The 115,343-nt window shown below is 56.3% G+C and carries 104 protein-coding genes and 1 tRNA gene (1 of these 105 only partly in view); 64 read left to right on the top strand and 41 right to left on the bottom strand.

Going from position 1 to position 115,343, the window contains the following annotated elements; translation table 11 throughout:
- Positions 1-156 precede the first annotated feature (156 nt).
- From AC6I8C_RS15915 to tolC, 3 genes are all read right to left on the bottom strand, one after another.
- Positions 157-1,317: a glutathionylspermidine synthase family protein gene (locus tag AC6I8C_RS15915; RefSeq protein WP_497823023.1), complete on the bottom strand. Its 1,161-nt coding sequence runs from the start codon at positions 1,315-1,317 to the stop codon at positions 157-159.
- Positions 1,318-1,324: 7 nt separating this feature from the next.
- Entirely contained in the window at positions 1,325-1,996 is a 672-nt protein-coding gene (locus tag AC6I8C_RS15910; protein ID WP_033733914.1) for a DUF1190 family protein, read from the bottom strand.
- A gap of 142 nt (positions 1,997-2,138) precedes the next feature.
- Positions 2,139-3,605 (bottom strand): outer membrane channel protein TolC, encoded by a 1,467-nt coding sequence (gene tolC, locus AC6I8C_RS15905; RefSeq protein WP_497823022.1) that lies wholly within the window; start codon positions 3,603-3,605, stop codon positions 2,139-2,141.
- A 213-nt stretch (positions 3,606-3,818) separates the two neighbouring features.
- Here tolC and nudF point away from each other — a divergent pair, with 213 nt between their 5' ends.
- The 6 genes from nudF (at position 3,819) to AC6I8C_RS15875 (ending at position 9,268) form a co-directional block, all read left to right on the top strand.
- Complete coding sequence (nudF, locus tag AC6I8C_RS15900) at positions 3,819-4,454, top strand: ADP-ribose diphosphatase (protein ID WP_497823358.1); 636 nt, start codon at positions 3,819-3,821, stop codon at positions 4,452-4,454.
- A complete protein-coding gene (locus AC6I8C_RS15895; RefSeq protein WP_008925735.1) occupies positions 4,451-4,876 on the top strand; it encodes a DUF1249 family protein in 426 nt (141 codons plus the stop codon). The genes nudF and AC6I8C_RS15895 overlap by 4 nt, the downstream gene beginning before the upstream one ends.
- 42 nt (positions 4,877-4,918) lie before the next feature.
- The gene (gene cpdA, locus AC6I8C_RS15890; protein ID WP_013359054.1) at positions 4,919-5,746 is read left to right on the top strand and encodes a 3',5'-cyclic-AMP phosphodiesterase; all 828 of its coding nucleotides are present in this window, start codon (positions 4,919-4,921) and stop codon (positions 5,744-5,746) included.
- Between the two features lie 3 nt (positions 5,747-5,749).
- Complete coding sequence (gene yqiA / locus AC6I8C_RS15885; RefSeq protein WP_033733910.1) at positions 5,750-6,331, top strand: esterase YqiA; 582 nt, start codon at positions 5,750-5,752, stop codon at positions 6,329-6,331.
- Positions 6,332-6,380: 49 nt separating this feature from the next.
- Complete coding sequence (gene parE / locus AC6I8C_RS15880) at positions 6,381-8,276, top strand: DNA topoisomerase IV subunit B (protein WP_033733909.1); 1,896 nt, start codon at positions 6,381-6,383, stop codon at positions 8,274-8,276.
- A 92-nt stretch (positions 8,277-8,368) separates the two neighbouring features.
- On the top strand, positions 8,369-9,268 hold the full coding sequence (locus AC6I8C_RS15875; protein WP_497823021.1) for a LysR substrate-binding domain-containing protein: 900 nt from the start codon (positions 8,369-8,371) through the stop codon (positions 9,266-9,268).
- Between the two features lie 296 nt (positions 9,269-9,564).
- Here AC6I8C_RS15875 and AC6I8C_RS15870 read toward each other — a convergent pair whose 3' ends face one another.
- Together AC6I8C_RS15870 and AC6I8C_RS15865 are read right to left on the bottom strand one after the other, a co-directional pair.
- The gene (locus AC6I8C_RS15870) at positions 9,565-9,873 is read right to left on the bottom strand and encodes a putative quinol monooxygenase (protein WP_013359050.1); all 309 of its coding nucleotides are present in this window, start codon (positions 9,871-9,873) and stop codon (positions 9,565-9,567) included.
- A 48-nt stretch (positions 9,874-9,921) separates the two neighbouring features.
- Positions 9,922-10,503: an NAD(P)H-dependent oxidoreductase gene (locus AC6I8C_RS15865; RefSeq protein ID WP_013359049.1), complete on the bottom strand. Its 582-nt coding sequence runs from the start codon at positions 10,501-10,503 to the stop codon at positions 9,922-9,924.
- Positions 10,504-10,671: 168 nt separating this feature from the next.
- Between AC6I8C_RS15865 and AC6I8C_RS15860 the strand changes: the two genes are divergently transcribed.
- The 4 genes from AC6I8C_RS15860 to ftsP all read left to right on the top strand — a co-directional run bounded on the left by AC6I8C_RS15860 (position 10,672) and on the right by ftsP (position 16,258).
- Positions 10,672-11,436 (top strand): transporter substrate-binding domain-containing protein, encoded by a 765-nt coding sequence (locus tag AC6I8C_RS15860; RefSeq protein ID WP_497823020.1) that lies wholly within the window; start codon positions 10,672-10,674, stop codon positions 11,434-11,436.
- A gap of 192 nt (positions 11,437-11,628) precedes the next feature.
- Positions 11,629-13,902 (top strand): DNA topoisomerase IV subunit A, encoded by a 2,274-nt coding sequence (gene parC / locus AC6I8C_RS15855; RefSeq protein ID WP_497823019.1) that lies wholly within the window; start codon positions 11,629-11,631, stop codon positions 13,900-13,902.
- Positions 13,903-13,947: 45 nt separating this feature from the next.
- Positions 13,948-14,685: a 1-acylglycerol-3-phosphate O-acyltransferase gene (locus AC6I8C_RS15850; protein WP_033733902.1), complete on the top strand. Its 738-nt coding sequence runs from the start codon at positions 13,948-13,950 to the stop codon at positions 14,683-14,685.
- 142 nt (positions 14,686-14,827) lie between these two features.
- Positions 14,828-16,258 (top strand): cell division protein FtsP, encoded by a 1,431-nt coding sequence (gene ftsP, locus AC6I8C_RS15845; RefSeq protein ID WP_033733900.1) that lies wholly within the window; start codon positions 14,828-14,830, stop codon positions 16,256-16,258.
- A 91-nt stretch (positions 16,259-16,349) separates the two neighbouring features.
- On the opposite strand, the gene dkgA is transcribed toward ftsP, so the two are convergent.
- On the bottom strand, positions 16,350-17,174 hold the full coding sequence (dkgA, locus tag AC6I8C_RS15840) for a 2,5-didehydrogluconate reductase DkgA (protein ID WP_497823018.1): 825 nt from the start codon (positions 17,172-17,174) through the stop codon (positions 16,350-16,352).
- A 203-nt stretch (positions 17,175-17,377) separates the two neighbouring features.
- Here dkgA and AC6I8C_RS15835 point away from each other — a divergent pair, with 203 nt between their 5' ends.
- Positions 17,378-18,286, top strand: a complete 909-nt coding sequence (locus AC6I8C_RS15835) for an AraC family transcriptional regulator (RefSeq protein ID WP_013359043.1) — start codon at positions 17,378-17,380, stop codon at positions 18,284-18,286.
- A 30-nt stretch (positions 18,287-18,316) separates the two neighbouring features.
- Here the strand turns inward: AC6I8C_RS15835 and AC6I8C_RS15830 are convergent, their stop codons facing one another.
- The 5 genes from AC6I8C_RS15830 to AC6I8C_RS15810 all read right to left on the bottom strand — a co-directional run bounded on the left by AC6I8C_RS15830 (position 18,317) and on the right by AC6I8C_RS15810 (position 23,307).
- The gene (locus AC6I8C_RS15830; RefSeq protein WP_497823017.1) at positions 18,317-18,979 is read right to left on the bottom strand and encodes a DedA family protein; all 663 of its coding nucleotides are present in this window, start codon (positions 18,977-18,979) and stop codon (positions 18,317-18,319) included.
- Positions 18,980-19,154: 175 nt separating this feature from the next.
- Positions 19,155-20,345, bottom strand: coding sequence for a cystathionine beta-lyase (gene metC, locus AC6I8C_RS15825; RefSeq protein ID WP_497823016.1), 1,191 nt, complete (start codon positions 20,343-20,345; stop codon positions 19,155-19,157).
- Between the two features lie 133 nt (positions 20,346-20,478).
- Entirely contained in the window at positions 20,479-21,765 is a 1,287-nt protein-coding gene (locus AC6I8C_RS15820; protein WP_161735008.1) for a TRAP transporter large permease, read from the bottom strand.
- Positions 21,766-21,779: 14 nt separating this feature from the next.
- Positions 21,780-22,286: a TRAP transporter small permease gene (locus AC6I8C_RS15815; RefSeq protein ID WP_497823015.1), complete on the bottom strand. Its 507-nt coding sequence runs from the start codon at positions 22,284-22,286 to the stop codon at positions 21,780-21,782.
- A 49-nt stretch (positions 22,287-22,335) separates the two neighbouring features.
- A complete protein-coding gene (locus AC6I8C_RS15810; protein WP_497823014.1) occupies positions 22,336-23,307 on the bottom strand; it encodes a TRAP transporter substrate-binding protein in 972 nt (323 codons plus the stop codon).
- Between the two features lie 349 nt (positions 23,308-23,656).
- On the opposite strand from AC6I8C_RS15810, the gene exbB reads away from it, so the two are divergent.
- The 3 genes from exbB to AC6I8C_RS15795 all read left to right on the top strand — a co-directional run bounded on the left by exbB (position 23,657) and on the right by AC6I8C_RS15795 (position 26,365).
- Positions 23,657-24,379 carry a tol-pal system-associated acyl-CoA thioesterase gene (gene exbB / locus AC6I8C_RS15805; RefSeq protein WP_013359037.1) on the top strand — a complete coding sequence of 241 codons (723 nt, stop codon included), beginning with the start codon at positions 23,657-23,659 and terminating at the stop codon, positions 24,377-24,379.
- Between the two features lie 6 nt (positions 24,380-24,385).
- Complete coding sequence (exbD, locus tag AC6I8C_RS15800) at positions 24,386-24,808, top strand: TonB system transport protein ExbD (protein WP_245115979.1); 423 nt, start codon at positions 24,386-24,388, stop codon at positions 24,806-24,808.
- Positions 24,809-25,042: 234 nt separating this feature from the next.
- Entirely contained in the window at positions 25,043-26,365 is a 1,323-nt protein-coding gene (locus AC6I8C_RS15795) for an MFS transporter (RefSeq protein ID WP_497823013.1), read from the top strand.
- On the opposite strand, the gene AC6I8C_RS15790 is transcribed toward AC6I8C_RS15795, so the two are convergent.
- Genes AC6I8C_RS15790 through AC6I8C_RS15770 form a run of 5 tightly spaced genes read right to left on the bottom strand, consistent with a single transcriptional unit; the run spans position 26,362 to position 31,619 of the window.
- On the bottom strand, positions 26,362-27,339 hold the full coding sequence (locus tag AC6I8C_RS15790; RefSeq protein ID WP_497823012.1) for a Csu type fimbrial protein: 978 nt from the start codon (positions 27,337-27,339) through the stop codon (positions 26,362-26,364). The genes AC6I8C_RS15795 and AC6I8C_RS15790 overlap by 4 nt on opposite strands.
- Complete coding sequence (locus AC6I8C_RS15785; RefSeq protein ID WP_497823011.1) at positions 27,336-29,783, bottom strand: fimbria/pilus outer membrane usher protein; 2,448 nt, start codon at positions 29,781-29,783, stop codon at positions 27,336-27,338. Before AC6I8C_RS15785 ends, AC6I8C_RS15790 begins: the two co-directional genes overlap by 4 nt.
- A 7-nt stretch (positions 29,784-29,790) precedes the next feature.
- Positions 29,791-30,486, bottom strand: a complete 696-nt coding sequence (locus AC6I8C_RS15780; RefSeq protein ID WP_497823010.1) for a fimbrial biogenesis chaperone — start codon at positions 30,484-30,486, stop codon at positions 29,791-29,793.
- A 25-nt stretch (positions 30,487-30,511) separates the two neighbouring features.
- Positions 30,512-31,027, bottom strand: a complete 516-nt coding sequence (locus AC6I8C_RS15775) for a Csu type fimbrial protein (RefSeq protein ID WP_497823009.1) — start codon at positions 31,025-31,027, stop codon at positions 30,512-30,514.
- A gap of 22 nt (positions 31,028-31,049) precedes the next feature.
- Positions 31,050-31,619: a spore coat protein U domain-containing protein gene (locus AC6I8C_RS15770; protein WP_150014732.1), complete on the bottom strand. Its 570-nt coding sequence runs from the start codon at positions 31,617-31,619 to the stop codon at positions 31,050-31,052.
- Positions 31,620-32,164: 545 nt separating this feature from the next.
- On the opposite strand from AC6I8C_RS15770, the gene AC6I8C_RS15765 reads away from it, so the two are divergent.
- The 3 genes from AC6I8C_RS15765 to AC6I8C_RS15755 all read left to right on the top strand — a co-directional run bounded on the left by AC6I8C_RS15765 (position 32,165) and on the right by AC6I8C_RS15755 (position 38,069).
- On the top strand, positions 32,165-34,246 hold the full coding sequence (locus AC6I8C_RS15765) for a putative bifunctional diguanylate cyclase/phosphodiesterase (RefSeq protein WP_497823008.1): 2,082 nt from the start codon (positions 32,165-32,167) through the stop codon (positions 34,244-34,246).
- Positions 34,247-34,390: 144 nt separating this feature from the next.
- On the top strand, positions 34,391-36,538 hold the full coding sequence (locus AC6I8C_RS15760; protein ID WP_497823007.1) for a putative bifunctional diguanylate cyclase/phosphodiesterase: 2,148 nt from the start codon (positions 34,391-34,393) through the stop codon (positions 36,536-36,538).
- A 127-nt stretch (positions 36,539-36,665) separates the two neighbouring features.
- Positions 36,666-38,069 (top strand): aminotransferase-like domain-containing protein, encoded by a 1,404-nt coding sequence (locus AC6I8C_RS15755; RefSeq protein ID WP_497823006.1) that lies wholly within the window; start codon positions 36,666-36,668, stop codon positions 38,067-38,069.
- Here the strand turns inward: AC6I8C_RS15755 and AC6I8C_RS15750 are convergent.
- Positions 38,066-38,548: a YlaC family protein gene (locus AC6I8C_RS15750; RefSeq protein WP_013359026.1), complete on the bottom strand. Its 483-nt coding sequence runs from the start codon at positions 38,546-38,548 to the stop codon at positions 38,066-38,068. The genes AC6I8C_RS15755 and AC6I8C_RS15750 overlap by 4 nt on opposite strands.
- A 331-nt stretch (positions 38,549-38,879) precedes the next feature.
- Between AC6I8C_RS15750 and AC6I8C_RS15745 the strand changes: the two genes are divergently transcribed.
- Positions 38,880-39,491, top strand: a complete 612-nt coding sequence (locus AC6I8C_RS15745; protein WP_033733877.1) for a cupin domain-containing protein — start codon at positions 38,880-38,882, stop codon at positions 39,489-39,491.
- Between the two features lie 272 nt (positions 39,492-39,763).
- Entirely contained in the window at positions 39,764-42,628 is a 2,865-nt protein-coding gene (locus AC6I8C_RS15740; protein ID WP_497823005.1) for an EAL domain-containing protein, read from the top strand.
- Here the strand turns inward: AC6I8C_RS15740 and AC6I8C_RS15735 are convergent.
- Positions 42,625-43,689, bottom strand: a complete 1,065-nt coding sequence (locus AC6I8C_RS15735; RefSeq protein ID WP_497823004.1) for a LacI family DNA-binding transcriptional regulator — start codon at positions 43,687-43,689, stop codon at positions 42,625-42,627. The genes AC6I8C_RS15740 and AC6I8C_RS15735 overlap by 4 nt on opposite strands.
- Positions 43,686-43,889 carry a hypothetical protein gene (locus tag AC6I8C_RS15730; protein WP_497823003.1) on the bottom strand — a complete coding sequence of 68 codons (204 nt, stop codon included), beginning with the start codon at positions 43,887-43,889 and terminating at the stop codon, positions 43,686-43,688. Before AC6I8C_RS15730 ends, AC6I8C_RS15735 begins: the two co-directional genes overlap by 4 nt.
- A gap of 23 nt (positions 43,890-43,912) precedes the next feature.
- Here AC6I8C_RS15730 and AC6I8C_RS15725 point away from each other — a divergent pair, with 23 nt between their 5' ends.
- Together AC6I8C_RS15725 and AC6I8C_RS15720 are read left to right on the top strand one after the other, a co-directional pair.
- The gene (locus AC6I8C_RS15725) at positions 43,913-45,223 is read left to right on the top strand and encodes an MFS transporter (RefSeq protein WP_013359022.1); all 1,311 of its coding nucleotides are present in this window, start codon (positions 43,913-43,915) and stop codon (positions 45,221-45,223) included.
- A gap of 10 nt (positions 45,224-45,233) precedes the next feature.
- Entirely contained in the window at positions 45,234-47,597 is a 2,364-nt protein-coding gene (locus AC6I8C_RS15720) for a glycoside hydrolase family 31 protein (RefSeq protein ID WP_497823002.1), read from the top strand.
- Positions 47,598-47,652: 55 nt separating this feature from the next.
- On the opposite strand, the gene ftnA is transcribed toward AC6I8C_RS15720, so the two are convergent.
- Positions 47,653-48,159: a non-heme ferritin gene (ftnA, locus tag AC6I8C_RS15715; protein WP_033733871.1), complete on the bottom strand. Its 507-nt coding sequence runs from the start codon at positions 48,157-48,159 to the stop codon at positions 47,653-47,655.
- Between the two features lie 491 nt (positions 48,160-48,650).
- Here ftnA and AC6I8C_RS15710 point away from each other — a divergent pair, with 491 nt between their 5' ends.
- The 13 genes from AC6I8C_RS15710 to mrdA all read left to right on the top strand — a co-directional run bounded on the left by AC6I8C_RS15710 (position 48,651) and on the right by mrdA (position 62,524).
- Positions 48,651-49,319 (top strand): nucleoside recognition domain-containing protein, encoded by a 669-nt coding sequence (locus AC6I8C_RS15710; protein WP_013359020.1) that lies wholly within the window; start codon positions 48,651-48,653, stop codon positions 49,317-49,319.
- Positions 49,309-49,782: a YjiG family protein gene (locus tag AC6I8C_RS15705; RefSeq protein ID WP_033733868.1), complete on the top strand. Its 474-nt coding sequence runs from the start codon at positions 49,309-49,311 to the stop codon at positions 49,780-49,782. Before AC6I8C_RS15710 ends, AC6I8C_RS15705 begins: the two co-directional genes overlap by 11 nt.
- Before the next feature lie 4 nt (positions 49,783-49,786).
- The gene (locus AC6I8C_RS15700) at positions 49,787-50,890 is read left to right on the top strand and encodes a M20 peptidase aminoacylase family protein (RefSeq protein ID WP_497823001.1); all 1,104 of its coding nucleotides are present in this window, start codon (positions 49,787-49,789) and stop codon (positions 50,888-50,890) included.
- Positions 50,891-51,183: 293 nt separating this feature from the next.
- Complete coding sequence (gene prfC / locus AC6I8C_RS15695) at positions 51,184-52,770, top strand: peptide chain release factor 3 (protein WP_497823357.1); 1,587 nt, start codon at positions 51,184-51,186, stop codon at positions 52,768-52,770.
- Positions 52,771-53,027: 257 nt separating this feature from the next.
- Positions 53,028-53,642, top strand: a complete 615-nt coding sequence (osmY, locus tag AC6I8C_RS15690) for a molecular chaperone OsmY (protein WP_135907699.1) — start codon at positions 53,028-53,030, stop codon at positions 53,640-53,642.
- A gap of 96 nt (positions 53,643-53,738) precedes the next feature.
- Entirely contained in the window at positions 53,739-53,900 is a 162-nt protein-coding gene (locus tag AC6I8C_RS15685) for a DUF1328 domain-containing protein (protein WP_003848537.1), read from the top strand.
- A 221-nt stretch (positions 53,901-54,121) separates the two neighbouring features.
- Positions 54,122-55,174 carry a patatin-like phospholipase family protein gene (locus AC6I8C_RS15680; protein WP_033733866.1) on the top strand — a complete coding sequence of 351 codons (1,053 nt, stop codon included), beginning with the start codon at positions 54,122-54,124 and terminating at the stop codon, positions 55,172-55,174.
- Positions 55,171-55,968, top strand: coding sequence for a TatD family hydrolase (locus tag AC6I8C_RS15675; RefSeq protein ID WP_497823000.1), 798 nt, complete (start codon positions 55,171-55,173; stop codon positions 55,966-55,968). The genes AC6I8C_RS15680 and AC6I8C_RS15675 overlap by 4 nt, the downstream gene beginning before the upstream one ends.
- Positions 55,969-56,201: 233 nt before the next feature.
- A complete protein-coding gene (deoC, locus tag AC6I8C_RS15670) occupies positions 56,202-56,981 on the top strand; it encodes a deoxyribose-phosphate aldolase (RefSeq protein ID WP_497822999.1) in 780 nt (259 codons plus the stop codon).
- Between the two features lie 62 nt (positions 56,982-57,043).
- Positions 57,044-58,372 (top strand): thymidine phosphorylase, encoded by a 1,329-nt coding sequence (gene deoA / locus AC6I8C_RS15665; RefSeq protein ID WP_497822998.1) that lies wholly within the window; start codon positions 57,044-57,046, stop codon positions 58,370-58,372.
- Positions 58,373-58,467: 95 nt separating this feature from the next.
- Positions 58,468-59,691: a phosphopentomutase gene (gene deoB / locus AC6I8C_RS15660; RefSeq protein WP_497822997.1), complete on the top strand. Its 1,224-nt coding sequence runs from the start codon at positions 58,468-58,470 to the stop codon at positions 59,689-59,691.
- A 26-nt stretch (positions 59,692-59,717) separates the two neighbouring features.
- On the top strand, positions 59,718-60,431 hold the full coding sequence (gene deoD / locus AC6I8C_RS15655; protein ID WP_497822996.1) for a purine-nucleoside phosphorylase: 714 nt from the start codon (positions 59,718-59,720) through the stop codon (positions 60,429-60,431).
- A gap of 221 nt (positions 60,432-60,652) precedes the next feature.
- Positions 60,653-62,524: a penicillin-binding protein 2 gene (gene mrdA / locus AC6I8C_RS15650; RefSeq protein WP_497822995.1), complete on the top strand. Its 1,872-nt coding sequence runs from the start codon at positions 60,653-60,655 to the stop codon at positions 62,522-62,524.
- A 27-nt stretch (positions 62,525-62,551) separates the two neighbouring features.
- Here mrdA and AC6I8C_RS15645 read toward each other — a convergent pair whose 3' ends face one another.
- Positions 62,552-63,871 (bottom strand): methyl-accepting chemotaxis protein, encoded by a 1,320-nt coding sequence (locus tag AC6I8C_RS15645; RefSeq protein WP_497822994.1) that lies wholly within the window; start codon positions 63,869-63,871, stop codon positions 62,552-62,554.
- A 222-nt stretch (positions 63,872-64,093) separates the two neighbouring features.
- On the opposite strand from AC6I8C_RS15645, the gene AC6I8C_RS15640 reads away from it, so the two are divergent.
- The 5 genes from AC6I8C_RS15640 to AC6I8C_RS15620 all read left to right on the top strand — a co-directional run bounded on the left by AC6I8C_RS15640 (position 64,094) and on the right by AC6I8C_RS15620 (position 68,016).
- A tRNA-Phe gene (locus AC6I8C_RS15640) sits at positions 64,094-64,169 on the top strand.
- Between the two features lie 470 nt (positions 64,170-64,639).
- Positions 64,640-65,605 (top strand): diguanylate cyclase domain-containing protein, encoded by a 966-nt coding sequence (locus AC6I8C_RS15635; RefSeq protein WP_497822993.1) that lies wholly within the window; start codon positions 64,640-64,642, stop codon positions 65,603-65,605.
- 742 nt (positions 65,606-66,347) lie between these two features.
- Positions 66,348-66,512, top strand: coding sequence for a con-10 family general stress protein (locus tag AC6I8C_RS15630; protein WP_004571242.1), 165 nt, complete (start codon positions 66,348-66,350; stop codon positions 66,510-66,512).
- Between the two features lie 504 nt (positions 66,513-67,016).
- Positions 67,017-67,499 (top strand): YciE/YciF ferroxidase family protein, encoded by a 483-nt coding sequence (locus AC6I8C_RS15625; protein ID WP_150038570.1) that lies wholly within the window; start codon positions 67,017-67,019, stop codon positions 67,497-67,499.
- A 10-nt stretch (positions 67,500-67,509) separates the two neighbouring features.
- Positions 67,510-68,016, top strand: coding sequence for a ferritin-like domain-containing protein (locus AC6I8C_RS15620; RefSeq protein WP_013359006.1), 507 nt, complete (start codon positions 67,510-67,512; stop codon positions 68,014-68,016).
- Positions 68,017-68,090: 74 nt separating this feature from the next.
- Here AC6I8C_RS15620 and treF read toward each other — a convergent pair whose 3' ends face one another.
- Together treF and AC6I8C_RS15610 are read right to left on the bottom strand one after the other, a co-directional pair.
- Positions 68,091-69,749 carry an alpha,alpha-trehalase TreF gene (treF, locus tag AC6I8C_RS15615; protein WP_071888691.1) on the bottom strand — a complete coding sequence of 553 codons (1,659 nt, stop codon included), beginning with the start codon at positions 69,747-69,749 and terminating at the stop codon, positions 68,091-68,093.
- Positions 69,750-70,100: 351 nt separating this feature from the next.
- Entirely contained in the window at positions 70,101-70,958 is an 858-nt protein-coding gene (locus tag AC6I8C_RS15610) for an SDR family oxidoreductase (protein WP_497822992.1), read from the bottom strand.
- Between the two features lie 98 nt (positions 70,959-71,056).
- On the opposite strand from AC6I8C_RS15610, the gene AC6I8C_RS15605 reads away from it, so the two are divergent.
- The 8 genes from AC6I8C_RS15605 (at position 71,057) to AC6I8C_RS15570 (ending at position 78,159) form a co-directional block, all read left to right on the top strand.
- Complete coding sequence (locus AC6I8C_RS15605; RefSeq protein ID WP_033784031.1) at positions 71,057-71,437, top strand: winged helix-turn-helix transcriptional regulator; 381 nt, start codon at positions 71,057-71,059, stop codon at positions 71,435-71,437.
- A 779-nt stretch (positions 71,438-72,216) separates the two neighbouring features.
- Positions 72,217-73,629, top strand: coding sequence for a cytochrome ubiquinol oxidase subunit I (locus AC6I8C_RS15600; protein WP_497822991.1), 1,413 nt, complete (start codon positions 72,217-72,219; stop codon positions 73,627-73,629).
- Between the two features lies 1 nt (position 73,630).
- Entirely contained in the window at positions 73,631-74,635 is a 1,005-nt protein-coding gene (gene cydB, locus AC6I8C_RS15595) for a cytochrome d ubiquinol oxidase subunit II (RefSeq protein ID WP_013359001.1), read from the top strand.
- A 1-nt stretch (position 74,636) separates the two neighbouring features.
- Positions 74,637-74,810: a DUF2474 domain-containing protein gene (locus AC6I8C_RS15590; protein ID WP_497822990.1), complete on the top strand. Its 174-nt coding sequence runs from the start codon at positions 74,637-74,639 to the stop codon at positions 74,808-74,810.
- 291 nt (positions 74,811-75,101) lie between these two features.
- A complete protein-coding gene (locus AC6I8C_RS15585; RefSeq protein ID WP_497822989.1) occupies positions 75,102-75,971 on the top strand; it encodes a helix-turn-helix domain-containing protein in 870 nt (289 codons plus the stop codon).
- Between the two features lie 230 nt (positions 75,972-76,201).
- A complete protein-coding gene (locus AC6I8C_RS15580) occupies positions 76,202-76,384 on the top strand; it encodes a hypothetical protein (protein ID WP_223811653.1) in 183 nt (60 codons plus the stop codon).
- A gap of 336 nt (positions 76,385-76,720) precedes the next feature.
- Positions 76,721-77,548 carry a siderophore-interacting protein gene (locus tag AC6I8C_RS15575; protein WP_497823356.1) on the top strand — a complete coding sequence of 276 codons (828 nt, stop codon included), beginning with the start codon at positions 76,721-76,723 and terminating at the stop codon, positions 77,546-77,548.
- A gap of 71 nt (positions 77,549-77,619) precedes the next feature.
- Entirely contained in the window at positions 77,620-78,159 is a 540-nt protein-coding gene (locus AC6I8C_RS15570) for a PadR family transcriptional regulator (RefSeq protein WP_150015688.1), read from the top strand.
- Here the strand turns inward: AC6I8C_RS15570 and AC6I8C_RS15565 are convergent, their stop codons facing one another.
- On the bottom strand, positions 78,160-78,456 hold the full coding sequence (locus AC6I8C_RS15565) for an Rdx family protein (RefSeq protein ID WP_033733740.1): 297 nt from the start codon (positions 78,454-78,456) through the stop codon (positions 78,160-78,162). It abuts the gene before it with no gap.
- 238 nt (positions 78,457-78,694) lie between these two features.
- Between AC6I8C_RS15565 and AC6I8C_RS15560 the strand changes: the two genes are divergently transcribed.
- The 6 genes from AC6I8C_RS15560 to AC6I8C_RS15535 all read left to right on the top strand — a co-directional run bounded on the left by AC6I8C_RS15560 (position 78,695) and on the right by AC6I8C_RS15535 (position 85,323).
- The gene (locus AC6I8C_RS15560) at positions 78,695-81,067 is read left to right on the top strand and encodes a TonB-dependent receptor domain-containing protein (protein ID WP_497822988.1); all 2,373 of its coding nucleotides are present in this window, start codon (positions 78,695-78,697) and stop codon (positions 81,065-81,067) included.
- A gap of 48 nt (positions 81,068-81,115) precedes the next feature.
- A complete protein-coding gene (locus AC6I8C_RS15555; RefSeq protein WP_497822987.1) occupies positions 81,116-82,147 on the top strand; it encodes a hemin-degrading factor in 1,032 nt (343 codons plus the stop codon).
- Complete coding sequence (locus tag AC6I8C_RS15550; protein ID WP_497822986.1) at positions 82,144-82,965, top strand: heme/hemin ABC transporter substrate-binding protein; 822 nt, start codon at positions 82,144-82,146, stop codon at positions 82,963-82,965. Before AC6I8C_RS15555 ends, AC6I8C_RS15550 begins: the two co-directional genes overlap by 4 nt.
- Positions 82,958-83,956 carry a FecCD family ABC transporter permease gene (locus AC6I8C_RS15545; RefSeq protein ID WP_497822985.1) on the top strand — a complete coding sequence of 333 codons (999 nt, stop codon included), beginning with the start codon at positions 82,958-82,960 and terminating at the stop codon, positions 83,954-83,956. Before AC6I8C_RS15550 ends, AC6I8C_RS15545 begins: the two co-directional genes overlap by 8 nt.
- Positions 83,956-84,732, top strand: coding sequence for a heme ABC transporter ATP-binding protein (locus tag AC6I8C_RS15540; protein ID WP_497823355.1), 777 nt, complete (start codon positions 83,956-83,958; stop codon positions 84,730-84,732). The genes AC6I8C_RS15545 and AC6I8C_RS15540 overlap by 1 nt, the downstream gene beginning before the upstream one ends.
- 93 nt (positions 84,733-84,825) lie before the next feature.
- Positions 84,826-85,323 carry a CinA family protein gene (locus tag AC6I8C_RS15535; protein WP_013358990.1) on the top strand — a complete coding sequence of 166 codons (498 nt, stop codon included), beginning with the start codon at positions 84,826-84,828 and terminating at the stop codon, positions 85,321-85,323.
- 30 nt (positions 85,324-85,353) lie between these two features.
- Here the strand turns inward: AC6I8C_RS15535 and acuI are convergent, their stop codons facing one another.
- Entirely contained in the window at positions 85,354-86,337 is a 984-nt protein-coding gene (acuI, locus tag AC6I8C_RS15530) for an acrylyl-CoA reductase (NADPH) (protein ID WP_497822984.1), read from the bottom strand.
- Between the two features lie 563 nt (positions 86,338-86,900).
- Here acuI and AC6I8C_RS15525 point away from each other — a divergent pair.
- Positions 86,901-89,054, top strand: a complete 2,154-nt coding sequence (locus AC6I8C_RS15525; RefSeq protein WP_497822983.1) for an ornithine decarboxylase — start codon at positions 86,901-86,903, stop codon at positions 89,052-89,054.
- 1,022 nt (positions 89,055-90,076) lie between these two features.
- Here AC6I8C_RS15525 and mltC read toward each other — a convergent pair.
- Genes mltC through mutY form a run of 3 tightly spaced genes read right to left on the bottom strand, consistent with a single transcriptional unit; the run spans position 90,077 to position 92,568 of the window.
- The gene (mltC, locus tag AC6I8C_RS15520; RefSeq protein WP_013358985.1) at positions 90,077-91,156 is read right to left on the bottom strand and encodes a membrane-bound lytic murein transglycosylase MltC; all 1,080 of its coding nucleotides are present in this window, start codon (positions 91,154-91,156) and stop codon (positions 90,077-90,079) included.
- Positions 91,157-91,210: 54 nt separating this feature from the next.
- On the bottom strand, positions 91,211-91,483 hold the full coding sequence (locus tag AC6I8C_RS15515) for an oxidative damage protection protein (RefSeq protein WP_003853409.1): 273 nt from the start codon (positions 91,481-91,483) through the stop codon (positions 91,211-91,213).
- Positions 91,483-92,568 carry an A/G-specific adenine glycosylase gene (mutY, locus tag AC6I8C_RS15510; RefSeq protein ID WP_497822982.1) on the bottom strand — a complete coding sequence of 362 codons (1,086 nt, stop codon included), beginning with the start codon at positions 92,566-92,568 and terminating at the stop codon, positions 91,483-91,485. The genes AC6I8C_RS15515 and mutY overlap by 1 nt, the downstream gene beginning before the upstream one ends.
- A 154-nt stretch (positions 92,569-92,722) precedes the next feature.
- Between mutY and trmB the strand changes: the two genes are divergently transcribed.
- The 3 genes from trmB to AC6I8C_RS15495 all read left to right on the top strand — a co-directional run bounded on the left by trmB (position 92,723) and on the right by AC6I8C_RS15495 (position 94,550).
- A complete protein-coding gene (gene trmB, locus AC6I8C_RS15505; RefSeq protein ID WP_010248887.1) occupies positions 92,723-93,442 on the top strand; it encodes a tRNA (guanosine(46)-N7)-methyltransferase TrmB in 720 nt (239 codons plus the stop codon).
- Positions 93,442-93,768 (top strand): YggL family protein, encoded by a 327-nt coding sequence (locus AC6I8C_RS15500; protein WP_497822981.1) that lies wholly within the window; start codon positions 93,442-93,444, stop codon positions 93,766-93,768. Before trmB ends, AC6I8C_RS15500 begins: the two co-directional genes overlap by 1 nt.
- 65 nt (positions 93,769-93,833) lie before the next feature.
- Positions 93,834-94,550, top strand: coding sequence for a YggN family protein (locus AC6I8C_RS15495; protein ID WP_442799222.1), 717 nt, complete (start codon positions 93,834-93,836; stop codon positions 94,548-94,550).
- A gap of 50 nt (positions 94,551-94,600) precedes the next feature.
- Here the strand turns inward: AC6I8C_RS15495 and hemW are convergent, their stop codons facing one another.
- Genes hemW through AC6I8C_RS15475 form a run of 4 tightly spaced genes read right to left on the bottom strand, consistent with a single transcriptional unit; the run spans position 94,601 to position 97,622 of the window.
- Positions 94,601-95,740: a radical SAM family heme chaperone HemW gene (hemW, locus tag AC6I8C_RS15490; protein WP_497822980.1), complete on the bottom strand. Its 1,140-nt coding sequence runs from the start codon at positions 95,738-95,740 to the stop codon at positions 94,601-94,603.
- Positions 95,733-96,326, bottom strand: a complete 594-nt coding sequence (locus AC6I8C_RS15485) for an XTP/dITP diphosphatase (protein WP_497822979.1) — start codon at positions 96,324-96,326, stop codon at positions 95,733-95,735. Before AC6I8C_RS15485 ends, hemW begins: the two co-directional genes overlap by 8 nt.
- 21 nt (positions 96,327-96,347) lie before the next feature.
- Positions 96,348-96,902: a YggT family protein gene (locus tag AC6I8C_RS15480; protein WP_013358979.1), complete on the bottom strand. Its 555-nt coding sequence runs from the start codon at positions 96,900-96,902 to the stop codon at positions 96,348-96,350.
- Positions 96,903-96,914: 12 nt separating this feature from the next.
- Positions 96,915-97,622: a YggS family pyridoxal phosphate-dependent enzyme gene (locus AC6I8C_RS15475; RefSeq protein ID WP_135907720.1), complete on the bottom strand. Its 708-nt coding sequence runs from the start codon at positions 97,620-97,622 to the stop codon at positions 96,915-96,917.
- Between the two features lie 14 nt (positions 97,623-97,636).
- Between AC6I8C_RS15475 and AC6I8C_RS15470 the strand changes: the two genes are divergently transcribed.
- Positions 97,637-98,632: a type IV pilus twitching motility protein PilT gene (locus AC6I8C_RS15470; protein WP_497822978.1), complete on the top strand. Its 996-nt coding sequence runs from the start codon at positions 97,637-97,639 to the stop codon at positions 98,630-98,632.
- A 5-nt stretch (positions 98,633-98,637) separates the two neighbouring features.
- Here AC6I8C_RS15470 and ruvX read toward each other — a convergent pair whose 3' ends face one another.
- The 6 genes from ruvX to AC6I8C_RS15440 form a co-directional block, all read right to left on the bottom strand.
- A complete protein-coding gene (gene ruvX, locus AC6I8C_RS15465; RefSeq protein WP_497822977.1) occupies positions 98,638-99,057 on the bottom strand; it encodes a Holliday junction resolvase RuvX in 420 nt (139 codons plus the stop codon).
- Entirely contained in the window at positions 99,057-99,620 is a 564-nt protein-coding gene (locus AC6I8C_RS15460) for a YqgE/AlgH family protein (protein ID WP_013358975.1), read from the bottom strand. The genes ruvX and AC6I8C_RS15460 overlap by 1 nt, the downstream gene beginning before the upstream one ends.
- A gap of 87 nt (positions 99,621-99,707) precedes the next feature.
- Positions 99,708-100,652, bottom strand: coding sequence for a glutathione synthase (gshB, locus tag AC6I8C_RS15455; RefSeq protein WP_147790033.1), 945 nt, complete (start codon positions 100,650-100,652; stop codon positions 99,708-99,710).
- A 106-nt stretch (positions 100,653-100,758) separates the two neighbouring features.
- Positions 100,759-101,490 carry a 16S rRNA (uracil(1498)-N(3))-methyltransferase gene (rsmE, locus tag AC6I8C_RS15450; protein WP_497822976.1) on the bottom strand — a complete coding sequence of 244 codons (732 nt, stop codon included), beginning with the start codon at positions 101,488-101,490 and terminating at the stop codon, positions 100,759-100,761.
- Between the two features lie 71 nt (positions 101,491-101,561).
- A complete protein-coding gene (gene endA / locus AC6I8C_RS15445) occupies positions 101,562-102,266 on the bottom strand; it encodes a deoxyribonuclease I (protein WP_497822975.1) in 705 nt (234 codons plus the stop codon).
- A gap of 76 nt (positions 102,267-102,342) precedes the next feature.
- Positions 102,343-102,855 carry a SprT family zinc-dependent metalloprotease gene (locus AC6I8C_RS15440; protein ID WP_497823354.1) on the bottom strand — a complete coding sequence of 171 codons (513 nt, stop codon included), beginning with the start codon at positions 102,853-102,855 and terminating at the stop codon, positions 102,343-102,345.
- Between the two features lie 210 nt (positions 102,856-103,065).
- Between AC6I8C_RS15440 and AC6I8C_RS15435 the strand changes: the two genes are divergently transcribed.
- The gene (locus tag AC6I8C_RS15435) at positions 103,066-104,211 is read left to right on the top strand and encodes a glycosyltransferase (protein WP_497822974.1); all 1,146 of its coding nucleotides are present in this window, start codon (positions 103,066-103,068) and stop codon (positions 104,209-104,211) included.
- Positions 104,201-105,469, top strand: coding sequence for an O-antigen ligase family protein (locus tag AC6I8C_RS15430; protein ID WP_497822973.1), 1,269 nt, complete (start codon positions 104,201-104,203; stop codon positions 105,467-105,469). The genes AC6I8C_RS15435 and AC6I8C_RS15430 overlap by 11 nt, the downstream gene beginning before the upstream one ends.
- Before the next feature lie 80 nt (positions 105,470-105,549).
- On the opposite strand, the gene AC6I8C_RS15425 is transcribed toward AC6I8C_RS15430, so the two are convergent.
- Positions 105,550-106,947 carry a sugar porter family MFS transporter gene (locus AC6I8C_RS15425; protein ID WP_013358968.1) on the bottom strand — a complete coding sequence of 466 codons (1,398 nt, stop codon included), beginning with the start codon at positions 106,945-106,947 and terminating at the stop codon, positions 105,550-105,552.
- A 1,105-nt stretch (positions 106,948-108,052) separates the two neighbouring features.
- A complete protein-coding gene (metK, locus tag AC6I8C_RS15420) occupies positions 108,053-109,204 on the bottom strand; it encodes a methionine adenosyltransferase (RefSeq protein WP_010248851.1) in 1,152 nt (383 codons plus the stop codon).
- Between the two features lie 843 nt (positions 109,205-110,047).
- Here metK and speA point away from each other — a divergent pair.
- From speA to AC6I8C_RS15405, 3 genes are all read left to right on the top strand, one after another.
- The gene (gene speA, locus AC6I8C_RS15415) at positions 110,048-112,024 is read left to right on the top strand and encodes a biosynthetic arginine decarboxylase (protein ID WP_497822972.1); all 1,977 of its coding nucleotides are present in this window, start codon (positions 110,048-110,050) and stop codon (positions 112,022-112,024) included.
- A gap of 170 nt (positions 112,025-112,194) precedes the next feature.
- Positions 112,195-113,115, top strand: a complete 921-nt coding sequence (gene speB, locus AC6I8C_RS15410; RefSeq protein ID WP_013358965.1) for an agmatinase — start codon at positions 112,195-112,197, stop codon at positions 113,113-113,115.
- 192 nt (positions 113,116-113,307) lie between these two features.
- On the top strand, positions 113,308-113,718 hold the full coding sequence (locus tag AC6I8C_RS15405; RefSeq protein ID WP_497822971.1) for a YidB family protein: 411 nt from the start codon (positions 113,308-113,310) through the stop codon (positions 113,716-113,718).
- A gap of 64 nt (positions 113,719-113,782) precedes the next feature.
- On the opposite strand, the gene loiP is transcribed toward AC6I8C_RS15405, so the two are convergent.
- Complete coding sequence (gene loiP / locus AC6I8C_RS15400) at positions 113,783-114,538, bottom strand: metalloprotease LoiP (RefSeq protein WP_497822970.1); 756 nt, start codon at positions 114,536-114,538, stop codon at positions 113,783-113,785.
- A 271-nt stretch (positions 114,539-114,809) separates the two neighbouring features.
- On the opposite strand from loiP, the gene tkt reads away from it, so the two are divergent.
- On the top strand, positions 114,810-115,343 hold the start of the coding sequence (gene tkt, locus AC6I8C_RS15395; protein WP_497822969.1) for a transketolase. The gene runs 1,461 nt beyond the window's last position; the window shows 534 of its 1,995 coding nt (coding positions 1-534); it begins with the start codon at positions 114,810-114,812; its stop codon lies beyond the right edge, outside the window.

The raw sequence follows: 115,343 nt of genomic DNA, 5'->3' as shown, positions 1-115,343 counted from the left end.
GCAGGGAACACGGTCAGAAGAGGAAAGCGTCCCGCGCCAGGGACGGCGCGGGCCGAGGGTGTCATGGATGACGGCTTTTGCGTCTTTCCGATCTGACCGTGTTCTTTGCGCAGGCTCGGTCTAACCGCTAAACCAAACGGAGATTATCGCGGTGCATTAACCGATAAAGGCGTGCGGATAGAAACGGGAAAGATCCTGAGTGATCAGGTCGCGATCTTCACGCAGGCCGATCCCGGCTGGTTGATCGTCGATCAGCCAGCTACCAATCAGCGTATAACTGTCGCCAAATTTTGGTAGCGGATGGAACTGCTGGACGATCATTCCCTCTTCGCCGTACGGCCCATCAACGCGGGCAATCTCCTGACCATTCTCTACGATGCGGATGTTAGCGCCTTCACGTGAAAACAGCGGCTTCACCACATATTTTTCCAGGTGCGGCACGTCATCTTCCGCGAACCAGGCGGGCAGCAGGTTAGGGTGATTCGGGAACATCTCCCACAGCAGCGGCAGCAGAGCTTTGTTCGAAATGATGCTTTTCCATGCCGGTTCCAGCCAGCGCACGCCAGCATCGCCCAGCTTGGTGGAGAACATTTCACGCAGCATGAATTCCCACGGATAGAGCTTGAACAGGTTACTAATCACCTGATCGTGAGCGTCGGTGAATTCACCTTTTTCGCCCAGGCCAATCTCATCAATATAGAGAAACTCACTCGGCAGACCCGCTTCGGTGGCGCAATCCTGAAGATACTGCACGGTGCCACGATCTTCGTCGGTGTCGCGACAGCAGGCGAAGTGCAGCCAGTTAAAGCCGTGCTGCTGATGTAACGCGGCAAAGCGTTCAATCAGCTTTTCCTGCAGGCTATTAAACTGATCGCTGCCGGCGGGGAGCTGACCGGCATTAAGCTGGTCTTCCAGCCAGAGCCACTGGAAAAACGCTGCTTCATACAGCGAGGTCGGCGTATCAGCATTGTTCTCCAGCAGCTTCACATCACCCTTGCCATCCCAGGCGAGATCCAGACGAGAGTACAACGATGGCTGACGCTGATGCCATGAATCGCGCACGAAATCCCAGGTGTGCTTAGGGATGCGGAATTTAGTCAGCAGCGCTTCGCTGTTGACCACTTTTTCCACCACCTGCAGGCACATCTGATGCAACTCAGCGGTGACCTCTTCCAGATGCTCAATTTGCGCCAGCGTGAACTGGTAATAAGCCTCTTCACACCAGTAGGGCTCGCCATGCATGGTGTGAAAACGAAAACCGAATTCGGTGGCTTTTTCGCGCCAGCCCGGGCGCTCTGAAATGGCAATGCGTTCCATCGGGGCGTTAGCCTCCCATTGAGCGGCTGGAGGTGCCGGTGGCGCTGCTGCGCTGCATGCTGTTCTGCTTCGCGACGGTTTCACCGAAGCCACCACGTGTAATGGTCGACGTGGTGGCCGGTTTTGGTGCCAGCGCCGTTTTCGGCACGGTCATGGTTTTGCCGGAGGTGGCAGCGCCGTAGTTACGGCCCGATGCATCAACAAACTGACCATTGGCCGGGCTGCGGGCATTTTTCGGCGAGAACAGCGGTTGCTGCGCAAACCCCGAACCACCGCCCATCATGCGGCCCATCATGTAACCCGCCATCAGTGGCATCCAGAAGCTGCCGCCGCTCTGCTGTGATTCTGCATTAGTGGTGCCCACGCCTGCCTGAGCCGGTGTCTGCTGACACTGGTTTTCGCCAAATTCAGCGACACAATCTTCACGGGTGGCATATTTTGGCGCGGTGCGTTCCGCCTCTTTTTTGGCCTCATTGAATGCGGTGGTACATTGCGCACTCTGGCCCGGATTGGCTTTCGAACAGTCATCGGCGTTCTGGTACATCGAAACCGTTTCATCGTTCTGTTCACAGCCAGCCAGCATAAATACCGCCGAAACGGCGATAGCAACGGGCGTTAAATGGCGTGCCTGCCAGCTCTTACGAAAAGCGGCATAGCGAATAGATTTTGTGCGTTTCATTATGATTATCCTGTGCCCAAAGGTAGCGCATAGAATAGGGGATGGGGGGGTAAAATTGAAGCTGGAGGCCTGATACAACAGGGATCTTTACTTAGTTATACGTTCAACAGAGAGGCGGGCCGCAAAGCAGCCCGCCCGCTCATTAATTACCGAAAAGATTACCGCTGCTGTGGCGAGCTGCAGGACGCGCTGCCTCAGAAGAGCCGGTTGCCGCCGGACCGCTATCCACACGTGCGGTCTGCTGGGCATTTTCCGGCGCCACGGTTTCCGGTGACGTCGGGATCTCTTTACCCAGCTGACTGTTCAGTTTCTGCAGGCTCTGCTCATTGAGCGTACCCAGCGCATAGCTGATATTCAGCTGGTTGATCAGGTAGCTATAGCGCGCATCAGAGAGTTGCTGCTTCGCGTTATAAAGCACAGTCGTCGCATCGAGCACATCGACGATAGTACGCGTACCCACCTGATAACCTGCTTCTGACGCATCGAGAGAGCTTTGCGCAGAAACGACGGCCTGTTTGTAGGCGTTGATGCTGCTGATAGACGCATTCACGTTGTTAAACGATGAACGTACCGTCTGAACCGCTGAGCGATGTGCGCTTTCCAGCTGTTCGCTGGCGCTGACGAAGCTGTACTGCGCCTGCTTTACCTGAGAGGTAACGCTGCCGCCGCTGTAAAGTGGCAGTGAGAAGCTCAGGCCGACCTGATTTGAACCAGTAATCGAGTCAGTAGAACCCTGGCTCTGGTTAGCACGGCTGCCGCCATACTTGCTGTTTGACAGGCCGGTAGAGGCAGTCAGACCAATTGTAGGCATATGACCCGCTTCCATCTGGCGGATCTGCTCACGGGCTAAATCCTGGTTCAGACGTGCGGAGAGCAGTGACAGGTTGCGGGCTTCCGCCTGCTTAAGCAGCGCACTGACCGCTTCAGGTTTATCGGTTCTGAAGCGATCGATGCTCAGCGAAGCCAGCGACATGTAATCCATGCCGGTGATCTGACGCAGCGTTTCTACGTTATTATCAAGGTTGTTACGCGCGGTGACTTCATTGGCCAGCACGCTGTCATATTGTGCGCGGGCGTTCTGTACGTCAGTGATGGCAACCAGGCCAACGTTAAAGCGCTGCGTGGTCTGATCCAGCTCGCGATAGATCGACTGTTTCTGCGCTTCGGTGTAAGAAAGCGTATCAATCGCTTTCAGTACGTTGAAGTAGGCGGTCGCGGTGTTCAGAATCAGATCCTGCTGTGCGACCTGATAGGTGACATCCTGAATACCGGCAGCTTTTTCCTGCAGGGTCAGCGCGCGCCATTTCGACATGTCGAAAATAGTCTGGGTCAATTGCAGCGAGCCGCTGGTCGTGTTGGAATGAAGACCGCTGCTGTCGCGATAGCCGTTGTTATAGGTGTAGTCTGCACCCAGGCCGAGCTGGGGTAATAATGGGCTACGCGCTTCGTTGATTTTCTCAAAAGCAGAATCGCGATCGGCAGCGGCGCTGCGCAGATCCGGGTTGCTCAGACGCGCTTGCTGGTAAACCTGAAGCAGGTCTTCGGCCTGGCTGGCGAAGCTGAAACCGCCCAGGCTCAGCCCAATTAAAAATGGGAGCAGTTTTTTCATTTGCATTCCTTTTGTTGCAGCAAATTGCAGTGGGTGCGCTGCCGGGTAAGCCAAAAAATTATCGCCGATTCTAGCAGAGGGCAACTGTGAGATAAGTTGGCTGAACGTGCCTTCTCCCTCTAATTTACGTAAATAATTCAGAAAGAACTACTTACATGGAGCACAGTTACAGGCTTTTTTCGCTCCACCCCAATCTGCACAAGGAACCTGATGATGCCGGAAGAAAAAAAATCCCCTGTGACTTTTACAAAAAACGATGTAGAAATTATTGCACGCGAAACCGTCTATGATGGTTTTTTTTCCGTTGAACGTTACCGCTTCCGCCACCGCCAGTTTAATGGCGAAATGAGTGGGGAAGTGCAGCGTGAAGTTTTTGAGCGCGGACATGCCGCCGTGCTGCTACCTTATGATCCCTTACGCGATGAAGTGGTGCTGATTGAACAGATCCGCATCCCGGCTTATGACAGCAGTGTTTCACCCTGGCTGCTGGAGATGGTCGCCGGCATTATTGAACCCGGCGAATCGGTTGAGCAGGTTGCGCGCCGTGAAGCCGTTGAAGAAGCAGGATTAGAGGTCGGCCGGGTTATGCCTGTGCTTAGCTATCTGGCCAGCCCTGGTGGCACCAGCGAACGCCTGTCGGTGCTGATTGGGGAAGTGGATGCCAGCCAGGCAGAGGGATGCCATGGTCTGGAGGAAGAGAATGAGGATATTCTTGTGCATGTGGTGAGCCGCGAACAGGCTTATCGCTGGGTGGAAGAGGGGATAATCGACAATGCGGCGTCTGTCATCGCCCTGCAATGGCTGGCGTTGCACCATGAAAAACTACGCGAAGAGTGGATACAAAAATGAAACAGCGCTATACCCCTGACTTTCCCGAAATGATGCGGCTCTGCGAAACCAACTTCGCCCAGTTACGCCGCCTGCTGCCGCGCAACGATGAGGCAGGCGAATCGGTGATTTATCAGGTGAGTGGCGCCCGTTATCAGCTGACGATTCAGGAGTCGACGCGCTACACCACGCTGGTGGAGATCCGCCAGGTCGCGCCTGCCGTAAGTTACTGGAGCCTGCCCTCAATGTCGGTCCGGCTCTATCACGATGCGATGGTCGCCGAAGTGTGTTCAACTCAACAGATCTATCGCTTCAAAGCGCGCTATGATTATCCTAATAAAAAATTGCATCAGCGCGATGAAAAGCATCAGATAAACCAGTTTCTTGCAGACTGGCTGCGCTACTGCCTGGCGCATGGCGCAATGGCAGTTCCGGTCTGCTGATGCGTATAATGCAGTAAATGGCGTGGAGACGAAGGAAACGCTTTGGATAGCCTGCTAACTCTTCCTGCAGCGAACGGTTCCGAAATCAGGATTTTGCAAATCACGGATACTCACCTGTTCGCGGGAAAACATGAATCGCTGCTTGGCGTGAACACCTGGTCGAGTTATGACGCGGTGCTGGATGCGATTATTGCGCAACAGCGCGACTATGACCTGATCATCGCCACCGGCGATCTCGCCCAGGATCACTCTGTCGAAGCCTATCAGCATTTTGCTGAGGGTATCTCACGTTTACCGCGCCCCTGTGTCTGGCTGCCCGGTAATCACGACTTTCAGCCCGCGATGGTCGACACGCTGGCGGCAGCGCACATCAATGCCCACAAGCAGGTGCTGGTGGGTGAGCAGTGGCAGATTGTGTTGCTCGACAGCCAGGTTTACGGTGTCCCTCATGGGATGCTGAGCGACTATCAGCTGGAGTGGCTCGACAACGCGCTGTCCCGCTTTCCGCAACGTCATACGCTGGTCTTGCTGCATCATCATCCGCTGGCCTCGGGCTGTACCTGGCTCGATCAGCACAGCCTGCGTAATTCCCATCAGCTCGATGCGGTGTTACAGCGCTACCCGTTAGCCCGGACGCTGGTCTGTGGTCATATTCATCAGGAGCTGGATCTGGAGTGGCACGGCCGCCGCGTGCTGGCCACACCCTCAACCTGCGTCCAGTTCAAACCGCACTGCACCAGCTTTACGATTGACACGGTGGCACCGGGCTGGCGCTGGTTTACCCTGCATCCGGATGGCGGCCTTGAGACCGAGGTCAACCGGCTCGACACCGACGCCTTTCGTCCCGATTTAGACTCAGAAGGATACTGACGCGTGGCGGCATTGCTTTATCTGCACGGTTTTAACAGCTCGCCGCAGTCGGCGAAGGCAACGCAGTTCCGGCAATGGTTAGAGGCGCAGCATCCCGGGATCGAGATGATCGTGCCTCAGTTGCCGACTTTTCCGGCCGATGCCGCGGCCATGCTGGAAGATCTGGTGCTGAGCCGCAGTGGCGAAACGCTGGGGCTGGTGGGCTCTTCGCTGGGCGGTTATTACGCCACCTGGCTGTCGCAATGCTTTATGCTGCCTGCCGTGGTCGTTAATCCTGCGGTGCGACCTTTTGAGCTGCTGGCGGATTTCCTGGGCGAAAATCAGAATCCCTACACCGGCCAGCAATATGTGTTAGAGTCACGCCACATTTACGATCTCAAAGTAATGCAGATTGAACCGCTGGAAGCGCCCGATTTACTCTGGCTGCTGCAACAGACCGGCGATGAAGTTCTCGATTACCGCCAGGCGCTCGACTATTACAGCGCGTGCCGTCATACGGTAGAAGAGGGCGGTAATCATGCATTTACTGGATTCGAGCGCCATTTCCCGCAGATTCTGGACTTTCTCGGTCTGAATCATCCCTGAGTAATGCGGAAATCGCACCCCATTTCACCCTTCTAATCAGACATTTACGATGAGTCAATCTAACTATAACGCGGATGCCATTGAGGTCCTGACTGGCCTTGAGCCTGTTCGCCGTCGTCCGGGCATGTACACCGATACGACGCGTCCCAACCATTTGGGTCAGGAAGTGATTGATAACAGCGTCGATGAGGCGCTGGGCGGCCATGCGAAGCGGGTTGAAGTGATTCTGCACGCTGATCAGTCGCTGGAAGTAATTGATGATGGTCGCGGCATGCCGGTGGATATTCATCCGGAAGAGGGCGTGCCCGCCGTCGAGCTGATCCTGTGTCGTCTGCATGCGGGCGGCAAGTTCTCCAACAAAAACTATCAGTTCTCGGGCGGCCTGCATGGCGTCGGCATTTCTGTGGTTAACGCCCTGTCAAAACGTGTCGAAGTCACGGTGCGCCGTAATGGCGAAATCTATGACATGGCGTTTGAAAATGGCGACAAAGTGCAGGATCTCACCGTCACCGGCACGGTGGCAAAACGCAACACCGGCACGCGCGTCCATTTCTGGCCTGATGAAAGCTTCTTCGACAGCCCGCGTTTCTCGGTATCGCGTCTTTCCCATCTGCTGAAAGCCAAAGCGGTGCTCTGCCCTGGCGTTGAGATTGTCTTTAAAGACAAGCTGAACAATACCGAGCAGCGCTGGTGCTACGAAGATGGCCTGACCGACTACCTGTGTGAAGCGGTGAATGGCCTGCCGACGCTGCCGGAAAAACCCTTTGTCGGCAGCTTTGCCGGTGATGTGGAAGCGGTGGACTGGGCGCTGTTGTGGCTGCCGGAAGGCGGCGAGCTGTTAACGGAAAGCTACGTTAACCTGATCCCGACCATGCAGGGCGGGACGCACGTCAACGGCCTGCGTCAGGGACTGCTGGATGCGATGCGCGAGTTCTGCGAATACCGCAACATTCTGCCGCGTGGCGTGAAGCTATCAGCAGAAGATATCTGGGATCGCTGCGCCTATGTGCTGTCGGTGAAGATGCAGGATCCGCAGTTCGCCGGACAAACCAAAGAGCGTCTCTCTTCCCGTCAGTGTGCTGCCTTTGTCTCTGGCGTCGTAAAAGATGCCTTCAGCCTGTGGCTGAACCAAAATATTCAGACGGCGGAAATGCTGGCTGAGCTGGCGATCTCCAGCGCCCAGCGGCGTATGCGGGCAGCCAAAAAAGTGGTGCGTAAAAAGCTTACCAGCGGACCGGCTCTGCCGGGCAAACTGGCAGACTGCACCGCGCAGGATCTGAATAAAACAGAACTGTTCCTGGTCGAAGGGGACTCGGCAGGTGGCTCGGCCAAACAGGCGCGCGATCGTGAATATCAGGCGATCATGCCGCTGAAAGGCAAGATCCTGAACACCTGGGAAGTCTCTTCCGATGAGGTGCTGGCGTCGCAGGAAGTGCATGATATTTCCGTGGCGATCGGCATCGATCCTGACAGCGAAGATCTGTCGCAGCTGCGCTACGGCAAGATCTGCATTCTGGCGGATGCGGACTCCGATGGTCTGCATATCGCCACGCTGCTCTGTGCGCTGTTCGTGAAACATTTCCGCTCACTGGTCAGAAATGGTCACGTTTACGTTGCCATGCCGCCGCTCTATCGTATCGATCTCGGTAAAGAGGTCTACTACGCGCTGGATGAAGATGAGAAAGAGGGCGTTCTGGAGCAGCTGAAACGCAAGAAGGGTAAACCGAACGTTCAGCGCTTTAAAGGGCTGGGCGAGATGAACCCCCTGCAGCTGCGCGAAACGACGCTGGATCCGAATACCCGCCGCCTGGTACAGCTGACGATCAGCGAAGAGGATGTGGATCAGACGCTGCGCATGATGGATATGCTGCTCGCGAAAAAACGTTCCGAAGACCGGCGTAACTGGTTGCAGGAAAAAGGCGATATGGCCGATATTGAAGTGTAAAAAACAGGACGCGAAAGCGTCCTGTTCTCTTTGTGCTTAGTCAGCACATTCTCAGAGAACCCGGCAGATTCAGAGCAGAGACAGTAACCCTTGTGAAAATTACCCTGGAAGAGCTACGCGCCTGGGTGGCGGTGGTGGACAGCGGTTCCATTACGGCGGCGGCAACCCAGCTGGCGCAGACCAGTTCGGGCATTAGCCGGGCGCTGTCGCGGCTGGAGAGCAAGCTGCAGACCACGCTGTTACATCGGACTACCCGACGGCTGGCACTGACCGAAGAGGGACAGGTTTTTCTGGAGCATGCGCGCCAGATTCTGGCCTCGGTTGAGCAGGCGGAAGAGCAGATTGCCCTGCGGCGCGAGATGCCGTCAGGACGACTGCGGGTGAACGCTGCGACGCCCTTTATGCTGCATGTGATTGTGCCGCTGGTAGAGGACTTCCGCGCCCGTTATCCGCTGATCCAGCTTGAACTGAATACCGACGACATCATGATCGATCTGCTGGAGCAGCAGACCGACATTGCCATTCGTATCGGGGAACTGCGTGACTCTACGCTGCGCGCCCGGCTGCTTGGCAGTAGTGCAATCCGGCTGATGGCCAGTCCGGCCTATCTGGCGAAAGCGGGCACGCCACAGAGCGTTGCCGATCTTGCGCAGCATCAGACCATCGGCTTCAGTTATCCTGACACCCTCAACGTCTGGCCGATCTGGCAGCCTGATGGTGATTTTATGCGCGTCAAGCCAACACTCGCAGCCTCCAGCGGTGAAACCATCCGGCAGCTGGCGCTGGCGGGACAGGGGATTGCCCGCCTCTCAGACTTTGTCAGCCGGGAAGATTGCGCCGCTGGCCGGCTGGTGCCTGTCCTCTCCGCAGAAACCCGCGATTTGCGGTTGCCGGTGCATGCGGTTTATTACCGTAATACCACGCTCTCGTCGCGTATCGGCTGCTTTCTCGATTTTCTCCGCACCGAGATTGATCGGCGGCAGATGCTTTAAACTGGTCTGTCAGAAAGAAAAAATCGCTGTTGCAGAACAGAGGTTTGAGGAGGGTGACAAAGTCTGGCCGGCTTTGCTTTCTGATTGTGCCCGCTCAGGGAATATGGACAGATCGGAAAGACGCTCAAGCCAGTCCCTGGTCGCTCTACCCGCGCCATCCCTGGCGCGGGACGCTTTCCTCTTCTGCCCATATTCCCTTCGGGTTGAGCTAATGCGTTGCTGCCAGAGCCACTCAGCTTTGAGTTTGCCAGCAGCCTCCGGCACGAATACAGGAGCATTAGCAATCAGCTTATTAGTCAGGCACTCGGTTCCAGCACCAGAATCTTCACATCCACCACATCATCTTTAATGATGGCGCGATGCGCATCCATGTGCGGCATCTGCTGATGCTGCTCCAGATGGCGCAGCGTTTCCCACTGCTCCAGCATGAAAATAGAGTCTGGCGAGTTCTGCTTCCATGGCACCTGCGCCTGATGATCCAGCAGCGCGTCATACTGATGGCAGCCATCTTCTTCTAAGACCTGCGGGATCAGCTTTTTCACTGCATCCAGCACAGCCTGACGGCGACCGGGTTTAACACAAATTTCAGCAACGACTGTTAACATTCGCGAATTCCTCTTTCGTGGGAAAATAGGGGATAGCCCCTTACCATCTTACGCAAAAACGCGGCTAAGATGGGTCCGATAAGCGGCAATATCGCGCGGCACGTCCGGCGCTTTAATCACGTCATTGCAGATAAAGGTCGGCAGCGCGTCCATTCCCAGGAACTGGTTGGCCTTGTGGAAGTGCAGATAGAGACCATCGACGCCAACGCCTTCAAAGAACTGCTCCGGGTCGGTAAAGGCCTGCAGCGGCGCATTCCAGGTCAGTGACAGCATATATTTTTTGCCCTGCAACAGACCGCCGGAACCGTACTTCTTCGCCGCATCAGAACGGGTACGGCCATCGCTGGCGTAAAGCGAGCCGTGGCCTTCAGTAAAGACTTCATCGATGTAACGCTTCACGGTCCAGGGTTCGCCCATCCACCAGCCCGGCATCTGATAAATCACCACATCGCTGTCGACATATTTCTGCACTTCATCGGCGATCACGTAATCGCTGTCAGCCACGGTGACTGACACCTCATGTCCCATGTCACGCAGCTGGCTGGCCGCAACATCGGTCAGGGTGTGGTTCAGTTCGCCTTTAGAGTGGGCAAAAGTTTTGCCACCATCGATAATTAAAATCCTGCTCATGAATAGGTTGCCTCATTTCCTGAATATGGTGCTCAGCTTACGCGCGCCGCAGCCGCAGAAAAATGCGAGGTTGATCACAACACTTTTGCTGTAGCAGCAACAATACGCCGGTTTATGGCACCATCAGTGGGCAAACTCACCATAAAAAAATCATAGAAAATAATCAGAATGAAAAAATTAATCCTCGCTTTGCTGCTGGTCAGCGGTGCTGTCCAGGCACAATCTCATCTCGACACCGTTCTCAGTTCTAAAACGCTCAAAGTCTGCACCACCGGCGATTACAAGCCCTACAGCTATCTGCGATCCGATGGTCAGTATGAAGGGCTGGATATCAGCATGGCGAACGCGCTGGCTACCTCGCTCGGTGCGAAGGTGGAGTGGGTACAGACCAGCTGGAAAAACCTGATGCCAGACTTTCTGGCAAAGCAGTGTGACATTGCCGTTGGCGGCGTCTCCGTCACGCTGAAGCGCCAGCAGACCGCCTGGTTCGCGCAGCCGCTGGACGTGGATGGCAAAATCCCGCTGGTGCGCTGCAGCGATAAAGATCGCTTCCAGACCATCGAACAGCTCAACCGGCCAGACGTGCGGCTGATTGAACCGGCTGGCGGTACTAACGAAGCCTTTGTCCACAGCCATTTGCCAGAAGCCTCGCTGACGCTGTTCCACGATAACGTCACCATCTTCCAGCAGCTGGTCGACAACAAGGCAGATGTGATGATCACCGATGCCTCAGAAGCGCGTTTTCAGCAGCAGCATTACCCGACGCTCTGTGCGATCAATCCCGACAAACCGCTGCAGTATGGCGAGAAGGCTTACATGATCCCGCGTGACGACATCAGCTGGAAGCTCTATGTCGATCAGTGGGTGCATCTCAGCACCGCCACCGGTGAATATCGTGATATTGCCCGTCAGTGGATAGGGGCAAAGCCCTGATTCACTTCCGCAGAGAGGTCAGACACTTGCCGGTCTGAATCCGGCGCACCTCCAGCACATGAAATTGCGCGGCGGGACGCCTCTTGTCCCGCGCTTCCCCTGTGACTAACACCAGGGAATAAGGTACTATCCTCGCCAAACCACCGCCGGGTGTCCCGCCGTTGTGGGCCACGATGTGAGGATGAGAAATTAATGAGTGAACTGACTCAGGATGGTGCAGAGCGTCTTGCCCTGCACACATTCACCGAGAATGCGTACTTAAACTATTCGATGTACGTCATCATGGACCGCGCACTGCCTTACATTGGCGACGGATTAAAGCCGGTTCAGCGACGTATCGTTTACGCCATGTCCGAGCTGGGCCTGAGCGCCAACGCAAAATTCAAAAAATCGGCACGTACCGTGGGTGACGTGCTGGGTAAGTACCATCCGCACGGCGACAGCGCCTGCTATGAAGCGATGGTGCTGATGGCCCAGCCGTTCTCCTACCGTTATCCGCTGGTCGACGGCCAGGGTAACTGGGGCGCGCCGGATGATCCCAAGTCGTTCGCGGCGATGCGTTACACCGAATCCCGTCTGTCAAAATATGCCGAGCTGCTGCTGGGCGAGCTGGGTCAGGGCACGGTCGACTATCAGCCGAACTTTGACGGCACGCTGCAGGAGCCGAAGATGTTACCGGCGCGCCTGCCCAATATTCTGCTGAATGGCACCACCGGTATCGCCGTGGGCATGGCGACCGATATTCCGCCACACAACCTGCGCGAAGTGGCTCAGGCGGCGATCGCACTGATCGACGCGCCGAAAACCACGCTGGACCAGCTGCTGGATATTGTCCAGGGACCTGATTATCCGACCGAGGCGGAGATCATTACGCCGCGTGACGAAATCCGCAAAATTTATCAGACCGGGCGCGGCTCCATCCGCCAGCGTGCGGTATGGAAGAAAGAAGAGGGCGAGGTGGTTATCACCGCGCTGCCGCATCAGGTATCAGGCGCGCGCGTGCTGGAGCAGATTGCTAACCAGATGCGCAACAAAAAGCTGCCGATGGTGGAGGATCTGCGTGATGAGTCAGATCATGAGAACCCGACCCGTCTGGTGATCGTGCCGCGCTCTAACCGCGTTGATCTCGATCAGGTGATGAACCATCTGTTCGCCACCACCGATCTGGAAAAGAGTTACCGCGTTAACCTCAATATGATCGGCCTGGATAACCGCCCGGCAGTGAAAAACCTGCACGAGATCCTGACCGAATGGCTGGTGTTCCGCCGCGACACGGTCAAACGTCGTCTGAACTACCGGCTGGATCGCGTGCTGCGCCGCCTGCATATTCTGGAAGGTTTGCTGGTTGCTTTCCTGAACATCGATGAAGTGATCGAGATCATCCGTACTGAGGATGAGCCGAAGCCGGTCCTGATGTCGCGTTTCGGCATCAGTGAAACGCAGGCCGAATCGATCCTCGAACTGAAGTTGCGCCACCTGGCAAAACTGGAAGAGATGAAGATCCGTGGCGAGCAGGCGGATCTTGAAAAAGAGCGCGATCAGCTGCAGGCGACGCTGGCCTCTGAACGCAAGATGAACACCCTGCTGAAAAAAGAGTTACAGGCTGACAGCGCCAGCTACGGCGACGATCGTCGTTCGCCGCTGTGTGAGCGTGAAGAAGCCAAAGCCCTGAGCGAAACCGAGCTGGTGCCGTCTGAACCGGTCACCATTGTGCTGTCGCAGATGGGCTGGGTGCGCAGCGCCAAAGGCCACGATATCGATCCAGCCGGACTGAGCTATAAAGCGGGCGACAGCTATCTGGCTGCCGCACGCGGCAAGAGCAATCAGCCGGTGGCCTTTATCGACTCCACCGGCCGCAGCTATACGCTGGATCCGACATCGCTGCCTTCCGCGCGCGGGCAGGGCGAGCCGCTGACCGGCAAGCTGACGCCACCGCCGGGTGCGGTGGTTGAACAGGTGCTGATGGAGCCGGATGACCAGCGTCTGCTGATGGCGTCTGATGCGGGCTACGGCTTTATCTGTACCTTCAGCGACCTGGTGTCGCGCAATCGTGCTGGTAAAGCGCTGCTGACGCTGCCGGACAATGCCCGCGTGATGACGCCAATGGCGGTGCATCATGAAGATGACATGCTGCTGGCGATTACCCAGGCGGGACGCATGCTGATGTTCCCGGTTGGCGAACTGCCGCAGATGTCGAAAGGCAAGGGCAACAAAATTATCTCCATTCCGTCAGCAGAAGCCGCTGCCGGTCAGGACAAACTGGCCTGGCTGATGATCCTGCCGCCGGGCAGCGCGATCACACTGCACGTGGGCAAGCGTAAAATGCTGCTGCGCAGTGAAGAGCTACAGAAATTCCGCGCCGATCGCGGACGTCGCGGCACGCTGTTACCGCGCGGCCTGCAAAAAATTGATCGTGTTGAACTGGATGCGCCTGCGCGTCCGGCGAGCCCGGATAGCGAAGCGTAAACAACCCGGCTGACCCTGCGTCAGCCGTGGCTCAATGAGGGAACTATGTTACTGATTCTGCGTGCCATTATCGTCGTCATTTATTCGATCCTGATCTGTATCTTTGGCTGTATCTGGTGTCTTTTTTCACCACGCGATCCGCGCCACGTCGCGACTTTTGGCCATCTGTTCGGCAAATTGTCGACGGTATTTGGTCTTAAAGTTGATCTGCGCAGACCGGAAGGCGCGGAGAATTATGGCAATGCGATCTATATCGCCAACCATCAGAACAACTACGACATGGTCACCGCGGCCAAAATGGTGCAGCCCTATACGGTCACCGTGGGCAAGAAGAGCCTGCTGTGGGTGCCGTTTTTTGGCCTGCTCTACTGGCTGACCGGCAACCTGCTGATCGACCGCGATGACCGGGCGAAAGCGCGCGGCACCATCGGTGAGCTGGTGGATCAGTTTAACCGCAAGCGCATCTCTATCTGGATGTTCCCGGAAGGGACGCGCAGCCGTGGCCGTGGCCTGCTGCCGTTTAAAACCGGTGCCTTCCACGCTGCTGTGGCGGCGGGCGTGCCGATCATTCCGATTGTGGTCTCCAATACCCATGGCAAAATCGATCTCAATCGCTGGAACAACGGGCTGGTCATTGTTGAGATGCTGCCGCCGGTTGATGTAAAAGCATTCGAGTCTTCGTCGGTGCGTAAGCTGGCGACTCACTGTCGCGAACTGATGGCGGCGAAGCTGGAAGAGCTCAATGCCGAAGTCGCAGAACGCGAAAAAAACGGAAAAATCTGACCGGCGAGTCATTCGCCGAACTATCCTGCATGGATGCCGCGCGGCGAGCCTTTTCCGGCTCGTCGTGAACGCAGCACAGCAAAAACAGATCAATAAAAACAGGGCCGGCGCTTAGCGCCACGCGTAAAGGGTCAGAAGTTTTATGTCTTTCAGCAGACGTCAGTTCATCCAGCTTTCTGCCGGAGCGGCGCTTAGCGCCAGTTTACTCCCTCATGCGGCACATGCCGCTTCTTCAGCTAATGGCGATACGCCACTTCCGGTTCCGCCGTTGCTGGAATCCCGTCGCGGCCAGCCGCTGTTCCTGACGATGCAGCGTAGCCACTGGTCATTTAATGGCGACAATAACAAAGTGCCGGTATGGGGCATTAATGGCCTCTACCTCGGCCCGACCGTCCGGGTTTACAGTGGTGACGACGTTAAGCTGATCTACAGCAACCGGCTGAATGAGTCCGTCTCCATGACCGTCAGCGGTTTGCAGCTGCCGGGTGCGCTAATGGGTGGTGCGCCACGTATGATGTCGGCCGGTGTCGACTGGTCGCCGGTACTGCCGATTCGTCAGGCGGCTTCAACCTGCTGGTATCACGCCAATACCCCAAACCGCATGGCACCGCATATCTATAACGGTCTGGCGGGCATGTGGCTGGTGGAAGATGACATCGGCAAACAGCTGCCGCTGCCGAAGCATTACGGCGTCGATGACTTCCCCATCATCATTCAGGACAAGCGGCTCGATAACTTTGCCACGCCGGTCTATGACCCGCCGCAGGATGGTGGTTTCCTGGGTGATACGCTGCTGGTGAATGGGGTACGCAATCCTTATGTTGAGGTGTCACGCGGCTGGGTGCGCCTGCGTCTGCTGAACGCCTCGAATGCGCGACGCTATGAGATGGTGCTCAGCGACAATCGTCCGTTTATGGTGATTGCCAGCGATCAGGGCTATTTGCCTGCACCGGTGGCGGTGCAGCGTCTGTCACTGGCGCCGGGCGAACGTCGCGAAGTGCTGGTGGATATGTCGCAGGGTGACGAAGTGTCGATTACGGCGGGAACGGCGGCAGGCATTATGGATCGGCTGCGCGGTTTTTTTGAGCCATCTTCTATTCTGACTTCCACCCTGATCCTGACGCTGCGCCCAACCGGCTTACTGCCGCTGGTGACGGATAATCTGCCGATGCGGCTGCTGGCCGACCAGATTCTGGATGGCGTGGCGGTTCGCACCCGCGAATTCCGCATCGGTGACAGCATGCCGGGCATCAACGGCGCGCTCTGGGATATGAACCGCATTGACACCACTGCGCAGCAGGGCACCTTTGAGCGCTGGATCCTGCACGCCGATCGGCCGCAGTCGCTGCATATTCAGGGCGTGATGTTCCTGATTAAAAGTGTGAATGGCGCACAGCCGATGGGTGAAGATCGTGGCTGGAAAGATACGGTATGGGTCGATGGCAGCGTGGAACTGATGGTCAGCTTCCCGCAAAGTTCGTCCGATCACTTCCCGTTTGTCTACCACAGTCAGACCCTGGAACTGGCCGATCGCGGTACGGCGGGTCAGCTGGTGGTGCAGCCCACGGCATAACAGCGCGGTCAGGCGTTAAGAACCCGCCTGACCGCGTTAAGCCTTCTCTGCCCGTCAACGGCAGGGCAGAGTGGTTAAGGTCACCTTCACGTCAGTTAAAGGTTTCCGGGTCTGGTCCCAGACGGTTGCCGTTATCCAGTTTCGCAATATCACTCACTTCATGCTTATCCAGACGGAAGTCGAACACCTTAAAGTTCTCTTCGATGCGTGCTGGCGTCACCGATTTCGGAATCACTACCAGGCCGCTATCCAGATGCCAGCGGATCACAATCTGCGCCGGTGTCTTGCCATATTTCTTCGCCAGCGACTTAATGATCTCCTGATCGAAGACCCCTTTACCGCCCTGGGCCAGCGGACTCCAGGATTCGGTCTGGATCTGGTGCAGCGCGTTCCACGCATGCAGCGTGCGCTGCTGTAGCATCGGGTGCAGCTCAATCTGGTTCACGACCGGCGTCACACCGGTTTCATCCAGCAGACGCTTCAGGTGCGCTTCATGGAAGTTACAGACGCCGATGCTTTTGGTCAGACCCTGCTGCTGCAGTTCGATCATCTTCTTCCAGGCATCAACGTAATGGTCTTTTTCCGGGCACGGCCAGTGCATCAGATAGAGATCGACCTGATCCAGTTTGAGTTTCTCCAGGCTGGTTTCCATCGCCTGCTGAACATTCTGCTGATCGTCGTTCCACAGTTTGGTGGTCACGAAAATCTCTTCGCGTGGTACGTCGGTTTCCTGCAGAGCCTGGCCAATCGCCTCTTCATTCTTATAGGCGGCGGCGGTATCGATTGAGCGATAGCCGACCTCAAGCGCTTTCAGCACCGCATGACGCGCATCTTCGATGCTGGCCTGCCACACACCGAGTCCGAGTTGCGGCATCATATTGCCATCGCGCAGTTTGATAATGGGTTGGTCTGCCATAGTTGCTCCTTTCCGTTGCGGTTAACCCGTGAGAATTCACTGTGCTTAAGTCTAGCCAACAATTTTCAGCCTGCTCAGCGCCAGCAACAACAGCGGGTCTGCACTTCTGCCCGATCCGGTAAATTTCTTGCCTGATTCTCCAGGCTGCTGGCGGTTCAGGCATTAGCACGGCACACTGGCTTTTTGCCCGTAAAGGAGTCGCTATGGCGCACGATGCACTGTGTCACCGGCTGGCACAGCAGGTAGTCACCTTAATGACCCATGGTCGCGACCGTCTTTGCCCGGTCGAAAATGTGTCGCTGATTTATGCCAATCAATATCGTCCCCGTACGCCGATGATGTATCAGCCCGGCATTGTCATCCTGTTTCAGGGCAGCAAAACCGGCTATCTCGGCAGCACCGTGTTTCAGTATGACGCCAGCAAATACCTGATGCTGACCGTGCCGCTGCCGGTGGAGTGCGAAACCTGGGCCTCGCCGGAGATCCCGATTGCCGGGCTGTGTCTCAGGGTTGATACCGCCAGCCTGCAGGATCTGCTGATTGAAATTGGCGACGACGATCAGTTTCAGCCGCAGCCGCAGACTTCAGGTATTCACTCGGCGTGGCTGACGGAACCGATGCTGTGCGCCGCGGAGCGACTGCTGGATGTGATGACCCAGCCGCGCGATGCGCGCGTGCTGGGGCCGCATATCGTGCGGGAAATTATCTACTATGTGCTGACCGGCCCGATTGGCGGCGCGCTGCTTTCGCTGGTGAGCCGACAGACGCAGTTCAGCCTCATCGCGCGCGCCCTGCGGCGGATTGAGAATCACTATGCGGAAAACCTCAGCGTCGATGCACTGGCCGCGGAAGTAAACATGAGCGTCTCAGCCTTTCACCATAACTTCAAAGCGGTGACGCAGACCTCGCCGCTGCAGTATCTCAAGCGCTATCGCCTGCATCAGGCGCGGCTGCTGATGCTGCACGATGGACTCAAGGCGAGTGCGGCGGCGGTGCGGGTGGGCTATGAAAGCCCTTCGCAATTTTCGCGGGAGTTTAAACGCTATTTCGGCGTGACGCCGGGGGAAGAGGTGAGTCGTGTCAGGCAGACGGTAGCGGATCCGTCCGCCTGAGTGGCGGCGGATCCGAAAGCCAGACGCGCGTCAGGCGCGTTTCTGGCGACGCTTTTTCCAGATCACCACAATGCTGCCGGACAGGCCGAGCACCAGCAGCACCATCGGCAGTATCATCAGAATCGCCATCACCTGATCCTCATGACGCTTGATAAACGGCACCTGGCTGATGCCATAGCCAAAGGCAACCACAATGCCGACCCACAGCATGCCGCTGAGCCAGTTAAACAGCTGAAAGCGGCCATTCTGCAGGCCTGCAATGCCCGCCATAGTCGGCAGGATAGTGCGGATAAAGGCAAGAAAACGGCCGACCAGCAGCGCCATCAGCCCGTGACGGTTAAACATATTCCAGGCGCGCTGGTGATACTGTGCCGGCAGATGCATCAGCCAGCTCTTCACCAGTCGGGTATTCCCCAGCCAGCGGCCCTGCAGATAGCTCAGCCAGCAGCCGAGGCTGGCGGCGGTCGTGAGGATCACCATCGTCGGCACAAAATCCATCACCCCTTTAGCCACCATCGCGCCGGCCAGCAGCAGCAGGCTGTCGCCCGGCAGGAAAGAGGCGGGCAGCAGACCATTTTCCAGAAACAGCGTCAGGAACATCACGCCATATACCACCCACACTACATCCGGATTTGCCAGCGCGGCAAAATCCTGATGCCAGAGCGCCTGGACAATCTCGTGTAAAACACCCATTAGCGATTCCATCACGTCACAAGGAACAATCCGTCTGCGTTCAGGCAGCACGGCAATCTCACCGGTAAGCTGAACGATGCAGGATAAATTTTAACAACAAATGAGCCAGTGCCCGGCAAACTCTCCGGGCCGCCGCTACGTGGTTTATCTTCTGTTTACTTTCTGTTTATCTGACTTAGCGCGTCAGGCGCGCAAAACCGGCCTCCAGGTCAGTCAGCAGATCATCAACGTGCTCCAGACCAATGTGCAGCCGCACTAGCGTGCCGGTGAAATCCACACCGCCCGCCGGACGAATCTCAGCCAGCTCTTCCGGCTGATTTGCCAGGATCAGCGATTCATAGCCGCCCCAGGAGTAAGCCATGCTGAAATGATGGAAGTGATCGAGATATTCCGCCAGTTGGGGCGCGTCTAATTTTTTCTGCAGGATGAACGAGAACAGGCCGCTGCTGCCGTTAAAATCTCGCTGCCAGAATGCATGACCTTTGCTTTGCGCCAGTGCCGGATGATTCACCCGTGACACTTCCGGGCGCGCCGCCAGCCACTCAGCCACCTGAATTGCGCTCTCTTCATGCTGACGCAGACGGGTGCCCAGCGTACGCAGACCGCGGCTCGCCATGTAGGCGGTATCGGCATCCACCATCTGGCCCATCAGATAAGAGTTTTCACGCAACTGGTCGATACAACGCGCATTGGCGACCGCGGTGCCGATCATTGCATCGCTGTGACCAATCAGATATTTGGTGCCAGCCTGAATCGAGATGTCGATGCCGTGCGCCAGCGCGTCAAACAGAATACCGGCCGCCCAGGTGTTGTCGATCATGATGATCGCCTCGGGCGCTTTAGCGCGTACCGCTGCCACAATCGCCGGAATATCCTGAACTTCCATCGTGATTGAAGCGGGCGACTCCAGGAAGACAACACGGGTGTTGGGTTGCACCAGCTCACCGATTTCACTGCCGATGCAGTGATCGAACCAGCCGGTGGAAACCTGCAGCTTAGCGAGAATTTTAGTACAGAAGTCCTGCGTCGGTTCATAGACCGCACCGCTCATCAGTACGTGGTCGCCCGCCTCGACAAACGCCAGAATCGCGTTTGCCACGGCAGCCGCGCCGCAGGGATAGAGCACGCAGCCCGCACCGCCTTCCAGCTCGGTCATCGCATCCTGCAACGCAAAGTGCGTCAGGGTGCCACGACGGCCATAAAAAAGTTCGCCTTTTGCCCGACCGGCGGTGGCGCGTTTCTTCTCCGCAACCGTATCAAAAACCAGCGAAGAGGCGCGCTGAATGACGCTGTTCACCGAGCCCTGGGTATAACGCTTGCTGCGTCCTGCACTGACGAGCGTGGTATCAATTTTTCTGGTGGTCATGAGTCGCCTTTACCGCTTCAGACTAAGCCCTCACGTTATCACGAAACGGCCAGCAGGGTTGAGACTCAATGGTGATTATCAGAGTGCGTCGCAGGAAAAAAACCGGCCCGCGAACAGGCCGGTTTTCATGGTGCTACATCACGCCCATCAGGCGCGGCAACCAGAGTGAAATAGCGGGAATATAGGTAATCAGCATCAGCACCAGAAACAGCATGCCGTAGAACGGCAGCATCGCCCCGACGACCTGCTCAATCTTCTGTTTACTCACGGCGCTGGCCACAAACAAGACGGTGCCGACCGGTGGCGTAATCAGCCCGATGCCCAGGTTCGTCAGCATGATCATGCCAAAGTGAACCGGATCGACCCCCAGCGCGGTCGCCACCGGCAGCAGCACCGGCGTCAGGATCAGAATCAGCGGTGCCATATCCATCAGCGTGCCCACCACCAGCAGCAGGATATTGATACACATCAGGATGACATATTTGTTATCGGAGAGGCTGGTGAACGCTTCGGTAATAATGGTCGGCAGCTGCATAAAGGTCATTACCGCGCCAAACCCGGCCGCGAAAGCGATCAGCACCATCACGATGGTGACGGTTTTAATGGTGCGGAACAGCAGGATATGCAACTGGCTCCATTTAAAGTCGCGATAGATAAACATGGTGACGAAGAACGCCCAGATACAGGCAATCGCAGCGGATTCCGAGGCGGTAAAAATGCCAGAGAGGATCCCGCCCATAATGATCACGACGGTAAACAGACCCCAGAAAGCGTCGAAGAAAATCTTCAGCGCCTGACGAAACGGAATACGCTCGCCTTTGGGATAGCCGCGTTTATGGGCAAAGCCCAGACACATCACCATCAGGCAACCGCCGAGCAGCAGGCCAGGGAAGATCCCGGCAACAAACAGCGAGGAGATGGTTACCATGCCGCCGGTCGCCAGCGAGTAGATGACGGAGTTGTGGCTGGGGGGCGTCAGCACCGCCTGTACTGAACCGCTGGCGGTCACTGCCGCGGCGAAGTCACGCGGATAGCCTTTCTCCTCCATCTGCGGAATCATTACCGAACCAATCGAGGCGGTATCGGCTACCGACGAACCAGAGATAGCGCCAAAAAAGGTTGAAGCGACGATATTAACCAGCGACAGCCCGCCGCGAATAAAACCGACAAAGATATAGGCGAAGTTGACCAGGCGGCGGGCAATGCCGCCCTCCGCCATAATCGCGCCCGCGAGGATAAAGAACGGAATGGTCAGCAGTGAAAATTTGTTAATCCCGTTGGTTACCTGAATCACCACCGCTTCCAGCGGCAGATCGATCCACCAGGCACCGATAAAGGCGCTCAGTCCCACCGCAAAGGCGACCGGAAAACCCACCATCAGCAACACCAGCAAACTGCCTATCAAGATCAATGCATCCATTTTTCTGCTCCGCGTTAGTGGGTACCGCCCAGCGTGACAATCGGCCGCTGGCTCTGATCGCCGCTCAGCAGGCGCTCAATAACAAACAGCAGGGTGAAAATTGCGCCAATCGGAATCGGCAGATACATCTCGCCGTAGGTCACTGCCGGGAGTGAGGCGAGGGTCTGCACCCACATCGCTTCGCACAGGCTGTAACTGGCCTGGAAGATCACCAGACAGGTGACGATCATCAGCAGATCGCTGACGCGCAGCATCAGACGCTGCCGGGCAGGTGACAGGCGGTCAGTGACCATCGATACGCAGATATGGGTTCCGGCGCGCAGACCCACCGGTGCGCCGATAAAGGTAAAAATGATCATGCAGATAATGGCAACCGGCTCTGGCCACGAGAGCGCGCCGTTCATCACGTAACGGGCGAAGATCCCAATCGGGATCACCGTCACCATGATCAACAGCGCCACGGCGGCCACCAGCATGCAGAGCAGATAAAGCCCATCCATCAGACGTGCATAAGCAGACATAATTGATACCTGATTAAATACGCCACACGGCAGCGTGGCGCGGGAAGGGTTATTTCACCTCAGCGATCCGGGTCATCAGATCCTGATATTTGCCGCCAAACTGATCGCGCACTGGCTGAGTCGCTTTGACGAAATAGTCGCGGTCGGTCTGCTGGAAGGTGACGCCGCCCGCCTTCATTTTGGCGATCGACTCTTCGGTATAGGTCGCCCAGAGCTGGCGCTCCTCATCCTGTGCCTCTTTGCCGAGCTTTTTCAGCAGGGCCTGATCCTCGGGTTTCAGGCGATCCCAGGCGCGTTTTGAAAACAGGATCATCTCTGGCTGGATAAAGTGGCCGCTGAGGGTGTAATACTTCGCGACCGGCATATAGTTATGGGCGACAAAGGTTGGTGGGTTGTTTTCGGTGCCATCAACCACGCCGGTCTGCATCGCACTGAACACTTCACTGACGCCCATCGCTACCGGATTGGCGCCCATCGCTTTCAGGGTTGCCAGCGAGATGGCGCTGTTCTGCACCCGGATTTTCATGCCCCTGAGATCGTCCGGCTTCGCCAGCGGCTTCTTGGTGATCATGTTGCGCTCACCGGCATCGGTCCAGCCCAGGAACACCATGCGGGCGTTGGGATCGTTATCGAATTTGTCGGCAATCTCGCGGCCTATATCGCCATCCAGCACGTTGTGCATGTGATTAACGTCGCGGAAAATGTAGGGCAGGGTCAGCACGCTGGTTTCTGGGGCAATCGAGGTGACCGGGGCCAGCGAGACGCGGATCATATCGATAGCCCCCAGCTGCACCTGTTGCAGCGTCTGATCTTCATCACCCAACACGCCACCGGCGTAGAGCTTCATCTCCAGCCGTCCATCGGTGGCCTGTTTCAGTTTGTCGCCCATGTGTTGCAGAGCGACCACGGTGGGATAACCGGCAGGCTGCACTTCAGCCACTTTAATCACCTGTGCCGTGGCGGTGGCGCTCGCTATCATCGCCGCCAGGGCACTGGCCACGCATGTTTTCATCATTCTCATTATATTGTCTCCCGCAGAGGTAAGACGGCCTGCGGTCAGGGCTAACCGCAGAGGGCCGTAAGGAGCCAGCATAGTGAAAACGTGTCTGAGTAAAATGCAGCAATGCTGATTGAATGAATTCCATCACATTTTGAAACGTTGTTTTAATAAATTTTCATGCAGCTTCACATTTTCGAAATATCCTCACAAACCGTGCCTGAACCTGCTCAACAACAGGTCAATAGCGCGGATCAGCTTTGTAAATACTAATGAGAACTACTATCAATTCGCCGCCATTTTGCTATTATTTGCGCTTGTTTCGCATCCCTGAATCAGAAGTTGGAGAAGCAGCGTGGTAGCCAGTGATTTGATGCAAACGGACCTCTCCGTTTGGGGCATGTATCAACATGCCGATATCGTGGTAAAGGTGGTCATGATTGGCCTGTTATTGGCCTCAGTGGTGACCTGGGCGATCTTCTTCGGCAAATATGCCGAACTCAGCGCGGCTAAGCGTCGCCTGAAGCGTGAGCAACTGGCACTGGGCGAAGCCCGCAATCTGAATGACGCCGCCCGCATTGCCAAAGCCTTTACCGGGCACAGCCACTCTGTGGTGCTGTTGAACGATGCGCAGAATGAACTTGAACTGTCGGCTGGCGTGGAAGATACCAATGGCATTAAAGATCGCACCAGTTTCCGCCTCGAGCGCCGTGTAGCCGCCTTCAGCCGCCATGCGGGTCGTGGCAACGGTTTCCTGGCGACCATCGGGTCTGTCGCTCCGTTTATCGGCCTGTTCGGCACCGTCTGGGGCATCATGAACAGCTTTATCGGCATCGCGAAAACCCAGACCACCAACCTTGCGGTGGTGGCACCGGGTATTGCCGAAGCGCTGCTGGCGACCGCGATTGGTCTGGTTGCTGCGATCCCGGCCGTCGTCATCTATAACGTTTTTGCCCGCATGATTGCCAACTACAAAGCCTCGCTGGGTGATGTCGCCGCGCAGGTGATGCTGCTGCAGAGTCGTGATATCGATCTGGGCACCGTCGCCACAGAGGTTCCGCGTCCTGCGACCGCCCAGAAACTGCGCTTAGGGTAAGTTGTTATGGCCATGCGATTAAACGACGATCTGGAAACCGATGGTGAAATGCATGAGATCAACGTGACGCCGTTTATCGACGTCATGCTGGTGCTGCTGATCATCTTTATGGTGGCCGCGCCACTGGCTACGGTCGATGTGCGCGTTAATCTGCCTGCTTCCACCAGCGCGCCGCAACCGCGTCCGGAAAAGCCGGTCTATCTGTCGATTAAAGCAGATAAACAGCTTTACGTGGGTAACGATCAGGTCACCCCGGACTCGCTGGTTAACGTGCTGACCAACCAGACGCAGGGCAACAAAGAGACCACCATTTTCTTCCAGGCTGACAAGTCGGTAGATTATGAAACGCTGATGAGCGTCATGGATAAGCTGCGCACGGCGGGCTACCTGAAAATCGGTCTGATGGGCATGGAAACCGTGAAGAAATAGCGGGTTATCCGGCAACATGAAAAGGCGACTGTTAAGGTCGCTTTTTTATGGCGGCTCTTCAGCCAGATAAAATCAGGCAGATCAGCACCAGAGCTGATCACTTATGCTGGCTGATTTGAATTGTTAATTGGTTGTTACTTATGTACACAGAATTGTAAAGTGCAATGGTGAGCCAGGTCACATTAATCTCGTCTCAGGCAGGCTAAAACGGCTAAAAAACAACAGGAAGCCGTTATGAGTCACACCCCGTCTTTACAAAAGCCGCCGAAAAGTGCTGCCCGAACCATCTTTAACGTCACCAGTGGTAACTTTCTGGAGATGTACGATTTTATGGTGTTTGGCTATTACGCCACCGCCATCGCCAAAACCTTCTTTCCCGGTGATGACCCGTTTGCTTCCCTGATGCTCACTCTGATGACCTTTGGTGCCGGCTTCCTGATGCGCCCGCTGGGGGCGATCATTCTGGGTGCCTACATCGACCATCATGGCCGTCGTAAAGGCTTATTACTGACGCTGGGCTTAATGGCGATTGGCACACTGACCATTGCGCTGGTGCCAGGCTACGCCACGCTGGGCGCGGCGGCACCGATTCTGATTCTGCTGGGACGCCTGTTGCAGGGCTTCTCGGCAGGCGTCGAGCTGGGTGGCGTATCGGTCTATCTGGCGGAAGTCGCGCCGAAAGGTCGCAAAGGCTTTTTTGTCAGCTGGCAGTCGGGCAGTCAGCAGATTGCGGTGATCTTTGCCGCTCTGCTGGGGCTGATGTTGAATCATCTGCTGGCGAAAGAGGCGGTGACGGAGTGGGGCTGGCGTATCCCGTTTGTGGTCGGCTGCCTCATTGTGCCGTTCCTGTTCTACATCCGCCGGATGCTGGAAGAGACCGAAGCGTTCAGCAAACGTAAACATCATCCGAGCATGACGGAAATCATGCGGTCGGTGGCCAGCAACTGGGCGCTGGTACTGGCGGGCATGCTGATGGTGGTCACGACCACGGTGATGTTCTACATGATCACCGCCTTTACCCCGACCTTTGGTAAAACCGTGCTGATGATGAGCGACAAACAGGCGTTTCTGGTCACCCTCTGTGTAGGTGTCTCAAACCTGTTCTGGCTGCCACTGATGGGCGCGCTGTCGGACCGCATCGGTCGCCGTCCGCTGCTGATCATCTTTACCCTGCTGATGATTGTGACGACCTGGCCGGTGCTGCACTGGCTGGTGGGATCGGCCAGTTTCGCCCACCTGCTGGAAGCGGAACTGTGGCTGTCGTTTCTTTATGCCAGTTACAACGGGGCGATGGTGGTGTATCTGGCGGAGATTATGCCTGCTGAGGTGCGAGCCGCGGGTTTCTCTATGGCCTACAGCCTGGCGACGGCGCTGTTTGGCGGCTTCACGCCTGCCATCTCCAGCTATCTGATCCACGCCACCGGTGATAAGGCGATGCCGGGCGTCTGGCTGACCTTTGCTGCCGTCTGCGGGCTGATTGGGACGCTGTTGATTGGCCGGATGGTGAAACAGTATCAGTTGCGCCACAGCGCGACGCCAGCCAGCGCTTCTCTCTAAAAGGACAAATCGACCACCACGCTGTCGCTGTAGTTTCCCGCAGGCGGCGTGTTCTGCGTGGTCAGGATACGCGCGGTGTAGTTAAAGCCGCGCGTCAGTCCATCTGTTGATATCGCCGTCGAGGTGGTACTGCTCCAGCGTTCCGTGCCTGCCGATCCCCAGCGATTGCTGGTCGTGCCTTTATAGATCTCATAGCTCAGTCGGTTTGCGCCGCTAGCCATATTCCTGACGCTACCCGCCGCATAGCTGCCATTGCTCAGCCCGACGGTATAGGTGCTGCCTTTACTGCACAATACGTTAATGGTCTGCGAGACGGCGGAGAAGCTGCCCACCAGCGGCGCGCTGCCAAAGCTGATATTGGGCGAGGTGATCGTCGTACAGTCATTGGTCAGGATAGCGGTGATGTTAATCGGTATCACGCCGCTGCCATTCTGCTCGCTCAGGCAAATATTACCGACACTGACGCTGGTGCAGACGCGCCAGGTCACCGCCATGTTCAGCGTCACCTGATAGGTTCCGGCGGCCACCACCTGACCGGGAACGGTGCGCAGATAAATCGGAATGGCGAAGTTAAGGCTGCCCAGCAATCCCGCCAGGTTGATCAGTGTCTGCGATCCATAGACAAACGGCGTGCCGCCGATAGTCAGTTCAGTGGCGCAGGCACTGTCGGTGCAGAGCCGCACAGGCACATTATCGCTGCCGGTGTCACCGCTGCGCTTCAGGATGCCGCGCGTGCCGCTGACCGTAGTTGCGCCGGTCAACTGGAAGGTTATCTGGTTATTGCCGAGCAGCGACAGCGACGAGCCGGAGCCACAGTTGACGTTGGCATTGGTGGTGACCGAGCTGACGGTGGTATTCGCCACAAAGGTGGTGACCGAACCAAAGCTTGCTGTGGAGGCGGGCAGGGTACAGGCGGCGTAGCTCAGTGACGGCAGTAGCAGCAACAGGCCAGCCAGTAACAGCGATCTCATCATAGTGGATTTCCGGACGTAAAAGGTTCAGCAGGCGCGGCGGCGCTACCTGCAACAGGAGCCGGCAGCACGCAGGTCAGTGGGCCATAGGTTTTCAGCGCCTGCGGCTGACCGCTGGCGATATGCAATTCGGTTTCGCAGCGGCGACCATCAGGAGTCACTACTTCGATCGGATTGCTGGCGGTAAGATCTTCCATCCAGACGATGCCATCCCAGCCGACATATCCGGTGGGATGGCCAGGCCGCTGCACCAGGCTTGAGATCGGCAGCGGCTGGCCCTGCGCATCAACCAGGATCACGCTGGCGGCGCGCAGTTTCTCCACCGGGAAGTTGAGCAGGTAGCCGCTCTGGCGTTTCACCGCGAAGCGCTGCTCAACCCGCGGCGTGGTCATATCGGCGGGCAGGTCGAGGGTGTCGATATCATATTTGGCCGGATAGTAGCTGCTGATGGCGGGCACCAGCAGATAGCCCCGTTGATTGGTACGTCCCATCGACTGATTTTCATAGCGCACGTTCACGTCGGGATAGCTTGTTTTCACCAGCACAAAGGCGTCGTTGATGGCGTTAGCGGCAAAGACGCTGTTATCCATTAACACCAGCGCACCGGAGAGATCGGCCCATTGCGTGAGGTTGTCATCATCGCCATAAAAACCGCCGGAGGTATCAATCTGGTTATTGCGATAGCGCAGACTGCCCTGACGATAATCGCCGCTGTCACCGCTCTGATTCGCCCAGGAGGCATCCCAGGCGAACCCGCCGTCGCTGGGCATGGCGCTGGAGGCGTAGATACGCTGGCTGTCGCGGCCGCGCTGATCGCGTTCGGTGCTGATGGCCGCGCTGCCCTGTTCACCAAACGGGATCACCAGCGAGAGGGCACCGGTCCAGCTTTTCTCCTCCTGATCGCGGCTGGCAGAGACATAGAGGCTGCTGTTACCCCACAGGTTTTTACTCCATGAGAGGTTCCACAGGCGGGTGCGGTCGCCCTGGCCGTCGGTGATATCGATGAAAGCGGCACCGACACTGCCAAACTGGTTCAGCGAGACGCTGGCGCTGTACTGCGCACTGCGGCGCGACAGCGCGTAACGGCTATCGGCCTGGCTCCCGGCACGGCTGCCAACCAGCGCCAGATTGCCGAAGTCGCTGCTGCGCTGGGTCTGCTGCGTGCCGATATTGAACCAGCTGTTGTTGTACTGATAACCCCAGCTGTATTGCCTGCCGCTCTCGCCCTCAAGCTGACTCTGCGCTACCGCGCCGTTGACCACGCCCCAGCTGCCGACGCGTAACTGACCGCCCAGCCCGCCCATCGCAAGGCTTTCGCTGCCTTCAGCGTGACTCTCCAGCGTCAGCCAGTCGGTCATGCCATATCTGTAAGAACCGCTGGCGGCGGCCTGCCCATAATCGAAGTTTTTGATGCCGTAGTTCTCGCGGATCGCGCCAGCAGAGAAGGCATAATCTGACAGGCCAGATTTCAGCAGATTACTGGAGACGTAAAACGGCATGGTGGTAGTGACGCGACGGCCCACCGCATCGGTGGTGGTGATCACCGCGTCACCCGCGCCGTTAACAAACGGCACATTGGTCATCGACCAGGGGCCTGGCTGCACGTTTGCCTGGCTGGAACGATAGCCGTTGATAAAGAGATCGACGGTGGAGGGAACGGCTGCCTGGCCGGAAAAAGCGGGCAGCGGATAGGTCACCAGATCGGGACGAACGCTGAAGTCGCGGCCGACGCGGATGCCGCCAAGCCGCACGCTGCTGCTCCACGCCAGCGAGTCGGTGACCAGATCCCCGACCCGCCAGCTTACCGCCGTGTTCTCATCTTCATTGCTCCACCAGCTGTCGTAGCGGATATAGCCGTTGTCCTGATAAGTCGTACTGCCTTCCAGCTGCTGCTGCCAGACGCCGTTAGTTGAGACGTGCCCGGCATCACCAAACAGCCGCAGTTCGTTCCAGGCGGAAAGTCGGGTGCCGGTGGTATCAGTGCGGCTGGCGTACAGATCGTAATTAATCAGCGCGCCGCTGCTGGTACGGCCTGGATAGCGCGGTCCATTCTTCGCCTCACCAATGATCTGGCCGGGCAGCCAGTCAGGCGGCACGGTCAGTAGCAGGCGCTGCCGCGCAGCGTCATACTCCACGCTGATGGATGGCAGGCTGCTGACATCAACCTGCGGCTGCTGGCCCAGCTTATCCGGTGACAGCCCGGCACGCTGCAGATCGCTGCTGCGCAGCCAGAAATGACCGTCGCGCTGTTCCACTGCCACAATATTGCCGTTCGCCTGCTGGTTAATCACCAGCTCCAGCATGTATTGCTGACCCGCGCCGCTGGTCTGCAGGCTGGGCGGCGGGGGCAGGGATGAGTAAGTCTCCGCCAGCACAGGATCCGGCGTAAGCGCGTAAATCACGCTGACCACCGCCAGCGCGCAGGGGTGCAGGGAAAAAGGTCTCATTCAGCGCTTACTTCCGGGCAGCGCTGCGCCACTGGCTTTTATTAACTTCTGCGGTGAGTTCGCCGCTGACCGGCACCGTGAGCGGCCAGCGATGCGTGCTGTCCGCCAGCACATAGCCGTATAAGCCTTCGCCCAGCTTGCGACCACCAATCGCCACATTGCTGAGCCGGGCGTGGCCGTTGCCGCTGTTGGTCAGCTGGAGCCAGCGCTTGCCGCCCTCGCTGACCTGTTGCCAGTGCAGAGCGGGACGGACGCTGTCGGTGGAGAGCCCGGAACCATACACAAACAGCGGCACCGAATAGCGCATCTGAAAGGTCAGTCCGGCCTGATTTTCGCCGGGATTGTTCGGCGTCGGGATTTCATCCAGCACCACCCGGTAGGCCAGCTCTTTACCGGCCGCAGGCGGCGTCTGTTTAATCAGCCTGACCAGCTGTTTCTGGCCCGGCTCCATCCGCACCATCGGCGGGCTGGCAACCACCTGCTGCTGGGTCTGATACTGCTCCTGACTGTTAATCTGCTGCCAGCTGAAAACCCGGATCTGCATCATGGTCGTGCTGTTACCGCGATTTTCCAGCCAGAGCTCGCTGGCTTTCTCTTCAGGATTAATGGCGGGATCAATAGGCCAGATCATCACCGAGTTGGCGGCGAAGGCCGGAGAGAGCAGAGTGGAACTCAGCAGCAGCAGGGCGCGCAGTGGCTTCATGATCATATCCTTGTTTTCTATCATCTCACCAGCTCAGGGTGACGGTCAGCGTGTCGGTATAAACGCCGGCGCGCGCAGTGCCGGGCAGTTGTAGCTGGCCATAGATCGGCAGCGTAATGTTATTGGCATTGCTATAGCTCAGCGACACCGCCTGGTTCACCGGGATGACCGTGGTGCGGCTGGCGTTACTAAAGAGCGTATAGGGAACGGTATTGGTGAAATTGGGCAGCTTCAGATTACGGGTCGTCGTGAAGTTACTGCCCTGATTAATGCTCATGCTCAGCGTGGTGCCTGGCGTACAGGCAAGGTTAATGGCGGTGCTCTGCACGAAGCTGGCATTGACGGTACTGGCCGCCACGCCAGACTGCGTGCCGAAATTAAGCGTGCCAAAAACGCCGGTATTAGTACCGGATATCACGCAGCCTGCTACCACCGAGGCGGTCACCTGAAAGGTGCTGGTGGGCAGACTCCAGGCGCTGACACTTGCTATCAGCAGGGGCAGGCTGCGTGCGATCGTCAGGCAGGGTCGCCAGAGAACCAACCTTATTTACCTGCGGCAGCAGTTAGTAGTTCACGGCCACGTTAATGGTATCGGTGTAGGTTCCGGCAGGGATCAGGGGGTTAAAGCCACCACCGACCACCCGGCCATAGATGGCGTAGTTGGTACCCAGTGTCGGGTCAGTGGTGCCACTGGCCGCGATAGGCGTATTGTTGGCGATCGCCGTGGTGAAGGAGGCGTCACTGTAGAGGGTATAGGCGATACCCTGCGCATTATTCGATCCCAGAATCAGATAACGCGGCGACGCAGAAGCGGTGCCATAGATAGTAGCGGGCGCAGCATTGCTGCTGGTCACCACCACGTTGTAATCCTGACCGGTGGTGCAGCGCACAAAAATACCGTTACCGGCGGCACCGACCAGGGTGGCATTCAGGGTATCAAAGGTGGCGGCGCTGCTACCAAAGTTCAGGGTACCGAAATTAACGCCCGCCGTGGCTGACTGTCCATTTACCAGACAACCGGTGGTCAGCGTCAACGTGGCATTGATGGTTCCCGAGGTCGTAGCCGCCTGGGTTAATGATGGAACAGCAACAGTTAATCCTGCAGCGGCAAACAGAAAAAGCTTGAGTTTCATAATATTTCCTTACGGATTATCGAGAGTCAGTGCTTTTTCACCCGGTGTTTATTAACGATTCAACCCAAAGTAAGGAAATAAAAATAACAAGGCCGGCAGCGCCGCAGTCTTAAGAAAAATCTCAGACTTAAGAATGATGATTTATATCAGTTTTACTTACTATAGATCAGTTAAAGCGTTACGCGAAGTGCTGCTGTTTATTTTTCGTTAATCAAATGGTCTCTCTGGCCGATAACCCAGTTACAGCAAGGCGTAAAAGCGAGACGGAAAAACAAAACCCCTTGTTTTTTCGGCCTCTGGTATGCTTTCTGCTTCGGTGATATGTTCCTGTACCAATCAGACATAATAACGATTAACTGCCAGACACAGCAGGCGGTTAATAAGATGCAGGTCACAAATGGCCCTGCGTTTATGGGCCTGTTTTGCCCGGTCTTCAGGGCCAGTAAATACTGAAGTTAATTAACTTTCACCCATTGGGTGTTTTTAAAATTACTTTTCTGACTTTACACAGCACCTGCTTTTCTGCGGGTGGTGAGGAGTTGTACATGTTACTTGTCAGCTGGGATAGCGTGCTGATCTGCGTTTCGCTGCTCGTGGCATTTATTGCCTCTTTTACAGCGCTGGACACTGCCGGACGGGTGGCGGTCTCCCATGGCTGGAGCGCGCGGTTCTGGCTGCTGGTGGGTGGCACGGCAATGGGGATTGGCATCTGGGCCATGCATTTTATCGGGATGCTGGCAATGATGATGCCGATGACGATGCGCTATGACACGCGGCTGACGATCCTCTCACTGCTGGTGGCGATCCTGGCGTCAATATTCGCCTTCGGCCAGACGGTGGGCGGCCTGCATCTCACCCGTCAGCGGCTGCTGCGCGGCACGCTGATCCTGGGCGCGGGCGTAGTGGTGATGCACTATCTCGGTATGTCGGCCCTGCTGATTGATCCGCAACCTGAGTGGAATATGCTGCTGGTGGCGCTCTCGGTGCTGATTGCGTTTGTGGCCTCAGGTGTGGCGCTGTGGCTGGCGTTTCATCTGCGGCAGGGTGACCATCATCTGCTGCTGATGCGTGGGCTGGCCTCAATAGTGATGGGGATCGCGATTGCAGGTATGCACTATGTGGGTATGGCGGCGGCGGTGTTCAGCCACAACAGCACCATGCAGCCGCACGGCGTCAGTAATCCGGGACTGGCGGTATGGGTCTCGCTGATTACGCTGAGTATTCTGGGGATCACCCTGCTGAGTTCGATGCTGGACGCTCAGGTGCGCGCCGCGCGGCTGGCAACCCGGCTCAATCGCGCTAACCAGGAGCTGCGTCAGCTGGCGATGCATGACAACCTGACGGCGCTGCCCAACCGGGTGATGCTGGAGCAGCAGCTTGATCTCGCCATCAAACAGGCGACGCTGAATGAAGATCGCTTTGCCGTGATCTATATGGATCTCGATGGCTTCAAGGCGGTCAATGACACCTGGGGACATCACGTCGGTGACCGGCTACTGGTGGCAGTGGCGGAACGGCTGCGCACTCAGCTCAGTAACACCATGCTGCTGGTGCGGCTGGGCGGGGATGAGTTTGTGCTGATGGCGGAGTGTGATATCAACCCGGCCCGGCAGCTGGCGCAAAAACTGGTGAAAGTAATCGGTACGCCGTTTGAACTTGACCGCTATGTACTGCACGTTTCACTCAGTGCCGGTATTGCGATATTTCCACTGCATGGCCGCAGCCGGCAGGAGCTGTTGTTTAATGCCGACGCGGCGATGTACCACACCAAACACAGTGGACGAAACGGCTGGTGCCTGTTTGAGCCCGCCATGAGCGCGGCAACGCAGCATCAGCTGGAGCTGGCCAACGATCTGTGGGAAGCGATCGATCGCCAGCAGATGCGGCTGTTCTATCAGCCCAAATTCCGTTCCGGCGGCACACGATTAATGGGATTTGAAGCACTGCTGCGCTGGCAGCATCCGCAGCGCGGTCTGCTGACGCCTGAGCTGTTTTTGCCGCGCGCCGAAAAAACCGGTCAGATTGTGGCGCTGGGCAACTGGGTGATTGAGGAGGCGTGCCGTCAGTTAAGGATCTGGCACAGCCAGGGCCACAGCGACTGGACGGTCTCGGTGAATCTCTCGGCATTGCAGTTTCACCAGCGTGATCTGCTCAGCACGCTGACCGGGACGCTGGCACGTTACCAGCTGTCAGGGAGCGCGCTGATGCTGGAGATTACCGAAACGATTGCCATGCGCGACCCCGCTTTCAGTCAGCAGCGGATCCGCGAGTTGCAGCAGGCAGGCGTCAGCGTCGCCATTGATAACTTCGGCATCGGCTATGCCAACCTGTTGCATCTTAAACATCTGGATGCCAGTGAACTCAAGATTGATCGCGGCTTTATCAACTGCCTGCGACCTGGCAGTGAAGATGCAACCGTGGTCAGCGCCATGCTGACGCTGGCGCAGAGTCTTAACCTGCGCATGGTAGCGGAAGGGGTTGAGACGGAAGAGCAGCAGCATCTACTCACCAGCTTAGGCTTTGATGCATTGCAGGGATATCTGCTGGGCAAGCCAACGCCTCCGGATCGGGTTGACGCGTTCAGTTTTCCCGCACTGCGGCAGCCGGTGTCGTCGGTTTCTGGCTGAAGCTGACGATAGATTTCATCACTCAGAATGAGTGGAAAGGATGCAGGGTTCGCGGCTCATTAACCGCCGGGCTATGCCGATAACTCATACAAATTTAAAAAAACCTCTGCCCAACCACCAGCACGGCTTTCGCGGGAATGCACTATGTTAGCGACCTCATACGACTCTTTTATCGTCATCGTCTCAGTTCTTGTCGCGATGCTGGCTTCGTTTACCGCCTTAGATATGGCGGGACGGGTGGTACATTCTACCGGCAAAGTGGCGCTGGTCTGGCTGTTCGGCGGCGGTTTCTCCATGGGCATCGGCATCTGGGCGATGCACTTTATCGGCATGCTGTCGATGAGCATGGAGATGGTCATGAGCTATAACGCCGGACTTACCGCCTTCTCCGCCGCCATTGCCGTCTGCGCGTCGATATTTGCACTGTGGCTGGTCTGCAGCAGTGGCGATTTGCCTTTGCCGCGTCTGGCGGGCGGCGCGCTGATCCTCGGCAGTGGTGTCGCGGCGATGCACTACACCGGCATGGCGGCGCTGATGTTCTCGCCCGGTATCGTCTGGCAATGGGGCTGGGTAGCGCTGTCGGTGGCGATTGCTCTGGCCGCTTCGGGCGCGGCGCTGTGGCTGGCGTTTAACCTGCGTGAGGGTCAGACCGGCCGGGTCACACTGCTGCGCATTGGCGCCTCGGTGGTGATGGGCTGTGCGATTGCTGGCATGCACTATACCGGCATGATGGCAGCAGAGTTTCCCGCCCACAGTCATCCGGTCGGACAGGGCGTTAACAGCAACTGGCTGGCGATTCTGGTCACGGTGGTCACCATCTCGATTCTGGGCATTACCCTGCTGGTCTCGATGCTGGATGCGCGGATGCAGGCGCGTACCTCGATTCTCGCCAGTTCGCTGGCTGAAGCGAATCGCGAGCTGGCTCAGCTGGCGCTGCACGATAACCTGACCCGGCTGCCGAACCGTATCCTGCTGGAGGATCGACTGGAGCAGGCGATCAACAAAGCGAACCGAGAGCAGACGCAGTTTGCCCTGATGTTTATGGATCTCGATGGGTTTAAGGCGGTTAACGACGCCTTCGGACATCATATTGGCGACAGTCTGCTGGTCGGTGTGACCGAGCGGATGAGTCAGCAGATGACCGGCTACTACACCCTGGCGCGGCTCGGTGGTGATGAGTTTGTGCTGCTGGTTGAGATTGACGATCCTAATGATGCTGCAGCCATCGCCGATAAGCTGGTTAAAGCGGTGGATCGCCCGTTTGATATCTCACGCTATGAACTGGTGGTCTCACTGAGTCTGGGTATCGCCGTCTATCCCGGCGATGGCGTGGATGAGCGGGAACTGATGTTCAACGCCGATGCGGCGATGTACCACACCAAAAATAATGGCCGCAACGGCTACACCTTCTTCCAGCCCTCAATGAACATTCAGGCGCAGAGCCAGCTTCAGTTGAATAACGATCTCTGGCATGCGCTGGAGAACGACGAACTGCGCCTGTTCTATCAGCCAAAATATTGTGCGCCGCGCGGCCCGATCCTCGGTTTTGAGGCGTTACTGCGCTGGCAGCATCCGAAGCGTGGCCTGCTGTCGCCCGATAACTTCCTGCCGATGGCGGAAAAGACCGGCATGATTGTCAGCATCGGCAACTGGGTGATCCATGAAGCCTGTCGTCAGCTGCGGCAATGGCATCTGCAGGGCCATCCTGACTGGTCGGTGGCGGTGAACCTGTCGGCGCTGCAGTTTGAACAATCGAATCTGGTAGAGACGGTGGTGGATGCGCTGGCAAAACATCAGATTCCGGCCGAACTGCTGACGCTGGAAGTGACAGAGACCACTGCGATGCGCGATCCCGATGAGAGCGTGCGTATTCTCACCGAGCTGACCCAGCTCGGCGTGAAAGCCTCGATTGATGACTTTGGCACCGGCTACTCCAGCCTGCTCTATCTGAAACGGCTGCCAGCCAGCGAGCTTAAGATCGACCGGGCCTTTGTGAATGAGCTGCAGCATCAGAAAGAAGATGCCACCATCGTGTCGGCGATTGTGGCGCTGGCGCAGTCGCTGCAGCTGAAAGTGGTGGCTGAAGGCGTTGAAACCGCTGAGCAGCAGGCCTTTCTGACCAGCCTGGGCTGCAATACGCTGCAGGGCTATCTGCTGGGCAAGCCGGTTCCCCCTGAGCGGGTGCCGGATCTGGCTAATTTTGTGGTGCCGGAAACGGAAGCGGCGATGGCAAACCTGAGCCCGATTACTGAGGCCGAGCAGCCCCTGACGCCGCAGGTGGCGGTGATCTGACGCGCCTTGGCAGCGCCGAATCAGCGTAATCGGAGACGATAAGCGATGCGCGCCGCCTGTCATTGGCCGCCGTGCGTGGTAAAGTCTCGCGGTCAGACTACTCGCGGTAAACAAGGAGAGGCGACCCGTGGCGAAATACCAGCGCTTGATGGATGAGATTCAGCAGCAGATAGAGGCCGGCATCTGGCTGCCGGGCACCCGTTTACCGTCGTTGCGTCAGCAGGTCGCGCAGCAGGGTGTCAGCCTGATGACGGTGCTGCATGCCTATGAACTGCTGGAGAGTCAGGGCTGGATCGTCTCGCGTCCGCAGTCAGGTTACTACGTGGCACCGCGCGCCTTAGCGCCCGCACCGCTGAGTGTGGCGATCAGCGAGCAGGTCGATATCAACGACTTTGTGTTTGATGTACTGCAGGCCACGCGCGATCCCGCCATCGTGCCGTTTGGCTCTGCGTTCCCCGATCCGGCACTCTTTCCTCAGCGTCAGCTGATGCGCTCGCTGGCGAACGTCTCTCATCATCTGACCCCAACCGATGCGCTGCACAATCTGCCGCCCGGCAACGCTACGCTGCGACAGCTGCTGGCGCAGCGCTATGCACGTCAGGGCATCACCCTGTCGCCGGATGAAATTGTCATCACCAGCGGGGCGCTGGAGGCGCTGAACCTCAGCCTGCAATCCCTGACCGAGCCGGGCGACTATGTGGTGATTGAGCAACCGAGTTTTTATGGCGCGCTGCAGGCGATTGAGCGGCTCAAGCTCAAGGCGCTGGCGATTCCAGTGGATGCAAAGCAGGGCATCGATCTCGTCCAGCTTGAGGAGGCGCTGCAACGCTGGCCAGTAAAAGCCTGCTGGCTGATGACGACGCTGCAGAATCCGCTGAGCGTGACGTTAACGCCGGAGCGCAAACAGCAACTGGTGGCGCTGCTGGCGCGTTATCAGGTGCCGATGATTGAAGATGATGTCTATGCCGAACTCTGGGCGGGTGAGGTTGCGCCGCTGCCCGCGAAGGCCTGGGATCGCCAGGGAAACGTGCTGCACTGTGGCTCGTTTTCCAAGTCGCTGGTGGCGGGTTTCCGCGTCGGCTGGGTGGCAGCGGGACAGCATGCGCAGCGCATTCAGCGCCTGCAGCTGATGAGCACGCTCTCGACCAGCGCACCGATGCAGCTGGCGCTGGCCGACTTTCTTGCCACGCGGCGTTACGACACTCATCTGAAGCGGCTGCGACAGATACTGGCGAAGCGACAGCAGATGGTGCGTCAGGCGCTGCTGAAGGTGCTGCCGCCGCAGGCGACGGTCAGCGAAGCGCGCGGCGGCTATTTTCTCTGGGTGACGTTGCCGGACAGCATCAATACTACCCGGCTCTACCAGCAGGCGCTGGCGCAGGGGATCAGTATTGCACCGGGGCAGTTGTTTTCGGCAGGTGAGCAGTTCAGTCACTGCTTCAGACTGAATACCGCCTGGCCGTGGGATAGTCGGGCCGAGGCGGCAATAGCGACGCTGGGTCGGTTAATGGCGCAACCGCAGGCGGATTAGACGCGCGCCGCTTCCTGGTGGCCCCAGGTCAGGTAGTAGACATCGTAAAAGTCCACTTCCCCTTTTTGCGTCAGCAGACGCTGGATACCACTTTTCACCCGCTCCGGCGTTTCAGGCAGCGACAGAATGCGTGAGATAGCCTGTTCGCGCACCGGCTGAACGTAATACCACTCACCGTTGTAGCAGACACGCAGATCGAGCGCATCGATATCTTCAAAGCGATATTTCGGGTTGATATCAAGCAGCATCAGCACGCTCATCACCAGCACAAATGCGGTGGCAAACCAGAAGGCGGGCCAGCCGAGCATCTCGGTGGTGAAGATCAGCGCCACGCACAGGCCGTAGCAGAGATACATAACGGCCCAGAGGCCGGGATGGTTCTTCAGAAACGAGAGGCTAAAGCGCGGCAAATTGTCGCGACGTTCTTCGCGGTTAAGCGTGGCGATCTCGTCAATCAGGATTTGTTTAATAGCGTCCATTTGTTACCTCACTGTCATCTGTTAGCTATTACAACAGATAACAGTCAAGCATATCAGAAACAGATCTGTGCGATTTTTGTATAACAGTTTATCAAAAGAGTGTCCGGACATCGGGCTGCCGTATCTGCGTGCCGGGCCGCCTGACATTTTGCAACACTTTGCCGCAGTAAGAACCGCTATCCGCAGGCGTACAGGCACTATCTGGCCCTATTGTTAACGACACATTTGGCTTTAGTCAGCAATATCAGTCAATTATCTCAATTGTGTCGTCCGGCGCACATTGCATTGTGCCGCGGGTTTGCCACACTTAGAAAAAAACCGGAGAACCTGTATGCGTGCCTCATCCTCCAGTCTGTTATTAATGATGTCCTTTGCCGCGGGTACTTTTTCGGCCGGGGCCTCTGATAATCCTCAGCATCTGATGCTCGCCATCCCGTCGGGCGGCGTACCTAATAACCCGTTACCTCTGATTATCTGGCCGCGCGTGGTGCCGGAAGAAGAGGAGATCGCAGCGTGGTTTGAGAAAACGTTCGACGAAAACGGCTGGCCACCCGCCTGGCGCTATCCGATTTTCCCCTATACCCACTTCCATCCCAACACCCATGAACTGCTCGGGGTGGCGGAAGGCTGGGCGGAAGTGCTGTTTGGCGGCGACAGTGGCCGGATGGTCACCCTGCGCGCAGGCGATGCGGTGCTGATCCCGGCAGGTGTCGGTCATCGCCAGGTCAGCGCCAGCGAAGATTTTATGGTGATTGGTGCCTATCCGCACGGCATGTCGCCTGAGACGCTGCGCGACGAACCCGCGAAGCTGAAAATGGCGCAGGAGCAGGTGAAAAAAGTGCCGTTGCCGACACAGGATCCGTTCACCGGTAAAGAGGGCGCGTTAACCGAGATCTGGCAGCCGATTGCCGCGATGCATTTACAGCAACAGATGGACCTGTAAACGCCGTTTCTGCCGCGAAATGATTAAGCGCGAGCCAGCCTCGCGCTCTGACCTGGCTGGCTGTAGAACCTGCCTTAACGCCTGACCTCTGGCGCTCATCCCGATCATCACATCATTGAACATTTGCTCGCCGCTGCCGATAACTCCGCTGTTAAGATTAGTTATTCTTCTTAATACGCTTGTCTTCGCAGACCTTTTCCGCTTTAGTCTCGGCTCGCGATTAAGAACATTCCTAAGCCTTTACCGGGCTACCGAGCAGCAGGCAAATAACAATGGATAATAACTCTGATGTCATGTATCGCATGCTGGTACAAAGCGTGATCGACTACGCGATCACCATGCTTAAACCGGACGGAACTGTCGCCTGCTGGAACGGCGGGGGTCTGCACGTCCTTGGTTACAGGGCAGACGAAATTATTGGACAGCACGCCGCCCTGTTTTACAACGAAGAGGATCGCCGTCGCGGTCAGCCGCAGCGCGAACTCGATATCGCCGTCACCACCGGACGTTACGAAAACGAAGGCTGGCGCTGCCGCAAAGATGGCAGCAGCTTTTGGGCACACGTGGTTATCTATCCGATCCGCGACGAGACCGCTCAGCTGACTGGATTTGCTGCGGTCTGCCGTGACTGCACCCGGCAGCAGGAGCAGCAGCGCAAAGAGCGGGAACAGGAGATGCGCTTCCGCCTGCTGGTGGAGGGCGTCACCGATTACGCCATTTACATGCTCGATCAGGACGGAAACGTAGTGAACTGGAACGCCGGCGCACAGCGGGCCAAAGGCTATGTGGCGGAAGAGATTGTCGGCCAGCATTTTTCCCGGTTCTACAGCGCACAGGATCGACTCAATCATATCCCCAGCCAGAACCTGCAAACGGCGTATCGCACCGGCCGTTTTGAAGATGAGGGCTGGCGCTACCGCAAAGATGGCAGCGCGTTCTGGGCCCATGTGGTGATCGACACGATCCGCGACGATCAGGGTCAATTGCTGGGCTACGCCAAAATCACCCGTGACTGCACCGAACAGCAGCGCGTCCGCAGCGAGCAACGGGAGCAGGAGCAGCGTTTTCGCCTGCTGGTAGAGGGCGTCACCGATTACGCCATCTACATGCTCGATGTCGACGGCGTGGTGGTGAACTGGAACGCCGGTGCCCAGCGCGCCAAAGGGTATAAAGCGGAGGAAGTGGTGGGTCAGCACTTCTCGCTGTTTTACAGCGCTCAGGAGCGACTGAACCGCACGCCGGAAGCCAACCTTGGTATCGCGCTGAAAACCGGCCGCTTTGAAGATGAAGGCTGGCGCTACCGTAAAGATGGCAGCGCGTTCTGGGCGCATGTGGTGATCGACGCGATCCATGATGATGACGGTAAGCTGATCGGTTTCGCCAAGATCACCCGCGACCGTACGGAAGGCCGTGAGCAGGAGCAGCAGATCCTGCGCGCCCGGGATCTGGCCGAAGCCCAGAGCACGCAGAAAACCGCCTTGTCTAAATTCCTGGACAATATCATTGCTAATATTCCCTCCTGCGTGATTGTTGAAGATGCGATCACCCGCGAGATCCTGCTGGTGAATGACCGTACTCAGCAGCTGTTTGGCCTGTCGAAAGCACTGATCGTCAACAAGCGTCCGCACGAATGCATGTCGCCTGAGCTCAGTGACTATTTTAACAATCTGGCGGACGTTGCACTGCGCAGTGAGGGCATGCATGAGCGTGAGCAGTTGCTGATGACCGCCAGCGGCGAACGCATTCTGCATACCCGCGCCACCGCAATTAATGGCCAGGATGCACGCCGCAACTACCTGATGCTGCTGGTGGAAGATGTCACCGACCAGCGTGCCGCCGATGCCCGTATTCATCATATGGCGCACCACGACAACCTGACCAGCCTGCCGAACCGCATTCTGTTCCGCCAGCGTCTGAGTGAGGCGTTGCGCACCGCGAGCCAGACGCAGCGCCAGACCGCCGCGCTGTGCCTTGATCTGGATAACTTCAAAAATGTGAACGATGCGCTGGGCCATCAGATTGGCGATGAGCTGCTGCGCAGCGTGGCTAAACGTCTGCGAAACACGCTGCGCGATCAGGATACGCTGGCGCGCATTGGTGGCGATGAGTTCGCTATCGTGCTGCCCTCGGTAGCAAACAGTGAGGAGGCGAGCATTGTGGCTCAGCGTCTGATCGAGGCGATTCGTCCGCCGGTCAACGTTGAAGGTCATAATCTGTCGGTCGGGCTCAGCGTGGGTATTGCACTCAGCACCACCATCACCAATACGCCGGAGCAGTTGCTGCGCTGTGCGGATATGGCGCTGTATGAAGCCAAACGTAATGGCCGCAACCGCTATGAGCACTTTACGCTGGAGATGGATGATGTGGCACGCAGCCGACGCCTGATTGAAAACGATCTGCGCGATGCGATCAGCGGCGGGCATTTACGGCTCTACTATCAGCCTATTACCAATGGCGATCACCGCACAATTATTGGCTATGAAGCGCTGATGCGCTGGCATCATCCGATCCGCGGGCTGATTATGCCCAACGACTTCATCCCGATTGCGGAAGAGACCGGCCTGATTCATATGCTGGGGGCCTTTGCCCTCTATGAAGCCTGTCGTGAAGCGGCGAGCTGGGAAGGGGAGCAGTCGGTCTCAGTCAACCTCTCACCGCTGCAGTTTAAAAACAGCTCGCTGGTACCGGTGGTCGAAGGCGCGCTGAAAGAGTCGGGTCTCGATCCGGCGCGACTGGAAGTCGAGATCACCGAATCGGTGCTGCTGGATGACTCACTGGGGAATATCCGTACCCTGCAGAATCTCAAGGCGCTGGGCGTACAGATTGCGCTGGATGATTTCGGCACCGGCTATTCGTCGCTGAGCTATCTTCGATCCTTCCCGTTCGACAAAATCAAAATCGACAAATCGTTTATCAACGATATGGGCGACAGTCGCGAGGCGCTGGCGATTATCCGCGCGATTACCGGCATGAGCCGCAGTCTGGATATCCAGATTACCGCTGAAGGCGTGGAGAGCGATGAGCAGTTCGCGAAGCTGCGCGATGAGGGCTGTACGCTATTCCAGGGCTTCCTGTTCGGACGGCCTCAGCCGTCGGAGCTGCGGCTGAAAACGCTGGGTGAATCCGCGCCGGGTTAATCATAAAGACCATGCTGCTGAACCGGCGCATGGCTGAGATTATCCCGGATGCGGCGCACCGACTCGCGCACCACCAGCCTGCCATTCAGCAGCAGGCTGCCGGTGGGTGTGCCGGGATTCAGCCGCATCTCCTGCAGCATTCTGACTGCTGATGCGCCCAGCTCATCACGTGGCACCTGCACCGAGGTCAGCGGAATATCGTGGATAGCGGCCAGGTTAAACCCGTCCATGCTCATTACTGAGATATCCTGCGGCACCCGCAATCCGGCCTGCTCCAGCGCGGTGACGGCACCTGCGGCGATGTAATCCCCGCTGGCGAGAATCGCGGTCGGGCGCAGCGCGTCAGGGCAGTGGCGCAGATATTCACCCAGTCGCTCCGCCGCCTCATTGCTGCTGAAGCTGTTGAGCGTCAGCAGATGCTGGCGGCTGTCAAAGCGCAGGTTCATGGCGTGCCAGGCGTCGCGCACGCCCTGTAAGCGCTGCTCCATGGTGTAGCGGCGCAGGCAGTGCAGCGACAGGATCTGCCGGTGTCCCTGCTCAAACAGATAGCGCGCGGAGAATTCCCCAATCAGCTGATGATGCGGCGAAACCGACGGCAGGCGCATCCGGCGATCGCGGGCGTTGATCAGCACGCAGGGTTTGTTCATCTCCGCCGCCAGCTGATGAATATGCTCATCATCAATGCCGATCAGCAGGGCGGCTTCGGTCTGCTGCATCTTATCGATAAACAGCGCGGCATTACTCTCCACCTCTTCAAGCGGGCAGTAGCGCAGCCGCACCTCATGTGGCTCTACCGCCTGGCTGATTCCCTGAATCACCTTGTAGTAGAAAATGTCGCTGCGTACGTCAAAGGCGCGCGGCGGGGCAAAGACCATCAGGTTATTCAGCAGCAGGCGACCGCTGTGCAGATTATCCAGCACGCCCTGCTGCTGCGCCACAGCCAGCACTTTGTCCCGCGTCGCGGGCCGGGTATTTGCTTTTCCGGCCAGTACCCGCGATACCGTGCTGAGCGAGACGCCGCTCAGCGCCGCAATCTCACCGATTTTCAGCCTTTGTTTCATTCTGTGATCGCCTTCAAATCTGCTGATGAAAAATTTTTCATAACCTGCTGAATCGCGTCAGATAAGCGTTTCAGTGCCATTTTCTGTCGGGATTCAGCCTGCCATGAAAAGCGTTGCAAAAAAGTGGCTGTACCCACGTTTCGCACTTTTCTAAGTTCGATAAAAGGACACGCGGTACGCCAGCAGGCGGTGTGCGTCATCAATGGCAATCAGGAGTGGCACAATGAGCCTCGAATCAACAACGAAACCCATCAGTGCATCACGCACGGTGCGCGTGATTAAAAATTTACGCTGGTGGATGCTGGGAATGTTCCTGCTGGGTGTGACCGTCAACTACATCACCCGTAACTCCCTCGGCATTCTGGCACCGGAACTGAAAACCAGTCTGAACATGACCACCGAACAGTATTCGTGGGTCGTAGCCGCATTTCAGCTCGCCTATACCCTGTTTCAGCCGATTTGCGGCTGGCTGATCGATGTAATCGGACTGAAGATGGGCTTCCTGATCTGCGCGCTGATCTGGTCGGTAACCTGTCTGCTGCACGCCGGTGCGGGAAGCTGGCTGCATCTGGCGCTGCTGCGTTTTGTCATGGGCGCTTCCGAAGCGGCGGCCACGCCTGCTAACGCCAAAGCGATCGGTGACTGGTTTCCGAAAAAGGAGCGTCCGGTTGCGGCGGGCTGGGCGGGCGTCGGCTTTTCGATAGGTGCGATGCTGGCGCCACCGATTATCTATGTTGCCCACATTACCTTTGGCTGGCAGGGCGCATTTCTGCTGACCGGCGGCCTGGGCCTGCTGTGGGTGGGACTCTGGTGGTGGGGCTATCACTCGCCGGAGAGTCATCCCCGTCTTTCCGATGATGAACGCGCCTTTATTAACCAGGACAACGAGGCGATGGGTGAAAAGCTGCCGTTCTTCACCGCGCTGAAAGTGATTGGTAAAGAGAAAAAATTCTACGGCATCGCCATTCCGGCTTTTCTGGCTGAACCCGCCTGGGCGGTGCTGAGCTTCTGGGTGCCGCTCTATCTTGCCAACGAGCGCGGCATGGATCTTAAGCAGATCGTGATGTTCGCCTGGCTGCCATTTCTGGCCGCCGACCTCGGCAGCGTGGCCAGCGGCTATCTCACCAGAATCTATGTGCGCTGGTTTGGCATGACCCGCGTGAATTCCATTGTCGCGAGTTCCGTCACCGGTGCGCTGCTGATGGTGTCGCTGGCGCTGATGACGCTGGTGAAAGATCCCTGGCTGGCGATTGCCCTGATCTCCGTCGGCGGCTTCGGTCACCAGGTGATCTCCTGCATGCTGAGTGCGCTGGTGGTGGAACGCTTTGATCGCCGCCAGATGGCCACCGTTAACGGTATGCGTGGCTCCTGCGCCTGGATCGCCAGCTTTATCTTCTCGCTGATTATCGGCGTTACCGCCGATACCATCGGCTTTAATCCGCTGTTTGTGGCGATGGGCTTCTTTGACCTGATTGGTGCCGTTTTCCTGGTGATGCTGATCGCCGAACGCCGCCAGCGCCCTGCTAACCCATAAGGATATCGCGATGAAAACCCTGAAGAACTGGACGCTGCATCAGCAGGCCGATCACTTTGTTGAACTCAAGGTCGACGCTCGACATTTCCTGCGGCTTTACGTGCTGGAAGAGAAGCTGATGCGTGTGCTGCTGAAGCGCGACGGCGAGCTGGCGCTGAACCGCACCTGGAGCATTGCGCCAGAGCACGATGTGCCCTGGCAGGGACGTGACCGTGAGGCGCTGGAGGGTTTTACGCTGCCCGCGTTTCAGGTGGAGCATGATGCGCAGCAACTGCGCATCAGCACCCGACAGCTGCGGGTGACGGTGCATCAGCCGCTCTGCCTGAGCTGGGAGCAGTTTGATGGTGCCAGCTGGCAACCGCTGACCGCCGATCGTCATACCGGTGCTTATCTGCTCAATGCGCACGGCGACGGCGTCGAGCACTATCAGCGTCGGCAGCCGCAGGATCGGGTGTATGGTCTGGGCGAGAAGAGCGGCGACCTGAACCGCGTTAACCGCCGTTTTGAGATGCGTAATCTCGACGCGATGGGCTACAACGCCGCCAGTACCGATCCGCTCTATAAACATATTCCGTTTACCCTGACGCAGCGCGATGGCGTCAGCTTCGGCCTGTTCTATGACAACCTCAGCAGCAGCTGGCTCGATCTGGGTAACGAGCTGGATAACTACCATCTGCCTTATCGCCGTTACCGCGCCGAGGCGGGCGATCTCGATTACTACATGATGCTCGGCCCGACGCTGCTCGACGTCACCAAAGCTTTTGTGCGCCTGACCGGACGCACGCTGTTTCAGCCGAAGTGGAGCCTGGGCTACAGCGGATCCACCATGCACTACACTGACGCGCCCGACGCACAGCAGCAGCTGCAATCCTTTATCCGCCTGTGTCGCGAGCATGAAATCCCCTGCGACTCGTTCCAGCTCTCTTCCGGTTATACCTCGATCAATAACAAGCGCTATGTCTTCAACTGGAACTACGACAAAGTCCCGAACCCCAACGCGCTGAGCGACGCATTTCACACTGCCGGAATGAAGCTGGCGGCCAACATCAAGCCCTGTCTGCTGCAGGATCATCCGCGCTACCAGGAAGTGGCGGCGCAGGGGCTGTTTATTCGTGACTCTGAGTTCGATCGTCCCGAGCGTTCGGTGTTCTGGGATGATGAGGGATCGCACCTTGATTTTACCCATCCGCAGGCGGTGCGCTGGTGGCAGGAAAATGTCACGCAGCAACTGCTGGAAAAAGGCATCGATTCCACATGGAACGACAACAACGAATATGAAGTATGGGATGGCGAAGCGCGCTGTCACGGGTTTGGTCAGCCGATCGCGATCAAGCATATCCGCCCGGTGATGCCGTTGCTGATGATGCGCGCCTCGATGGAAGCCCAGCAGCAGTTTGCACCAGACAAACGACCCTATCTGATCTCACGGTCCGGCTGTGCCGGGATGCAGCGCTATGTACAGACCTGGAGCGGTGATAACCGTACCAGCTGGCAGACCCTGCGCTACAACATCCGCATGGGACTGGGAATGAGCCTGTCCGGGCTGTTTAACGTCGGACACGATGTCGGCGGCTTCTCGGGAGACAAGCCGGATGCCGAGCTGTTTGTGCGCTGGGTTCAGAATGGCGTAATGCATCCGCGCTTTACCATCCATTCGTGGAATGACGATCACACCGTGAACGAGCCATGGATGTACCCGGATGTCACACCGATGATCCGCGAGGCGATCCGGCTGCGCTATCGTCTGATGCCTTACCTCTATAACCTCGCGTGGCAGGCCAGCGTGGAAGATGAGCCAATGCTGCGCCCGACCTTCCTCGACCATGAGCAGGATCCGCTGACGTATGAGGAGTGTGATGATTTTATGCTGGGCCGCGATCTGCTGGTCGCCAGCGTCGTGGAGCAGGGCGCGCGCAGTCGTGAAGTCTATCTGCCACGTAACCAGGGCGGCTGGTATGACTGGCACAGCGGCAGGGCGTATGCAGGTGGCGAAACGATTACGCTGGATGCGCCGCTGGATCGACTGCCGTTGCTGGTGCGTGCCGGTGCGGTGATCCCGCTAGGCGAGTGCGAGACCACGACGGATGCGCGCCGCGACACCGTGCGGCAGTGGCAGCTATGGCCGGCACCGGAAGGTGTAACCACTCAGGGCGAAATGTTTGATGACGATGGGGAGAGTCATGGCTGGCAGCAGGGCAATGCGCTGTGGCTGCGCTGGACATTGTGCAGCAGCGCCAGCCGTATCGATCTGACGGTGGAAAAACGCGGCGACTATCAGCCCGCCTGGCGGGAGATCGCGCTGTTACTGCCTGCGGGGGAACGTCGTGAGCTGTGGGTAAATGGCGAGAAAGCGGCGAGTTACCGCCTGGGATAGCGGTGGCGTGATGGCAGTGAAGAGAAGTTCGGCCCCGATGCGGGGCCGATAATGATTATTCTGCGTGGTTCTCGGTGCTCATGCGGCCCAGGTCTTTATCGACCAGGAACAGACCGTTGCCGCTGTTGCTGACCAGCGCCAGTTTATCCAGCACGGTTTTGAACAGCTTCTCTTCTTCGTGCTGCTCGGCAACATACCACTGCAGGAAGTTGAAGGTAGAGTAATCCTGTGACGTCATAGCGGCGTGTGCCAGCTCATTGATTTTGCTGGTGATCAGCTGCTCATGCTCCAGCGCCTGCTGCAGGATTTCATTCAGCGAGGTGAAAGAAACCGGTGGCGCAGCGATGGTGCCCAGCACCGGCATCGCGCCGGTATCGCTCAGGTAATCAAACAGACGCTGCATGTGCTGCATCTCTTCACGTGAATGCATCTTCAGGAAGGAAGCGGCACCCTCAAAGCCTTTGTCGCTGCACCAGGCGCTCATTTGCAGATAAAGATTGGCAGAGAAAAATTCCAGGTTCAGCTGGTCGTTTAAACGCCCAGTCATTTCAGCAGTCAGCATGGCCGAGTCCTTTTAAGAAGATGTTAAATAAACAGGTGGATGCGGTGAATTATGCATCATACATGTTAGTAAAGTGAAGCCTTTTCCGCAAAATAAGTCAATTTATCTGATTGATTTAAATAGAATTATTTCGGAAATTGAATGCGACCAATTCTCATTCTGCATCGCGCAATATCGGGCAACAACGTCAGGGGAATCAGCACCATGATAGTGCGGACAATGGTTATTCTGCTGGTGCAACAAGTTGCTGAAGCAGACGAAATATCGCCAATCTGATGCCGTCCCGGAAATATAACGTTGTGGTCTGAAAAATAATTTTCAGAGCGCGATAAGAGGTATGGCGTGGATTAAACGTCCTGTGTCGGGAAATAAAGCGTTAACAACATTTCTCTTAGCGGCTCTGGCATAAATCCTGCTTAGAACTGAGTTCCATATATTGAAACTTGCCACGGCAGGGAACGGGCGGCAGGCCATGTTATCAGGAGAAAATAATGTCAGAAGAGAGTGTGGTTAATCCGGTAAAAATGACGGCGACCAAAGGCAGTTATATCGCTTTAATTTTTGCCATTCTGTTTTTCTCAGGGCTGTTTTATAACGTCGAGGGCCTTAAATGGCTGGGTGCGTTTGACTTCACCACGCTGGGCGGCAGCTTCGGCACCATGAAAGATCCCGCCAGCAATACCTTTCTCGGCGCAGGCGGACTCAGTGCCAAAGCAGGCTTCCTGTTTGCCCTGTCGCTGACGCCGACGGTAATGCTGGCGCTGGGCGTGCTGGAAATCTTTACCCACTATGGCGCGATTCGCGCGGCACATCGCTTACTGACGCCGCTGCTTAAACCGCTGATGGGGCTGCCGGGTCGTTGCGGTCTGGCGTTAATCACTGACCTGCAAAGCACCGACGCGGGCGCGGCATTAACCAAAGAGATGGCTGACCAGAAACAGATTGGCAAAAAAGAGCTGGTGGTGATGAGTGCCTGGCAATATTCGGGTGCCGGATTAATCAATAATTACTTCGCCATCGGTTCGGCGCTGTTCGCCTCAATGACGCTGCCGATCATTATTCCGCTGTTATTAATGTTCGTGCTGAAATTTGTCGGTGCGGCGATAACGCGCGCTGTGTTAAACAGTGTTTATAAGAAGGATTTCGCCGATGGAAAATAAAATTGCGACCCGCAGTAATCCATTCGATGTGTTTGTGACCGGTGCGCGTAAAGGCTTTCATATCGCCATTCACAACCTGATGCCGAATGTGGTGATGGCCTATGTGCTGGCAGAAGTGCTGAACCTGCTCGGCATTATGCAGTTTCTCGGACATGTGTTTGCGCCGGTGATGGGGCTGTTTGGCCTGCCGGGTGAGGCGATTACTGTGTTGCTCACCGCATGGCTCTCCTCGTCGGCGGGCACCGGCGTCGCGGTAAGCCTGCTGACCAAAGGGCTGCTGACCGGCGCGGATATCACCATTCTGGCGCCGGCAATTTTCCTGATGGGATCGCAGCTGCAATATATGGGGCGGCTGCTGGGCGTGGCCGATGTGCCCAAAAAATACTGGCCGCTGCTGATGCTGGTGAGCATCATCAACGCGCTGATCGCAATGTCTGTTATGCGTCTGTTTATTCAGGAGTAACGCTGTGTCTAAGGTATTAGAGCATTACCACTATCTGCATGAAATTCCGGAGCTGGGTTTTCAGGAGGTGAAAACCTCGGCCTACATCGCCGATCAGCTCGAGAAAGCGGGTCTGAAGGTGACGCGCAACATCAATAACACCACCGGCATTGTGGCGGAGATCGACAGCGGGGTGCCGGGGCCGGTGCTGGCGCTGCGTGCGGATATGGATGCGCTGGGGCACATCATCGATGGCGTGCCCTGTGCGCGTCACACCTGTGGTCACGATGGACACTCTTCGGTAGTGCTGACGGCAGCATCGGCGCTGCTGCAGGAGGGCACGGTGAAACGTGGCCGGCTGAAGATTCTGTTCCAGCCCGCAGAGGAGCTGGGTGCCGGTGCGCTCTCGATGATCGAAGGTGGCGCACTGGATGATGTGGAGATGATTCTGGGCTTCCATCTGCGTCCGCTGGAGGAGTGCGTGGTCGGTCAGGCGGTGCCTGCGGTGCTCTACTCCGCCTGCAGCACGCTGGAAGCGACTATCAAAGGCCAGCCCGCTCATGCGGCGCGACCGCATCTGGGCGTAAACGCGCTGGATGCCGCCGTGCAGGCGGTTCAGGCCGTCAACGCCCTCCATCTTTCGCCCGGCCTGACCTGGAGCGTCAAGGCGACCCGTTTCCTGTGCGATGCCGGTGTCACCAACTCGGTGCCGGATGAAGCCCGCGTGGTGTGGGATTTGCGTTCGCAGGAGAACGGGCCGATGACGCAGCTGAAAGAGCAGGTTACGCGCGCCATTACTCACAGCGTGGCGGCACTGGGTGCCAGCGCCGAGGTTCGCGTGCTGAAAGAGATGCCCGCCGCCGAGATCGATGATGAGGCGACGGCGGTGATCCGCGCGGCCATCGTTGAAGTGCTGGGCGAAGAGGGCGCACTGCCGACCCGAACCACGCCGGGCAGCGAGGACTTTTTCTATTATCCGGTGAAGCGTCCGGGTGTGAAGGCGGGCTTCTGGGGGCTGGGCACCAACCTGACGCCAGGACTGCATCATCCCGACATGCGTTTCGATCTCAGCTCGCTGGAGATTGGTGTGCAGATTTTTAAAGCCTGTGTCAGAAAGGTACTGGGATAACAGAGTGGGGGCGGGTGCAGACCCGCCCGACTCTGTTGCCGCATCCGCTGTTCTCCGATTCTCCCTCTGCGAAATCCCGCCCCCTTCCCTGTAGGCCGCGCGCGCAAAATATTGTATGCTATGCCGCCTTAAAGCTGACCAGGTAACCGGACTTCACGCCAATGTAACTTCGCGCTGACCCGCCAACGATGAAACATCGTTTTTGGCACCGTTTACCCGCCGGTAAGGTTCTGCCGGCCACCATGATTTATCAGCAGCGCCAGTACGTTGCGCTGCCTATTGAGAAGAATTCCATGTCTAATCCCTTTTTAGAAGAGGTGGCACGCCGCCGCACCTTCGCGATCATTTCGCACCCGGATGCCGGTAAAACCACCATTACCGAAAAAGTGTTGTTGTTCGGACAGGCTATCCAGACCGCCGGTACGGTAAAAGGCCGTGGCTCTAACCAGCACGCCAAGTCGGACTGGATGGAGATGGAGAAACAGCGTGGTATTTCCATTACTACCTCGGTGATGCAGTTCCCTTACCGCGATAGCCTGGTGAACCTGCTGGATACCCCAGGTCACGAAGACTTCTCGGAAGATACCTACCGTACGCTGACTGCGGTTGACTGCTGTCTGATGGTGATCGATGCCGCCAAAGGCGTCGAGGATCGTACCCGCAAGCTGATGGAAGTGACCCGTCTGCGCGATACGCCCATCCTGACCTTTATGAACAAACTTGACCGTGACATCCGCGATCCGATGGAGCTGCTGGATGAGGTGGAAAGCGAGCTGAAAATCGCCTGTGCACCGATCACCTGGCCTATCGGCTGCGGCAAGCTGTTCAAAGGGGTTTACCACCTCTACAAAGATGAGACCTATCTCTACCAGACCGGTAAAGGGCATACCATTCAGGATGTGCGCATCGTGAAGGGGCTGAACAACCCGGATCTCGACACCGCGGTCGGTGAAGATCTGGCGGCACAGCTGCGTGAAGAGCTGGAGCTGGTACAGGGTGCTTCGCACGAGTTCGAGCAGGATGCCTTCCTGAGTGGCGAACTGTCGCCGGTCTTCTTCGGCACCGCGCTGGGTAACTTCGGCGTTGACCACATGCTGGATGGCCTGGTTTCCTGGGCGCCGCGTCCAATGCCTCGTGAGACCGATACCCGTACGGTTGAAGCGAAAGAAGAGAAGTTCACCGGCTTCGTGTTTAAGATCCAGGCCAACATGGACCCTAAACACCGTGACCGCGTGGCCTTTATGCGTGTGGTCTCCGGTAAGTATGAAAAAGGGATGAAGCTGCGTCAGGTGCGCACCGGCAAAGATGTGGTGATCTCCGATGCCCTGACCTTTATGGCGGGCGACCGTTCACACGTTGAAGAAGCGTATCCTGGCGATATCATCGGTCTGCATAACCACGGCACCATACAGATTGGCGACACCTTTACGCAGGGTGAAAACATGAAGTTCACCGGTATTCCGAACTTTGCGCCAGAGCTGTTCCGTCGTATTCGCCTGCGCGATCCGCTGAAGCAGAAACAGCTGCTGAAAGGGCTGGTTCAGCTGTCGGAAGAGGGTGCAGTGCAGGTGTTCCGTCCGGTGCATAACAACGATCTTATCGTTGGCGCGGTCGGGGTACTGCAGTTCGATGTGGTCGTGGCACGTCTGAAAAGCGAATATAACGTCGAAGCAATCTACGAAGCGATTAACGTCTCTACGGCGCGCTGGGTTGAATGCAGCGACGCGAAAAAGTTTGAGGACTTCCAGCGTAAAAACGAAGTTAACCTGGCACTCGATGGCGGCAATAATTTGACTTATATTGCGCCAACCATGGTCAATCTTAATATTACGCAGGAACGTTATCCCGACGTGACCTTCCGTAAAACGCGCGAGCACTAATCGCCTGTTTCCGGGCCATTCCAGCAGGGAGTGGCCCTGATTTCCCCACTCCAGACTCCTCCTAAAAACCCCGTTTTTTTTCTGTTTTGACGTGTGATCAACCAGTTAGCCAGGCAAATCGCAAAATGCCGTCTATGATTATTTTATCGGACGGCGGAAGAGACTTCTCTTGTCCTTACGTCCTGTAACGCAGCGGCACCTGTGCCTCTGTTTCGCCCACAGTTTTGGGTGAGTTAACTGATAGAAGGAAGATATCGATGAACAAGACTAAGATTGCTAAAACCCTTATGGCCGCCATGATTGGCTCAGCACTGATCAGCGGCAGCGCACTGGCCGATGAATCGCTTTCTCAGAAAGCGTCACAGACAGCCGACAGCGCGGGTTCGAAAATCGATAGTTCTATGAAAAAAGTCGATGGTTATATGGATGACAGCGGCATCACCGCCAAAGCCAAAGCGGCACTGGTGGATGACGACGCAATTAAAAGCACGGATATCTCGGTAAAAACGCATAGCGGCGTCGTGACCTTAAGCGGTTTCGTCACCTCACAGGATCAGGCTGAAAAGGCTGTGGCGGTGGTGCAGAAAATCGAAGGTGTTAAATCCGTCAGCGACAAACTACACGTCAGAGACAGCAAATCATCTTCAGTGAAAGGTTATGCCGGTGATGCCGCTACGACCAGCGAAATTAAAGCTAAGCTATTAGCAGACGACATTGTTCCGTCGCGCAACGTAAAAGTTGAGACCACCGACGGTGTTGTTCAGCTTTCAGGGCATGTTGCTACTCAGGCACAGTCAGATCGTGCAGAAAGCATCGCTAAAGCCATTGAAGGCGTGAAAAGCGTTAAGAATGACCTGACGGTTAAATCTTAAGCTTGCGTGCGGTCACTCTGGTGACCGCATGAATAAAAGATACCCATCCGGGGATTAAATAAGCAGTTCGATTTTAAATAGGGTAAGGAGAGGCTTATGTTTCGTTGGGGCATTATTTTTCTGGTGATCGCACTGATCGCTGCAGCGTTAGGTTTTGGCGGTTTAGCGGGCACAGCAGCATGGGCAGCTAAAGTTGTCTTCGTCGTTGGTATTATCCTGTTCCTCATCAGCCTGTTTACCGGCCGTAAAAAGCTTTAGCCGATGAGTCCTGCAGCGTAATGCAACGTAAAGCATAGAGCGGAGACCAGTCATCTGCAGCGACTGACGTGAAGAGAGGGACACCTTCACATCGCTGCGATGGCAGGCCAGTTCAGCTGGCCTGCCGGTTAAAGGAATAGATGACTGGTTCTCCGGAATGCTGCTGTCTTTAACGGATCCCTCCTCCAGCATACCCGGAACCCTTTTTTGAGGTTCGCACAGTGGGTATACGCATTCCTGTCACACTCGGCGCCATTGAACCTCTGGCCCTGACACCCTTTAAAGCTCAGAAAATTGCCCTGGTTTGTGAAGGCGGCGGTCAGCGCGGCATTTTCACCGCAGGGGTGCTGGACGAATTTCAGCGCGCCCGATTCAATCCTTTTCAGCTGATGCTTGGCACCTCTGCCGGTGCACAAAATCTCTCTGCCTTTGTCTGTGGTCAGCCCGGCTACGCCCGTCGCGTGATTACCCGCTATACCACCAGTAAACTCTTTTTTGATCCGCTGCGCTTTGTGCGCGGAGGCAATCTGATCGACCTCGACTGGCTGATCGATATCACCCGCAGTGAATTTCCGCTGGCGATGAGCAGCGCGGAACAGCTGTTCTCCAGCGGCCGCGAGTTTTATATGTGCGCCTGCCGCAGCGACGACTATTCGCCCGGCTACTTTACGCCCACCGCCGACAACTGGCTGGATCTGATCAAAGCTTCCAGTGCGATTCCCGGTTTCTACCGGCTGGGTGTCAATCTGGAAGGGATAAGCTATCTCGATGGTGGCATCAGCGATGCAATTCCGGTGCGCGAGGCCGCACGTCGCGGTGCGGACACCATTGTGGTGATCCGCACGGTGCCATCGCAGATGTTCTACACCCCAAAATGGTTTAAACGGATGGAGCGCTGGCTCAGTACTGGCGCGCTGCAGCCGATGATCAATGTGCTGAACAAGCATGAGCAGAGCTATCGGGAAATTCAGCAGTTTATTGAGAATCCTCCCGACGATTTGCGCATTATCGAAATTTTTCCGCCGCACGTGCTGGCCAGCAGTGCCCTGGGCAGCCGGGTTGCCGCGCTGAATCAGGATTATCATCTGGGGCGGCGCTGTGGTCGCTATTTCCTCGCCACGCTGGGCCAGTGGCTGAGCGATGCTGAACCGATGATCTCAGCGCGCATCGTTACCCCGCCTGCGCCGGTCGCCAATGCACCGGATACCCGACTGATTATCACGCCGCCGCTGGCGGACAATGATGCGGATTACGACAAAGGATCGCTGGCATGACGTTTATCGATACGCACTGTCATTTCGACTTTCCGCCTTTCGAAGGGAATGTTGCCGCCAGCCTGGTGCGCGCCGCGGAAGCGGGTGTAGAGAAGATTATCATCCCGGCAATTGATGCCAGCCGGTTTGAGCGCGTCTGCGCACTGGCTGCTGAACACCCGCCGCTTTACGCGGCGCTGGGCCTGCACCCTATCGTCATTGAAAATCACCTTGAGGCGCATCTTGAGCAGCTGGAAACCTTACTGCAACAGCGGCCACGTAAGCTGGTGGCGATCGGCGAGATCGGGCTGGATCTCTATCGCGACAATCCGCAGTTTGATAAGCAGCAACGCTTTCTTGAAGCACAGCTGAAGCTGGCGAAACAGTATCAGCTGCCGGTGATCCTGCATTCGCGGCGCACCCATGACAAGCTGGCGCAGATTCTGCGTCGTCTCGATCTGCCGCGCCGTGGCGTGGTGCACGGTTTCGCGGGCAGCCTGCAGCAGGCGCAGGCCTTTATTAAGCTGGGTTATGCGATTGGCATTGGCGGGACCATTACCTATGAACGCGCCAGCAAAACCCGTCAGACCGTAGCACAGCTGCCGCTCTCTTCGCTGCTGCTGGAAACCGATGCACCCGATATGCCGCTGCAGGGCTTTCAGGGCCAGCCAAACCGCCCGGAACGGGCGCGTCAGGTGTGGGAAGTTCTCTGCAGCCTGCGAGAAGAGTCACCCGAAGAGATTGCCGATGCGCTGTGGCACAACAGTCAGCAGCTATTCCGGCTCGATCCCGCTTTCCCGGCGCTGCGTAACTGACGGATCTGCCTCATCTGCGCTTAAATGTGATAATAGTAACATTGAGCCAGCTGGCGTATAATGTCCATTAAACGCTGTTATCTGCGATTTTAGTCACAGTGAGTGTGACGCAATTGCACCAATTTCTTATTCCTATGTGACTACTGGCACATATCAGGCCGCTTCTGAGTGTTATTATTATAACATTCCGCCGGCAAGCCGGTGGGTTGCACCCCAATCCTTTGGAGAGCCTCATGACCGATATTAAACCTCTTGCCCTGCGCGCCCTGAAACTGATGGATTTAACCACCCTGAATGATGATGACACCGATGCAAAAGTGATCGCCCTGTGTCATCAGGCTAAATCTCCGGCAGGCAACACTGCCGCCATCTGTATCTATCCGCGCTTTATTCCGATTGCGCGTAAAACGCTGCGCGAGCAGGGTACGCCGGAAATCCGCATCGCCACGGTGACCAACTTCCCGCACGGCAATGACGACATCGATATTGCACTGGCAGAGACCCGCGCCGCCATCGCCTACGGTGCAGATGAAGTGGATGTGGTCTTCCCGTACCGTGCGCTGATCGCCGGTAACAGTCAGGTTGGTTTCGATCTGGTGAAAGCCTGTAAAACCGCCTGTGCTGAAGCGGACGTGCTGCTGAAAGTCATCATCGAAACCGGTGAGCTGAAAGAGGAAGCGCTGATCCGTCAGGCTTCTGAGATTGCTATCGACGCGGGTGCCGACTTCATTAAAACCTCCACCGGTAAAGTGCCGGTTAACGCCACGCCGCAAGTGGCGCAGATCATGATGAATGTGATCCGTGATAAAGGCGTCAGCAAGGACGTTGGCTTTAAACCTGCGGGCGGCGTGCGCACCGCTGAAGATGCCGCGATCTATCTGCAGATGGCAGAAGAGACGCTGGGTGCCGACTGGGCCGATGCGCGCCATTTCCGCTTTGGTGCATCAAGCCTGCTGGCGAGCCTGCTCAACACCCTGGGTCATGACAGCGACACCAGCAAAGCGGGTTACTGATCTTTCAGGCGGTCGCTGGCCGCCTGTTCTCCATCCTGATTTCCCTGAACCAGGGGGCTACTTTGTTTCTGCCACAAGAAATTATTCGCAAAAAACGTGACGGCCAGGCGCTGACTGAAGAGGAGATTCGCTTCTTCATCAATGGCGTGCGCGATAACACCGTCTCGGAAGGTCAGATTGCCGCGCTGGCGATGACCATTTATTTCCACGACATGACGTTGCCAGAGCGGGTCGCGCTGACGATGGCGATGCGTGATTCCGGTACGGTACTTAACTGGAAATCACTCAACCTTAACGGGCCGGTGGTGGATAAGCACTCGACCGGCGGTGTCGGCGATGTGACGTCGCTGATGTTAGGGCCGATGGTCGCTGCCTGCGGTGGATATGTACCGATGATCTCCGGTCGTGGTCTGGGTCATACCGGCGGCACGCTGGATAAACTGGAAGCGATTCCGGGCTTCGATATTTTCCCCAGTGATGACCGTTTCCGCGACATCATTAAGCAGGTCGGTGTGGCGATTATCGGCCAGACCAGCTCGCTGGCCCCGGCGGATAAGCGCTTCTACGCGACGCGTGACATCACCGCTACCGTCGATTCCATTCCGCTGATCACCGCCTCGATTCTGGCCAAGAAGCTGGCAGAAGGGCTGGATGCGCTGGTGATGGATGTCAAAGTAGGTTCCGGCGCATTTATGCCAACCTATGAAGCCTCAGAAAGTCTGGCGCAGTCGATTGTTGGCGTTGCCAACGGCGCAGGCTGCCAGACCACCGCGCTGCTGACGGACATGAATCAGGTGCTTGCCTCGTCAGCCGGTAACGCGCTGGAAGTGCGCGAAGCGGTGCGCTTCCTGACCGGTGAACAGCGGAATCCGCGCCTGCTGGAAGTGACGCTGGCGCTCTGCAGCGAAATGCTCATCTCCGGCAAACTGGCCGCCAGCGACGCCGACGCGCGTCAGAAGCTGATGACGGTGCTGGATAACGGTAAGGCGGCTGAGGTATTTGGCCGCATGGTCGCTGCCCAGCAGGGACCGGCTGATTTCGTCGAACGCTACGACGCTTATCTGCCCGCGCCAATGCTGAGCAAACCGGTCTATGCCGACCAGCCAGGCATCGTCAGCAGCATGGATACCCGTGCGCTGGGTCTGGCGGTGGTGGCGATGGGCGGCGGACGTCAGCGCGCCAGCGACAGCATCGACTACAGCGTCGGCTTCAGCGAAATGATCACCCTGGGAGAACGTGCCGATGCACAGCGTCCGCTGGCGGTCATTCACGCCAGCAGCGAAGACAAATGGCAGCAGGCCGCCGCAGCGGTTAAAGCTGCGCTGGTGCTCGGGGATTCCGTCCCGGCTGAGACGCCGGTTGTCTATCGCCGTGTGAGCGATCTCAGCTAACTGACCAGTAACCGGTGCCAGCCGCGATGCATTCGGGTATACTGATCTGATCGCTTTTTTTTGACTTGTCACGCGCCAATGCGCAGGAGACTTGCATGAAACGTGCTTTTATTATGGTTCTCGATTCCTTTGGAATTGGCTCCAGTAAAGATGCCGATAAATTCGGCGACGCAGGTTCAGATACCCTGGGTCATATCGCCGAAGCCTGTTTTAACGGTGAAGCAGACAAGGGACGTAAAGGCCCATTGCATCTGCCTAATCTCACCGCGCTGGGGCTGGGTAAAGCCGCCGAGTTGTCGACCGGCCGCTTCCCGGCGGGTCTGGATCCTGAGGCAAAAATCACCGGCGCGTACGCTTACGCCAGTGAGCTTTCGTCAGGTAAAGATACGCCGTCAGGCCACTGGGAGATCGCCGGTGTGCCGGTGCTGTTTGACTGGGGCTACTTCAGCGACAAAGAGAACAGCTTCCCGCAGGAACTGCTGGACAAGCTGGTAGCGCGCGCCGACCTGCCGGGCTATCTCGGTAACTGCCACTCTTCAGGTACGGTGATCCTCGACCAGCTGGGCGAAGAGCATATGAAAACCGGCAAGCCGATTTTCTATACCTCTGCGGACTCCGTATTCCAAATCGCCTGTCACGAAGAGACCTTTGGTCTTGAGCGGCTCTATGCGCTGTGCGAAATCGCCCGTGAAGAGCTGACCGAAGGGGGCTACAACATTGGCCGCGTGATCGCCCGTCCGTTTGTGGGTGACAAAGCGGGTCAGTTTGAGCGTACCGGTAACCGTCACGATCTGGCGGTCGAGCCACCATCCGCCACCATGCTGAAAAAGCTGGTGGATGAGAAGGGCGGTCACGTGATCTCCGTGGGTAAAATCGCCGATATCTATGCGGAACAGGGCATTACCAAAAAGGTCAAAGCAACCGGTCTGGATGCGCTGTTTGACGCGACGATTCAGGAGATGAAGATCGCGCCGGATCAGGCGATTGTGTTCACCAACTTCGTTGATTTCGACTCCACCTGGGGACATCGCCGTGATGTCGCCGGTTATGCGGGCGGGCTGGAGCTGTTTGACCGTCGTCTGCCTGAGCTGATGGAACTGGTTGGCGAAGATGACATCCTGATCCTGACTGCTGACCACGGCTGTGATCCCACCTGGGAAGGCACCGAACATACGCGTGAGCACATTCCGATTCTGATCTACGGACCAAAAGTGGAGCCGGGTTCACTGGGATACCGCGAGACTTTCGCCGATATTGGTCAGACAATTGCACACTATTTTGGCCTGTCCGAGATGGACTATGGCAAGAACATGCTGTAAATCAGCAATTTAATAAGGATTAAACAATGGCAACCCCTCATATTAATGCTGAAATGGGCGATTTCGCAGACGTCGTGCTGATGCCCGGCGATCCGCTGCGCGCAAAACACATCGCAGAGACCTTCCTGGAAAACGCGGTCGAAGTGAACAACGTGCGCGGCATGCTGGGCTACACCGGCACCTACAAAGGCCGTAAAGTCTCTGTGATGGGTCACGGAATGGGTATTCCTTCCTGCTCCATCTACACCAAAGAGCTGATCACAGACTTCGGCGTTAAAAAGATCATCCGTGTCGGCTCCTGCGGTGCCGTACGCCCTGATGTAAAACTGCGTGATATCGTGATCGGTATGGGTGCCTGCACCGATTCCAAAGTGAACCGTATGCGTTTCAAAGATCACGACTTCGCGGCGATTGCTGACTTCGACATGGTGCGTAACGCGGTTGATGCGGCGAAAAACCTGGGTGTTAAAGCGCGCGTGGGTAACATCTTTTCTGCCGATCTCTTCTACACGCCGGATCCGCAGATGTTCGACGTAATGGAAAAATATGGCATCCTCGGCGTTGAGATGGAAGCTGCGGGTATCTACGGTGTGGCTGCAGAGTTCGGTGCGAAAGCGCTGACCATCTGTACCGTATCAGACCATATCCGTACGCACGAGCAGACCACTGCTGCTGAGCGTCAGACAACCTTCAACGACATGATCAAGATTGCGCTGGAGTCTGTCCTGCTGGGTGATTAATGCGTGCGGCGGGTGATGATTCCCGCCCGCTGCCCGATCGCCTGCTCAGATCCTCCGTAACCGGAGGATCTGAGTATCCCGCCCCGCTTTCCCGGTAACATTCACATCAAATGACACACTTTTGCCGAGGCTTGTGCATCTTCGCGCTGGCACGCCGGCGATCGCGCTTTATCATAGTGTGCAATAACAGATAATAATTAGTCGCCTAATAATGCCCCCTGATGAACTTTCGTAACTTCGATGCTGAAGAGAAGCTGTTTGCCCGTCGCGCCGCAATCGCCTTTGCTCTGGTCTGTCTCTGTTTCACTATTCTTGGCGTAAACCTTTTCCGCTTACAGGTGCGCGACCATGCCTACTACCAGACGCGATCCAACCAGAACGACATCAAGATGATCCCCATCGCCCCGACGCGCGGGCTGATTTATGACCGCAACGGTATTCCGCTGGTGCGCAACGTCAGCTGGTACGCCATCACGCTGACGCCTTATAAAATTGACGATATGAACGCCACGCTGCGGGCGCTGACGCCGATCGTAAATCTGACACCCGATGAGATCGACACTTTCCGCCGTGCGCTGAAGCAGACCAGTCGTTACAAGCCGGTCGTGCTGAAAGAGGAGCTGACCGAAGAGCAGGTCGCCCGCTTTGCGGTCAATCAGTTCCGCTTTACCGGTGCCAGCATTGAGACCTACCAGGATCGTGAATATCCCTATGGGGCCGATCTGGCCCATGTGATCGGTTATGTGTCGAAAATCAACGATAACGACTACAAACGGCTGAATGCGGAAGGTATCGCCGAAAACTATGCGGCTGACCACAACATCGGCAAGCAGGGGATTGAGGGCTATTACGAAGCGCTGTTGCATGGCAAGCCGGGCTATCAGGAAGTGGAAGTGGATAACCATGGCCGCATTGTGCGGGTGCTGAAAGAGGTGCCGCCGGTCGCGGGTAAAAACCTGACGCTGACGCTGGATCTGCATCTGCAACAGTATGTGGAGAGCCTGCTGGCCGGGCAGCGTGCGGCGCTGCTGATTGAAGATCCGCACGACGGCTCCGTGCTGGCGATGGTCTCCAGCCCCAGCTACGACCCGAATCCGTTTGTGAAAGGTATCAGCTATCAGGCTTACAAAAAGCTGCTGCAGGATAAAGACCTGCCGCTGATCAACCGTGTCACGCAGGGACTCTATCCACCCGCCTCGACGGTGAAGCCTTATATGGCGATGTCGGCGCTGCTGACCCATGTGATTACGCCACAGTCGCAGTTCTTTGGTGCGCCGACCTGGACGCTGCCAGGCACGGACCGGCGCTATCGCGACTGGAAGAAAACCGGGCACGGCATGCTGGATGTCACTCGCGCGATAGAAGAGTCTGCCGACACCTTCTTCTATCAGGTGGCTTTCATGATGGGCATCGACCGGATTCACACCATGCTCAGCCAGTTTGGCTACGGCAAATCGACCGGCATCGACCTGAATGAGGAGTACAACGGTTTGCTGCCAAGCCGTGAGTGGAAGCAGAAGGTACATAAAAAGGCCTGGTATCAGGGCGACACGGTTTCGGTAGGCATTGGTCAGGGCTACTGGATTGCGACGCCGATTCAGATGGTGAAGGCGATGGTCGCGCTGATTAATAATGGTCGGGTCATCGCACCGCATCTGCTGGAGAAAACCCAGCGCGGCACGCTGGTGGAAAACTACCATCCACAACAGCACGAGGCGCAGATTGGCGATCCTCACTCACCGTACTGGTCGCTGGTGCGTCACGCGATGTTTGGCATGGCTAACGCGCCCAACGGCACCGGTTATAAATATTTCCATACCGCACCTTATGGCATCGCTGCGAAAAGCGGGACGTCGCAGGTGTTCAGCCTGCGTCAGAACCAGACTTATAACGCGAAGATGATCCCGGTGCGGCTGCGTGACCATATCTTCTACACCGCCTTTGCGCCGTTTAATGACCCGAAAGTGGCGGTGGCGTTAATTCTGGAGAATGGTGGCGGGGAAGGGGTAACGGCTGCGCCCGTGATGCGGGATATTCTGGACCATATCTTTATTCCGCCGGTACCAGAAGCACCCGCTCAGGCCACACCGTAAAAAGGGGGCGAAGGCCCCCGCAGAGCATCAGACTTTAAGCGTTTTAGTGACCTGTCCGATGGCGCGCACCACGTCCGTTGCGCCTTCACGGATTTCTGCAATCACGCCGCCCGCCTCCTGAGCCAGCTGTACGCCCTGGTCGGCACGTTTCAGGTTCGACTCAATACCTTTCAGTGCCCGGTTCGCCAGCAGATGATTTTGCTGAATCCGGTTTTCAATGTCGGTAGTAGCGCGGTTAATGTTGGCTGCCAGCGTGCGGACTTCATTAGCCACCACCGCAAAGCTGCGGCCATGGGTGCCCGCCCGCGCTGCTTCAATGGCGGCATTCAGCGCCAGCAGATTGGTCTGATCGGCGATCCGGCGAATACCTTCCACAATCGCCCCGATACGATCGGAGGACTCACTCAGCCCGGTAATATCCCCGGAGATCCCCTGTAGCTCACCCGCCAGCGCATTCATGGTCTCCACGCTGCTGGCGATAACATCGGCGCCCAGCTTTGTGCTTTCATCCGTTTGCAGCGCGGTGTGATAAGCCCGTTGTGCCGCATCATGCTCCTGCTGATTCTTTTCCACCTGTGCGGTCACATCCGTGGCAAATTTGACGATTTTGTAGAGCCGGCCCTGCTCGTCAAATACCGGATTGTAGGTGGCGCGCAGCCAGATCGTCTCGCCCCGTTTATTCACCCGGGGAAACTGACCCGAGACAAATTCGCCCCGGTTCAGTTGCTGCCAGAACTCGCTATATTCGCGGCTGTCGCGTACAGCCTGCGAACAGAAGCGACTGTGGTGAATACCTTCTACCTCCTCACGACGGTAGCCCATGGTTTTCAGAAAGTTGTCGTTGGCTTTCAGCACTTCACCTTTGAGGTTAAAGGCGATGACCGCCATCGACCGTTCAATGGCGGTGGTGATAGCGCGCTGCTCCTGCGCATCGTTGATATGGCCCGTAATGTCGGTGGCCAGTTTGACGATTTTAATCACCCGGCCATGGCGGTTCTGCACCGGCACATAGTTGGCTTCCAGCCAGATCGGGCGGCTGTTTTTTGCCATGCGCAGAAATTTATCGCTGAAGCTTTCGCCCCGGTTCAGCCGCAGCCAGAAATCCTGATAGTCCCGCGACTGAAGCTGTTCCGGCGTGCAAAAAAGGCTGTGGTGCTGGCCTTCAATCTCCGCCAGCGTGTAGCCCATGCGCGCCAGAAACAGCGCATTGGCGCTGAGAATGGTGCCATCGGGGGAGAATTCAACCATGGCGATGGAGCCGTGGAGCGAGCTCAGCGTGGCCGCTGAGTGAGCCCGCTTCTGCCAGCCGTGGCGTGAAGCGATACCTGATGTAATGGTGAAAAACATGGCGATCCTTATTATTAGTGTTGGTCTCGCCTCCTATATCGGCAAAATCGCGGCACAATGGAGCCTTTACCGCTCCGCTGACTAAAATTTATCCGGCCAGACGCGAGGTTTTTGCGTCGGGTCAAACCCGATATTGGAGTTGATGGAAAAGCCGTCAGTCGATGTAATTTTGGTGAAAAGCGTTTGACGCTGCCGGGCCGCTTTGGTTTAATGCGCCCCGTTGCCCGAATAGCTCAGTCGGTAGAGCAGGGGATTGAAAATCCCCGTGTCCCTGGTTCGATTCCGGGTTCGGGCACCAAATTTAAAGAACCCGCCTCTGGCGGGTTTTTGCGTTCTGGAGCGAACCCGTTATCGAAGGTTCGATACACTCGCCACATCCAGTGGCTCGCCCTGCGGGTCGCGCTGAGGCGCGATGCAAAAATGCTCCCGGCATTTTAGTCCGGGTTCGGGCACCAAATTTAAAGAACCCGCCTCTGGCGGGTTTTTGCGTTCTGGAGCGAACCCGTTATCGAAGGTTCGCCAGACTCCCCGACATTTCCGAATTTCACTTCAGTCCGGCGCATTTCGCCTCACAACGCTGTAACAATGCAAACAGATTTCACGGCGAAACCAATTTGCTGCTTCGCCTCTGTGCTGTGTTGCCAGACCCGCACCGCCTGATGTGCTGTCCAGCCTGCAATTGACCGCGGCTAATCGTGTTTTAGTAGCCACTCTTTACAGAATCACCCTGACAGGCACAATAGCCCTTTTTACAGTTCTCTCACGGTCATGTCAGAAGAAGCGCTGCGTCTGCAGATACAGAACCTGAAAAAGCATAATGCGCGTCTGAAGCGTATAGCACATGACGCCCGTACAAAACTCAACGCGGCGCTGGATGGCACCGGATTATTCCTGTGGCAGCTCGATATTCCCAGCGGCAAGCTGGTGATCTTCAATCGGCGCTGGGGCGCGATGCTCGGCTTCAAGCCCAAAGAGACCGACGCCAACTTCGAATCGTGGAAAGAGAGCCTGCATCCTGATGATGCCGCCGAAGTTTTGCGGGCGTTTAACGATCACATCGCCGGAAAAGCGCCTTACTATGAGGCGCTGCATCGCATGATCGCCAAAAATGGCAGTATCACGTGGGTGCTGGATCGGGGCCGGGTCAGCGAGTGGAACGCGCACGGCGAGCCGGTTAAAGTCATCGGCACTCACATCGACATGACCAAAGAGAAGCAATATGAAGAGCAGCTAGCCCTGCTGGCGCTGCACGATCCCCTTACGCTGCTCAATAATCGCCATGCCCTGCAAAATGCTTTTTGTGAAATGAAAGCGCAGGGGCCGCTCTGCGTTGTCTTTATTGACCTGGATAACTTCAAACACGTCAACGATACCCTGGGGCATCGCAGCGGTGATGAAGTGTTAATTCAGTTAAGCCAGCGATTGACTGAGCTCTCTCCGGCAGAAGTGATCATTGGCCGGCTCGGCGGCGATGAGTTCGTCCTGCTATTGCCGTTTGCACTCAGGCAGCCGCAGGTCAGACAGCTGGCGCATGCCTGCCTTGATGCGGTGCTTACCCCTTTTGATTTGGCTAACGGGCACGCGCACATAGGCGCGTCAGTAGGCGTGTCACAGGTTGAGGTAAAAGATGACTTTGATACCGCCCTGGCACGTGCTGATGAAGCCATGTACCGCATAAAGAAGAACGGTAAACGCGGCGTTGCCTTTTATTCCGCCGTGTCTGACCCCCTCTGACACTGCCAGGCTTCCTCCCTGCACACCACTGATGCGTTATTTCCCGACTGACACTGCACGATTACACCCGCTGGTTTTTTTATTTCGCCTCCTGCAGGCTCACAAACCTATGAATTTCTCCACAGAAAATATTTTTTTTTGTACTATTCCGAAAACGCGGTTCTTATCCCCGGATAACCTGAATAGTACCGCTTCGTTTACTGCTGAATATCAGCACCAATTATTACGAGCCATTCTGATTAAAATTTTCATTAAACCAGGGTAATTGATCATTTATTGATCAGAATCAGCTATTTTCAGCTGGCATGATCAAAGTCTTGCGTCTCGCTTAATTCGGCGCTCAGAACGGAGGAGTGTAAATATATTTACCGCTTCGCTTAGGTAATTTGATCGTTTATTGATCATCTTCACTAACTCATATTGAACAAGCTATCCTGGTACCGCTTCGGTTACTTTTTTTTCAATTGGACATTTTTCGAAAATGATCGATTAATAGGGCGCGGCGATTTTTGTAAGAAATGTATTTTACACCGCATCCCTTTTTTAAATAGTACTGAGCGATAGTTGAAATGCGTTACCATTACGAGTGAGTGTTGTGCTATCAATAATGGGGTAGTGTGAAGGATTTTTTATTTTTCTCGCTTGATCGGTCCAGTTTTCTGTCTACATTTATGTTGCTGAATCGGCCTGATGAAGCATTAACTGTGCACATTCTGATTTTAATTTCAAAGAGGAACACAGAATGACTCAATATCGTGGTGGGGCCGGAAATTTTGCAGCCGACAAAGAGCGTGCTGCGGAAGCAGGGCGAAAAGGCGGCCAGAAAAGCGGCGGGAACTTTAAAAACGATCCCGAACGTGCCATCGAAGCCGGGCGTAAGGGAGGTAAGGTAAGCCGCAGAAGCTAAACGCTTTTCATACTGCCGTAACGGCAGTTTGGTGCGTTTACCAGGCTGTACAGATTCTCTTTTTATTTGCCTGTAAGATAATTACCTCCTGAATTATGTCGCTGATTTATCATCGGCACAGAGAGACACCGTTAATTAAACCGGTTGGGTTTTTCCTGCCGGTTTTTTTATTTTCTATCGTTTAAACTTATACGGATTAATAAATTCCTGTACAACTAAGTTTTGAATGGCGCTTTTTTTATGCACTTAATCCTGAAAAATGTATACATAGATTTATCGATTTGTACAAATTCCACCTGACTAGCGAAGCCGTAGTCATAAAAACTTTTATCCGCTAAATGACTGCTGTGAAAAGGAAAATGCATTTTATATGCCACTTCTGTCTTCAATTCAGACTGATGAAACGTGCGATATTAATAATCTCCACTAGACTTTTCAGGTGTCAACGACATGACTGCCGTTGCGTTATTACCGACGCAGCTTTTTAATCAATGAGGCTATCTTATGACAGTGAAAACGTTAAACGACCTGTTCATCCATGACCTATCCGATGTATACAGCGCTGAGAAACAGATAACCCGTGCATTGCCTAAAATGGCGCGCGCAGCCAGTGACGAAAACCTTATTGCTGCATTCAATCAGCACCTGGAAGAGACCCGTGCTCAGATTGAACGACTGGATGAACTGGTAGACGTGACACCTGAAGTCAAAATTAAAAGAATGAAATGCCATGCGCTTGAAGGTCTGGTTGAAGAGGCCCAGGAAATTATCGACTCGGTCGAAAAGGGTGAAATCCGCGATCAGGGGCTGATCGGTGCAGCGCAGAAAGTAGAGCACTATGAGATTGCTACTTACGGTACGCTGCATGCGCTGGCGCTGAAGCTGGGTTATACCAAAGCGGCAGAGCTGCTGGCCGCGACCCTGGATGAAGAGAAACAAACGGATGAGAAACTCACCTCGGTAGCCGAAGCTATTACTGTCTCTTAAGGAGTAACACATGACTGCGATCGAACACTATCATGACTGGCTGCGCGATGCGCATGCGATGGAAAAGCAGGCAGAAAGCATGCTGAGCAAGATGTCAGGCCGTCTTGAACACTATCCGGCGCTGGAACAGCGTCTGGCGCAACATCTGGAAGAAACTAAGCATCAGCTGACCCTGCTGGAACAGCTGCTCGACAGCCACGCTATCGATCACTCTGTGATGAAAGATGCGATGGGTAAAATGGCGGCGACCGGCCAGGCGGTGGGCGGTATGTTTAACTCTGATGAAGTGGTGAAGGGTGCCATCAGTGGCTACGTTTTTGAGAATGCTGAGATCGCCAGCTACACCAGCCTGATTGCCGCTGCGGAGCAGGTGGGCGATACGCAGGGCGTTCGCATCCTCAACGAGATCCGCGATCAGGAAGTGGCCATGGCGGAGTGGCTGCTGCAACACCTGCCTGAAGTGACTCAGAAATTCCTGCAACGTGCGTCGCAGCCGGGCGCAGAAGCGAAGAAGTAACGCCTTAATGCCTGCATGAAAAAAGCCGGGAATGACCCGGCTTTTGCGTTTTAGTGATTTTCAGGCTGCGACACTCAGTCAGCCATTAAATGCCCATACATCGTCATCAGCTTACGCGTAACGCCGTTCGTCCAGCCGAAGCCATCCTGTAATGGATATTCACCGCCGCCGCCGGGACGGGCGCGATCGCCGCTGATGTCATACTTCTCGACCAGCTTGTGGTGCAGCTGATAGAAGTTATTAACCGTATTAAGCCAGTTCACCGCGACTTCACTTGCCAGCGTCTCTTCACCGTAGTTATTCAGGCCGACAACGGCCATCCACTGCATCGGTGCCCAGCCGTTAGGACGGTCCCACTGCTCACCGCTTTCGACCATTGAGGTCAGCAGGCCACCGTTGCTCAGCAACAGATGACGCAGGGAGATTGCCTGCAGGTGCGCCTGATGCGGCGTCGCCAGACCCACAAACAGCGGAACGACCGAGGCAACGGTAAAGGCACCAAAACGCTCACGACGCCAGTCGTAGTCGCGGAACACACCAGCGGTGCTGTCCCACAGGTAACGGGTAATAGCGCGTTTCCGCGTTTCTGCCTTTTTCTGCCAGGCCAGCGCCGTCAGCTCTTCGCCTTTAGCGTGCGACAGGGTGGCAATCATCAGCTCCAGCTTGTACAGGAACGCGTTCAGATCGATAGGGATAAACTGTGTCGTACGGATACTCGACAGCCGTTTCGGGTTACGCAGCCAGCGCGAGGAGTAATCCCAGCCCGACTCTGCACCAGCACGCAGGTCACGATAGACTTCGCTGGCCGGACGTTTAGATTCGCGCGCGGTTTCGACATCTTCCATCCACGACTCATCACGTGGCGTATCACGGTCATCCCAGTAACGGTTCAGCAGCGAGCCATTTGGCATCCGCACGACGTGACGATAGGCCTGGTTTGGCATCAGTGAGCCGGCACCATCCATCCAGAACTGATACTCCTTCATCAGCTGTTCCTGATAGCGCTTAGCACCGCGCACGCCATCCTCTTCGAACAGCTCCACCATCAGGGCAAATACCGGCGGCTGAGAACGGCTGAGATAATAAGTACGGTTGCCATTTGGCACATGGCCGTAGTTATCAATCAGCCAGGCAAAGTTGTCTGCCATGTGACGCAGCAGGTCATCACGGCCCGATTCCGCCAGGCCCAGCATGGTGAAGTAGGAGTCCCAGTAGTAGGTTTCGCCAAAGCGTCCGCCCGGTACCACATAGGGTTTCGGTAACGGCAGCAGCGATGAGTGCGGCATATGCTGCTGCGGCATTTTGGTCAGAACCGGCCACAGATCGTCGATATGCTCGTTGAGCGATTTATCCGGATTGGAAACATAAAAACTTTCGTTTACGCCAGGCAGATAAAAGTGATCGGCGACAAAACGCGACAGGTCGAAATCACTGCTGCGTTTCTGTCGACGGTAGCGCATCAATACATCCAGCGGATCGTACTTAGGCGAACAGTCGGGGAAGGTTTTGCTGTCCTCAAAAATCCGCGACATCTGGACATGTTCAAACAGTTCCAGATAACGATCGGCAGGCGTGAGCGCATCCGGTGCCGGTAAGCCTTCAATCAGCTCCGGTTCCGGTTCAGAATCCTGCATGCGATCCAGTTTCAGTTCATGGGGATCGTATTGATACTCAACTTCCGCCCCGGCACGAACCTCTTCAAGTGCATTTTGTTGCTGGCGATGGGTATTAATAACGGCCTCCTGAGCGGTCGTGGTTGCACAAAGGGGAAATTATAGACCTCTCATCCTGCGGAACAACAATGCAGAATATCTATGAACGTAATAAAAATTGTCGATTAATCGAGGCTTTTTAATAAATTCCAGTCAATTCAACCAAATATAGCGGTGTTCACAAAAAACACATTTCGGATGAATCTCTTAGCAGCATGAATAAAAAAATTTAAGCTGAAGAAAACTGGCATTTATTCACATTTTGTAAAAGAAACCGCAGCCGCAAAGGGTGCAGAAAATGGCATACGCAACGGAAATCAGGGCAGGAGTAGGAATTGAGCGGGCAGGGTTGCCCGCTCAGAGAGAGCTGGATTAATGGTTCGTCAGCGCCGCGCGGATCACCGCCTGCCAGCTTGTGGTCGGGCGACCGATCAGTTTGCTCAGCTGACGCGAATCATCGAACAGGCCACCTTTTTCTGCACCGGCATCAGAATCCGCCAGCATCTCCGCCAGACCCTCTGGCAGGCCAGCGCCTTTCAGCGCGGCGGCAAAATCAGCCTGAGACAGATTGACGTAATCGACCTTTTCACCACTCTGTGCGGCAATCTCCGCAGCAAACTGCGCCAGCGTATAGCTGTCGTCGCCGGACAGCTCATAGACTTTGCCCGCCTGATCGTCACGGGTTATTACTTCAGCCGCCGCTTCAGCGTAATCCTGACGGGCAGCAGAGGCGATGCGGCCTTCACCTGCCGCGCCGATAAACGCATGATGTGCCAGCGCCGGAGGAATGCTGGCGGCATAGTTCTCGGTGTACCAGCCGTTGCGAAGCAGGGCGAACGGGATGCCCGCGGCTTTCAGCAGCGCTTCAGTCGCGCGATGTTCAACACCTAAACCCAGCGGTGAGGTATCCGCATGCAGCAGACTGGTGTAGGCGATAAAGCTCACGCCTGCAGCCTTTGCAGCGTCGATGACAGCTTTATGCTGCGCCTCACGCTGGCCCACTTCACTGCCCGAGATCAGCAGCAGCTTATCCACGCCTGCAAAAGCGGCCTGCAGCGTCTCTGGCTGGCCATAATCGGCCTGGCGCACAATCACGCCCAGCGCAGCAAGATCGGCCGCTTTGGCGGGCGTACGCACAGCGGCAACAATTTCTGCCGCCGGAACTTTTTTCAGTAATGCATCGATAACGATTCGGCCCAGCTGGCCGGTGGCACCTGTAACTGCAATCATGGGATGACTCCTGTGGCTGTTGGTGAAATTCAGACTAGGGTATAAACTAATTTTTAGTAAGTACTTACAGAATTGTTAGTTTGAGGTGCGCAGGTTAAATGTCTGAAAAACTGAGTGAAAAATTTAGTCGTGGTGAGCTGCTTAACGTTAACTGTCCGTCGCGCGACGTACTGAAACGGGTGACCAGCCGCTGGAGCGTACTGATTCTGCTGGCCCTGCAGGACCAGACGTTGCGCTTCAGTGCGTTGCGCCGGGCGGTCGGTGGCGTCAGTGAACGGATGCTGGCGCAGAATCTGCGCTATCTGGAAGAAGATGGCTTCGTGCAGCGCATCGCTTACGATGTCGTACCGCCGCACGTGGAGTATCGTCTGACCCCGCTTGGTCGCGAAGTCAGTGAACAGGTTGTAGGGCTGGCGGACTGGCTGGAGCTGAACCTGAGCCGGATTCTGGCACAGCGTGAAAAGTCTGCAGCTGAGTAAAATCCCCGCCTGTCAGCTATCCCGTCATGAAGGTGTGGAGATGCTGGCAGGAGATTTGTGATCTGTTCTTCTCCCATTTCTCTCCCTGAAACCGGAATAACGTAACGGCAGCGAAAATAACCCAAGCGGTTTTTTCGCCTCTTTGCTGGTTATTAAATCATTTCATCAGGCTCTGGCCCGGAATAAGCGACTGCTTCGGATGCGCTGTTAATTCAGTCCAGCTTTTTGACCCATTTTTTTAACATTTCCGGTCGCGCTTAAAGGTGCCGCTCTGGCTATTTTTCGCCTGGGTGCAGGTCTGAATTAGCAAGGGTAATGCAAAAAAATAAACAAAGCGGTGGTGGTACTCATTTACTGATTTAACTCGTTAAAAAATAAGATTATTTAATTTATTTTCTCTCAGATTTGACCTTTTTGAAATCAGGGTTTATAACAAAATAACGTCTGAAAACAGCCGGTTGAAGGCTTTTTTTAGTCAGGATTTGTTTTGCCGATGTGAATTTTAAAAGTGACAAATACCGTAACATTAACGACACATAAATACGCTCTGATTAACCTTTAAGCCTTATTTTTAAATAAGTAATTCCCGCTAAAAACAATGATCAAAATCAACAAAGACTGTTATAGTTTTCATTAACCCCACTGTTTCTGTTTCCTCGCCGCGAATAGTTCTAAATTTGCGGCGGGAATTTCAATAAGCGCAGAGAAGTCAGCGCATCAGGCTTAAGTTGTTAATAATAAGTAAATACATGGTGTTCTATGTGGCAAAGAGGTAAGCAATGTTCGGATTAGATGCCTTTCATCTGGCCAGGATTCAGTTCGCATTTACTGTTTCCTTCCATATTATCTTTCCCGCCATCACCATCGGTCTCGCCAGCTTCCTGGCTGTACTCGAAGGTATGTGGCTCAAAACCCGCGATCAAACCTATCGCGATCTCTACCATTTCTGGTCCAAAATCTTTGCCGTTAACTTCGGTATGGGTGTGGTGTCAGGGCTGGTGATGGCTTATCAGTTCGGCACGAACTGGAGCGGCTTCTCAGAGTTTGCCGGCAGTATCACCGGTCCGCTGCTGACCTATGAAGTGCTGACGGCGTTCTTCCTGGAAGCGGGCTTCCTGGGCGTGATGCTGTTTGGCTGGAATCGCGTAGGTCCGGGTCTGCACTTCTTTGCCACCTGCATGGTCGCCTTGGGTACACTGATTTCGACCTTCTGGATCCTGGCCTCTAACAGCTGGATGCATACGCCGCAGGGCTACATCATTCAGAATGGCATCGTGGTTCCGCAGGACTGGTTCAAAATCGTCTTTAATCCCTCTTTCCCTTACCGGTTATTCCATATGTCGGTGGCGGCGTTCCTGGCGAGTGCCTTCTTTGTCGGTTCATCGGCGGCCTGGCATCTGCTGAAGGGCAACAACAACCCTGCCATCCGCAGGATGTTCTCCATGGCGTTATGGATGGCGCTGATCGTCGCGCCGGTTCAGGCGATGATTGGTGATGCTCACGGTCTGAACACGCTGGAGCATCAGCCTGCCAAGATCGCGGCGATTGAAGGTCACTGGGAAAACCCGCCGGGTGAAGCCACACCGCTGATCCTGTTTGGTATTCCCGACATGGAGCAGGAGCGCACCAAATATGCGCTGGAAGTGCCTTATCTCGGCAGTCTGATTCTGACGCACAGTCTGGACAAGCAGGTTCCGGCGCTGAAGTCGTTCCCGAAAGAGGATCGACCTAATTCAACGGTGATTTTCTGGTCCTTCCGCGTGATGGTGGCGCTGGGCCTGCTGATGATCACGCTGGGCGTGGTCAGCCTGTGGCTGCGTTTCAAAGGGCGTCTTTATGAGTCGCGCCCGTTCCTGTGGTTTGCGCTGTTAATGGGGCCATCGGGTCTGATTGCGATTCTGGCAGGCTGGTTTACCACCGAAATCGGTCGTCAGCCGTGGGTGGTTTATGGCGTGCAGCGCACCATTGATGCGGTCTCCGCACATGGCGATATGCACATGAGCATCAGCCTGCTGGCCTTTATTCTGGTCTACAGCTCGGTGTTTGGCGTGGGGTATCACTACATGATGCGTCTGATTAAGCAGGGACCGGTTGTGGGCGAAGGTCATATCACCGAAGAGGGTGGACCGGGTCAGAAGAAAACGCCAGCGCGTCCACTTTCCGCTGCCACCTTTAAGGATGGAGACCACTAAGATGATCGATTTTTCCGTTATCTGGTTTGTGATTATCGTCTTCGCAACCCTGATGTATATCGTGATGGATGGTTTCGACCTGGGTATTGGTCTGCTGTTCCCGTTCAACAAAGATGCTGGCGAGCGCGACATGATGGTGAATACCGTCGCGCCGGTCTGGGATGGTAATGAGACCTGGCTGGTGCTGGGGGGCGCAGGCCTGTTCGGTGCGTTCCCGCTGGCCTATGCAGTCATCGCCGATGCACTGTCGATTCCGCTGACCGCCATGCTGATCGGTCTGATTTTCCGCGGCGTTGCCTTCGAGTTCCGCTTTAAAGCGGTGGAAGGCCATCGTGCATTCTGGGACAAGTCGTTTATTGCCGGTTCGATCATCGCCACCTTCAGTCAGGGTGTGGCGGTCGGTGCATTGCTGGATGGTATTCCGGTTGAGGGACGCCGCTTTGCCGGTTCCGCAATGGACTGGCTGGCACCGTTCCCGCTGTTCTGCGGCGTGGGTCTGGTGGTGGCCTATGCGCTGCTGGGCTGTACCTGGCTCATTATGAAGACCGAGAATGAACTGCATCGTAAGATGTCTGCGCTGGCGACGCCGCTGGTGATTGCGCTGTTGGTGATTATTGGTATCGTCAGCCTGTGGACGCCGTTTGCGCATGCCGACATCTCTCATCGCTGGTTCAGCACGCCAAATCTGTTCCTGTTCCTGCCGGTTCCGGTGCTGGTGCTGCTCTGTTCGTGGGGCATTATTCGCGCCATCAAGCGTGAGGCACACTATTCACCGTTCCTGCTGACGCTGGCGCTGATCTTCCTCGGCTTCTCCGGACTGGGCATCAGTATCTGGCCAAACATTATTCCGCCATCCGTGACCATCTGGGCCGCTGCGGCACCTCCGCAGAGTCAGGCCTTTATGCTGGTGGGTAGCCTGCTGATTATCCCGATGATCCTGGGCTATACCTTCTGGAGCTACTACGTGTTCCGTGGAAAAATCAAAGCAGACGCAGGATATCATTGATATGAAAAGCCTCAGCAGCATGAAAGACCACAACCACACCGCAGAGACGAAAGCACCGTTGTGGAAGCGTGTGTTGTGGCTGGTGTTTATCTACGCCGCCAGCGTGCTGGCGCTGGGCGTTGTCGCCTCGCTGTTCCGGATGATGATGACTGCGGCGGGTATGCGTAGTCATTAATTGTCTGGCAGAGCATATACAGGCTCAGGGAGCATATGCCCTCCGCAAAGTCGCAAAACGCCATCCGTGGCCCGCGATGCTTTGCTCGTGGCGTATGCTCCCATCGCTTTATGTTGTGAGTTTTCTGAGGCTGACGTGAGTCAGCCTTTTTTAGTTAGTAACCTAAGCAATTAATGCGGAATCGCTCCGAACAGGTGCGTGCGCCTTACCCTTTCCTTACACCGATTCGCAATTTTTGTTATTCTTTTGTAACGAAAATTCCAGTCCTAACCCGCGTTGTAAATCGCCATCATGCTCAGTCAGGCTATTAAAAAACAGCACATTAACGATCTTGTCGAGTGGATAGAAGCCAACCTCACCGACGATCTCAATATCGATCAAATCACCCTGAAATCAGGTTATTCCAAATGGCACATGCAGCGCATGTTCAAGGAGATGACCGGGCAGACGCTGGCGGCGTATACCCGCAAACGGCGTCTGACGATGGCGGCCATGGCGCTGCGTCTGACGCGCATGACGCTGATCGATATCGCCGTACGTTTTGGCTTTGATAACCAGCAAAACTTCACGCGGGTGTTCAAAGGCCACTTTTCACTGACGCCTGGCGCGTTTCGCCGTATTCCTCACTTGCCGGTTAAAAACTTCCATGGTCGTATTCTGGTGCGATCGCTGGCAGAGCGTGCGACGCTGGTGGAACGTGAGGAAGAACTGCATCTTTGCGGAGAGACACTGGAGTGGGAGTGCAGGTTTGGTGAGTATATTGCCGACCACGACCACCGGGTGGCAGAGCAGGCACGGCATCTGGTCGCGCTGGCAGGCAGCCATGCGACGCACGGCTGGTTAGGTTTTCAGTATGGTCCCGGCCATAGCTCTGCTGACCAGCAGAATATCAGCCTGTTTCAGGCGCTGGCACCACAACATGCCGGGCTGCTGGGTGACAATACCGCCAGCTGGAGCGAGGTGTGCGGCCTCTATGCGTCGATCCACTGGAGCGGCAGGCCGGAGCAGCTGACGCGCTTTATCGAGGATATCTATTATCAGCATTTGCCCATGCTGGGCGTGTCGCGCCGTCCGGGCAAAGACCTGTTGCGTCTTGATTTTGCGCACTGTAAGCCCGACTGGCTCAGCGGCGTTTTCTCTATTCCGGTGATGCAGGCGTAGCCGGCAGGGCAGGGGCGATCGCTTCTGCTCCTGCCAATGCATCTTTCGTGCGATAAACCGTGACAAACCGCACGATTTTATAAAATAAGTCGCCATTCTGGCGTAAAATCCTCTCCCGAAACCCTGTCATATCTGAATCATCGTGCTTATGTGTCAGGGCTGGAACATTCATCTGCATTTCAGGCCTTTTCTGGCCAAAACGACAATCGAAGACAATTATGCGACGCTTAATGATTTCCCTGATCCTGGCATTGCCTGCAATGGCGATGGCACAGCAGGCTGAGCCTTTCTCACCGCCTGCCGGACTGCATCCGCACTCTCAGGTTACCCAGCATGAAATCCTGGGTGATGGTGAACTGCCGGATCACACCAGCAGTAATGCCTCCCTTTCCGGATTCAACGACACGCTGTAAGTGTTGATGCGCTGCCAGAACTGGCGGCGCGAGATGATGCCCGGCTCGTCAGGAGCCGGACAGCTTCTGCCTGATTTACCTGCTCATACTCTGCACCTGCGGCTTCCTCTCTGAGGCCCATTCACCTTGCATCACGCTTTACCTGCATGTTGCATCTCTGATGCATCTGATTCATGCCGCTTCCCGTTCATATCTCCTCGCTTACGACACTGCTTAAAATATATCTTAAGTTGCAGAATCGCATTTTTCGTTCTTGTGCCGAAGATATATCATAGCTAATCTTGTGGCTTCAGATGAGAATGATTGTTATTCCATTGTTGTTTAATCATGGCGGCTATGCCCCTGACTATCGGGCATAGACCCTGTTTCAGGAGAGAGATTTTGACTACAACAGCCGATAAGCGCACGCCGCAGCGCGTCCGCAATGAACTGCGTTTTCGCCATATCCAGGTCGAGAGTAAAACGCATATTGCCGGGAAATTCTGGCGCATCCGGTTCAGCGGCAGCGATCTGGCAGGCTTTACGTCGCCAGGCTTTGATGACCACATCAAGGTGTTTTTCCCTTCTGCTGAAGGCGAAACACTGGCTCTGCCGCAGATAACCGACGCGGGCATTGTCTGGCCTGAAGGTCTGCGTCCGCAGGCACGTGATTACACGCCGCTGGAATTCGATGGTGTCTCTTCACTGACCCTCGACTTCTATATTCATCAGCAGGGCGTGGCCAGTGACTGGGCCGCGCAGGCGCAGGTGGGCGATAAACTGATTGTTGGTGGGCCACGCGGCTCGCTGGTGGTGCCGACCGATTACGCATTTCAGCTTTACGTCTGCGACGAAACCGGGCTGCCCGCTTTTGCCCGCCGTCAGCGTGATGCCCGCGCCCAGGCGCTGCATCTCTATGCCTTTACCGATGAAGCGACCGGTCGCGACTATTTAGCGGATACGACAGGCGTAACGACAAACTGGCTGGGCAGCGGTCAGATGCAAAAAGCGCAGCTCAGCCAGCTGATTACCCGGCTGGATCAGATCGCTATTCCGACGGAGGATTACTTTATCTGGCTGACCGGCGAAGGTGAGTTTGTCAAAGCGCTGTCTGACTACTTTACCTCGCAGCGTGGTCTCGACAGCGACTTCGTGCGGCCGGTGGCCTACTGGCATCAGAAGTAAGCTGCGCTGGCAATTGAGTTTTGCCAGATGGCGGACTACCATCACTCTCCTTTTTTTCAGCAGGGCAGGTCATGAAACAGCATCCGACTTCCACTTCATCTGACGAACAGACTTCGCGCGCAGGCGGCTGCAGCGGACGACGTAAACGACGTGAAAAGATGCTGGAAGCGAGTGAGATACGCCTGCTGATGCTCCATTTCCTGGCGCAGAATGCGGCGCACGGCTATGAGCTGATCAAGTCCGTTGAGGAGCTGTCAAAGGGAGAGTATTCGCCCAGTCCGGGGATCATCTATCCCAACCTGACGCTGCTGGAAGAGATGGAGGCGATTCAGGTGGTGGATGCGCAGGCAGCGCGTAAAGCCTACCGACTGACGGCGGCTGGTGAGGCGCAGCTGGCGGATAATCGCGAAACGGTAGCCAGCCTGATTACGCGTCTCTCTACGCTGGCAATCGTGGTCAATAACCGCAGCATTCCTGCTGTGGAGCAGGCAATTCACGGGCTGAAGGTGGCTCTGAATCAACGACTGGCGCAGGAAGATATTTCAGAAGCCGCGCTGCAGACGCTGATTAGGGCGCTGCACGACGCGGCTGATAAAATCACCCACAGTTAATCAGCTGATTTCACTCTTATTCTTATCGATGTGACCCAGGGTACGATCCGGGAAACAGATGTCGCGCACGCGCTGTTTCAGGGTAGTCGCATCCGGGAAACCGCCGTCCCGCTTACGTTCCCACAGCAGATGACCATCCAGCGTAATCTCAAAAATACCGCCGGTGCCGGGTTTCAGCGTGACCTCTGCCAGATCCTCGGCGAAGGTATGCAACAGTTCCTGTGCCATCCACGCTGACCGCATCAGCCAGTTGCATTGCATACAGTAGTGAATAACAACCACAGGTTTTTGCGCCATAACTCTCTTCCTTTACGTATTGATAAATGCAGATGCATTCGGGTTAACAATTTGTGCGCTGTGGTTTATGTCTTAATGTAAATAGCATTGATAATGATTATCAGTTGCATTAAATTCGCGGCGATAATGATTACACCCGCATGATGTTCTGACTTTTACGGCTTTTATGCAGAGCCGTTTTTTATGTTGCAGCAAGCAAGTGAGCGAATACTAACAATTAATCAGGTAATTCGCGCCTATGTCACCACGTTTTCGGAGATTGACGCAACCGCGTCTGTCTGAGCTGGCGTTGCTCGCCATCTTTATCAATACCACCTGCACCTATGCTGCGGACAGTGAACCTGCCACGCTGACCCTTTCCGACCGCTATGGCAGCAGTGCTGAACCGGTAATGACGGTGACTGCACCGGAGATCAAACAAACAGCGGGCAGCAAAACCACGCTCTCTGCCAGCGATCTGCAGCAACGTGGCGCCACTGATTTTGGATCGATCATGCGTTATGAACCGCTGATCAGCGCCACCGGCACCAGTGGCGGTTCCTCAGCCGGTAAGAGCGGCTTTGACCGGGCCGGTTACACTGGCTACAACATTCGTGGTTTAGAGAGCAACCGCGTGGGTCTCGATGTGGATGGCATTCCGTTACCTCAGGCCACCGGCCGCAGCTATGTGGGACGTGCCGGTCTCGACAGCTTTGGGATTGGCCGCGATTACATCGATCCCTATATGTTTGGCCACATCGGCATTGAGAAGGGTGCCACGGCAGTGGATCAGCCGAATAACGCGATTGGCGGCAATGTCTCGTTCCGTAACAAATCCCCGGATGACTATCTGAATCCCGGTAAACGCAACTATTTTGGTTTTCAAAGCGACTACGACTCCGCCAGCCGCAGCTGGCACAACGGCATTACGGCAGCAGCAGGCGATGATACGCTGCGGGGAATCTTTGTTTACAGTCGTCGCGACGGACAACAGACCCGCAATAACAGCGGCACGGTTGATGCCTATCCGGCTAACTGGCATTCCGATGCCTTTATGACCTCGGGCATCTGGCAGCCCAATGATCTTCACAAGCTCAGCGCGACTTTCGATTATTATCACAAAACGCACCATAGCCATTACGACAGCTGGAGCACATCCGGCAATACGGTCTGGGGAACGGCGCAGCAGCAGAGCGATACCCGACGCTGGGGCATCAGCCTGGCGGATGAGTACACCCCTTACAATGATCTGATCGACACTCTGACGACCCGCGTTTACTGGCAGCAGACCCAGGCACATGACAACACCCTGATGCCGTCGAGCGCCACCGCCTGGCAAACCGTTTACTCCGACTACAACAGCGACAGCTACGGCTTTGACACCCGCGCGCTTAAAACCATCGGACGACATGAACTGAGCGCCGGGCTGAATGCGCGTCTGGTGGATACCGAACGGCCTTTCCGTCAGTCGCCACCTGCCAGTGCTTTTACTGAGATCATGCAGCCGCAGGCTAACAGCCGCAGTTATACGGTTGGCGGTTATCTGCAGGATACCATCAGCTTCGATGCTGACGGACACCGTGCGGCTATCGTGCCGGGCGTGCGTGTGGCATACCAGAACACCCGCCCACGCGATGTGGCGACACTGACGACAAACAGCAGTGTGCTCGACGCCAGCGAAGTCTCCGCGCTCTACGGTTCGCCAAACAGCGACACTCAGGTGTTACCGTCGATCGCCTTCCAGTATGATCTGACCCCGGCATTGATGACTTATCTGCAATATACCCGTGGCGCGCAGTTCCCTAACGACTCCCAGCTCTATGGCTCATGGAACCTTGGCTCCAGCTATGCCGGCACCGCGCAGTATGCGCTGATTGGCAATGCCGATCTGAAAACCGAAACCAGCAACAACTACGAATGGGGTATAAAAGGCCAGGTTGCAGAGGGCATCACGCTTAACGCTGCCGCGTTCTATAACGACTACAAAAACTTCATCGCCTTTACCCGCTACAGCCGGGCGGCCAATCCGGGTAAGTTCGTCAATGTACCCAGCAACATCTACACCACCTATCAGGCGGAGAACCGCGACAAAGCCTATATCTATGGGGCTGAAATCAGCAGCAAGGTGAACTTCGGCAGCTGGTTCAGCGAGGTCGAGGGGCTGAGCGCTAATCTGGCGTTTGGGTACACCCAGGGTGCGGCGAAGTCGAGCTACCTGGGAGACCGCTACGTCGATCTGGAAAGCGTAGCCCCGATGAAAGCGATTGTCGGACTCGCCTGGGATGATGAGGCGCACGGCTACGGTGCTGCCGTCACCGCCACGTTTGTTAAAGGTAAGAAAGCCAGCGCCACAAATCGCAACAGCTTTACCAACACCGGCAACAGCCTGACTGACTCCAGCACCGATTACATGCGGGTGCCGGGTTATGGCCTGGTGGATATGACCGCCTACTGGCGCGTCACGCACAACGTCAGGTTAAGCGGCGGGCTTTACAACATAACCGACCGTAAATACCGGGATTACCTCAGCAGCCGTCAGCTGACCAGCGCTACCCAACAGGATCGCAACGATCAGGCACTGGCCGTAATGCCGGGTCGTACTTTCCAGTTAGGTGTTAATGTCGATTTTTAATCACCGCCGCCCTGCGCTGATGCAGGGCATGACTAAGAGAAGCGAACCATGAACCCGATTTATCAGCACTATCTCGCCCTGAAGAGTGAACATCCGAAGAAATATGCCCGCGATCTGGCCACGCTGATCGGTATCAGCGAAGCAGAACTGTGTGAAGCGCGTATCGGCATTGATGCCGTGGCGCTGAAACACGATTTTCCGGCGCTGCTAAAGGCGCTGGGCGCGGTCGGCGAGACCAAAAGCATTACCCGTAACGCTTATGCGGTGCATGAGCATCTGGGCGAATATCAGAATGTGCAGATCGGCGCACATGGCGGCCTGGTGCTGAATCCCCGGGCGCTCGACCTGCGTCTGTTTGTCGGACAGTGGTTCAGCGCCTTTGCCCTGCAGGAGACAACCGCGAAGGGCGTACGTCACAGCATTCAGGTCTTCGATCGTCACGGCGATGCGGTGCTGAAAGTTTACGTTACGGAGCAGACCAACATGGCGGCATGGCACGCGCTTATCGCCGACTTCACTGACGCTGCTGCGATGCCGCTGGAAGTTGAGCCGGTAGCTGCAGCCACCCTGTCGGAAGGGATTGATGCCATCTCGATTGACCGTGAATGGCGTGCCATGACCGATGTTCATCAGTTTTTTGCCCTGCTAAAGCGTCATCAGGCCTCACGACCGCAGGCGTTCCGCGCAGTGGGTGAGGATCTCGCCTGGCAGACCGGCAACGATGCGCTTGAGCGTATTTTGCAGATGGCACGGCAGGCGGGCAACGAGATTATGATTTTTGTCGGCAACCGTGGCTGTACCCAGATTTTCACCGGCAAAGTAGAGACGCTGGTACCTATGGATAACTGGCTCAACATCTTCAATCCCCGCTTCACGCTGCACCTGATGGCGGACCAGATCAGCGAAAGCTGGGTCACACGCAAACCCACCGGCGATGGCTTTGTGACCAGTCTGGAACTGTTCGCCGCCGACGGCACGCAGATCGCCCAGCTCTATGGACAGCGTACGGAAGGCACGCCAGAACAGGCCTGCTGGCGTGAGCAGGTGAATGCACTTCGCATGCCAGGAGCGGTGGCATGAAACGCCTGAGTCTGTTGTGGCTGCTGCTGACGCTGCCCGCGCTGGCCGCGGAGCGGGTGGTGTCGATTGGGGGGGACGTCACCCGGATTATCTACGCGCTGGATGCTCAGTCACAGCTGGTAGCGCGCGACAGCACCAGCCTGCGTCCGGCGCAGGCTGCCCGGCTGCCGGACGTGGGCTATATGCGCCAGCTGAATGCTGAGGGTATCCTGGCGCTGAAGCCGACGCTGGTGCTCGCCAGCGCGCAGGCAAAGCCGTCGCTGGTACTGCAACAGATTGCCCGCGCGGGCGTCAGGGTGGTGACGGTCAGCGGTGACAACAGTCTGCAGGCGATCCCGCAGAAAATTATCACGGTGGGTCAGGCGCTGCAGCGTGAAAGCGAGGCGCAGGCCCTGGCGCAGCAAATAACACTGCAGATTCGCCAGTTGCCGCAGCAATCGCTGCCGGTGAAGGTGCTCTACATCATGGCAAACAGCGGCATGAAAACGATGGCGGCCGGAAATCAGACCGCAGCCGACGGTGCCATTCGCAGCGCCGGGCTGAAAAATGCCATGGGTTCGGTGCCGCACTATCAGGCGCTGTCGCAGGAAGGCGTGATCGCCGCCGCGCCGGATCTGGTGGTGATCGGCGAGGATGGCCTGAAAACCCTGGGCGGTGAAGCACAGCTGTGGCAGTTACCGGGCCTGGCGCTGACGCCAGCCGGACAGCAGCACCGTCTGCTGATCGTTGATACCCAGGCGCTGCTGGGATTTGGCCTTGATACGCCGCAGGCAATAGTGAAATTGCGTCAGGCTGCGGAATCGCTGAACCATGATTAATGGCAATGCGCTGCGGGGTCTGACGCTGATGCTGATTTTTCTGCTGGTGGCGATGGTAGTGGCGGCGAATCTGGGGGCGATGTCGCTGTCGGTGCAGGCGCTGTGGCAGGCACCGCTCAGCGATCTCATCTGGCAGATCTGGCTGAATATCCGCCTGCCGCGCGTGCTACTGGCGGTGGCGATCGGTATGGCGCTGGCGCTCTCTGGCGCGGTGATGCAGGGTGTTTTCCGTAACCCGCTGGCCGATCCCGGCCTGCTGGGTATCAGCAGCGGCGCGGGGCTGGCGGTCGCGGTCGCAATCGTTATTCCGCTGGCGTTGCCACCCCAGCTGGCACTGTGGCTACCGATGATTGCCGCCTTCATCGGCAGCCTGCTGGTTACGCTGTTGATCTTCAGTTTCAGTCGGCTGGCAGAGGGCAATCTCTCCCGGCTGTTGCTGGTCGGCATTGCGATTAATGCGCTCTGCGGTGCGGCGGTCGGCGTGTTGTCGTGGCTGAGCGATGACCAGCAGCTGCGTCAGCTGTCACTGTGGGGGATGGGCAGCCTCAGCCAGGCGCAGTGGCCTGCGCTGCTCATCTGCCTGCTGCTGATTCTGCCTGCGTTGCTGCTGTTACAGAGCCGTGCCCGCCATCTCAACCTGCTGCAGGCAGGTGAAGAGGATGCGCACTACATGGGAATTGATGTGAAGCGTACCCAGCATCAGCTGCTGATCTTCAGTGCGCTACTGGTCGGCACGGCGGTCTCGGTCAGTGGCATAATCGGCTTCGTTGGATTAGTGGTGCCGCATGTGATGCGCTTTTGTCTTGGCAGCGATCATCGCTGGCTGCTGCCCGGTTCAGCGCTGGCGGGCGCGATTCTGCTGCTGCTGGCCGATACGCTGGCGCGCACCCTTGTGGTGCCGGCAGAGATGCCGGTCGGACTGCTGACCAGCCTGATTGGCGGCCCCTGGTTTCTCTGGCTGATCCTGCGTCAGCAGCGAGGATTTGAATGATGGAAAGGTTAGAGGCGACGGGACTCTGTCTGGCGCGCCACGGCAGAACTGTTATCGATAATCTTGACGTTACACTGTCAGGTGGAGAGCGGGTGGCGCTCATCGGGCCTAACGGCGCAGGTAAATCAACACTGCTACGGTTGCTCACCGGATTTTTAGCGCCCGATCGGGGTGAGTGCCGCCTGGGCGATCGTGTGTTGTCCGCATGGCCGCGTGAGCAGCTGGCGCGACGTCGGGCCGTGATGCGCCAGCAGAACAACCTGACCTTTGCCCAGTCGGCGCAATCGGTAGTGGCGATGGGCCGTGCGCCGTGGCCTGAGACGCAGACGTCGCAGATTGTGGCTGAAGTCATGCAACTGACCGGCTGTGATTCGCTGGCGCAGCGCGATTACCGCCAGCTCTCCGGCGGTGAACAGCAGCGGGTGCAGCTGGCGCGGGTGCTGGCGCAGCTCTGGCAGGCGGGAAGACCGCGCGGCTGGCTGTTTCTGGATGAGCCGACCTCGGCGCTGGATCTCTTCTGGCAGCAGCAGACTCTGCGCTTATTACGCCAGCTGACGCGCACGGGTGATCTCACCGTCTGCACCGTGTTACATGACCTTAATCTGGCGTCATTATGGGCCGATCGCATCCTGCTGCTGCACGCGGGCAGACTGGTGGCTCAGGGTTCACCGCAGACGGTGATGACTGAAAAGACGCTGACGCGCTGGTATCAGGCTGATTTGCAGGTGGTGTCACAGGCAGAGAGCGGGAAGCCACATATCCAGCTGCGGGTTTAGACCGTTTCGCTTTAAAAACATTGCCTTGCGTGCTTTCAATCACTGATTTTGCGCTATACCTGGTGTTCAGGACAGAAGACTTAGGAGACCATAATGGCAAAATCATTAGATCAAACCGCTGAGCAACTGGGTAACATTTTACTCTCCTCCGGACTTCATCTGACGACCGCCGAATCCTGTACCGCCGGGCTGATCAGCATGACGCTGGCCGCGGTGGAAAGCAGCGGCGACTTCTATACCAGCGGCTTCGTGACCTACAGCGAAAATGCCAAAATCCGCCTGCTGGGCGTACATCCTGACACGCTGAAACAGCACACGGCGGTGAGCGAGCAGACGGCGCGTGAAATGGTACAGGGAGCCTGCGCCCGTTCAGGCGAACCGGTGGGGTTATCGATTACCGGCTATGCCGGACCCGATGGTGGCGAAGATGGCACGCCAGCGGGCACTATCTGGTTTGGCTGGGTATTGCCGGACGGCAGGGACGAGGCGGAGTGCCATCAGTTCAGCGGTGATCCGAAATCCGTGATGGAGCAGGGCACGCAGTTCGCGCTGGAAGGGTTGATCAAAAGGCTGCAGCGAGCCAGTCGATAAAGGCGCGCGGTACGCGCCTTTAATAGCGGGTTAACGGCAGTCGACAATCAGACGGCCCTGTACGCTGCCGTCCAGCAATGCCTGCGCACCTTCTCTGGCTTCACTCAGCGGGATCACCCGGCTCAGTTTGCTGAGCCGATCGCTATCCAGCAGCTCACCGAGTCGTTGCCACGCCTGCTGACGAAGCGGCTTCGGACACATCACGCTGTCGACACCCGCCAGCGTGATGCCACGCAAAATAAAAGGCGCAACGCTGGCGGGCAGGTCGAGTCCCTGCGCCATACCGCAGGCAGCCACCACGCCATCACGCTGAATACCGGCCAGTACGTTCGCCAGAGTGTGACTGCCGACGCTGTCTATCGCGGCGGCCCAGCGCTCTTTTGCCAGCGGTTTACCGGGATGGGAAAGCTCTTCGCGATCAATCACCGATGCCGCGCCCAGCGTATCGATAAGATACGCATGGTCGCTGGCGCGACCGCTGGAGGCGATCACCTGATAACCCAGACGCGCCAGCAGGCTGACGCTGTAGCTGCCGACGCCGCCACTGGCACCGGTCACCAGCACGGGGCCATGTTCGGGCGTGATGCCCTGTTTTTCCAGCGCCATGACGCAGAGCATTGCGGTCAGCCCTGCTGTGCCGATGGCCATGGTTTGCAGTGGGCTAAGAGAAGCGGGCACACGCACCAGCCAGTCGCCGCTGATGCTGGCTTTCTGCGCCAGGCCGCCCCACTGTTTTTCGCCTGCGCCCCAGCCCGTCAGCAGCGCCACATCATCCTCTTTCCAGTCGGGATGGCGGCTGGCCGTCACGCGGCCGACAAAATCGATGCCTGGCACCATCGGAAACTGGCGCACAATCGGGCCTTTATTGCAGATAGCCAGGGCATCTTTATAGTTCAGAGATGAGTAGCTGACGTCGAGCGTGACATCGTAGTCGGGCAGTTGGGATTCGGGGAGATCTTTCAGCTGGGAACGGTAACCTTGTTCGTCATTTTCAATGACCAGTGCCTTGAACATGCAGCCTCCGGCAGAGTGGGAAAGAGAGGGTAAGTTTACGCCCGCGAATGGCAATGCGGTAGGGCTTTGGCCGCCTCTTCGGTTTAAGGAGGCAACAGGCAGGGAAAAGTGCGCTGACAGCGCTAGCGAATCACATGCATAAATCTGCATATAATTCATATAATTAGTCGTATTATGAATTTTTTATGATAAATAGGCTATAAAAATCATCTTGTTATCTTTTTATTGTGTGACTGAATAATTGCCTGGGTCGGGTTGTTCGTGCATAAAAAAGATGACATTATGACCGCCACTTTTTGACCCTGCTTGTTCACTACAGAGGACGTCGCCATGTCCGGTTCACCGCGCACCTGCCCGGATTACCGTTCGCTTTTTCCGGCGCTCACCGGGTTTTCCTCTTTTCCACACTCTCCGTTATTCACCATGCGGTGAGGCCAGCCAGGCAGCGGCTGTGGATCTGCTTGCCACACTGCACTATGCCTTCTGACGCTTAATTATTCGCCGGGGCGCTGTCCCCATAATTGTGCTTCTGGCACCTCCTCCCTGACGTTAGGGATCCTGTTATGACTCCACTGAAAATTGCTGCCAGCGCCGCTGTCGCGCCCAGCCTGACCCTGAACACCGCGCGTGACGTAGTGACGCTGGATAATACCGACTTTACGGATGTGGCGGCGGTCGTCGTCTCGCTGGCGGATACCCGCAGCGGCGTGCTGGCGCTGCTGCGTCATACCGGCTTTAATCTGCCGGTATTTGTTGCGAATGCGTTTGAAGAAGAGGTGATGCACCTGCCCGGCGTCAGCGGGGAGCTGAATGGCGAGCCGCAGGAGTGGCTTGCGCTGGAAGCCGCTGCACAGGCGTATGAAGCGGCGCTGCTGCCACCTTTTTTCGAAACGCTGACCCGCTATGTCGATATGCAAAACAGCACCTTTGCCTGTCCCGGACATCAGGGCGGCGCGTTCTTCAAAAAGCATCCGGCGGGCAAACAGTTTTATGACTTCTACGGCGAGAATGTTTTCCGATCTGATATGTGCAACGCCGACGTCAAACTGGGCGATCTGCTGATTCACGAAGGCTCGGCTAAAGATGCGCAGAAGTATGCGGCAAAGGTGTTTAACGCCGATAAAACCTACTTTGTGCTCAACGGCACCTCAAGCGCCAATAAAGTGGTGACCAATGCGCTGCTGACCCGCGGCGATCTGGTGCTGTTTGACCGTAACAATCACAAGTCGAACCATCATGGCGCACTGATTCAGGCGGGCGCGACCCCGGTCTATCTTGAAGCAGCACGTAATCCGTTCGGCTTTATTGGCGGTATTGACGCGCACTGCTTTGATGAGGCTTATCTGCGTGAGCAGATTGCAGCGGTAGCGCCGCAACGGGCGGAAGAGGCGAGGCCTTTCCGTCTGGCGATTATCCAGCTCGGCACCTACGATGGCACCGTCTATAACGCCCGCCAGGTGGTGGATCGCATCGGCCATCTGTGTGATTACATCCTGTTTGATTCCGCGTGGCTCGGCTATGAGCAGTTCATTCCGCTGATGGAAGGCTGTTCGCCGCTGACCCTGGATCTGAATGAAAACGATCCTGGCATTTTTGTCACCCAGTCCGTGCATAAGCAGCTGGCGGGTTTTTCGCAGACTTCGCAGATCCACAAAAAAGATAATCACATTCGCGGACAGCGGCGCTTCTGCCCGCATAAGCGACTGAATAACGCTTTTATGCTGCACGCTTCCACCAGTCCGTTTTATCCGCTGTTTGCCGCGCTGGATATCAACGCCAGAATGCATCAGGGCGAAGCGGGGCGTCGCATGTGGGATGAGTGCGTTACGCTGGGTATTGAGGCGCGTAAAGCGATCCTCGAGCGCTGCGAAATGATCCTCCCGTTTGTGCCGGAAATTGTTGATGGACAGCGCTGGCAGGATGCGCCTGTTGAGACGATCGCCCGCGATCTACGCTACTTCAGCTTTGAACCGCAGGCGAAGTGGCACGGTTTCGCCGGTTACGCGCGCGATCAGTATCGGGTCGATCCCTGCAAGCTGCTGCTGACCACGGCAGGGATCGATGCAGCAAGCGGGGAATACAGTGATTTCGGGATTCCGGCGACCATTCTGGCGAACTACCTGCGTGAGAACGGCATCGTGCCGGAGAAATGCGATCTCAACTCGATCCTGTTTTTGCTGACCCCGGCTGAGAGCCCGGAGAAGATGGCGAATCTGGTGGCGATGCTGGCGCAGTTTGAGCAGCACGTCAAAGAGGATGCGCCGCTGGCCGAAGTGCTGCCGACGATTTACCGCAAAAACGCCGAACGTTATGCCGGCTATACCCTGCGTCGCCTTTGTCAGGAGATGCATGATCTTTACGTCAGTCATAACGTGAAGGATCTGCAGCGCCTGATGTTCCGCGCCGCGGAGTTCCCGCCGGTCAGCGTAAATCCGCAGGATGCACATCAGGCTTATATTCGCGGCGAAGTGGAGCTGGTACCTATCGCCGAGGCCGCAGGCCGGGTCGCTGCGGAAGGCGCGTTACCTTATCCACCAGGCGTGCTGTGCGTCGTGCCAGGCGAAGTCTGGGGCGGCGCAGTGCAGCGTTACTTTCTGGCGCTGGAGGAGGGGCTTAATCTGCTGCCGGGCTTCTCGCCGGAGCTGCAGGGCGTTTACACCGAAGAGGATGAGCAGGGACGTAAGTATCTGGTGGCCAATATGATGGTGGGGCGCTGATCTGAGGGTGTTTTCGCCCGGCGGCGGGGCACGCTTTGCAGCGGGCTGGCACTGAGAAGGTTTCGCCCGCCAGGCGATGGGGAGTTTCAGGGTGCCGGTGCAGGCGGACGCGTTAAGGGGCGTACGCCCGCCCCTTAACAATCCCGGCGGGTAGCAGCCCGCCAGGCCTTTTTGTTCGCTGCGCGAATGGGCTATGAGAGGGGTTTCGTTCGTCTGGCGAGATGGGCATGCTTTGCAGCGGGCTGGCACTGAGAAGGTTTCGCCCGCCAGGCGATGGGGAGTTTCAGGTTGCCTGTGCAGGCGGACGCGTTAAGGGGCGTAAGCCCGCCCCTTAACAATCCCGGCGTCCGGCTGCCTCCGCGCCCCGCTTTGCGGGGTGCCCTCGTCACGCCCTGCGGCCGACGGACCGTCCGGACGCGCCATCCCTGGCGCGAACCGTCCTTTCGCCGACGTCCTGTCGGCTCATCCTGGCCTCCGGTTGTTCCTCAGCGCTTCGGATGCCTCTGAGAAACCCCCGCCTGTGATTTCTTTGTGTTAACTGTGGTGCTGTGTTGTCTGCTGAATTGAAAGCCAAAGCCAAAGCCAAAGCCAAAGCCAAAAACCCACAGCCAAAGCCAAAAACCCACAGCGATAAAGTACCCAATACAGAAAGAAGAGATAACAGCAGGGGGGTAGGGAGGCCGTCAGAACCGCTGAGCGGATGAGGGATTTCAGGACGAGCGACAGGGATGTCGCGAAGAGGCGGGTTCGCGCCAGGGATGGCGCGTCCCGGCGGTCCGTGAGAAATCCTGAAGAAGCGAAGGGACCGCGAAGCGGCGGTGAAGCAGGCCGGAGCCGGGGGTCAAGGGGCGCGGCGACTGGCGCCCCTTGTCGGTCGCCTGCAGAGGCGTGTCTGAAACTGCCCAACTGATTAGGCGAACGAAACCCTTCTCAGTGCCCATTCGCGTAGCGAACAAACCCCGGCTTCAGCGCCGCAAGCCCCGTTCGCGCAGCGAACAACCCCCCCGCTTCAGCGGCTCCGATCAGAATCCCCGATAACTCTTCTGAGCCGTGCTCACCTTATACAGATAACGACGCGACTCCGCCGATGGATGCTGGTTCGCCAGGGTCGAATAGACCTTGCTGGGAGACATGCCGTTGATCATTGAGAACGCCCGATCTTTATCGCTGGAGAAGACGCGCAATACGCTGCCTGCACCACCGTTATAGGCGGTGATCACCGCATAGCGGCGTGATACCGGATCCTGGATGCCGCCCAGATAGCTGCGCTGCAACAGCGACAGATAAGCTGTACCGGCATCGATGTTGTTCTCCGGATCCAGCAGATAGCTGCGGCTCGGCTTGCCCCATTTACCTTTCATGCGGAACACGTCAACACCGGCGGTATGCTGCACCACCTGCATCAGACCCAGCGCATCAGAATGGCTCACGGCGTAGGGGTTGAAGCTCGACTCGGTCTGCATAATCGCCAGAATCAGCGAGGCATCGACACCATACTGCTCGGCGGCTTTACGCACCATCGGCAGGTATTTGTGCGCACGCTTATCCAGGTGGTTCGGCACCATCGGAATCGAAATGCTGTAAATCACATGCAGACCCGAAGTGCGGCGCATTAATTTATTCTGAATCAGATAGTCAGCAAAGGCTTCCGCGCGACCCTGCCAGCGAATCGGCTGACCGGTGTTATCCAGCACCTGACCATAGAGCAGCGGCTCTTTACTGATCTCAATGTCGTTGGCGTCAGAATAGAGATCGACATTACCCGGATCTTCACCAATCAACAGCGTGGTCACGATAGCCTGACGCAGACTGGCCATCGGATCGGTGCCAGAAATCGTCTCGATGGTCAGCTTACCGCTTTCAAAGTTGATGTGGCTGCGGGTGTAATAGTTGTCGCTATATTTGACGTAATCTTTCGGTCCGGCGATCAGGACCTCATTGATACCCCAGATATTCTCAATATTGTGAGCAAACTGGCCCATCAGAATATCAAAGCCGTTGGTGTCTTTAACCCACTCCTCGTGGGATTGCTGATTCTTTGACCCGGAACAGGAAACCAAAAGTGGGGCTATCACCAGCAGGGCGATTAATTTTTTATTCATTGGGAATGCAAGCCTGACCTGGATAACCGGCCTCAGCGATGAGGCCCGGAATGTTTACGCTTCTGGCGGTGTATAGCCTTCGATATGAACGTCTTTGCCTTCGAACAGGAAATTGATCATCTCCTTCTCCAGCACCTTACGATCTTCGGGATTCATCATGTTGAGCTTCTTCTCGTTGATCAACATGGTCTGTTTCGCCATCCACTTCTGCCAGGCTTCTTTGGAGATGTCGTTGTAAATGCGCTTACCCAGGTCGCCCGGATAGAGCTGAAAATCCTGACCTTCCGCGTCGCGCTGTAAAAAAGTACAAAAAATGGTGCGGCTCATTACTCTTCCTCATTAATCTCACAACTGTCCAAAGCCAGTTGTCGGGGATGGCGCAGCTCGTGTAACAGGCGCTCAACGGGTGCAGCTAATCCCACAGATGGTGGCAGCGCTAAGTTATACCAGAGACCGCCTGCTTCATCCATCGCCGCCCCGGCAGAAGGCCACGACAGCCACATTGGCACGATATCGAGATGGAAATGACTGAAGGTGTGACGAAACGCGGTAAGCTGCTGCGGTTTTGCATGGATGCCACGCGCCGCCAGCCAGTCATTCAGCGCCGCTTCGGTGGTGAACTGCGGGAAGCAGAACAGACCGCCCCACAATCCCACAGGCGGACGCTGCTCCAGCCAGATATCATCGCCATCCTGCATCATCAGGAACCAGCCGCTGCGCTCCGGCAGCACCTGCTTAGGCTTTTTGCCGGGATAGCTCGCCCAGCTGCTGCTGGCGTACGCCTCACAGCCACTGTTCAGCGGACAGATTTCACACTTCGGCTTAGAGCGGGTACAGACAATCGCACCCAGATCCATCATCGCCTGATTAAACTGGCTGACGCCCTCGGCGGGTGTGACCTCTTCGCTGATCTGCCACAGCCGTTTCTCGACCTCTTTTTTACCCGGCCAGCCGCTGACGGCATAGCAGCGGGCCAGCACACGCTTGACGTTGCCATCCAGAATCGGGAAGTGCTGACCCAGCGACAGCGACAGGATCGCGCCCGCCGTGGAGCGGCCAACGCCGGGCAGGGCAGAAACATCATCGAAATTACGCGGGAATTCGCCCTGATGCACCTCGACAATCTGCTTTGCGGCTTTATGCAGATTGCGCGCACGGGCGTAGTAGCCCAGGCCGGTCCAGAGATGCAGCACCTCATCCAGCGGCGCCGCAGCGAGATCGGTGACCGTGGGGAAGCGCGCCATGAAGCGTTCAAAATAGGGAATAACCGTGGCAACCTGGGTTTGCTGTAGCATCACTTCGGAGAGCCACACCTTATAAGGCGTTTTCTCCAGCTGCCACGGCAGGGTTTTGCGACCAAAGCGCTGATACCAGTCCAGCACCTGTTGCGCGAACTGCGGCGCTTGCATCATAAGAAGGAAATTTTCCGTGTTTACTCTACACTCAGGCAGGAATTCCAGCACATGCGCACCTGGGTGTAAACCGGAAGATTGCAAAGGCTTGCTTCTGCTTATGAACTTTGCATAATGCCCGTTTCCCGGAACAGGCTAACCAGCAGGCTTTTACATGATTAATGACGTCATCACCCCAGAATTTGATGAGAACGGGCGGCCATTGCGCCGGATCCGCAGCTTTGTGCGCCGCCAGGGTCGCTTAACCAAAGGCCAGCAGCAGGCGCTGGATACCCTGTGGCCGGTCATGGGGGTGGAATATCAGCCTGAGCCTGTCGATCTGCCCGCGCTGTTTGGCCGCGAAGCTCCGGTCACGCTGGAGATTGGCTTTGGCATGGGCGCATCGCTGGTGACCATGGCGCAGAACACGCCACATCAGAACTTCCTGGGTATTGAAGTGCATGCGCCGGGTGTGGGTGCCTGTCTCGCCGCCGCCAAAGAAGCCGATGTACAGAACCTGCGGGTCATGTGCCATGACGCGGTGGAAGTGCTGGAGAAAATGATTCCGGATAACTCGCTGCGCATGGTTCAGCTCTTCTTCCCCGACCCGTGGCATAAAGCACGTCACAATAAACGCCGTATCGTCCAGGTGCCGTTCGCCGAACTGGTGATGCGTAAACTGAAGCTGGGCGGCGTTTTCCACATGGCGACCGACTGGGAAGCCTACGCGGAGCATATGCTGGAAGTGATGAACAGCATCGATGGCTACCGCAATCAGTCAGAGCAGCAGAATTATGTGCCGCGTCCTGAGACGCGTCCACTGACCAAGTTTGAGCAGCGCGGGCAGCGTTTAGGCCATGGCGTATGGGATTTAATGTTTGAGAGGGTGAAATAATGGCCACACAACGCAGCCGCCGTTTACGTAAAAAACTGCACATCGACGAGTTTCAGGAGCTGGGCTTCTCCGTTGCCTGGCGCTTCCCGGAAGGCACCAGCGAAAGCGAAATTGATGAGACGCTGAACCAGTTCATCAATGAAGCGATCGATCCTAACGGCCTGGCCTTTGATGGCAGCGGCTACCTGGTGTGGGAAGGTCTGGTTTGCCTGCAGAAAACCGGCAAATGCACCGATGAGCATCGCGCGCTGGTCCGCAAATGGCTGGAAGACCGCAAGCTTCAGGATGTGCAGATGACGGAACTCTTTGACGTCTGGTGGAACTAAGTCGTCACACAGTGTCGGGCTGCGGCCCGATCGGAGGGTTTCAGACCCGATCTTAGGGAGTAGATATGATGCGTAAAGCGCTTCTTGCTGTGCTGCTGGTGGCAGCAACTCAGGCTCAGGCAGCCTACGAATGCAGCGTTAAGCCGCAGGACGATGTGGTGATTAAACCGCAGAGCGTGCAGGTGGTCGGTGCTAACGGCAATATGGAAATCTCGCCGCAGGGCGACGTGCAGTTCAATGGCCAGAAAGTTTCGCTGGATATCGCTGAACGTCAGAAAGCGATCGACTATCAGAACGCGCTGCGTCGCGATCTGCCGTGGATCGACAGCGGAGCGACATCCCGTCTGGAGAAAGGACGTGCGGCACTGGATCGGGTCATCGTTGAAAAACTGGGCACCGACAGCAACGTGCGTAATCGCCTGACCACGCTGAATGGCCAGCTGAAACAGCAGATGAACCGCATCATTGAACACCGTGAAGACGGTCTGACGTTCCACCATCAGGCGATCGATCAGGTGCGCGCCGAAGGCGAAAGACTGGTGCAGTCAACGCTGGGCGGCGTAATGCAGGACAGTCTGAATGAGATGGGCAGTAAGCAGGGCAGCGGTGGCAGTAACCCGCTGCAGGCGATTATGGGCAATCTGGGCGGTCTGCAACAGTCGATTCAGGCTGAGTGGAGCAAGCAGGAGCAGGATTTCCAGAACTTCGGACACGAAGTGTGTAATCGCGTAATTTCGCTGGAAGATCAGCGTAAACAGCTTACCCGCGCACTGAAAAAATAAGTTAACGCCTCAGCCTGGCGGGCTGAGGCGCTTTTTTTACTCTTCCGCACTCACTCTTCCGCTAAAAACAGCTCCAGCAGCGAATTCAGGAACAATTTCCCTTTCTCCGTAATCTGCCACTGCTCAGCGGTTTCAGTTACGTAACCGGCGGCAATCGCGGCATCCATCTGTGGACGAATCACCTCTACTGACAAACCGGTGTAGCGGCTGAACTCGTCGCGCGGCGCGGCTTCCAGCAGGCGAAAGCGGTTCATGAAATATTCAAACGGCTTATCGCTATCGGCAACCTCATACTGCTTTTCGCGGTAGTTACCCTGCATGAAGCCACGCGGATGACGGGTTTTCACCGTACGGACAATGCGGCCATCCGGCTGGGTCAGCTTGCCGTGTGCGCCACAGCCAATCCCCAGGTAGTCGCCAAAGCGCCAGTAGTTGAGGTTGTGTTCACAGCGATATCCCGGCTTCGCGTAGGCGGAGGTCTCATACTGCTGATAACCGGCCGCCTGCAGCAGCCGATCGCCCTGCTCGAAAATATCCCACAATGCATCATCATCCGGCAGCACCGGCGGGCGTGAGCCAAACAGGGTGTTGGGTTCGATGGTGAGCTGATACCAGGAGAGATGCGGCGGATTCAGCGCAATCGCCTGACGTAAATCGTCGAGCGCCTCTTCCAGCGACTGATCGGGCAGGCCATGCATCAGGTCGAGGTTAAAGCTGCGCAGCGATAGCGACTCTGCCAGTTCTGCGGCGCGGACGGCCTCTTCCGGACCATGAATACGGCCCAGACGCTGCAACTTTTGCGGACTGAAACTCTGTACACCAATCGAAATACGGTTGATACCGGCACGCTGATAAGCGCTGAACCGGTCAGCTTCCACGGTGCCAGGATTGGCTTCCATGGTCACTTCCGCATCAGGGGCGAGCGTCAGACGCGCCCGCACGCCATCCATCAGCATCTGCATCGCGCTGCTGCTCAGCAGGCTGGGCGTGCCGCCGCCAATGAAAATTGTGCGCACTTCCCGGCCATTGAGCAGCGGCAGGTCGATCTCCAGATCGCGCAGCAGGTGCTGCACGTATTCAACGTGCGGCACCTCATCTTTCAGCGCATGGGAGTTAAAATCGCAGTAGGGACACTTCTGTACGCACCACGGAATGTGGATGTAGAGACTTAACGGCGGCAGATTAGGCATTACGCATCGCTTCCAGCAACAGCGTCAATGCTTTACCCCGGTGAGAAACTGCACCTTTTTCCGCTTTGCTCAGCCCGGCCGCGGTTTTACCCAGCGCCGGGACAAAGAAAATCGGGTCATAACCAAAGCCACCGGTGCCAGAGGCGGAGCGGGCAATCTCGCCCTCCCAGCTGCCGTGGAACACCAGCGGCGTCGGGTCTTCCGCATGACGCAGATAGACCAGCACGCAGTGGAACTGCGCCTGGCGCTGACCGTCAGGCACGTTTTCCAGCGCCTGCAGCAGCTTCTCCAGGTTCTGCTGATCGCTGGCCTCTTCACCAGCGTAGCGCGCCGAGTAGATGCCAGGCGCGCCGCCCAGCGCATCCACGGCCAGACCGGAGTCATCGGCGATGGCCGGTAATCCGGTGATCTGTGCCGCGTGACGCGCTTTGAGAATCGCGTTCTCAATGAAGGTCAGGCCAGTCTCTTCTGCCGATTCAACCCCAAGGTCAGTCTGCGCGACGATATCCAGACCAAAGGCGGAGAGTAACTCCGCCAGTTCACGCACTTTGCCGGGGTTGCCGGTTGCGAGCACAACTTTTTGCATAACAGTTCCAGTTTGATTCATTTACAGCAGATACCAGAGACCCGGGAACAGGTCCATGCCGAGAAAGTTCAGGGCATACAGCACCAGGATGACGATCATCGCTGAGAAATCGATGCCGCCCATCGCAGGCAGAATACGGCGAATAGGTGCCATCATCGGCTCGGTCAACTGCACCAGCAGATAATCGACCGGGCCACGGCCCTGGCTGATCCAGCTCATCAGAGAGCGAACGATGATGACCCAGAAGACCAGATAGCCGGCGGATTTCACCAGCGACAGCAGGCCGACCAGCAGATTGGTTGGGTCAACCGAGAACACGCCCACCTGAATCAGCAGCAGAATCGGGTATTTCAGCGTGGTCAGCACAAAGGCCAGCAGCAGCGAGGCGGTATCAATCGGCCCCAGAGCCGGCAGTATGCGGCGCAGTGGCTTAACAATCGGCTGTGTCACTTTTACGACAAACTGCGCCACTGGATTGTAAAAATCGCAGCGGGACCACTGCATCCAGATGCGTAACAGCAGCACCATGACGTAGAGATCGATCAGCGTTTTTACCAAAAACGTCAGTGTTAACATGAAGTTCCTCTGTTATTGTTGTGAGTTGTGCGCATAATCTCGTGCGCCAAAAATGGCGGTGCCGATACGCACCATCGTACTGCCTGCGGCGATTGCCGCCTCCATGTCATCGCTCATTCCCAGCGAAAGCGTATCTATACCAGAATAGTGCTGTTGCAACTGCCGGAAGGCTTCCGCCATCTGCTGACACACCGCCAGCTGCCGCTGGTAATCACTCTCCGCTGCCGGAATCGCCATCAATCCCCGCAGCCGCAGTTGCGGCAGGGCAGCGATCTGCTCCGCCAGCCCGGAAACGGCCTCCAGCATGATGCCAGATTTGCTGTTCTCGTCACTGATATTTACCTGAATTAACACATTCAGCGGTGGCAGCGAGGCGGGCCGCTGATCGTTGAGCCGCTGCGCAATGCGCTGGCGGTCAATGGTGTGACACCAGGCGAAATGCTCTGCCACCAGACGGCTTTTGTTGGACTGCAACGGGCCGATGAAGTGCCACGCCAGTTCAGGATGTGCGGCCAGTGCCTGAACCTTTTCAACCCCTTCCTGGACGTAATTTTCACCGAAGGCAATCTGGCCAGCGGCAAAGGCTTCTTCGACCGCGCTCGCAGGTTTGGTTTTGCTGACTGCAAGCAGGGTAATTTCTTCCGGAGCGCGGCCGCAACGCGCGGCAGCGGCGGCGATTCGCTGTCGCACTTGCTGTAGGTTCTGCTGGATTGAAGTCATAGTCAGGAGAAATTATGAATCTGGATGAAATGGTGGGGCTTAGTGTAAAGCATAATGCCGCCGATCTGCACCTTTGCAGCGGACATTTGCCCTACTGGCGGCGGCAGGGAAGGCTGGAGGTGATTCCGCAGCAGGCCAGACTTTCTGCCGCCTGGATGGCAGAGTTTATGACCCGCTGGCTCAGTGACCCGCAGCGTCAGCAGCTGGAGCATGCAGGGCAGCTCGATTTCGCCCTGAGCCTGACCTGCGGCCAGCGTCTGCGTGCAAATCTGTTTATGCAGCGCAACGGCCTGTCACTGGCGCTGCGCATTATCGCCACGACGTGCCCGACGCTGGAGAGCCTGCAACTGCCCGCCATTGTGCCGACGCTTCTGGAGCAGCAGGATGGTCTGATTCTGGTGACCGGTGCGACCGGCAGCGGTAAATCGACCACGCTGGCGGCGCTGGTCGATGCGCTAAACCGCCAGCGGGCGCGCCACATCATTACGCTGGAAGACCCGATTGAATTTATCCATCACAGCCAGCAGTCGCTGATTCAGCAGCGCGAAATTGGCCTGCACTGCGATTCGTTCTCGCTGGGGATAAAGGCGGCGCTGCGTGAAGATCCCGACGTCATCCTGCTGGGCGAACTGCGCGACAGCGACACCATCCGTCAGGCGCTGACGGCGGCGGAGACTGGTCATCTGGTACTGGCGACGCTGCACACCCGCGGCGCGGCGCAGGCGGTGGACCGGCTGGTGGATGTCTTTCCGGCGGAGGAGAAACAGCTGGTGCGTACGCAGCTGGCGGGCAGCCTGAAAGCGGTGATTGCGCAGCGGCTGGTGCCTTCAATTGCCGGATCGCGCATCGGACTGTTTGAAGTTTTGATCGCCACGCCGGGCATCACTAATCTGATCCGGGAGGGCAAGATGCACCAGATCCCTGCGCTGCTGCAGACCGGCGCGCAGGCCGGTATGCAGACATTTGAGCAGAGCCGGCTGGCGCGTCAGGCCGCCGGTCTGATTGAGTAAGCAGATCAGTAATGGCTTTCGAACCAGTCCTGCAAAATGATGGCAGCGGACTGTGAATCGACCGACCCTTTGTTGAGCGCGCGATAGCCGCCGCGCTCAAACAGGCCAGCACGTGCTTCTACCGTGCTGAGTCGTTCATCCTGCAGCTCTACCCGGATGCCAAAGCGACCGTGCAGACGGTTGGCAAATTTACGCGCGCGATCGGTCAGCGGCTGCTCGGTGCCATCCATATTCAGCGGCAGGCCGACGACCACGAAATCGGGCTGCCACTCTTTCAGCAGCTTTTCAATCACCTGCCAGTCCGGAATGCCATCCTGCGCTTTAATCGCGGTCAGCGGACGGGCGCTGCCCGTGAGTTCCTGACCTACAGCGACACCAATACTTTTGGTGCCGAAGTCGAAACCTAACAGAGTCTGAGTTGACATCAGGCGTGTCCCGCGTCGCTGGCCATGTTATGGATATCGACGCCAATACTGCGTGCCGCTTCGCGCCAGCGCTCTGAAATCGGCGTCTGGAACAGGATATTGCTGTTAGCTGGCGTGGTCAGCCAGGCATTTTCCATCAGCTCATTTTCCAGCTGATCTTTTTCCCAGGCGCAATAGCCCAGCGCGACCAGCACATTGGTGGGCTGAGACGCGGTGCCGATCGACTCCAGCACGTCACGGGATGTGGTGATAATGGTGTTATCTGAGACACGGATGCTGGAGGTAAACGTGCGTTGTGCTGAGTGCAGGATAAAGCCACGATCCTCTGCCAGCGGGCCGCCGGTAAACACCGGTTTATCCAGCCTGATGGCCGGGTCGCGATCGTCAGCAGAGATTTTCAGTTTCTTCAGAATGCCTTCAACCGTCAGGTTTTCCATGGGTTTATTGATGATCAGTCCCATTGCGCCCTCTTCGTTATGTTCGCAGAGATAGACCACGGAACGCTTGAAGAAAGGATCCTGCAATGAAGGCATGGCAATCAAAAAGTGATGTTGTAAATTCATTCTCACACGATGTACCAAAAAAATAACCGGCACGCGACGACCGCACCGGTATTGGGTTGATCACGGAGCCACGCCCCGGCTTCTTGCTCAGCCCAGGCGCTTCTCAATGGCATCCATCAACATGCCGGTGATGGAGATCGGGAACGCAGCCTCAATTTCACGAATGCAGGTTGGGCTGGTCACGTTAACTTCAGTCAGTTTATCACCGATGATGTCGAGACCGACAAAAATCAGTCCTTTTGCTTTCAGTGTCGGGCCAACACGGCGCGCAATTTCCCAGTCGCTTTCGCTCAGCGGACGTGCTTCACCACGACCACCGGCGGCGAGGTTGCCACGCGTTTCACCGCCCTGCGGGATACGTGCCAGGCAGTAAGGCACCGGTTCGCCATCCACAACCAGCACGCGTTTGTCACCTTCTTTGATCGCCGCAATGTAGTTCTGCGCCATGCAGAAACGGCTCTCATGCTCGGTCAGGGTTTCGGTAATCACACCAAAGTTAGGATCGTCTTTCTTCACGCGGAAGATAGACGCGCCACCCATGCCATCCAGCGGCTTCATGATGATGTCGCCATGCTCCTGCCAGAAGGCACGCAGCTGCGCTTTGCTGCGGGTCACCAGGGTGTCAGGCGTGAACTCGGCAAACCAGGCGGTATAGAGCTTTTCGTTACAGTCACGCAGGCTCTGCGGTTTGTTCACGATCAGCGTACCCAGCTCTTCTGCGCGCTCCAGAATGTAGGTCGCATAGATGAACTCGGTGTCGAATGGCGGATCTTTGCGCATCAGCACCACGTTCAGGTCAGCCAGCGGGATCACCTGCTCGCTGCCGAACTGATACCAGTTTTCAGGGTTCTGCTCGACGGTCAGCAGGCGGGTGCGGGCAGAGGCCACGCCACCGCGCATAGAGAGATCGTGCATCTCCATGTAGTGAATTTCGTAACCACGGCGCTGTGCTTCCAGCAGCATAGCGAAGCTGGAGTCTTTTTTAATATTGATGGACGAAATAGGGTCCATCACGATGCCAAGTTTAATCATTATTATCTCCTCGGTGAGGCGGTATTTACCGCCTCGTCTGGTTCGGTCTGCAGTGGGCCGATCGGTCAGGACATCATGCCTGCGCTCTTTCCGCTGAAAGTATCGCTTAACCCAGGTCGCCAAACCTCACCTGAAGTGCCGTAATGGCCGTCAGCGCGGTGGTTTCGGTACGCAATACCCGTGGGCCAAGCAGAATGTCAGTAAAATCGTGCTGCGCCGTCATCGCAATCTCGTCCGCAGACAAACCGCCTTCAGGGCCAATCAGCAGTCGTACCCGCTCAACAGGCTGTGGCAGCGTGTTGATACTGTGGCTGGCGCGCGGATGCAGGTTGAGCTTCAGACCGCTGTCAGCCTCTGCACACCAGGCTTCCAGCGTCATCGCTTCACGAATCTCCGGCACGCGATTACGGCCACACTGCTCGCAGGCGGCAATAGCAATTTTCTGCCACTGCTGGATCTTCTTCGCCAGACGTTCAGCATCAAGCTTTACGCCACAGCGCTCGGAAAACAAGGGTGTAATGACATTCACGCCCAGTTCGATCGATTTCTGGATAGTGAATTCCATTTTTTCACCGCGCGACATCACCTGACCTAAATGCAGATGCAAAGGTGACTCGCGATCGTCCGGCTGGCTCTCTGTGACCGATACTTTTACACGCTTTTTATCAACATGCGTGATCTCTGCTGCAAAAGTCAGATTAGTGCCATCAAAGAGTTCCAGACGCTGACCTGCCGTCATCCGGAGTACCCGGCCCACATGATTGGATGCATCTTCATCCAGGGTAATTTCACTGCCGATGTCTAAGGGTTCGGCGTGATAGATGCGAGGTATGCGCATAAGGTTCCTGAAACCGGACGCCGCGCTGCTGCGGCGTCATGGGGAAAAAAAGCTAGTGTAGGGCAGGGATTTTAGCGCTGGCAAGCCTGCTGCACATAAGGATTGTGATTGCCCTGAACCTTTGCAATGCGCTGGTCGCGTTCGCACTCCCATTTTGTGACAGGATAGAGCCTGTCCCAGGCGGTAAACAGCTGCGTCTGCTGGCGCGAAATGCGCAGATGGTACTGGTCGCGCATATAGAAATAGGTGCGGGCAATGGCACCGCGCGCCCGCGCGGGTGGCTCCGCCTGTTTAAGTTTGAAATCGATCTTCATCTCACACTGGCCGTACTGCTTCTCGCTGCCGTTCCATTGACTGTAGGCGAAGTTACCACGGTCACCATTCACTTCACCCACTGCGGGCTGAAGGTTATGCAAATCAGTTTCGATGCGGCGATAGTCGGGGTCCTTGCTGCAGTTTTTGCGGCCACCGTCCTGCCAGCACTGGCGCTGATGACCAAACTCCCAGGCCGGCATCACATGTTCCCACTCAATGCGCCCGGCGCGATTGGCGTTCTTGCGCACCTGATAGCCACAGCTGTTGAGATCGGGAATGCCCTTTTTGCCCTGCCACTCAATCTTACAGCCACAGTAGAACGAACCCGGTGCATCGGCGTTAATCGCCGCCGCAAAGGTTTTAGCCTGCTGGAAGTTATTTTGATGATAGTTATTCAGATTAAGGGCGTCAGCGGCAGGTGCAAACAGCAGCGCAACCGCCAGACTTAGTATGCGAGACATATTCCGGATTTCTTCCTGGTACGAAAAAGGGCGGCAGGTTAACAGAATGTGGAATAGGGCGGAATGGGGATTGTTCTCAGGAAGCGCCAAACTCGCCTGCGACCAGCAGGCTGCCGCAGTGCACGCAGCGATATTCACTTTCTTTGCGCAGAACACGATTGTGGCGGCGAACCGTCAGCTGATGCTGCTGGCACTGGCAGCGGTAAGCAAAGGTGTTACTGCGCACGGAGGCGATCTCAAACTGATGGGTGCGGCGTGCCGGCACCCCCAGCACCTGCTCCATCATCCACTTCCACTCTTTGCCGTGTGGTGCGACGCGGCCAAACTGTTTCCACACCAGCAGATGCGCCAGCTCGTGCGGCACCACTTCATCGATAAATGCCTGCTGGTTTTCCAGCAGCAGCACCGGATTGATGCGGATCTCCCAGGCGGCCAGCCAGGCGGTGCCCGCCGCCGTACCGCGTTGCTGGTAGAGCAGCTTCGGTTCCGGATAATGGGTTTTCAGGGTCTGATTTGCACGCTCAAGCGACTGGAGCAGTGAGCGCATCACGGCCTGCTGCAGGGCAATGGGGAGACGAGGTGTTTTCATGGCGCTCAGAATAATCGCCGTCGCCCAGGAACTCAACGTTACCCGCGAAAACGACAGCGCAGCGACTATACTCTTCCGCCAGTTTCGAGCCATATGATCCACCGCGGGCGAGTGGCCCGGCGCGCCGCTGCTATTGGCTGAAATTTCTGGATTAAATATGGTTACGATGTTTTTTAGAATATCCTGTTGCTAATGTTCACTGCAGAGTGAATGGATCAGAAGCGGAAGGCACAGTGTACGGACAACGCAATGAAAAATAATAACATCAGGAAACAGCGTATTGTGCTGGTTACCGATCTCATGGCTGGCCGCGGCGGTATGGAGAATGTGACCTGCCAGCTGATTACCGCTCTGAATGCGGAACCCGGAACGGAAGCGGGGCTGTTTATTATCAACAGCGGAGAGGAGAGCCTTTCCCGCGCCTGGACCGCCAACGCCGTTTTATCAGAGAGTGTCTGCACGCTGCGGAATAAGAAAATAAAAAATCTTATTCACACGCTGAGAATGGCCGCCTTCTTTCGTCGCTATCAGCCCGACCATGTTCTGACCCTCAATACCATTCCCTGTCTGATGACGCGCCGGGCCATTACGCTCTCAGGACGCAAAATCGTGTTGTCGAGCTGGATGCACCTGCCACCGCGGGAACGATATCGCCCCCACTATCTGCTGCGGGCCGATCACCATTTTGCTATCAGTAAGCAGATCAAAGAGCAACTGGTGGAGCTGGGCGCACCCGCCACTGACGTTGACGTCATCTATAACCCGATCCGGCGTAATGACGTGGTTATCGGCAGGCCGCAGGGGCTGAAGTTTCTCTATATCGGTCGCGTCCATTTTCAGCGGCAGAAACAGCTTAAAGATCTGTTTGATGCATTGAAGCATCTGGATGCGCCGTGGACGCTGGAGATTGTAGGTGACGGAGAAGATCTGACGCAGTGTCAGCACTACGTGACGCAACTCGGCATTCAGGATCGTATTACCTGGCATGGCTGGCAGGAGAATGCCTGGGAGTACGTCATCCGCCATATCAGACAGGTCACCTGTCTGATCATGACCTCGAACTTTGAAGGCTTTCCGCTGATCCTGCTGGAGGCGATGTCACGGGGTGTCTACTGCGTCTCGTCCGACTGCATCAGTGGCCCGTCAGAGATTATTCAGAACGGTCTCAATGGTCAGCTCTACCCGACTAATGACAGCATGGCGCTGGCCGCTATTCTCAACGCCATGAGCCGGGATTTCCACTTTCCCGATCATCAGGTTATTAAAGCGAGCATCACCGGTTTTTATGAGGAAAATTATATGAAGCACCTGATGAGTGCGTTTAACCGTCTGACTGAGGTTAAGCATGACCAATAAAAGCAGTCGTAATGGATTAACGTTAATGGTTAATGCTTCAGTTATTGCGCTCTGTCTGGCGCTGTCACTGAATATGTTTGTTTCCGGCCTGCCGCAAAAAATATTTTATCTGGTCTCTTATCTCTCCGTTGCATCTGTGTTGTATGGCCTGGTGCGCAGGCGAGTGGCGTTTAAAGAGAACGGTTTTTATGTCGTCCTGTTTGCTGTGCTGATTCTCTTCGCTCTGATCCGTCTGTTCTGGGCGATACACACAAAGGGGCTTGAAACCGCACCCTCAAACGATGCCATCACCAATATTGGCAACTATCTGCTGGGGGCGAAGCGGCTGTTGCTGGGAGCCTTTGTGCTGCTCAGTCTGGCGATTTATGGCAACCGGGTCTCTGCAACTACGCTGCGCATTGGAAAAGTGTTAATTCTGGTCGGTCTGCTGATTACGCTGGGCTTTGGTATCCATGAGCATCTCTATACCGAGAATATCCGCATCAAGCTCACCACCGAAGCGGCCTCGATGTCCTCCTACATGATTCTGTTTATCTACTGCACCTGGCTGTGGCTGAGCCGTTACGAGACGCATGCATACTGGAAGATTGCCGATATCGCTGTGCTGGCTGTGACCTTTGCCTTGCTCTACCTGTGCGGCACCCGCGTAACGCTGATTGCGCTGATTGCCGTGGGGCTGCTGTTCCTGTTGCAGACCTACCGGCTTTCGCTGCTGACCAACTGGCGAATCAGCGCATTACTGGTGGGCGTGCTGGCGGTGCTGATCCTGATGACCAGTAACCGCTGGGTAGAGGGGATGCAGGACATTGAGAACTACGGATCAAACAGTTCCACCTCGCTGGGCGCGCGTGTGGCTATCTGGGGCGGGGCGGTCAACTTTATTGAGCATCATGGCGGTTTTGCCACGCCGGATGCACGCACCACGGAGGCGCGGGAGTTCATCATGGCGCACTATCCGCTTAATGGTGAAGGCTACACCAACGTTAAGTACAACATGCACAACGAGTTTCTGGAAGTGACGACGCTGCAGGGCTGGCTGGGCGCGCTGTCGCTGGCGCTGCTCTATATGACTGTGCTTAGCGGCTGGCTTAAGAAGTGCGATCTGCGCGGCGTGACGCTGCCGATACTGGCACTGTTTATCTGCGGACTGACCGATTCGGTACTGCCGTATAATCAGACAGCCACTATTTTCATTATGACGCTGGCACTCTGCTGCATACGGCAGCCATTGCCGGCAGGGAGGGCTAACTCGCTTTAAGCATGCATTGAACAAATAAAAACGGCGGGGTTTCCAGAGAAACCCCGCCGTTTTTTTTACCGCATTTTTATCGGGTAATATTAGTCACGTGAACCGATGTCGCGCAGTTTCTTACCTGCCATCAGGTTACGTTCGATGTGTTCCAGCGAGACGTTTTTGGTCTCAGGAATCAGCATCACGGTCAGCAGAATGAAGAACAGGTTAAGCAGTGCGTAGACCCAGAAGGTGTTTGCGTTGCCCAGCGTATTCAGCATCGTCAGGAAGGTCGCACCCACGATCATGTTGGCGATCCAGTTGGTGGTCGTGGAAACCGTGATACCGAAATCGCGGCCTTTCAGCGGCTGAATTTCGGAACAGAGCACCCAGATCAACGGACCGGCTGACATCGCAAAACCAACGATAAACATCAGCAGCATACCGACCGCGAAGTACTGTGCGCCCGCGGAGTGAATGCCGAAGTGCAGCATCGTACCCAGCACGCCCATACCGGCTGCCATCACCATAAAGCCCAGAATCAGGGTAGGTTTACGGCCCCAGCGATCCACCAGACCAATAGCGATGAAGGTCGCCAGTACGTTGACCAGACCCACAATCACCGTGCCCCACATCTGCTGGGTGGTGTTGGTGAAGCCCGCGATTTCAAAGATTTTTGGTGCGTAATACATGATGACGTTCATACCAGTAAACTGCTGCATGACCTGCAACAGGATGCCCAGATAGACCGCACGACGGAAGTGGCTGCTGCTGGTGAACAGACCCCAGCCAGACTGCTTGACCTTCAGGCTTTCACGAATCTCTTCCAGCTCACGTTTTGCCTGCTCACTGGTGTCACGCAGACGATCCAGTACGCGTTGCGCATCGCGGAAGTTGCCTCGCGCCGCCAGCCAGCGTGGGCTGTTTGGCAGGAAGAAAACACCGATCAGCAACAGCAGGGCCGGAATGGTGATGATGCCCAGCATCCAGCGCCAGTTGCCGGTAAAGCTGAAGGCGGTATCGGTAAGGTAAGCACCCAGAATACCGATGGTGATCATCAGCTGGTAAAGCGAAATCATACTGCCGCGAATTTTTTCCGGAGCGATCTCAGAAAGATAAAGCGGGGCGGTATAAGAGGCAATACCGACGGCCAGGCCCAGCAGAACGCGGGCGCTGATCAGCATTTCCGGGTTTGGCGACATCGCTGACCAGAGTGAACCGATAACGAACAGAATCGCACCGGCCATCAGGCTTTTTTTACGGCCCAGGCGGGATGACATCCAGCCGCTGCCGATAGCACCGACCGCCGCACCAAACATCATGGAACTGACGATCCACTCCTGCTGGTGGGGAGTAACGTTAAAGTCCTTTGCGATAAACGGCAGGGCACCGGCGATAACGCCGATATCCAGACCGAACAGCAGTCCCGCAAGGGCCGCCAGAAAGCAGACAAATAAGGTCATCGCCTTATTTGAAGTTCTGCTTTTGTGTGTATTGCCAGGCATGGGAGCCTCCAGGTTTATCCATCATTGTTTTTATCAATGTTAAAAAACCTTTTGCGGGAAAAAAGTGAGTCTGATCACATCAGTGTAATCGCTTACACACGCTGAAACCCTGAAATTCAGCATATTTTTCCCGGAAAGATTAATTAACCAGTGAGGTATAGCACTCATTAAGTTTCTGACAATGCTCTATTTAGTGGCTATCAGACGACGCTGAAAATAACGCATTTTCAGCATAATAACCACGTGCGTTAATTCCTAAATATCAGAAAAACAAAGCATTTCAATTTGTAATCGTTAACATTTTGTCGTCAGAAAAAGCGAAAGGAAGTGTAGCTGAGAATGGAAAATTTGCTGCAGAGTGAAAGAGATGCCGGGCAGATTGGTTTTTCTGATGTCTGACGGTCGCCAGTCACTGCGCGGATATAGCGTTCAGCCTGCATGCGTGAGAAAGCATTCTCTGGTCAGCAATGGGGCTGAAAAGGCGATAAAAAACCCTGCCGCAGGGGCATAATGCCAGTCAGTTAAGCGACAGGTGATAACGCAGACTGGGGCCGGGGAGGGGCTGGCGGTCCTCGCGCCGCTGCGCGGTTCCTTCACTTCATTCGCCTGCCTGACGGACCGCCGGGGATGGCACATCCTGTGCCGCCCCGCCTTTTGCCCGCGTCCTGCGGGCTCTCCTGGCAGACTCATTCTGTTCAGCGCTGCGGATTGCCTGCCCCTGCCCGGCACCAGCCTGCTCGGAAACTTCAGTGTGTATTGTTAAAAAAGGGCACGAGAGTGGAGGCCTGAGCGCCTCTGCTGCTGAAAGGGCTATCCGCAGCGCTGAGGCGTGACGCCGGGCCAGAAGTCCACGCCGGGAAGCGTGGACAGTTCGGGGCCGGCCAGGGAGGGCCCCGAACGGTTCGTCGGCACGACGTCAAAGCCGAAGGTACCGCGTGAGCGGCGCGAGGACGGCCCGGCAGCAGCAGAGGTGCGCTGGCCCGCACTGCGGCTTGCTCGGCCAGAAAAAAGGCTGCCACGTCTGACCGTGACAGCCTTTACAAATCTAACCTTAACTGACCAGCATTACGCCGCAGGGGCAGGGTTTCATTAGCAGTCGCTGACCTTACAGTCCAGCGGCTTCACGCAGCAGAGCCGCTTTGTCGGTTTTTTCCCATGGGAAATGTTCGCGACCAAAGTGACCGTAAGCCGCGGTCTCTTTATAGATTGGGTGCAGCAGATCCAGCATCTGAATCAGACCGTATGGACGCAGGTCGAAGAACTCGCGTACCAGCAGCGTCAGCTGTTCGGTAGAGATTTTCTCAGTGCCGAAGGTTTCCACCATGATGGAGGTCGGTTCAGCCACGCCGATAGCGTAGGAAACCTGGATTTCACAACGATCAGCCAGACCGGCCGCCACGATGTTTTTCGCCACGTAACGCGCTGCATAGGCTGCAGAGCGGTCAACTTTTGACGGATCTTTACCCGAGAACGCACCGCCACCGTGACGCGCCATGCCGCCGTAGGTATCTACGATGATTTTACGACCGGTCAGACCGCAATCGCCCATCGGGCCGCCAATCACAAAGCGACCGGTTGGGTTGATGTGATATTTGGTTGAGGCGCTCAGCCATTCTGCTGGCAGAACCGGCTTGATGATCTCTTCCATCACCGCTTCCTGCAGATCTTTCTGGCTGATGGATTCCGCGTGCTGAGTAGAGAGCACGACGGCATCAATGCCGACGATTTTGCCATCGTCATACTGGAAAGTGACCTGGCTCTTGGCATCCGGACGCAGCCACGGCAGGGTGCCGTTTTTACGCACTTCAGCCTGACGCTGCACCAGACGGTGCGCATAGGTCACCGGCGCAGGCATCAGCACGTCTGTTTCGTTAGTGGCATAGCCGAACATCAGGCCCTGATCGCCCGCGCCCTGTTCCAGCGGATCGGTACGGTCAACGCCCTGATTGATATCCTGAGACTGTTTACCAATCGCGCTTAATACCGCGCAGGAGTTGGCATCAAAGCCCATATCGGAATGAACATAGCCGATTTCACGTACGGTCTTGCGGGTGATCTCTTCGATATCGACCCAGGCGCTGGTGGTGATTTCACCGCCAACCAGCACCATACCGGTTTTAACGTAAGTTTCGCAGGCCACGCGCGCTTTCGGATCCTGTTCAAGGATCGCATCCAGCACAGCATCGGAGATCTGGTCGGCGATTTTATCGGGATGTCCTTCTGATACGGACTCGGACGTAAAAAGGTGTTTAGCCATTCTGTTCTTTACCTTAAATATGGTTTGAGTACGACTGCATAGCGCCAGTGAGGTTGTCTGACCTGACGCCCCTTCAGGCAAAGCCGCGAGCAGTGAGGTTGTGTCAGCACAGCGGGCCAACACCGCCTGGATAGTAACCTGTTTAGATGGAAAACCATCTGGACGGCTATTTTAGGATAGAGGGGAAACCAATTACCAGCCCTTTTTCTGTTTCAGCATTTTACCTGTTATCGTTATCGACATAATTTGCTGACACTTCACGCAATTCCCGGATAATCTTTTTGCATTTTAGGGCCGTAAACGGTATAAAACGCCGCTGCTTCGAGAGCAGCAGCAAGAATGACGCCACTCTCTGCGTCGCGCCTGTCGGACTCTGATCTGGCTTTCACCCAGGTTGTTTTCCATGTGCCCCTGGCATATGCGGAGGTGATACAAGTAATGAACCACGCTTTTTCTCTTTCCGATTCTCTGCGCTGCGGCGTGGCGCTGGCTCTCTCCTGCTTCCCATCTGTTTCTCTTTTCTGCCGACACGACGTCCGATGCGGTAATTTTACCGACACAGGCGCCGGCTAATCTTTATCTCTGCTCGATCGGTTTTGTCTCTTCTCTGCGTCTGCGCAGCGGAACGACGCAGATTATCCATGGTCAATAGTGATCGGTTAAATGTTCTCTGTTTCAACGGAGATGGCCAGGGTGTTTTACACTTAACTCTCATGCGTGAATCGCGCTGACGGCAATGTCAGGTGAACAGGACAGTGCATTTAATGTGGCAACAGGTTTTCAGATTAGCGGCCATAAAGCCGGTTAACAGTTCTATCTTTCAACGGAAAATTGAGGTTCGCGATGTCTGACGACATGAAGAATATCAAAGGTTCGTCAGCTGGCGAACAGGGTACACTCCGCTCCATGCAGGAGGTTGCAATGAACGATCAGGATGCGAGCAAAATGTTGCGTACGTACAACATCGCCTGGTGGGGCAACAACTATTACGACGTTAACGAACTGGGCCACATCAGTGTCTGCCCCGATCCGGACCGTCCGGATGTGCGCGTCGATTTAGCCCGACTGGTGAAAGAGCGCGAAGCACAGGGCCAGCGTCTGCCCGCCTTGTTCTGCTTCCCGCAGATCCTGCAGCATCGTCTGCGTTCGATTAACGCCGCCTTTAAGCGTGCGCGTGAATCTTACGGTTACAAAGGCGACTACTTCCTGGTTTACCCGATCAAAGTTAACCAGCACAAACGCGTCATCGAATCGCTGATCCACTCTGGGGAACCGCTGGGACTGGAAGCAGGTTCCAAAGCAGAGCTGATGGCGGTGCTGGCGCACGCCGGACAGACCCGTTCAGTGATCGTCTGTAACGGCTATAAAGACCGCGAATATATTCGTCTGGCGCTGATCGGCGAGAAGATGGGCCACAAGGTCTATCTGGTGCTGGAGAAGATGACAGAAGTGCGACTGGTACTGGAAGAAGCGGAGCGTCTGAATGTGGTGCCGCGTCTCGGTATCCGTGCGCGTCTGGCTTCTCAGGGCTCCGGTAAATGGCAGTCGAGCGGCGGCGAAAAGTCGAAGTTTGGCCTGTCCGCGACCCAGGTGCTGAAACTGGTTGAGATCATGCGTGAAGCAGGTCGCATCGACAGCCTGCAGCTGCTGCACTTCCATCTGGGTTCGCAGATGTCCAACATCCGCGATATCGCCACCGGTGTGCGTGAGTCGGCGCGCTTCTACGTCGAACTGGCGAAGCTGGGCGTTAACATCAAATGTTTCGACGTCGGCGGCGGTCTGGGCGTCGATTACGAAGGCACACGCTCGCAGTCTGACTGCTCGGTTAACTATGGCCTGAATGAGTACGCTAACAATGTGATCTGGGCGATTGGCTCTGCCTGTGATGAGCACGGTCTGGACCATCCGACGGTGATCACTGAGTCCGGTCGTGCCGTGACCGCGCACCACACGGTGCTGGTCTCCAACATCATCGGTGTGGAGCGTAACGAGTTCAGCGAACCCGAAACGCCGGATGTGGATGCGCCGCGCCCGATCCTCAGCATGTGGGAAACCTGGCAGGAGATGCACGAGCCGGACACCCGTCGTTCGCTACGTGAATGGCTGCACGACAGCCAGATGGATCTGTCTGATATCCATACCGGCTACGCGTCTGGCACTTACGATCTCAAGCAGCGTTCATGGGCTGAGCAGCTCTATCTGAGCATCTGCCACTACATTCAGCAGCATCTTGATCCCAGCAACCGTGCGCACCGTCCGATTATCGACGAACTGCAGGAGCGGATGGCGGATAAGATCTACGTTAACTTCTCGCTGTTCCAGTCTATGCCGGATGCGTGGGGTATCGATCAGCTGTTCCCGGTTCTGCCGCTGGAAGGGCTGAACAAGAAGCCGGAGCGTCGTGCCGTGCTGCTCGACATCACCTGTGACTCTGATGGCACCATCGATCACTACGTGGATGGCGACGGTATCGCGACCACCATGCCAATGCCGCAATATGACGTTGATAACCCGCCGATGTTAGGTTTCTTTATGGTCGGGGCGTATCAGGAGATCCTGGGCAACATGCACAACCTGTTCGGTGACACCGAAGCGGTGGATGTCTACGCACGCGAAAATGGCGAAGTCGAAGTGCAGCTTTCGGATGAAGGTGACACCGTGGCTGACATGCTGCGTTATGTGCAGCTTGATCCTAACGAGCTGATGGCGCTGTTCCGCAATCAGGTGCAGGCGTCCGATCTCGACGATGAGCTGCGCGCGCAGTTCCTGGAAGAGTTTGAGAGCGGCCTCTACGGATATACCTATTTAGAAGATGAGTAATCGGCCCTGGCAGCCCGCAATCGCATATTGCAGTTGCCGTTAACTATGTCGATAATCTGAACCACTCAATCCCTTCCTCGTCGGGCCTAACGACGCGGAGGGGATTTTTTTCATCTCAACCTTAATGGCTTGCGGGCCTGGCCCGACTTACGCACATAGAGAGAGCAATTATGTATAACACGCTTGGCAATCAGTACGACAACTCCCTGGTTTCTAACGCCTTTGGCTTCATGCGTTTTCCGCTGAATTTCCAGCCTTACGACAGCGACGCCGAGTGGGTTATCACCGGCGTGCCGTTTGATGCCGCCACTTCCGGTCGTCCGGGCAGCCGCCTGGGGCCGGGCGCAATCCGTCAGATCTCCACCAATCTGGCCTGGGAAGGCTGCCGCTGGCCGTGGGATTTTGACCTGCGTCAGCGCCTGAACGTCGTCGACTGTGGCGATCTGGTTTACGCCTTCGGCGACTCGCAGGATCTCTCTGACAAGTTACAGGCCCATGCTGAAAAACTGCTGGCCAATGGCAAGCGCATGATGACCTTTGGCGGTGACCACTACGTTACGCTGCCTCTGCTGCGCGCCCATGCAAAACATTTCGGTAAGATGGCGCTGGTGCATTTTGATGCCCATACCGATACCTACTCCAACGGCCCGACTTTTGACCACGGCACCATGTTCTTTACCGCGCCGAAAGAGGGTCTGATCGATCCACAGCACTCCGTGCAGATCGGTATCCGTACCGAGTTCGACAGGAGCCTGGGCTTCAACGTGCTGGATGCGGCGCAGGTTAATGACCGCAGCGTTGACGATATCCTCGCCGAAGTAAAACGTACCGTCGGCGATCTGCCGGTTTACCTGACCTTCGACATTGACTGTCTGGATCCGGCCCATGCGCCTGGCACCGGCACCCCGGTCATTGGCGGCCTGACCACCGATAAAGCGACCAAGCTGATCCGTGGCCTGCAGGGCATGAACATTGTCGGCATGGATCTGGTGGAAGTGGCACCCGGTTACGATCACGCCGATCTGACAGCACTGGCGGCGGCGACGCTGGCACTGGATATGCTGCATGTTCAGGCCGTGAACAAAGGCTAATTCCGTCCTGAGCCTGCCGGGTCAACCCGGCAGGCTTTGCGCCGCCACCTGAAGCGGCGCAGTGCCAGTAACGGTCACCATCCGCTTTTTCCCCTCCGGATTTTCTCCCCTTGTGATAGCGCACGCGCCTCAGGCGTAACCACGCATCAGCAACTAAACTGACTGATATCAATTCTCAACGTGGAGGCAATTATGGGCTTTCTGGATGAACTGGCGGGAGCGCTGCAGGGCAACCAAAGCGACGGGCATCTGCCTGGGCAACTGCAGGCGGTCTGGCACTGGGTACAGGAGCAAGGCGGCATCGAAGTGCTGCTGCAAAAATTCCAGCAGGGCGGGCTGGGTGAGGTGTTTGGTTCGTGGATCGGCACCGGGAAGAATCAGCCGGTAGAACACAGCGACATACACTCGGCGTTTGGCGAGGCGGAACTGCAGTCACTGGCGGATAAGCTGGGAACCGACGTGAAAGGCGCAGCGGGCACGCTGGCAGTGATTCTGCCGCAGTTGATCGACAAGATGTCACCCCAGGGGCATATGGATGAAGCATCGCTGCACGAGAACAAACTCGATTTAGGTTCGATGGTAGATCAGATATTTAAACGTTAGGCCACGGATACTGACCTGACACGCTCTGCAGGCGCATGCACAATGCACGCGCCTGCCGTCCGTATTACTTCGCGTCAGCAGCAATGCGCTCACGGATGTGCTCGGCGCGTGCTTCAGAAGCCGGGTGCGAGTCAAACATTGAGCTCTGACGTCCCTGTTCCAGTTTCGCCAGTTTCTCGAAGCTGGTGACCAGGCCTTCCGGATTGATGTTGCGCTTCTTCATCAGATCGTAGGAGTAGTCATCCGCCTGTGATTCCTGTGTCTGGGAGAACTGCGCATTGACCAGCTTTTCCCCCATCTCACCCAGTTGCGACTGCGACAGTGAACCGATCACGCCGCCCACTGAGGCTGCTGCCGTGCGGGCTGCGGTCGTGGCATACGCCAGTTGCATCGCCTTGCGCGTATGACCTAACGCCACGTGCCCCATCTCATGACCCAGCACGCCTTCCACTTCATTGTCAGTCATCATATCCATCAGGCCGCTGTAAACGCGGATACAGCCGTTTGCCATCGCCCAGGCGTTGACATCTTTGGTCTGATAAACCTTATAGTTAGCCGGAACGCCGTTGATGTTATCGCCCAGCGCGGCCGCAATCTTGTTCAGACGCTGCTGATACTCGCTGCCTGCAGGCGCAACCTGATTATCCTTGTCCATCTGCTCACAGGATTTATCGCTCAGCTGCTTAACCTGATCGTCGCTCAGGGTGTACGCCTGAAATGCCTGCGCGCCCGACTGCATCAGTCCATTATTGTCTAAACCCTGACAGCCGCTGAGCAGCGTTGCCAGCCCAAGCGCTAACACCGTTTTCTGGATTTTCATGCTCTATCCCATTCATAACAAGGTAAGAAAAACAAACACCTGAAACTCAGTCAGGTGAATAAACGATTTGGTTATAGCGTGCCAGTCTGCACTTTGCTAGCAGAGTTGGCCGGAAAAGCCATACGAAGCGGTTACATTTAGCGTTTTACAGCATGTACTTTTGCCCCGATTTTCATGTACATTGATGGGCAACTTTTTCCTTGTTTTGCCCACTAACTCATTAATAACAATAAGTTAAGGCGCGAAGCATTAATCCGACCTGGAGTAGAAAATGCCCTCTCGTAAAGAGCTTGCCAACGCCATTCGTGCGTTAAGTATGGATGCAGTACAGAAAGCGAAATCGGGACATCCGGGTGCCCCAATGGGCATGGCGGACATCGCTGAAGTACTCTGGCGCGGCTACCTGAACCACAACCCAACCAACCCGCTGTGGGCCGACCGCGACCGTTTCGTGCTCTCTAATGGTCACGGCTCCATGCTGATCTACAGCCTGCTGCACCTGACCGGCTACGATCTGCCACTGAGCGAGCTGGAAAACTTCCGCCAGCTGCACTCAAAAACTCCAGGTCACCCTGAATATGGCTACACCGTGGGCGTTGAAACCACCACCGGTCCGCTGGGGCAGGGCATCGCGAACGCAGTCGGCTTCGCCATTGCGGAACGCACGCTGGCCGCACAGTTCAACCGTCCGGGTCATGACATCGTAGACCACAACACCTATGTCTTCATGGGTGATGGCTGCATGATGGAAGGTATTTCGCACGAAGTCTGCTCACTGGCGGGTACGCTGAAGCTGGGCAAACTG

Source organism: Pantoea sp. X-Soil-YNGN-844 (assembly GCF_059730595.1).
The sequence above is the reverse complement of the archived record's forward strand: the minus strand, read 5'-3'. Positions and strand labels throughout refer to the sequence as shown.

Bases quoted from the DNA above. Each gene is read 5' to 3' on its own strand.
- AC6I8C_RS15915 (WP_497823023.1), bottom strand. From the start codon at position 1,317: ATGGAACGCATTGCCATTTCAGAGCGCCCGGGCTGGCGCGAAAAAGCC.
- AC6I8C_RS15910 (WP_033733914.1), bottom strand. From the start codon at position 1,996: ATGAAACGCACAAAATCTATTCGCTATGCCGCTTTTCGTAAGAGCTGG.
- tolC (WP_497823022.1), bottom strand. From the start codon at position 3,605: ATGAAAAAACTGCTCCCATTTTTAATTGGGCTGAGCCTGGGCGGTTTC.
- nudF (WP_497823358.1), top strand. From the start codon at position 3,819: ATGCCGGAAGAAAAAAAATCCCCTGTGACTTTTACAAAAAACGATGTA.
- AC6I8C_RS15895 (WP_008925735.1), top strand. From the start codon at position 4,451: ATGAAACAGCGCTATACCCCTGACTTTCCCGAAATGATGCGGCTCTGC.
- parE (WP_033733909.1), top strand. From the start codon at position 6,381: ATGAGTCAATCTAACTATAACGCGGATGCCATTGAGGTCCTGACTGGC.
- AC6I8C_RS15870 (WP_013359050.1), bottom strand. From the start codon at position 9,873: ATGTTAACAGTCGTTGCTGAAATTTGTGTTAAACCCGGTCGCCGTCAG.
- AC6I8C_RS15865 (WP_013359049.1), bottom strand. From the start codon at position 10,503: ATGAGCAGGATTTTAATTATCGATGGTGGCAAAACTTTTGCCCACTCT.
- AC6I8C_RS15860 (WP_497823020.1), top strand. From the start codon at position 10,672: ATGAAAAAATTAATCCTCGCTTTGCTGCTGGTCAGCGGTGCTGTCCAG.
- parC (WP_497823019.1), top strand. From the start codon at position 11,629: ATGAGTGAACTGACTCAGGATGGTGCAGAGCGTCTTGCCCTGCACACA.
- AC6I8C_RS15850 (WP_033733902.1), top strand. From the start codon at position 13,948: ATGTTACTGATTCTGCGTGCCATTATCGTCGTCATTTATTCGATCCTG.
- ftsP (WP_033733900.1), top strand. From the start codon at position 14,828: ATGTCTTTCAGCAGACGTCAGTTCATCCAGCTTTCTGCCGGAGCGGCG.
- dkgA (WP_497823018.1), bottom strand. From the start codon at position 17,174: ATGGCAGACCAACCCATTATCAAACTGCGCGATGGCAATATGATGCCG.
- AC6I8C_RS15835 (WP_013359043.1), top strand. From the start codon at position 17,378: ATGGCGCACGATGCACTGTGTCACCGGCTGGCACAGCAGGTAGTCACC.
- AC6I8C_RS15830 (WP_497823017.1), bottom strand. From the start codon at position 18,979: ATGGGTGTTTTACACGAGATTGTCCAGGCGCTCTGGCATCAGGATTTT.
- metC (WP_497823016.1), bottom strand. From the start codon at position 20,345: ATGACCACCAGAAAAATTGATACCACGCTCGTCAGTGCAGGACGCAGC.
- AC6I8C_RS15820 (WP_161735008.1), bottom strand. From the start codon at position 21,765: ATGGATGCATTGATCTTGATAGGCAGTTTGCTGGTGTTGCTGATGGTG.
- AC6I8C_RS15815 (WP_497823015.1), bottom strand. From the start codon at position 22,286: ATGTCTGCTTATGCACGTCTGATGGATGGGCTTTATCTGCTCTGCATG.
- AC6I8C_RS15810 (WP_497823014.1), bottom strand. From the start codon at position 23,307: ATGAGAATGATGAAAACATGCGTGGCCAGTGCCCTGGCGGCGATGATA.
- exbB (WP_013359037.1), top strand. From the start codon at position 23,657: ATGCAAACGGACCTCTCCGTTTGGGGCATGTATCAACATGCCGATATC.
- exbD (WP_245115979.1), top strand. From the start codon at position 24,386: ATGGCCATGCGATTAAACGACGATCTGGAAACCGATGGTGAAATGCAT.
- AC6I8C_RS15795 (WP_497823013.1), top strand. From the start codon at position 25,043: ATGAGTCACACCCCGTCTTTACAAAAGCCGCCGAAAAGTGCTGCCCGA.
- AC6I8C_RS15790 (WP_497823012.1), bottom strand. From the start codon at position 27,339: ATGATGAGATCGCTGTTACTGGCTGGCCTGTTGCTGCTACTGCCGTCA.
- AC6I8C_RS15785 (WP_497823011.1), bottom strand. From the start codon at position 29,783: ATGAGACCTTTTTCCCTGCACCCCTGCGCGCTGGCGGTGGTCAGCGTG.
- AC6I8C_RS15780 (WP_497823010.1), bottom strand. From the start codon at position 30,486: ATGAAGCCACTGCGCGCCCTGCTGCTGCTGAGTTCCACTCTGCTCTCT.
- AC6I8C_RS15770 (WP_150014732.1), bottom strand. From the start codon at position 31,619: ATGAAACTCAAGCTTTTTCTGTTTGCCGCTGCAGGATTAACTGTTGCT.
- AC6I8C_RS15765 (WP_497823008.1), top strand. From the start codon at position 32,165: ATGTTACTTGTCAGCTGGGATAGCGTGCTGATCTGCGTTTCGCTGCTC.
- AC6I8C_RS15760 (WP_497823007.1), top strand. From the start codon at position 34,391: ATGTTAGCGACCTCATACGACTCTTTTATCGTCATCGTCTCAGTTCTT.
- AC6I8C_RS15750 (WP_013359026.1), bottom strand. From the start codon at position 38,548: ATGGACGCTATTAAACAAATCCTGATTGACGAGATCGCCACGCTTAAC.
- AC6I8C_RS15745 (WP_033733877.1), top strand. From the start codon at position 38,880: ATGCGTGCCTCATCCTCCAGTCTGTTATTAATGATGTCCTTTGCCGCG.
- AC6I8C_RS15740 (WP_497823005.1), top strand. From the start codon at position 39,764: ATGGATAATAACTCTGATGTCATGTATCGCATGCTGGTACAAAGCGTG.
- AC6I8C_RS15735 (WP_497823004.1), bottom strand. From the start codon at position 43,689: ATGAAACAAAGGCTGAAAATCGGTGAGATTGCGGCGCTGAGCGGCGTC.
- AC6I8C_RS15730 (WP_497823003.1), bottom strand. From the start codon at position 43,889: ATGACGCACACCGCCTGCTGGCGTACCGCGTGTCCTTTTATCGAACTT.
- AC6I8C_RS15725 (WP_013359022.1), top strand. From the start codon at position 43,913: ATGAGCCTCGAATCAACAACGAAACCCATCAGTGCATCACGCACGGTG.
- AC6I8C_RS15720 (WP_497823002.1), top strand. From the start codon at position 45,234: ATGAAAACCCTGAAGAACTGGACGCTGCATCAGCAGGCCGATCACTTT.
- ftnA (WP_033733871.1), bottom strand. From the start codon at position 48,159: ATGCTGACTGCTGAAATGACTGGGCGTTTAAACGACCAGCTGAACCTG.
- AC6I8C_RS15710 (WP_013359020.1), top strand. From the start codon at position 48,651: ATGTCAGAAGAGAGTGTGGTTAATCCGGTAAAAATGACGGCGACCAAA.
- AC6I8C_RS15705 (WP_033733868.1), top strand. From the start codon at position 49,309: ATGGAAAATAAAATTGCGACCCGCAGTAATCCATTCGATGTGTTTGTG.
- prfC (WP_497823357.1), top strand. From the start codon at position 51,184: ATGTCTAATCCCTTTTTAGAAGAGGTGGCACGCCGCCGCACCTTCGCG.
- osmY (WP_135907699.1), top strand. From the start codon at position 53,028: ATGAACAAGACTAAGATTGCTAAAACCCTTATGGCCGCCATGATTGGC.
- AC6I8C_RS15685 (WP_003848537.1), top strand. From the start codon at position 53,739: ATGTTTCGTTGGGGCATTATTTTTCTGGTGATCGCACTGATCGCTGCA.
- AC6I8C_RS15675 (WP_497823000.1), top strand. From the start codon at position 55,171: ATGACGTTTATCGATACGCACTGTCATTTCGACTTTCCGCCTTTCGAA.
- deoC (WP_497822999.1), top strand. From the start codon at position 56,202: ATGACCGATATTAAACCTCTTGCCCTGCGCGCCCTGAAACTGATGGAT.
- deoB (WP_497822997.1), top strand. From the start codon at position 58,468: ATGAAACGTGCTTTTATTATGGTTCTCGATTCCTTTGGAATTGGCTCC.
- deoD (WP_497822996.1), top strand. From the start codon at position 59,718: ATGGCAACCCCTCATATTAATGCTGAAATGGGCGATTTCGCAGACGTC.
- mrdA (WP_497822995.1), top strand. From the start codon at position 60,653: ATGAACTTTCGTAACTTCGATGCTGAAGAGAAGCTGTTTGCCCGTCGC.
- AC6I8C_RS15645 (WP_497822994.1), bottom strand. From the start codon at position 63,871: ATGTTTTTCACCATTACATCAGGTATCGCTTCACGCCACGGCTGGCAG.
- AC6I8C_RS15635 (WP_497822993.1), top strand. From the start codon at position 64,640: ATGTCAGAAGAAGCGCTGCGTCTGCAGATACAGAACCTGAAAAAGCAT.
- AC6I8C_RS15630 (WP_004571242.1), top strand. From the start codon at position 66,348: ATGACTCAATATCGTGGTGGGGCCGGAAATTTTGCAGCCGACAAAGAG.
- AC6I8C_RS15625 (WP_150038570.1), top strand. From the start codon at position 67,017: ATGACAGTGAAAACGTTAAACGACCTGTTCATCCATGACCTATCCGAT.
- AC6I8C_RS15620 (WP_013359006.1), top strand. From the start codon at position 67,510: ATGACTGCGATCGAACACTATCATGACTGGCTGCGCGATGCGCATGCG.
- AC6I8C_RS15610 (WP_497822992.1), bottom strand. From the start codon at position 70,958: ATGATTGCAGTTACAGGTGCCACCGGCCAGCTGGGCCGAATCGTTATC.
- AC6I8C_RS15605 (WP_033784031.1), top strand. From the start codon at position 71,057: ATGTCTGAAAAACTGAGTGAAAAATTTAGTCGTGGTGAGCTGCTTAAC.
- AC6I8C_RS15600 (WP_497822991.1), top strand. From the start codon at position 72,217: ATGTTCGGATTAGATGCCTTTCATCTGGCCAGGATTCAGTTCGCATTT.
- cydB (WP_013359001.1), top strand. From the start codon at position 73,631: ATGATCGATTTTTCCGTTATCTGGTTTGTGATTATCGTCTTCGCAACC.
- AC6I8C_RS15590 (WP_497822990.1), top strand. From the start codon at position 74,637: ATGAAAAGCCTCAGCAGCATGAAAGACCACAACCACACCGCAGAGACG.
- AC6I8C_RS15585 (WP_497822989.1), top strand. From the start codon at position 75,102: ATGCTCAGTCAGGCTATTAAAAAACAGCACATTAACGATCTTGTCGAG.
- AC6I8C_RS15580 (WP_223811653.1), top strand. From the start codon at position 76,202: ATGATTTCCCTGATCCTGGCATTGCCTGCAATGGCGATGGCACAGCAG.
- AC6I8C_RS15575 (WP_497823356.1), top strand. From the start codon at position 76,721: ATGCCCCTGACTATCGGGCATAGACCCTGTTTCAGGAGAGAGATTTTG.
- AC6I8C_RS15570 (WP_150015688.1), top strand. From the start codon at position 77,620: ATGAAACAGCATCCGACTTCCACTTCATCTGACGAACAGACTTCGCGC.
- AC6I8C_RS15565 (WP_033733740.1), bottom strand. From the start codon at position 78,456: ATGGCGCAAAAACCTGTGGTTGTTATTCACTACTGTATGCAATGCAAC.
- AC6I8C_RS15560 (WP_497822988.1), top strand. From the start codon at position 78,695: ATGTCACCACGTTTTCGGAGATTGACGCAACCGCGTCTGTCTGAGCTG.
- AC6I8C_RS15555 (WP_497822987.1), top strand. From the start codon at position 81,116: ATGAACCCGATTTATCAGCACTATCTCGCCCTGAAGAGTGAACATCCG.
- AC6I8C_RS15550 (WP_497822986.1), top strand. From the start codon at position 82,144: ATGAAACGCCTGAGTCTGTTGTGGCTGCTGCTGACGCTGCCCGCGCTG.
- AC6I8C_RS15545 (WP_497822985.1), top strand. From the start codon at position 82,958: ATGATTAATGGCAATGCGCTGCGGGGTCTGACGCTGATGCTGATTTTT.
- AC6I8C_RS15540 (WP_497823355.1), top strand. From the start codon at position 83,956: ATGGAAAGGTTAGAGGCGACGGGACTCTGTCTGGCGCGCCACGGCAGA.
- AC6I8C_RS15535 (WP_013358990.1), top strand. From the start codon at position 84,826: ATGGCAAAATCATTAGATCAAACCGCTGAGCAACTGGGTAACATTTTA.
- acuI (WP_497822984.1), bottom strand. From the start codon at position 86,337: ATGTTCAAGGCACTGGTCATTGAAAATGACGAACAAGGTTACCGTTCC.
- AC6I8C_RS15525 (WP_497822983.1), top strand. From the start codon at position 86,901: ATGACTCCACTGAAAATTGCTGCCAGCGCCGCTGTCGCGCCCAGCCTG.
- mltC (WP_013358985.1), bottom strand. From the start codon at position 91,156: ATGAATAAAAAATTAATCGCCCTGCTGGTGATAGCCCCACTTTTGGTT.
- AC6I8C_RS15515 (WP_003853409.1), bottom strand. From the start codon at position 91,483: ATGAGCCGCACCATTTTTTGTACTTTTTTACAGCGCGACGCGGAAGGT.
- mutY (WP_497822982.1), bottom strand. From the start codon at position 92,568: ATGATGCAAGCGCCGCAGTTCGCGCAACAGGTGCTGGACTGGTATCAG.
- trmB (WP_010248887.1), top strand. From the start codon at position 92,723: ATGATTAATGACGTCATCACCCCAGAATTTGATGAGAACGGGCGGCCA.
- AC6I8C_RS15500 (WP_497822981.1), top strand. From the start codon at position 93,442: ATGGCCACACAACGCAGCCGCCGTTTACGTAAAAAACTGCACATCGAC.
- AC6I8C_RS15495 (WP_442799222.1), top strand. From the start codon at position 93,834: ATGATGCGTAAAGCGCTTCTTGCTGTGCTGCTGGTGGCAGCAACTCAG.
- hemW (WP_497822980.1), bottom strand. From the start codon at position 95,740: ATGCCTAATCTGCCGCCGTTAAGTCTCTACATCCACATTCCGTGGTGC.
- AC6I8C_RS15485 (WP_497822979.1), bottom strand. From the start codon at position 96,326: ATGCAAAAAGTTGTGCTCGCAACCGGCAACCCCGGCAAAGTGCGTGAA.
- AC6I8C_RS15480 (WP_013358979.1), bottom strand. From the start codon at position 96,902: ATGTTAACACTGACGTTTTTGGTAAAAACGCTGATCGATCTCTACGTC.
- AC6I8C_RS15475 (WP_135907720.1), bottom strand. From the start codon at position 97,622: ATGACTTCAATCCAGCAGAACCTACAGCAAGTGCGACAGCGAATCGCC.
- AC6I8C_RS15470 (WP_497822978.1), top strand. From the start codon at position 97,637: ATGAATCTGGATGAAATGGTGGGGCTTAGTGTAAAGCATAATGCCGCC.
- ruvX (WP_497822977.1), bottom strand. From the start codon at position 99,057: ATGTCAACTCAGACTCTGTTAGGTTTCGACTTCGGCACCAAAAGTATT.
- AC6I8C_RS15460 (WP_013358975.1), bottom strand. From the start codon at position 99,620: ATGAATTTACAACATCACTTTTTGATTGCCATGCCTTCATTGCAGGAT.
- gshB (WP_147790033.1), bottom strand. From the start codon at position 100,652: ATGATTAAACTTGGCATCGTGATGGACCCTATTTCGTCCATCAATATT.
- rsmE (WP_497822976.1), bottom strand. From the start codon at position 101,490: ATGCGCATACCTCGCATCTATCACGCCGAACCCTTAGACATCGGCAGT.
- endA (WP_497822975.1), bottom strand. From the start codon at position 102,266: ATGTCTCGCATACTAAGTCTGGCGGTTGCGCTGCTGTTTGCACCTGCC.
- AC6I8C_RS15440 (WP_497823354.1), bottom strand. From the start codon at position 102,855: ATGAAAACACCTCGTCTCCCCATTGCCCTGCAGCAGGCCGTGATGCGC.
- AC6I8C_RS15435 (WP_497822974.1), top strand. From the start codon at position 103,066: ATGGATCAGAAGCGGAAGGCACAGTGTACGGACAACGCAATGAAAAAT.
- AC6I8C_RS15430 (WP_497822973.1), top strand. From the start codon at position 104,201: ATGACCAATAAAAGCAGTCGTAATGGATTAACGTTAATGGTTAATGCT.
- AC6I8C_RS15425 (WP_013358968.1), bottom strand. From the start codon at position 106,947: ATGCCTGGCAATACACACAAAAGCAGAACTTCAAATAAGGCGATGACC.
- metK (WP_010248851.1), bottom strand. From the start codon at position 109,204: ATGGCTAAACACCTTTTTACGTCCGAGTCCGTATCAGAAGGACATCCC.
- speA (WP_497822972.1), top strand. From the start codon at position 110,048: ATGTCTGACGACATGAAGAATATCAAAGGTTCGTCAGCTGGCGAACAG.
- speB (WP_013358965.1), top strand. From the start codon at position 112,195: ATGTATAACACGCTTGGCAATCAGTACGACAACTCCCTGGTTTCTAAC.
- AC6I8C_RS15405 (WP_497822971.1), top strand. From the start codon at position 113,308: ATGGGCTTTCTGGATGAACTGGCGGGAGCGCTGCAGGGCAACCAAAGC.
- loiP (WP_497822970.1), bottom strand. From the start codon at position 114,538: ATGAAAATCCAGAAAACGGTGTTAGCGCTTGGGCTGGCAACGCTGCTC.